Source organism: Vibrio sp. V09_P4A23P171, from assembly GCF_963875615.1.
Lineage (GTDB): Bacteria > Pseudomonadota > Gammaproteobacteria > Enterobacterales > Vibrionaceae > Vibrio > Vibrio anguillarum.
The window spans coordinates 57672-157533 of record NZ_CAWNMR010000071.1 but is presented as its reverse complement, the minus strand read 5'-3'; the positions used below and the strand labels follow the sequence as shown (position 1 = coordinate 157533).

The window sequence follows — 99862 nt, the reverse complement described above, 5'->3', positions numbered from 1 at the left end:
CAGAAGATTTCTTCGCCGTCAGGGCCCACGACTAACGCCATGCAAGGGCCATCCACTTGAGGTTTGGCTTGCGGTGTCGCACGCCACGTGACATCAGCAGGAATGAGCGTGAATTGGTTGCTGTACGTGGTCGCGCCACTGCCGCCCTCTTCTTCCAATGCTTGTGGCTGACGCCCTTGATGATGCACTTGCACGACAACCCAGTCGCGGTTCGCGCTATCGTCAAGATGCTCTTGTAAGTCAAACTTTGTGCCCGCTTGCAGGCCTGGATGGTTACTTTTTCCGGTCGCGGTACGCGCTTCTCGTCGTAGGTACTCTAAGCGAATTTGATTAAAGGCTTTGCCGCTGACATCGTCTTTAAAGCGACCCGGTGCATCAAAGTGCTCGTAGGTCGCTTGCTGGTAATCCATCTCGCGCCCTTGCGCTTGCTGAGCAAACGAGTAGCTCGGCTTTTTAAAACTGTAATCTTGCAGCGCGCTGTGGCTCACTTCGGTTTGGCTGTGTTGCGTTAATTGCGACACATAAGGGCTCTCCATCACGCCACCCGCGAGGGCGTTGTAAGGGATAGGCGTTTCTCGCTTTATCAGGCTTTGGCTGTCGTCACTGAAAAAGAGGGTGTGTTTCCCCTCTTCATGGATGAAGTGATACACCAAGCCCTCTTCGGCGGCTAAGCGGTGCAAGAAGTCGATATCCGTCTCACGGTACTGCACGCAGAATTCACGCTGAGCACACTCACGCTTCAGCGAGAAGGCGTAGTCGTTAATGCCCATTTCTTGCAGTACGATGGAGAGGATTTCGGGAACGGTTTTGAGCTGGAAAATACGGCTGTTTTGGCGCAGTGATAGCCGCTCTAATGCCGGGACTAAGGTCAGTGAGTAAAAGGTGTGATGATGGCCAATATCGCCTTTACTGAACTGGCGCACAATGCCGTGCACGCGCTGCACAACAATGCCATCACGCAGCATCTCAAGCTGAGCGGTTTTGTCCACCAGCTCCAGCGCTGTTAAGCCAGATTGGCGACTGGCCAGTTTTATCTCATAGCGAAAACCGTAGCAACGCAGGCCCGCTTGCGCGCTATCAGACAGCGATTCCACGCCTTGGTATTCATGCACCACTAACGTGTCGTCTGCCAAACCCTCCACGGTGAGCCTAAAACTTAACCTTGCCATCTTTTTCCCTTCCACATTTGAATGTCGAAAAACCTTAAGCTCAATACATAACTAGGCTACGTACTGAGCTTAAGGTTTTGGTGTGGGCCACTCACCCCAAGGACATGAAACACGAGTGAGCGACCCAAAAACTAAGCGTGATTACGCTTCAACAGGCTTGCGCCAGTCGTCAGAGCCTGAAGTACCCGCATTCACGTGATCCCACAGGATTTTACGGTAAGACATAGAAACCGTAACGTTTTGTGTGAAGTCGCCGTTCGCTGGATCTTGGCAGTGTGGCATTTCACAGTGAATGTCCACGATAGACGCGCTTTCGAGTGTAGTAGTGAAGAAGTTCTCTTGCTTACCTTCGATAGAAGTGCGGTACCATTTTAGCTCAACCGATTTCATCTTCTCGCCAGACGCCAGTGCGTTATAAAGAAGAGGAACCGCTTTGTTTAGCGCTACGGTGAATTTAAATGGTTTGTGAACACGTTGACCAGAAGGCTGACCTGATTGTGGATCAGTCGGTACAGTTACAACGTGGTCAAATTGTTGAACCAACATTTGGTCTTCATGACCTTCAACGAACGCATCACCGATTGAATCAGTAGACAGAGCACCAGCAGTGATCAGGCCCTGAGTTTCGCCTTCGATAGAGATATAACATGGAGTTGGCATTGCAAATTCCTTACTTTAATGATGAATGGTATGAAACAAGTTCACTCGTCATAGAGCAAAGTCAGTGCCAACTCTATTACTATTTAAAATCAAACACTTATATTGTATGTATTTTTGATTGAGCAAAAACCTGCCCAGTATGAGCAAGATATTGCTTCGATGGGTAAAAACTTACCCTCATTCTGAGACAGCCAGATGTAAAAATCCCGATTCACACTGTAAATCGGGATTTTGATGTTGAGACTTCACAAGAAACCATTCAACTCATTAAATTGCAATGGGGTTGACAACTATACCCTTGTCTCTAGCTTATAGTAGAGAGTTGCCAGTGGCGGTACACAGACCAAAATAGATTGGTCTAAACCCTCACTCTCAACGTTTTCAGTCAGTACACGGTTTTTGACTTCAAAACCGCTACCGCCATAGTGTCTATCATCTGTATTAAGCAGTAATTGATACTCACCTTTGACAGGCATACCTAAACGAAAAGCTTGGTGAGGAACAGGGGTAAAATTGGTGATAATTAAAATACGTTCACCGCAGTCACTCATGCGTTCATGCGCAAGAATGCTCGCATCGGCCGCATCTTGTAAGCGCCACTCAAAGCCACGAGGCTCACTGTCTAACTCAAAAAGTGCAGGCTCGGCTTGATACATCTTATTGAGATCTCGCGTTAAATTCTGCACTCCTTGATGGCGTTCAAACTGCAATAAGAACCACTGAAGTTGGTCATCATGATTCCATTCTGCCGTTTGACCAAATTCAGTGCCCATGAAGTTGAGTTTTTTACCCGGCTGGCCATACATGTACCCCATATAAGCACGCAAGTTTGCCGTTTGTTGCCACTCATCGCCGGGCATTTTGTTGTGGATCGAACCTTTTCCATACACCACTTCATCGTGTGATAGCGACAACACATAGTTTTCACTGTGTGCATAGACTAACGGGAAGGTGATGACGTTGTGATGGTATTTACGATGGACGGGATCTTCTTTTATATAAGCCAAACTGTCATGCATCCAGCCCATATTCCATTTGAAACCAAAGCCTAAGCCGCCCATAAAGGTTGGCGCTGAAACGCCGGGAAAAGCTGTTGATTCTTCAGCAATGGTCATAGCATTCGGGAAGTGTTTGTACACTTCTTCGTTCATCCACTTTAAGGTGGCAATCGCATCGTAATTTTCTCTGCCGCCATCCACATTTGGGATCCATTGATCATGGCTGCGTGAGTAGTCGAGATAGAGCATCGAAGCAACGGCGTCGACCCGAATGCCATCGATATGGAACTGTTCAAACCAATATAACGCATTCGAGACCAAGAAACGGCGCACATGTTCGCGGCCAAGGTCGTAAATATACGAACTCCAATCTTGATGCCAGCCGCGGCGTGGATCAGGGTCATGGAATAAAGGAGTGCCATCAAAATTGGCTAAGCCATGACTATCGGCAGGAAAATGTGCGGGAACCCAATCGAGCACCACACCAAGGCCAGCTTGGTGGCACTGATCCACGAAATATTTAAAATCATCGGGCGTACCGAAACGGCTCGTTGGCGCAAATAAGCCAACAGGTTGATAGCCCCAAGAGCCATAGAATGGGTGCTCAGACACGGGCATAAGCTCTACATGGGTATAGCCTAAATCCACCAAATAAGGCACCAGTTGATCAGCCAGCTCACGATAATTTAAAAATTCACCCGCCGAATTACGACGCCAAGAGCCCACGTGCAACTCATAGAAAGAGAGCGCTTGCTTGCGCTTTTCGGTGATGGGGCGAGCTTGCCACGTACTGTCTTGCCATTCATAACGCCGATGATCATACGTCACTGAAGCAAACGAAGGGTATTGCTCAGCATAGTGACCCCAAGGATCGGCTTTGTGCGGTAACCCTTCACCATGAGGCCCTTTCAATTCAAATTTGTATTGCGTACCTTCGGGTAAGTTGGGCATGAAAATTCCCCAAATACCGTAATCAAGGCGCTGCATTGGATTACGACGTCCATCCCATTGATTAAATGCGCCAATCAAACTGCACGCTTTTGCATGCGGTGCGTAGACTAAAAAACGGATACCTGAGATTTGTTTACCACCACGTTCCATGGTCACAAACTGCGAACCCATGTGGTGATACATCGATTTCGGCGTATGCAAATCATCATATTCAGCGTATAAACCATGGTACTGATATGGGTCATCGATGAGCTGTTCGACACCTGCCCAATCGACCGCCAATTGGTAGTGGGTAAAACGTAAATCAATATTTGATTTTAGGATGAAACCCGACTCATCTTCACGCTCAAGCAGAATGCGGGGTTGATTTTCCACCACCAGCTCAACTTTTTCGGCACCCGGCATCCAAACGCGTAGCGCACCTTGATCGGGTGCGAGGTAAGGGCCTAAAAATGAGAATGGATCTGTAAATGATGCATGGGAAAGTTGGCTATATGCCTGCTTTAGCTTTGAAAGCTTTTTTGTTTTCATATCCCTACTCCTAACCTAACTTTCTTTAAACGTATAAAAATGCCCGCTAAAATGGCGGGCATACTAGCGAGGTTCAGTGTACCGAACTCTGCTGTTACATTGAGTGACCTAGACTAAAATTCTTCATGCCATGATTAAGAAAGATAACACTAAGTCACATCAAGGTTTATTCAGTAAGTGATTATTTACTTACACTCGCTCGCACTTCCGTTAAACGTGCAGCAATGCGATTGACATTATCACGCGCAAATACTTCATCCAAATTCATTGAAAGTTTACGACGCCAGTTAGGGTACTCATTAACGGTACCCGGAATATTAACGGGTTTATCCATTTCCAACCAATCTTCTAACTGAATACTTAACAAGGTCGATGCACCAGATGCAACGTGCAGTTGCAGCGCCTCACTTAAATATGAATCCATTGGAACAAGGCTTGCGTCGCGCCCCACACCCTCAGGCAAATAACCATGCCATGCCACCGAATCCAAAATGCCTTGTTTACATTTCAAACGGTCCTCAAACAAGGCTTCGAGCTGGGCTTGATCGGGGTACAAACCAATTTCGCTCCCCATTTTGAGATCATCGCAATGCCAGAAACCACGCAACGTTGGCATATCATGTGTGCACAGTGCCGACATCGATTGAGCGGCGTAATGTTTCGGTGAGATAAAGCCGCCATCTTCTGCGGTTTCAAAGAAGAACACTTTATAAGAGTGAACACCCGCGTCGGCTAAAATATCGACGATTTCATCAGGTACTGTACCCAAATCTTCGCCAATCACGCTGCATTGATGGCGGTGAGATTCCAACGCTAAAATCGCGAGCATATCTTGTACTGGGTAGTAGATGTAAGCACCCTTAGTGGCATTTTCACCTTTTGGTACCCACCACAAGCGCAGTAAACCAAGTACATGGTCAATGCGCAGCGCACCACAATGTTTCATATTGGCGCGCAGCAGCTTGATATAAGCATCGTAAGCGGTTGCTTGTAATACTTGTGGATTAAGCGGTGGTAAGCCCCAATTTTGACCCAGTGGTCCAAGAATATCGGGCGGTGCGCCAATGCTGGCGTCTAAAATCAAGTTACCGACATCAGCCCAAGTTTCAGAGCCTGAATCAGCCACACCCACCGCAAGGTCGCGGTATAAGCCGACCGCCATACCTTTTTCTTCCGCGAGTGCTTGGGCTTCATTAATTTGGCCATCAGCAATCCACTGCAAGTACATGTATAGGTGAACTTTATCTTGATTGTCTTCGATAAATTTCTGTACTGCGCTGTTTTCAAACCGACGATATTTTTCAGGGAAAACCGGCCAACCCCATACATTCGGATCTTGGGCATGTAAATCGACATGCAGCGCATCGAATGCCGCTTGGTGCACTAAGCTCTCGCCACCTTCTTCAACGAAATTCAAAAAGGCTTGTGCGCGATCGCTATTTTTATCTAAATGGCGTTTTTTAAATTCGGTGAACAGAAGTGGCAAGACACTCATTTTTAATGTTGCAACTTCGGTGTAGTTTACCCAATGCGCTTCACGTACTTTCTGAAGACGTTGCTGAAACTCCGCACTGCCTACTTTTTGCTGCGCATCCGCACTCAAAGCAAATTCAGGCACTGAACTCACGTCTATGTATAAAATATTGAGCCAACGGCGTGACGATGGGCTGTAAGGACTTGCTCCTTCAGGGTTTGCAGGAAAGAGAGAATGAATCGGGTTAAGGCCGACAAAATCGCCGCCACGAGAGGCAATATCCGCCACTAACTGTTTTAAGTCGCCAAAATCACCAATACCCCAGTTGTGCTGAGTACGCAGCGTGTAAAGCTGCACACTCGGGCCCCACAATTTTTTACCTTCAGTAATAGGTGCTTGTTTGTAACAGGCTTTTGGCGTCACTATCAGCGTGAGCTCATACGGTGTTTTACGGCGTTTCCGTGTCACCAACAGTTTGTGATATCCCCATGCCAAATCGCTTGGCAATGCAAACACTAAAGGGCCACCCTCAGCGCGTTCATCACGAACGACTTGCGATTGAAGATAGCCTTCAAGTACCTCTCCTTGCTCGGTTTCTAAGCGCCAGTTAAATTCGCTTTCACGTGCGCTGGCACCTAGATAAAGTGGCACTTCCACCGCTTCACCTTCACGAATAACGAGAACAGGATCTAATACATCTTTCTTGTGTTTCTTTTCTGCTGATTTCAGCAGCGTTTCATCATTGGTTGTGTCATAGCCCAAAGACGCCAATAAGCGGATAATGGTTTCATCTTCCACTTTCGCTTCGTCGCCCCACGCGCTTATGTAGCTGTCGGCAATGTTCGCCATCGCCGCTACTTGTTTTAATGCGTTTAGTTGTTTCATCGCTTTCTCCGAAGGGACTTCTTTCCCCTTCAAATGGGTAGGGTTTTATTATAATGAGTCATCATAGAGCCAAGGCCCTAAGGCCTTGGCTTACTTGAAAATTAACGTTTAACGGTTTCTAATTTCCAGATGTTGTTAACGTAGTCACGGATACTGCGGTCAGAGCTGAACTTACCCACCAACGCGGTGTTAAGAATCGCTTTCTTCGCCCAGCCAGCCTGGTCACGGTACTGCTTGTCCATCGCCTGATGCGCTTGTACATACGAAGCGAAGTCAGCCAGCACTAGGTATGGATCACCACCATCAAGCAAGCTATCGAACGTGGCTTTCAATTTGCCCGGAGCGCCTGGGGTAAACTCTTCACCCACCAACAAATCCAGTGAAGCCTTAAGCAGCGGATCCGCATTGTAGTAATCATATGGGTTATAACCACTGGCTTTTAACGCTTCGACTCCGTCCACTTCCAAACCGAAGATGTAGATGTTGTCATCACCCACTTCCTCACGAATTTCCACGTTTGCACCATCCATCGTACCTATGGTTAAAGCACCATTTAGCGCCATTTTCATGTTACCGGTACCGGATGCTTCTTTACCTGCGGTAGAAATTTGCTCGGATACATCGGCAGCAGGAATGATGATTTCAGCTATGCTCACGCGGTAATCAGGAATGAAAACTACTTTTAGCTTGTTACCAATGCGCGGATCGTTATTTACTTTTTCCGCAATTTTATTGATGGCGTAGATGATCTCTTTAGCTAGGTGGTAACCCGGTGCCGCTTTAGCCGCGAAGAACACCACGCGCGGCGTCATATCGAACGTTGGGTCATTCACTAAACGATGATACAAAGAGAGAATATGTAACATATTCAAATGTTGACGTTTGTATTCATGCAAGCGTTTGATCTGCACATCAAAGATGGCATTGGTATCAAGCTCAATACCCATGTTCTCTGATACCCAATCAGCCAGACGCTGCTTGTTGTGTTTCTTAACCGCCATAAACTCTTTTTGGAATTTCGCATCGTCAGCGTATTGCGCAATCGCTTCTAGCTGGTCAAGGTGCGCTGGCCACTCAGTGCCAATTTTTTCCGAAATAAGCGCCGACAAACCTGGGTTACAAAATTTCAACCAGCGACGCGGCGTAATGCCGTTTGTTACGTTGTGCAAACGTGTTGGGTAAAGCTCGTGGAATTCTGGGAAAAGATCGCGTTTTACCAACTCCGAGTGCAGCGCCGCCACACCGTTCACAGCGTAAGAGCCAACCACACAAAGGTTTGCCATACGCACTACACGGTGGAAACCATCTTGAATGATGGAGAGTTTTTGCTGTTTCGACACATCACCCGGCCACTTGGCTCGTACTTCTTGCAGGAAGCGGTGGTTGATTTCGTAAATGATTTCCATATGGCGAGGAAGCAAACGCTGGATCAACGACTCGCTCCACGTTTCGAGTGCTTCAGGCAGTAGCGTATGGTTGGTATAGGCGAACGTTTTTGAGCTGATCGCCCATGCTTCATCCCAGCCCATGCCTTTCTCATCAATCAAGATACGCATCAATTCAGGAATGGAAATCGTTGGGTGAGTATCGTTTAGCTGAACGGTTTGATATTTAGGAAGATCAGCAATGTCATGACCCGCCGCCGCATGACGACGCAAAATGTCACGCATTGACGCCGCGCTATGGAAATATTGCTGCATCAAACGCAGTGTCTTGCCTTTTTCGTGGTTATCGTTTGGATAAAGTACTTTGGTAATGTTGCCTGCATCAATCAAGGCATGCTGTGCTTCAAAGTAGTTACCGTTGTTGAAATCAGCCAGTGAGAAAGGCGCAATTGCGCGACATTCCCATAAACGAAGTGGGTAAACCGTGTCGCTTTCATAGCCGACGATCGGTAAATCCCAAGGCATTGCTTGGACAAACATACTCGGAATCCAACGGCGTTTTTCCACACCATTGTCATTGATAACGTCAACATGGCCGTAAAAACCAATCTCTTGTGCTAGGTGTGGTCGTGCCACTTCCCACGGGTAGCCTTCAACACAACGCCACTCATCAGGAGCTTCTTGTTGGTGGCCCTCACTAAAAGATTGCTTAAACAAACCATATTCATAATGTAAACCATAACCTACGGTTGGGTACTCTTGCGCAGCGCACGAATCCATGAAACATGCCGCAAGTCGCCCTAAACCACCATTACCTAAGGATGGGTCACGTTCTTCTTCTAATAAATCCGTTAGGTTCTGACCTAAATCAGCCATCGCTTCCGTGATTTGCTCATACAGGCCCATGCTGATGAGGTTGTTGCCCGTTAAACGGCCAATCAAGAACTCAAGTGATAAGTAGTTCAGACCCTTAGCGTTAACAATGCGCTCGTCTTGCTCAGTTTCGAGTAGATCAAACATCGTTAATTCAGCCAGTGCGCGCCCCATTGCGAGATACCATGAACGGCTATCTGCATTTTCAATGGTGGTGGCGTAGGTGGCAGTCAGGTGTTTCTTTACGTTGTCTTGGAACGAAGCTTTATCAAACTTCTTCTGTTGCGTAGGTTTCATTAGCGAAATCTCACTTAGTCGTTTTAATTCATCTTCGGCATATCGTGCATCAGCTACGCAAGGTCGGCATCCTCCTAAAAATGACCTCGTTTAGGAGGAGGGCTCAGGGCGTAGAGGGCGAGCACCAGAGTCGCAGTGATCTATCTCTCATTCGTTGCACATAGCGGTTCATAAGCAGTGATTGTGATCACATCACCTTGCTCACTAGCCTAAATACCGCTCATGACGCTAAGGTTTCGATCGGGAATATCAATCTCTCAATATGAGAATTGGCTCTCAAAAAAATGAGCTTCATTTACAAATTACATGAGATTTTGTACATGCTCAGTTTTTATATAGCGCATAACAAAGAAGTTTTAGTGATTAAAGTCACAATTACAGGGCGTAGATGATGAGTAAATGTGAATCCTGCAAGAATCTCGGGATGGATCAATAAACGTGCGTCACGACATCAAGTAACATCCACACAAAATGAGTGATAGTTCACTTGTGTACTCCTAAATAATGATGCTCTTCTTACTAAGCACCTCCAAAGCTGCAATCAGCTTTTAAGTCAGTAACAAGAACAATAAATGGAATCTGGAAGATGTGGATACCTTCTAAGCTTACTCGTCCCGGCCGCCTACACAACGCCATCGTTCGCCCGCGTGTGTTAGAGCTGCTTGCCCAAGCACCTTGCTACAAACTCGTGCTATTCCGCTCGCCTGCTGGTTATGGAAAAACCACCATGGCGGCCCAATGGTTATCAGACAAGACCAATGTGGGTTGGTATAGCATCGATGAAAGCGACAATGATGCGTTCCGATTTATCAACTACTTACTGCAAGCGATTAATAAAGCGACTCAGCAAAGTTGTCCAAATGCCCAAAAACTGGCCGAGCGACGCCAGTTCTCTTCTTTACACTCACTATTTAGTGAAGTGTTTTCGGAAATGTCTGGCTTTAACAAAGAGTGCTATGTGGTTCTCGATGATTACCATTTGATCGCCGATGACGATATCCACGAAGCGATGCGCTTTTTCCTCAAACACATGCCAGACAACCTAACGCTGGTCGTCACTAGCCGTGCCACACCACCATTAGGCACGGCCAACTTGCGCGTACGCGATTTGATGATCGAAATTGGTAATGAGCTACTCGCCTTTGATACAGAAGAAACAACACGCTTCTTTAATCAACGGGTCTCTGATGGCGTGGATGATGATACTGCCAACAACTTGTGCACCTATGTCGAAGGCTGGCCCTCTGCACTGCAATTGATTGCCTTACAAGCACAGCACCAAAAGCGCACGTTGGCTCAAACAGCGGAGTCGGTATCGCAGTTTAATCATGCACATTTATGGGATTACTTAGTTGAGGAAGTGTTTGATCTGCTGGATAAAGAAACGCGCCAATTTTTGATGCAATGCTCGGTGCTCGATCACTTTAATGACGTGTTAGTCTCTGCACTCACCAAACGTGACGACGCGCTGAGCATGATTGAGTCGCTCAACCGCTATGGTTTATTCATTTATCCACTGGAAGGTGAGCACAACTGGTACCGGTTCCACAACTTATTTGCGGAATTCCTCTCTCATGAACGCTTGGCGCGCATCCCGCAGCAGGAGCACGATCTGCACCGTGCCGCCGCGCACGCTTGGTTGCAAGAAGCCACACCTCATCAAGCGTTGCGTCACGCCACGCTCGCTAACGATACTGACTTACTCGCTACTATCTTGACGCAATTTGGCTGGAAGATGTTCAACCAAGGCGAGCTTTTGGCTCTCGAAGAGGCCATTAACCAACTCTCCCCCACTCAGCTCTATCGCGAGCCTAAACTGTGTATGCTACAAGCTTGGCTGGCTCAAAGTCAGCACCGCTACTTTGACGTTGGGGATCTGCTGACCAAATCGACCAACGAGATGAAAGCGCTTAATGTTCAGCTCAGCACCAAAGAACAAGGCGAATTCAATGCCCTGCGTGCTCAAGTCGCGATCAACCAAAATGAGCCAGAAAAAGCCTTAGAACTGGCGGAATTAGCGCTAAGCCAACTGGATCACACCGTTTACCGCAGTCGTATTGTCGCCACTTCAGTCGTCGGCGAAGTGAACCACGTGCTCGGTCAATTAAGCCGCGCACTCTCGATGATGCAACAAACCGAAAAGCTGGCACGCCAGTATCAGGTTTACCACCAAGCGCTATGGGCATTACTACAGCAAAGCGAGATCTTGATTGCCCAAGGTTATGTGCAAGCCGCTTTTGAAGTACAAGATATTGCCTTCAAATTAATTGAAGAGCAGCAATTACAGCAAGTGCCATTGCATGAGTTCTTACTACGGATACGTGCCCAAATCCTGTGGTGCTGGAACCGCTTGGATGAAGCGGAAGAGTGCGCTTATAAAGGACTACGCGTATTGGGCAACCACTCTCCCAGCAAGCATCTGCACAGTTATTCGATGCTGGCACGTATTGCTATTGGCCGTGGTGAACTCGATAAAGCGGGTAAGTTCATCGAACAAATACAGCACTTACTGAAACAATCGACTTATCACGTAGACTGGACGGCGAATGCTTCGCTCTCACTGATTCTATTTTGGCAAGCTCGTGGCAATGATGAAGCAATGTTGCAGTGGCTCAAGACCACCATTCGACCAGAAAAAGCATGCAATCACTTTTCACAGCTTCAATGGCGCAATATTGCTCGAGTTCAGATTCACTTAGGTCATTTGGAAGATGCGACTCAAACTTTGACGTTTATGCAGCACGAAGCGCAAACTTATCAGTTGATTACTGACCTAAACCGTAATTTGATCCTCGAAGCCGTTCTAGCCACCACAGTGCACAACGAAGAAGTGGCGAAAGAAAAACTCAAAGAGGCGCTACAGCTAACCAATCAGACGGGTATGGTGGGTAACTTTTTAATCGATGGTTCGCAGATCGGCCACTTGTTGGAAAAACTCTCTAGCCGATCCGAATTGGGAGATCTGGAACGCCACCGCGCACAACAGTTAATGAAAGAGATCTCTACCACTCAGCGCAGCCGATCAGTCCATTTCGACGAAGAGTTTGTTGAGAAGCTGGTTAATCACCCAAATATTCCTGAGCTGGTTCGTACCAGCCCACTCACTCAACGTGAATGGCAAGTCTTGGGGCTTATCTACTCTGGGTTTAGCAATGAGCAAATTGCACAAGAGCTGGATGTCGCAGGAACCACCATCAAAACCCACATCCGCAACCTATACCAAAAACTGAATATTGCTAACCGCAAAGAGGCAATCCACACCGCCGAGAATTTATTGCAACTTATGGGCTATTGAGTCGCAGGTACGATCAAAAAGAGCCAGATAATCTGGCTCTTTTCTGTCGTAAAAAATGATGGTTAGAAGGTTTTTGGAGCGAAACCAGTCATCACTTCTAAACGCAGTTCTTTGCCCATTGTTGTCATCGGGTGTACCACGATTAAACCTTTAACTGACTTTTTCAATTGACCTAAATCCGCCTGTTCGGCTTTGGTCAACTCACGAGAAAATGGCATATCGAGCAAACTCTTACGCTCTTTGCTCACCGTATAATTTTGCTTGTGTTTTGCTTGAGCGAGCTTTTTCGTCAGTTGTTCTACTTCATCGGTAAATTTGCTGATCATTACTTGATCGCCACGACCTTTAGCCGCATCGAGCTTATGGCGACACGTATCTAAACGGTTATTGAGTTGTTGAATTTCATTTTTCAGGCTCATGGTCACTGGCTCTTCGAAAGTAAAGTGGGCGCGGAGTATATCACAGCCTATCTATACTCTATATAGAAATTAAGCTTAAACCAGTGAAATGAAAGCCACTGGCAAGTCATAGAGGGCATAACAACTCTACTTAGCATTCCAATTTGACATAACACCCATTTTTCATATGAAAATATGCTCTTTGTAAGACGCGGTGCCGCAAACTTAGCTAAGCTATATTTATAACAACAACGAGCATGTCAACCGTCAGTTAAAGTACCAAGGCCAATAACATAACAACAGGAAATAACCATGAGCCTGACTATTCGCCAAAGACTCTACGTGCTATCCATTGTTCCGCTACTGATTATTTCGTTAAGTATGATGTATCTCAGTTTTTCAGAAACACAAAAACTGAATCACGAACAAATGGCTGCTACCCGCGCTAGCATGATGGAGATGAAACAAAATGAGCTGCGTTCATATCTGCAAATTGCCGATACAGCGCTCAAATCACTCAAACAAAAGAACGCTCCCCTCAGCGAAGCCATCACCATACTGCGTGACATCGCGTTTGAAAATAGTGGCTATATCTTTGGCTACAATAGCAAAGGGGATCGACTACTACTGGGCCAAAGTAATGCTGGTTTAGGCGATAACTTTTGGAACATGCAAGATACGCATGGCAACTATTTAATCCAAGATTTAATCAAAAATGCCAAAGTAGATAAGTTCACTACCTACTATTTCCCCAAGCCGGGAGAGACGACACCACTACCTAAATTGGCCTATTCTACCTATTTGCCACAATGGGATCTAATAATAGGCACTGGCTTTTACACCGATGACATTGATGCCGTAATCGCCAACATGGAAACACTCGCTGCGGAAAATATGCAAAGCAGTTTAGTCAATATCGGTTTGATGAGCTTGATCATTATCCTCATCGTCGGTTTTTTCGCCATCATTTTAAATCGCAGTATCATGCGTCCTCTCGAGCTATTTGATTTATCGATTCGTTCATTTGCAAGCGGTGACGCTGATTTAACTGCAAGAATGGAAAAATTCAACGCCCCTGAATTTGCAAGACTAAGTGATAACTTCAATGCCTTTGTCTCCAGCTTGCAAAGTATCATTGCGCGCGTACACCAAGTTGGGCAACAGGTTGTGGATGAAACCAATGACATGACACAACGAGCACAACAAGTTGACGCCATTGCATCAGGGCAACGTGAAGAGACCGATCAAGTAGCGACAGCGATGACAGAAATGACCACGACTGCAACAGAGATCTCGAACAACGCCCATCATGCCGCTCAATCAGCAAAAGATGCTGACGACAACGCCAAAGATGCCCATGAGATTGTTGATTCGGCCGCACAATCGGTACAGGATCTCGCCAAAGAGGTCGCTGAAGCGAGCCTTGTGATTTCAAAACTGGAAGGCGATGTGAAAAACATTTCGTCTCTACTTGCGGTTATCCAAGATATTGCGGAACAAACCAATCTACTGGCGTTAAACGCAGCGATTGAAGCGGCTCGCGCGGGCGAGCAAGGACGAGGATTTGCCGTAGTAGCAGATGAAGTCCGAAAATTAGCCAGCCGTACCCAAGACAGTACAGGACAAATTCATGCCATGATCGGGCAACTGAAAAATGCCTCTGATGCCGCAGTTAAAGCGATGGATTCAAGCCAAAGCCGTAGCTTAAGCACCGTAGAAAAAGCCAATGCCGCATCGACAGCATTACAAAAAATTCAAGACTCTATTGCCACGATTATGGATATGAACGCGCTGATCGCAACGGCAACAGAAGAGCAAAGTATTGTTGGGCAAGAGATATCAGAGCGCATTGTGGTGATATCTGATCAAAGTAGTCAATCGGCTGAACTGGCTAATCAGAACCAAGCGGGTAGCCAGCAGTTGAATAGCCGAGCCAACGAACTCTATGAGTTGGTGGACCGCTTTAAAGTTTAGCAAGAAGAGGTAAAACTGATATTCGTAAGCGTCAGAATGAAGATCGTTGATCACTAAGTAAAAAAGTAAAAAAGCCATGTCAACATGGCTTTTTTCAATGAAGAGATCCCTAATGACTTACAGGAGATTTCTTTGGTTTAATCGATTTTTTCTTGATATTCGCGTTTATCTTCTGGACGCAACTGACGCTGAACACCCATTAAAAAGTTACGCAGGATCTGATCTTTACATTCACGGTAGTGTTTATTGTCAGGCTTGCGGAAAAATGCATTGAGCTCGTGCTTACTTAAACGAAAATCGATAAAAGCTAATGTGTCTAAAATATCTTCTGCTTTCATATCCAGCGCAATACGCAATTTCATGAAAATCATATTATTGGTTAAGCGTGTTTCAGGCTGAGGTTGTTCACCATCGCGTTTACCACGCTTTGTATTGATTAAGCCATTGAGAAATATCGCTAGATCCACATCACTCAACACAGATTCCGTCTCTTTGTTTAGCCAAGTAGTCACTTGCTCTTGAGTAACACAGCCGTCCGCCGCAGCAAAAATCTCAACCATAGCTGAGTCTTTAAAGTCAAAAGTGTAGCGAATACGGCGTAAAATATCGTTATTGGTCAAAATAGATCCTAGGGTTAGATTTCCAGTGCCATCAAGATGACAGACTGTGAAGAAATAGCACGCCACTGTAGCAGAAGAGCGATCGGACACCTATCTATTTTACGTAATACCGTCTGAGTTTAATGTGTGTTTACTACCTCTTTTAGTAATCGGTCTATTGAATCAACCACCGATTTACTGGCCAATTCCATAGTATCAACTTGCTTAATCAGTTGTGTCCAATCACCATTCTGACCAAACTTCAGTGCACTCTTTCCTGAATCATGCACCAATTTATGAGGAGCATTCAAACCAGCAAAGCTGGGAAGCTGGCTGTATTCACGCGCACCATCACCCTCAAAATACCATTTACCTAGACGGCACTCTTGATGAGTATTCATCCCATGTTCAAACCGACGATTGAGGATGTGATCGTACACTTCATTTTTCCAAACTGCGTGATCCAATTTCACCGTATCAAGGAAAGAACACGCCGTCGCAATACGAATAACTTCTTGCATTTGTTTTGATTTGTCTAAAACGATTGTTACCGTCTGTTTTAATTCATTTGAAGCATTCTCTACTTCGATTGCACATTCTTGACTCTGATTCACTGAACCTTTAATACTTTCCGTTTGGTTCTGAACTTGCCCAACTAAAGATTCAATCTTAGTGCTGGCATCATTGGCTTTGGAAGCTAATGCCCGTACTTCATCGGCCACGACGGCGAAACCTCGACCCGCTTCACCTGCGCGTGCCGCTTCAATAGCTGCATTCAGTGCCAATAAATTGGTCTGTTGCGAAATCTCTTGGATCGTGCCGACTAACTGGCCAATCGAAATGGTTGTTTTATCTAGAACAGTCACCGACTCCATACTAGCGTGAGCGTATTCTGCAATTTTTTCTGCTCGAGAAGATAAGTGATTAATTGCTGTGCTTGTCTGACCAAAAATACTATTCAGTTGCTTCAGTGATTCGTTCTCACGCAATAAATTCTCAGCATTGTGAGCCAGACCAGAACGGATGGCTTCTAGCATGTGGCTACCACTCAAATGGCTGGCCATCAAATCAGACTCTAATTGAGTTGATGTACGCAATAAGGCCAGCTGTTCTTTTAGCTGCTGAATTTCATCTTGCCACTTTTGTTGCTCAAGTCTTTGCTGTGCTTGTAATGCAGCTATCTGAGCCTTCAAATCATCATTTTCTTTTTGCATTTTCTTATTAAATAGCATGCTCAACCTCGGCAAAAATAACATCGTCAATCTACATAAGTTTAATCGAACGTTAATAATTTTATGCACTTCTCATTTCAAAATGAGCAGATTAAATCGGAGTAATGTGAAGGGACGCACCTAGCCTCCCTTCGACATTCATTAAGCCTGTTTGAGTTCAAGTCTTGTTCGATACAGCACCATATCTTCAATCGTCAATACAGGCATATTGTGCTTTTGCCCGAACGCAACGATCTCGGGTGTTTTGGCCATGGAACCGTCAGGATTGGTGAGTTCACACAATACGCCCGCAGGCATTAAACCCGCCATTTGCATAAGATCAACCGTCCCTTCTGTATGCCCACGACGAGCCAAAACACCTCCCGCCCGAGCGCGAAGTGGGAAGACATGGCCGGGGCGTGCAAGATCATCGGCTTTAGCATCAAAGCGGGCCGCGGTTTTTATTGTGGTCACTCGGTCTTGCGCTGAAACGCCCGTAGTTACACCTGTTTTTGCTTCAATCGAGACAGTAAAAGCGGTTTGGTTTGCGCTATTGTTATGCATTACCATCGGGGGCAGTTGTAGTTGATTAGCCTGTTCATCGGTCAAACATAGGCAGACGATGCCACTGCATTCACGGATCATCAGTGCCATTTGTTGTGTGGTCAGTGACTCAACCGCATAAATGATATCGCCTTCATTTTCACGATCTTCATCATCAAGCAACAACACGCCTCGCCCTTCTTTAAGCGCAGACAGTGCGTTTTCAACACGAGTAATAGGGTCGCCAAATTTGGCAAGTAGAGATAGCTGATTCATGGTTGTACTCCTAAAAAATCACCAGAATCAGGGCTGCTATGAGGGATCAAATCCAAAACAAATTGCACCAGTTAGCGAACTAACTGGCGTCTCTTCATTCTCTCTCATCCGGACTATAACCGTCGGCTCTGGTTTTTCACCAGATCTGCTGACCTCGATACATCGAGCGCTCGCGGGCTCATCTGCCTTCTCAACTGAAAAAAACAAACACACCGCCGGTGGGGAATTTCACCCCGCCCTGAGAATTTAAAATATAAATTGGCTTTAAAAAAGCGATGTCATGGTAGTCGTTTACGATAAAGATGAAAAGTAGGACGAAGAAAAAGTGATGTGCATCGAAAAGGAAAGGCATCCTGCAATTATGCAGTTGGGGGTAACAGGAGCATAGCTAACTCAAGAGTTTAGGGTATGCAAGATGCCTTTATTCATGGTCACCAGTGACATAAATGAATCAGAGCTAAAATCGCCATTACCTCTATAGGGTTACGTGATTTTTCTAAACGCTGGCGGTAATAGATCGCCAGCGGTGTTGGCTGTTTGGTGTCAGTCGTTATGGGGTCGTTCATCATTCACCTCCTCAGCTATCGATGTGTTGATTGTGAATCAAAATAAGGAATACAAAAACTGAGAATTTTTTATTTTTTAATTCCTCATATCATTGAAATTGACCTTAAAACGATATTTAAAAACTAAAAATCAATAAATGAGGAACAAATGATCATTAATATTTCTTATTTAGTTCTTCATAAATTCGCTACTATACCCAAACAACTTGACCATCAAGGAGGGCAAAGCGCAAGGCCGTGCGAAGAACTGAACTGCCTATCTCTTCCCTTTCATCCAGAGGATTTGCGAGTGTCTGATCTTACTTTATTACGTTATTACACACGCCTGACCGTGCTTGGTGTGGGTCAAGAGATTAAAGTGTCGTTAACACAGGTTGCAGAATGTTTATTCACCTCACCGCGTCATGCACGAAATCTGGTGGCTAAAATGCAGCAACAAGGTTGGCTCAAGTGGCAACCCAAAGTCGGACGTAACCAACGCTCGATACTGCGCCTGAACCTCGATTTAGACACAATCAAACAAATGCTCGCGAAAGAGCAAATTTTGGCTGGGAAATATGAAAAAGCCTTAACCATACTGGATAATGATGAGGTAGTGTTTGGGCGTTTGTTGCAAAGTACTTCCGGCGCATCTATTCGCGAAGGTCGCTTACACATTCAACTGACGTATAAACGACCATTTGAACGGCTAGTGCCCCATCAAATACAGCGTAGTAGTGAGCGATTTCTGCTCAGGCAAATCTATTGCTGCCTCATCCAGTGTGATGAACAAGGACGCTTTCATCCAGAATTAGCCCATCACTGGGAGTATGATGCACAACATTTTCAGTGGGTATTTTATCTTCGCCCCGGATTAACGTTTCACGATGGCTCACCGATTGATGCTAATACGATCGTGAGTTTATTTGCCAAACTCTCTAGTTTGGAAGAGTACAAAAAAGAGCTCGCGCATTTGGTTGATGTAAGCGCACCACAACCACAAAAAGTAGTATTTTCTCTTAATCAATCTGATTTAGGATTTGCAGGGTTGCTCTCTGGCGTCAAATATTCAATTCAACCAGCCAGCCAAGTGAACAATGCATACTCCCCAATGGTGACCGGTTGTGGCCCATTTCAAGTTCAAGATCACTCACCTCACAAACTCATTTTAAGCGCATTTGACCAATTCTATGGCTGCCGAGCTTTAACGGATCACGTCACAATTTGGATTTTAAATGAAGACGAGTTGTACCCTCAAGGCATGCATATCAAACAAAAAAATCAGCAACAAAACATCTCTTGCCACCACGATGTAGAGCTGAGTAACGTTGAAGAACTGGCGATCATCACCTCTAATCAATCATCAAGAGTGGAAGATGGCTGCATGTTTATTTTGTTCAATCAAGGTGCTCATTCACCTCTTAATGAAAATCAGAAACGCTACCTAGCTACCGAGATATCTGGAGAAAAACTAGAGCACTATTTAGCACAACAACCAACTAAGTTTGACGCCGTCGTTGCCAGTAACCTACTGCCAGTATGGCAACCTGTGGTGCGACCACCAGCGCCTAAAGCAAGCCTGCCAAATCAAATCTCGATTGCCGTCTATGACTACACGGTACTGATTCATTGCGCCTTCGGTGTGAAACATATTTTAGAGGAGATGGGGCTGACTGCTGCCGTCAACATTTACTCCTACCGAGAATTGAATTTTCTGGCCCAGCAAGGCAAATTGTACGAGACCATAGTTATCACCAATATTAATTTAGATGACAACCGGCATTTCAGTGCATTTAGTCACTTATTTGGCAACCCAATGTTACACCATTGCATTGGCCCCGCAGAAAGCCAATGGCTGCTCAAAGCGTTAATCGACATTCGATCAACGACACCATTGACACACTACCTTATCGCGTTGGAACCGCTAGCATCGAGTTTGATCAACGAATACTGCCTCGTCCCTTTGTTCCACCATAAGCAAACATTACGTTTTCAGGGTGTGCTCAAAGACGTTGCACTGACCAACTGGGGATGGCCTGATATTAAAAATGTGTGGTCCATTGATTAGCGAATAAATAGCCTGCGTAATATTGCCAGCATCACTAAACGATAACGCAGCATCCACTGGCTACGTGGCAACCAACGCTTAGAAAACAATACGGTTTTGGCGTGTGAAAAGGTCTTAAAACCTTCAATCCCGTGATAGTGCCCAACCCCAGAATCGCCAATACCGCCAAAGGGGGCATCATCGGCGGCCACATGTAACAGAGTATCGTTCACAGCTAGGCCACCACTATGCGTTTGTGTACTAACCTGTTTGATCACCTCGTGATCATCACTCATTAAATATAAAGCTAACGGACGTGGGCGAGCGTTGATATAAGCTATCGCTTCATCCAAACTGTGATAACTCAATATCGGCAATATGGGGCCAAATATCTCATGTTGGGATAACAACATATCAACCTTCAAATTCGTCACTAAGCAAGGCAAAAATTGATACGTTCCCGCTTTTGCATCGCCTTCTACGGGATGCAATGTGGCCCCTTTTTGTTTAGCATCGTCTAAGTATTGTTGCAGCCTATCAAACTGGGTTTGATTAATAATATGTGACGTATCATAGCCATCTTTAGTGGAAAAATAGCGCTTAAAGCGTTGCAGATAGAGATCCACAAAGGCTTGTTGTTTGCCTTCCGGCAGTAAAACATAATCAGGAGCAACACAGATCTGCCCTGCATTGATGGCTTTGCCAAGCATGATGTTATCAACGCTACGCGCAAGGTCAGCATCAGGTGCAATGATCACGGGGGATTTCCCGCCAAGCTCTAACGTTACTGGTGTTAGGTTTTTCGCAGCCGCTTGGGCAACCAATTTACCTACCGGTGTTGACCCCGTAAATAACAGATGATCAAAGGGTAACGCACTGAACTGTGCGGCAACGTCAGCCCCACCTTCTACAGTATCAACCGCTTCATCGACCGTCGCAAAAATACGCATCAACACTTGGTTGGTGCAGGGCGTATATTCGCTCAATTTGACCATAGCGCGATTACCTGCTGCCAATGCGGTGACTAATGGAGCCATACTGAGCACGATAGGAAAATTCCAAGGTACAATCACCCCCACAAGGCCCAAGGGTTGATAGTGAACGCTCACTGTCGACGGCAGTAATAGCCAACCTGCATGACGCGATTGCGATTTTGTCCACGATTTGAGGTGTTTTAGCGTGTAATTAATGTGTGAAACGGCCGGTAGCAGATCGCAAACCGTACTATCAAAGCGACTTCGATAACCATAATCCTGATTTAAGGCCTCAACGAGCGCGGCCTGTTCACTGAGTAACGCGGTTTTTAAGCGCTGCAACCAAATACGTCTTTGCTCAAGGCTAGGATACGGCTCTGCTATTGTCCGCTGTTTTAACCTAGTAAAAAGTGTCGTAACGTCTTTAGTTAAGGGCTGTTGCTGTTCTGTTTCTTGCACCGTATTTCACCTCATTCGCAGCTAAGGCAGCGTCTTGGAAATGAGCTCAGGATTAATGCCAAAGCTGGCTTTATGTTCTTCAATCACAAATTCACTGCGCGTTTGAATCACTCCCGGCAATGTCCCCAACTTGCCAGACATAAAACTTTGGTAGGCTTTCATATCTTTCACTCTCACTTTGATCATGGTGTCAAAATCACCGGACAATGAATAACATGCTTCAATTTCTGGGATGTCCGCCACTGCTTGTGAAAAACGCTCAAAAATAGAGAAACTGGTTTGATCCAATCGAATATGAATGAACACTTGTACATCCAGACCTAACTTTTCTGGGCACAGTTCTGCATGGTAGCCTTTGATATACCCTTCCTTTTCTAAGCGTTTGACACGATCAGAACAAGGAGATGTGGTTAAATTCACCAACTTTGCCAGCTCAACAACGGGAAGCCGTCCTTTACTGTGCAAAATACGTAAGATCTGTTGGTCGATGCGGTCTAGGCTCATAGTTTTGCACGGCGCTCTCAAAAGAAGTGATATGGCATACAATAATGGCTTACAGCGTTAAACCAACCTATCATCACAAGGCATTGTGATATAAATCACATAGAATAGAGGAACGTATAATAAAAAGACTGAGGAGAAAAAAGGAAAAGAAAGTGAGCAAGCACCCACTTTCTTGGTTGTAATCTATTTATCGCCTCTTTACTTTGAGTACGTTGAGATGATTACAGTTTGAAACGAGAAATTTCTTTATCTAACTCATTCGCTAAACGGTGCATTTCATGAGCTTGTTGCACTGCATTTTGCGCATCACTGGCGAGTTGGTCGCTGACTTCACGTACCGATTCGGTGTTGCCATTAATATCCGCTGTCACCAAAGATTGCTCTTCTGCTGCTGATGCAATTTGTGTCGCCATATCACTGATCATCTGAATGGCTTCGCTGATTGCGTGTAAGCTTTCTCCTGTATGGTTCACATCTTGCACACTTGTTTCGACCAGTTTATGGCTTTCCGTCATGACAGAAACAGCATTGGTCGTTACCTTTTGCAAACCGGAAATTTTAGACTGGATCTCCTCGGTAGAGGCATGAGTACGCTGAGAAAGCACTCGGACTTCATCAGCTACAACCGCAAAGCCACGGCCTTGCTCTCCGGCGCGCGCCGCTTCAATCGCCGCATTCAAGGCCAACAAATTTGTCTGCTCTGCAATCGAGCGAATGGTCGACAGAATGGTTGAAATCTCATTAGCGTGCACTTCTAATTCACCAATGATACCCACAGCACTGCTAAGCTCTTGTGCTAACTGATTGATTGACTGTTTGCTTTGCTGCATCTGGCGATAGCCTTGTGCACCAAGCTCAACCGATTCATTGGCATTTTTAGCGGTATTATCAGCATTGCCCGCGATTTCAGCGGTCGCAGACGCCATTTCAGTTACCGCAGTTGCAACCATAGTAATTTCATCTTGTTGAGTACGAATCCGTTCACTACGTTGACTGGCTGAGCTCGCGGCCTGTGTCGCTCCTTGGTTAAGGGAGACGGAAACATCACGCACGCTTTGCACCATGACATGGATGCGATCGACAAATTTATTGAACTTATCCGCTAAGATACCGACTTCATCGTCACTGCGAACGGCTAAACGACGGGTTAAATCGCCATCACCTTCGGCGATATCTGACAAAGCTTGAGCAATATTACTCAACTCATTCAACTGACGAGCGACGAACCATGAGGTCGCTAATGCCAAGATCACTAAAATCATCAAGCCAATCAAGCTCTGTTTCAATAGCATGTCATTGAGTGGCTGTTCAAGAACCGTTTTGTCCATCACCATAACCAACAGCCAGTCGGTATGTTCAATACTTTGCGCCATCAATACTTTGGCCTGACCATCAATATCAACAAAGAGTGGTAATTGAGAATTTGCCGCCTCTGATATGCTTTGAATGGTCAGTTGTGAGGCCATTTCTTGGGTAGGTTTTAAAATAAGCTCTTGATTGGGATGGGCAACAATTAGCCCCTTGGTATTCACCAAAATAGCATTGCCCTTCCCGGGAACCTCAATAGCTAAGACGTCCTTGATCAATTTACCCAAAGCTAAATTGGAAGCGGCGACGCCAATCAGTTGGCCATTTTGACGGACAGGTTCTGCCAATGTCACCACTAAGGTTTGCATGGTAACGCTGACGTAGGGGGCGGTTGTGATCGGTTTACCCGCGACTTTGGCTTCTTTATACCAACCACGCTCACGAGGATCATAACCATTTTGGTTACGCGATCCGTCATTGCGGATCATATCGCCCTGTTCATTACCGTAATAACTCAGCCCAAATTCACCAGACTCCAAGGTTTGGCGTAGGTGAGGAACAATGTCTAATTGTGGATTACGCTCGATTTCGTTTTTTAATCCTAGCAGCGTTTTTTGTTTGCCATTAAACCAGTCACCAATCCCTTTTGCATGAGCCTGTAATGTATTACGCGCTTCACTCTCAATCGCTCTCCAGCTGTCGGTTTTAAAGGTTTGATAGCCAACCATAACCAATGCAGCGGCTGTCAATGTAATAGCAGCAACCACAGAGAACACCATTTTTCTCTTTAAACTCAATTGCATTGCAATGCTCCTTGAAGCTTGTTCACCAAAGTAATGGGCTTGAGAGTATTACAACTATGGATTATTACTTTGCCTAAGTTCCCAATACTTGACACTCGTGCAATAGAACGGCACGTGAATGTGCACTAAATCAAACTTAGTCAGCCGAATAAAAGCAAAATTATCTTTTGAGCGAGAGGCGCACTACGCCAAAAAACTTAGCGCAGTGCTGGAAGTATTTAGAGAACGCGGACGCGTGAGAAGTCGGTGTGGCTTAATGTTGATGGGTGATTACATACTCGGCAAAAACCTTGCTTTTCCATTTTGTAATGAGGTTCACCTTGTATAATGAGCGCAAAAAACTTTTGAACACCTTGCCACGTTGAACAAGGTTCTGACTGACAGCGCTTCATCACGACTTTATGTGGTGTCTCTTTACGACAACAGGTGCAATAAGCTTTTGACATGGTCCAATAATCCCTACAATTTGCATCATTATTGATAATTGACACATTTTGCGCCTACAGGTTCATTTTCCTCAAACTTTAGTGTGTGTTTCGTGAGCTATCTTCAAAAAACGTCCATCCCAATCTCCTTATTTTCTGCTAAGCACACTACACAATCTAACCTTTACAAAAAAGCCCCTCAGAAAGGGGCTAGTTATTGAACAACGGTATGAATGTCAATCTAGTTCAACCAGCTGCTTTTTAAAGGTCACGTGCTGTGCTCTCACGCTTTCTTCGGGTTCAGCTGTCGCTAAGCTCACCACAACGATCGCAAGTACAGAGAAAATGATCCCAGGAACAATTTCATACACATCAAACCAACCGCCAGACAGTTGTTTCCAAACCACAATTGTCACGCCACCAACAATAATGCCGGCTAGTGCACCATTGCGGTTCATTCGAGACCAATAAAGGCTCAATACCACTGCAGGGCCAAATGCGGCGCCAAAGCCCGCCCATGCATACGAAACTAAGCCGAGCACGGAACTATCTGGTGTCATGGCCAGCACTAACGCAACGATAGAAATTAGAATCACAGCAAAGCGGCCAACACGAACTATCTCCTCCGACGTTGCATCTTGCTTGATGACTTGCTTATAAAAATCTTCCGCTAACGCAGAGGAAGAAACTAATAATTGCGAGTCAGCGGTACTCATAATTGCCGCAAGAATAGCCGCAAGCAAAATACCTGCAATAACTGGATGGAAAATCGCATTCACTAGCAGCATGAAGATTTTTTCACCATCTGCCAGCTCCAGCGAACCGGTGTTCGTCACATAAACAAGCCCAACTAAGCCAACCAACAAGGCTCCCGCCATGGATAAACCGGTCCAAATGACCGCAATACGACGTGCTGTGGTGAGATCTTTATTTGAGCGAGACGCTTTAAAGCGCGCCAAAATATGGGGTTGACCAAAATAACCAAGCCCCCATGCCATTAATGAGATAATGGCAACACCCGTTAACGGCTCACCTTTCACATCATGCCACAGCGTCAATAGCTCTGGGTTTATTGCGGATAGATCTTGACTCAGTTGACCCAAACCACCGTTGATTGCCGCGATGGGCACAATCATTAATGCCGCTGCCATCAATAGGCCTTGCACTAAGTCAGTCCAAGAAACGGCTAAAAATCCACCAAACAGTGTATAAGACACCACACAAATGGTGCCAATAATAACTGCGGTTGAATAATCTAAACCAAATACCGTTTCAAATAGTTTACCGCCAGCCACAAGGCCAGAACTGGTATAAAAGAGGAAGAACAGCAAAATAAAGAAGGCTGAAATGGTTTGAATCAGTTTAGATTTATCATTAAAGCGGCGTGATAAAAATTCAGGTAATGTTAATGAATCTGTCGTGATGCTATAAGTGCGCAAGCGCTTAGCATTCACTAACCAGTTCGCCCATGTGCCCAATAACAAGCCACCCGCTAGCCAGAAAGCCTCAATACCAGCGGCGTACGCGTAACCAGGTAAACCGAGCAATAACCAACCGCTCATATCAGATGCACCCGCCGATAAAGCCGCAGGCCAAGGGCCCAGTGATCGCCCTCCTAAGAAATAATCTGCGGAGTTCTTCGTTCGAAGGTATGCAACCACACCAATAGCCAGCATCAAAATAAGATACAGGATAAAGGTGGTTGTAATAGCAAAGCTATTTTCCATTGTGTTTGTCCTCTTTAAAAGATCGCCTTCCATGTCCTCTTCCGAAGAAGAGGATAAAACAGAAAGGATTAATGGGTTTCGCTACCAAGCTCAAGCAAGGTCGCATTACCACCCACTGCTGTTATATTTATTGTGCGAGTACGCTCGGTAATAAAGCGCAACGATAAGTGAGGATCATGAGCCACGGGGATCGCGCTCAAGTCCGTTTCAGAAACTAGGCTGACAATCGCACCATTACGATCAGCTAGCTGACGGTTGAGGCTACGCTCAACCGAAGTGTTCCCAACGTAACCTACACTTCGAACGTCCGACGCCATCAACGGATGATAAGCATCAAAAGACGTAAACTGAATGAGATTAGTAGGGAGTGTTGACTGCTCAAATGCCGCTTGCAGTGTTCGAATCAACATCGCATCGTCACTACATAAGACGACGCTATTGCCTGCCACAAGAGCGGCACAAAGCTGAGCTGCCACCGCCTGTTGCGCTTTATCACTGTGTTCACCTTGGATGATCACAGCCACGCCCCGACCTGCGGTGTATAGCTCATTGGTTTCTCCAGTAGGACCGATCAATTGATGCGAATGCGCCAACAGCGCCGATGCCTGATGAAGATGGTAAGAAATCACTGTTGCCAGTTGTGGCATAGCGCTTTCTAGTAGATTTTTAAATGAAAGTAAGCACTCACATTTAGAATCAAAATCGGTGATATTCCAATTTTCCCATGCTGAAAAAGCGTCAGAAAAACGTGTTACTTGATGAACCATGCTAATTCTCCTGAGCCTTTATTACTGAGAAAATTCAGTTTGAGTAAAACGGTATAAGTAATGTGGGCCACCTGCCTTTGGTCCGGTACCAGAAAGCCCCTGCCCACCAAATGGTTGCACGCCCACCACCGCACCCACTTGATCACGGTTGATGTAACAGTTACCTACTCGGGCGTGTTTTTCTATCCAACGATACGTCGTTTCATTGCGGCTATGGATCCCCATGGTTAAACCAAAACCAGTTTGATTAATTTGCTGCACCACATCGGCCAGCTCACGCGCTTTAAAGCGCACGATATGCAAGATCGGCCCAAATTGTTCTTCGGTTAAGCAGTGAATATCTGAAATTTCAAAAGCCGCTGGCGGTACAAAATCACCGTGTTGGCACTCCGAACTGAGCTCTAATTGCGCAACTTTGGTCTGTGTCTTGGTCATCTGTTCAATGTGAGAGAACAACTTTTGTTTGGCTTTTTCATCAATAACAGGGCCGACATCTGTACTGTGGAGGTAAGGAAGACCAATCTTGAGCTCATTCATCGCACCATGAATCAAGCTGATGATGCGATCGGCAATATCCTGTTGAACAAATAGCACTCGTAATGCAGAGCAGCGCTGCCCAGCCGAAGCAAAGGCAGAACGAATCACATCTCTCACCACTTGCTCGGGTAAAGCCGTACTATCAACGATCATCGCGTTTTGCCCACCCGTCTCTGCAATCAACGGCACTGGCGCGGCGTCACGTTGAGCGAGAGCTTGATTGATGCGTTGCGCGGTCGCCGTTGATCCAGTGAACGCGACACCTGCAATGGCAGGGTGAGAAGTCAGAGCACTGCCAATTTCTGCACCACGTCCAGGTAACAATTGGATAACGCCAGCAGGAAAGCCAGCTTCCAGCATCAGTTCCACGGCACGCGAAGCAATCAAACTGGTTTGTTCTGCGGGTTTGGCAACGACCGTATTACCCGCAACTAACGCTGCCGTGATTTGCCCAAGAAAAATCGCAAGAGGGAAGTTCCATGGGCTAATACACACGAAAACACCGCGACCTTCACGGCTTACTTTTCGCTTTTCATTATCAAAACTCGTCACTTCAAAGGGTGTTAACGCGGAAACTTGTTTGGCGTAATAGCGACAAAAATCTACCGCTTCGCGGACTTCATCAATGCTATCGTGAATGGTTTTCCCTGCTTCGTGATGACAAATGGCGACCAGTTCAGCCAAGTTCTCTTCGAGTAAATCAGCAAGTTTATCAAGTTTGCCCGCGCGAACGCTGTGCTCTTCTTGCTTCCAAGCAGCAAAGGATTGCTCCGCTATTGAGATAGCTTCGGAAACATGATCAAGGTTGGCAAATACCACTTGTCCAACATGCTTCCTACGGTCATAAGGCGCAGTCACAACTTCCGGCGATGCCCCTGCCTTGATCATGCTTTCGAGCAGAGCAACACCATTGATGATAGGAGAAGCATGCCACTGTTTACTGAGCCAACATTCTACTTTCGCTTCAAAAGGCGTTGCCTCACTTTCAATATCAATATTGACACCATAGGAATTAACGCGCTCGGTAAAGATGTGCGGTGGCAAAGGAATTTTGTTATTTGGTAAAGAATCAAACGAGAGCAACATATCGACGGGATGTTGCGTTAACGTATCAATAGGACAACGAGCATCAACTAAACGATGCACAAACGAACTGTTCGCACCATTTTCAAGCAATCTACGAACTAAATAAGGCAGTAAGTCTTTATGACTACCTACTGGAGCATAAATTCGCACCGATTGTTGATAGGCTTTCATTGCATGATGATAAAGAGCATCACCCATGCCATGCAGACGCTGGAACTCAAAATCTTTGTGTTGTGACATCACCGCAATCGCGGTCACGGTTTGTGCATTATGACTGGCAAATTGAGGGAAAATATGGCCACGAACGCCCTCGCTTAAAAGAAAACGAGCGCAAGCCAAATAGGCTACATCAGTAGCTTCTTTACGTGTGTATACCGGATAGTTGCTGTAGCCACTTTGCTGAGACCACTTCACTTCGCTATCCCAATACGCCCCTTTGACTAAACGCAGTGGGATCACATCACCTTGCTGTTTCGCCAACCCATTAAGCCAAACTAAAACGGGTAAAGCGCGCTTAGAGTAAGCTTGTACAACTAAACCAAATTTCCCCCACCCTTTCACGGGTTCACTGCGATATATCTTTTCAAATAGCTTTAATGACAGCTCTAAACGGTCTGCTTCTTCTGCATCAATAGTGATCGCCACATCCAGCTCGATAGCACGGGCTAAAAGCTGTAGCAGTGTGCTATAAAGCTCGCTCAGCACGCGCTCTTGATTAGCCACTTCATAACGCGGATGCAATGCAGAAAGCTTGATTGATACGGACGGTGCCGGGCTGGTTGATAAGCCATATTTCTCGCGGCCAACCGCCTCAATCGCCATCAAATAATCTTTGAAATATTTATTGGCATCGGCCGTGGTTAACGCCGCTTCGCCGAGCATATCAAATGAATATGTATAGCCTTTATCACGCATAGGACGGCCATTTTTTTGTGCTTCTTCAATCGTTCGGCCTAGCACAAATTGGTGGCCCATCACCTTCATCGCTTGGTGCATCGCCTTACGAATCACTGGCTCAGAAAGCTTATTCACTAGACGATTAACCGCCTGCGTTGGACTAGTCGTATCCACATCAGCAAGGCCAATCACTTTACCAGTCAGCATCAACCCCCACGTGGACGCATTGACAAAGACAGAGTCAGAATTTTTCAGATGAGATTTCCAATCTGCAACGCTGAGGCGATCTTTAATAAAAGCATCCGCGGTTTCCGCATCGGGAATGCGCATCAGAGCTTCAGCCAAACACATCAACAAAATACCTTCTTGCGTATCTAAACTGTACTCAAGTAATAAGGCATCGATCATTTGCACCGCTTTTTTGTCGGCTCGGATCGCTTCGATTAACTGGGTTGTTTTATTTAATATCGCCGATTTTTCTGATTCTGTAGCTGTTGCCAGCGGTAATAACTGCTTCAGCCATTGAGATTCGTCCACCATATAAAGTGGAGAGATCAGCGACCACAGCTTATCAAGCGGTTGCTCGATAAACTCTGCATTCAACACATCTGTTGCTGTAAACATGCGTTTTCCTCAATCTCACTCCCGAAAAAGGTCGGGTTTCCTGCAATGGCTGGCAGTGTATTTTGAGCGCGAGAAGAATACTTGTCAAAAACTCCGAGTTTTTTGCTAAAAACTCTGGCTATTAACAAAATAAAAACACAATCACATCAATTGACATCATGCACAAAGCAGAAAATAGCAACATTGTTTCCAAAATTTAACTAAAGGTGCACGTATTGCCGATAGGTCAAGGCAAGCAATATAAAAATGATGTGGGAATTACAAACAAAAAAGAGGCTGGGATATAAAGAATTAGCGACGACACAATTTTCGGTATTGCGATGGAGAAATACCTTGCAAGCGAGTAAATGAATGAGTGAAGGTACTTTGTCCAGAAAAGCCCGTTAATTCCGCAATTTGACCAAAACTCAAACAACCTTGCTCAATCAAATCTTTTGCCATATCAATTCGTTTACCTAACAAATATTGATGAGGCGTGATCCCCATTTGCTCTTTGAACAACATATGAAATTGGCTTTCACCTAAATAAACGCGGCCCGCTAATTGAGCGACTGAAATTTTACGACCAAGGTGCAGATCGATATAACGATCAATCGCTTCAAGATCAAAACGAGATTCTTTGCGATGCGTTTCAAATACAGAAATATGGCGTTGCAGTAATGCCATAACGGTGTCATTGCAGGCACGGCTCAACAGTAAATCATCAGGACTCGATTGCATCTCTTTAACTAGCAATTGGATCAGCTTTTGGATTTGCCCATCCAGCTGAAAGTAAATATCCGCATTCGACAACTCATTCATTTTTTGTAGAAGCAAAGGGTCATCTCCACAGGAGATTGGAAGGTTAAGCACTAAGATATCCGACTGCCCAACGACACCACCAAACGCATGGCCAGTTCCAGAGGTAACGACACAACCTTGCCCCGGCCCCACCAAATTGCCTACACCCTGTACTTCAAACTCAGCTTGGCCTTTTAATCCGATAACGACTTGGGTATAACTATGATCATGACACTCCATGTACGAGGGTAATGTCACTAACTCTGCCGGCCTAGGCGACAAAACTTTGTCATTTTGTTGATAGTTAGATAGCTTAGCCGAAGAAAAGTCACTCATATTGCTGCATCATGGTTGAGGTTAGAAGCTGATGTTATAACAAAACTATCAGGAGCGAAAACAAAGCTGTGTTTTTTTAAAAATTAAACATCAAAGTGCATATGAAGCTTAAGTTTAGGGGTGAAATGAGATCGATTTTTCAAAACGGAACAATGATCAAGTGCACATAAATTACGGTCAATGTGTGTTCAATCCCAAAACCCCTAAATAGATCGAAAATAGAGACTTGCATATTTCGCTATTAGGCTCAAAATGAAGATGCACAATTATAAAATTTACAAAATCAGTCACCTAGTAATAGATTTAAGTGAATTTTGCTATTGTTCGGAATAAATTTTGCATTATGAATACAGCTTATCCATTAAAGCTGTCAAAAGTTTGTCTTTCCCACTTTTGTGGTTAAACGTTAATTTGTTGCAGGGACCTATGATCACACGTCGCATCCCAGCGCTATTGCTTGCGCTAAGCCCTTTTTGGGTATCTGCATCGGTGTACGCGGAAGAAGTTATTCAGGTAGATCCTGTCACCGCTATCGATGAAAAAATGACTACTAAACAGACGGAAATCGACGCGATTTCTGCAGAATACGAAGCAGAGGGAGCTAAGCTTCAACAACTTAAAAATGAACATGTTCGTATTAAACGAGAAAGTGAAGAACTTGATGCTAAACGCAATCGAGCCAAGTCTGCTTTGGACAAACAATATAGCCGTCTTTTAGATGATCCAGACACAGATTTAGCCTCGTTTCAAAAGAAGTACCAAGAAACATGGGCATCAGTGAAGCAGAACCAAGCTGAAGGCCTTGAGAATAATCAAGCGATGACCGAAGTTGAAATGCGCTTGTCTCAAATAAAACAAAAGCAAGCTCGTCTCAGTAATGAGTATGCGAACCTCGAAGAGTCACGCATTGAAGCTAGGGTCAAACGTCTCGAAGCCGAACTGCGTGAAAGTAGTGTTCTTGAAACTGGCTATAAAACCACCTGTTCAACGACAATGACACTCGGTGAGTGTTCAAATCAGGGACAGCACCTTACCAAACAAAAAGCGGTAAAAACGTTTCGGGCAAAGTTGCTTGATGACCTAACCGAATCGCTCATTGCCAAGCAAAACCTGAAAGGCGTGGAACTTAACATCCATGTACAAGATAGCCAAATTATTCGCAGTGGTTTTGAAGGCAACAACGAATACTTCACCCAAATGCAAGCTCAGCTTCAAGCGAAACCAGAAGCGGTGGCTGCGTGTAAACTGCTTAACGTGTCAACTCGATACTGTTTGAAAGGCGGCGTGTCTGAAGGTACGCAAAAAAATGACAAACAGTGGGCAAATGTGACCGTAAGGTCGGATCAATACAACGATGCCGTAACCATCAACGGTATTAACTACGGCAGTACACCTGTTGAGATTGTTTTGCCCAATGGCCGCCACCAAGTTACCGTCTCTAAAGATGGCTACGAAACCTACAACCGGGTATTAACAATTAACGGCAATGATACGGTTTGGATAAAGCTAAGACCGAATAAAGAGGGTTAATTACCTCAAAAAAACTCTGTTTTTCTGTCGTAATTCACAAAGATGCGGTTAAAACGCCATTTTGTCATTAAGTTATTGAAAGATGACTTCAGACAAAATGGTGTTTTCGTTTAGAATAGACACAATGAACTAATAACTTAACTGAAGTAGATAATAATGCGACAAGGTTTACCCGCTCTCTTATTAGCACTTTCGCCTTGCTTAGTGGCAACATCGACGATGGCAGAAGGAACGCCTTCCTCAGTAATTGCCATTGATGATGCGTTGTTTACTAAACAGTCCGAATTACAGGCAGCCCAGAAGGCCACCCATGAACAACAAGTGGTTGTGAACAACCACAACAGTGAGTTAGACAGGCTAACAAAGCAAGCCCAACTCTTTGATAAGGCACTTGCAAAAGCAAAAACTGACTTAGAACGCGATTACATGAAAATGATTGATGATCCTGAACTGGACATCATGCCTTCACAAAATGCCTATCAAGCGGCTTGGGCTAATGTAAAGCAGAATCAAAAAAACCGTTTAGAAGCTGAACAAAAACGCCAAGAGTCAGAAGCACTGCTGGCACAAAAAAGGGCCGAGCAGAGCACGGTCAGCAAAAATATCAATGAGCTAGAACAGCATAAATTACGCGCGCGAGTTGAGCGCTTAAGAGATGAACTCAAACAGAGTAGCACCGAGAAAGTTAGCTTTACTAACGCTTGTAGTGCCGATATGACATTGGCTCAATGCTCGAAACAGACCACTGACTTAGCGCTCCAGAAAGCGGTAAACCAGTATCAAACCAAGTTAATAGAGGCCACAAGTGAGGCCAAGCTCGTCCAACAACATCTGGCCAATGTCTCTTTTAATATTCATGTACTGCGCCATAAAACCGTAGATTCAGGTTTCTACAATGGCAATAAGTACAAAGCCGTACTAGATGTTCAGCTTGATGCAAGACCGGATGAAAACACACCATGTCGGTTGCTGAATGTCGAATCACAATACTGTTTCGCCCCAGGCGAATACTCAGCCAATACAGAAAAACAGAAAGAAATTGCTTGGGTTACCCTATCGATTCGCTCGAACCAATACAGTGATAAAGTCTCTATCGATAATGTAAACTATGGCAGTACTCCCGTCGAAGTGATGCTTCCAGTGGGACCGCACATGATTACGATTGAGAAAGAAGGGTATTACTCATTTAATCAAGAGCTGAAAATCACCTCAGATCATACATTAAGAGCGAACCTACGAGAAAAAGACAACCTACTTAAACCTGGCCATAAATTTGCTGATTCCCTCAAAGGGGATATTAAAGCTCCTGAGTTAGTCACTTTGATCTCAGGCGAATATTTGATTGGCGAGCACGCATCGAAACAAGTTTTCCTTGATCATGCTTTCGCAATTGGTTCAACCCCCGTAACTGTGGGTCAATTTGAAACCTTTGTGAATCAAACCACCTACCAAACTGATGCTGAGCTACAAAAACTGTGCACAGCAGTCGCCGAATCTGAAATTACCCCGATTGCAGGTAGCTATTGGCGCGACCCAGGTTTTAAGCAGTTGAGCAACTCGCCAGTGGTGTGTATTAGCCAAAATGATGCGAAGGCCTACACTCGCTGGCTAAGTAAGGAAACTGGCTATAAATACCGTTTGCCGACTGAAGAAGAGTGGGAAATTGCCGCTCGCGCTGGTACACAAACAGACTATTGGTGGGGAGATGATTTCGGAACTGGGAAAGCGAATACTGGCTGGAGTGGTACACCTTGGTCAAATAAAAGCACCTCTCCTGTGAAGTCTTTCGCTCCCAATGGCCTAGGCCTTTATGATGTTGTCGGTAACGTGTGGGAATGGACAAATGACTCAAGAGGTCAAGCAAAAGGTGGAGCATGGAGCTTCTCCCCTGCAACGGCGGCGGCTTATGGTAATTTGTTTATTGCTCCTGCTACTTCGGCAAATTATGTTGGCTTCAGGGTTATTAGGGAACTTTAGGTAAGCTGAACTAGCCCAACCATTTATATAACAAAGGGGGGAATTCCCCCCTTTGTTATTGCACTCTCGTCGTCTAAAGTGGTGTTGAATATCAAACACGTTTGATATTTGATATCCATGTGGTATCCCTATGAATTTGCAACACCCTCGCAGCATTCATAGAACCTCTTCTGCACGTCGACAAGAAGCAATTCTTGTATTTATGCCAGCCCTTCTTCAGGCTGGCTTTTTTTATGTTCAAATACCGCTATGGATTACAACCCGCCATGCCATTGGTATTATATCAATATCATTGTTAGGAGAACCCGCTATGGTCAATTTCCTCAGCGCAGAACAAATTTCATTGTTTCAACAGCTTCCGGGATATTGGGGTTGCAAAGATCTTAATTCGGTTTTTGTTTACGCAAACAATGCTTATGGCAAATTAATTGGTGTTAGTGATGCAAAACAGTGCATTGGATTAACTGACTTTGAAATGCCAAGCCCGACAACCGCTTGCGCCGCAGAATTCCAGCAACAAGATCGATGTGTAATCTCCACAAAAAAACCGTTAAAAGTGCTGGATATCCACCCCTATGCTGACGGTTCTTGGCGCGCTCATATTTTCACCAAAACCCCATGGTTCAACGAACAAGGTGAGGTTCAAGGTACAATTTTTTTCGGGCAAGAGCTAACTGATACCGCGATTTTGGAAGTAGGCCATTGGATATGTCGGGCAACAGGTTTAACGACCACACAGCATTCCGCGGGTGTTCTAGAGCCCATTTCCGGGCCCCTAACCACAAGAGAATCTGAGGTTCTTTTTCTTCTGCTTTATGGAAAAAAGCCCAAACACATTGCTCGGGTGATGAAGATTTCGATAAAAACAGTGGAAGGCTATGAAGCAAAATTGCGACATAAATTTGCAGCCCACAGTAAAGAGCAACTTATCGATATGGCTCTAGACCAAGGTTATGGCTCAAACATCCCCAAGACCTTGCTCAAAACGCAATTATCCGTGGTACTCAATAGTGAATGCCCCATATAAATGAGGCATTCATTGCGACTGACTTTTAACAAGTAGGCCTTATGGTGCTAAACGTTCAGCGTCCCATTGTTGATCATGTTGCGTAAACAAGAAGCGATCATGCAAACGATGCTCACCACCTTGCCAAAATTCTATCGATTCAACTTTAACGCGATATCCTCCCCAAAAACTCGGAACTGGGATCTCACCTTGTTCAAATTTCTTTTTTAACTCCAAGTATTTACCTTCCAAAATACCACGTGCTGAGATACGGCTGCTCTGGCGGCTCGCTATCGCGGCAATTTGGCTATCTTTAGGACGAGAAGTAAAATATTTCATGTTTTCAAAAGCCGACAATTTTTCAGCCGTTCCTGTGATGTGCACTTGCCTCTCTAATGGGTGCCAAGGAAAGTGCAAGCTGACTTTATTGTTGTGTTCAATATGCTGCGCTTTGCGACTGCCTAAATTGGTGTAGAAAACAAAACTGTCTTTTTCGACATTTTTTAATAGCACTATACGTTGGAAAGGTTGTCCATTTTCATCAACCGTTGCCACTGTCATCGCTGTGGGATCGGTAAGACAGGCATCAATGGCCTGTTGCAACCAAAGGTTAAACTGCTCAATGGGATTTGAAAGCAAATCTTTGCGTCTTAAACCGCCTTTTATGTATTCGCGGCGGATGTCTGAAAGTTCCATCTCTGCTCCTTATGAAATTTTTGACGATTGTGCGCCTATCATCGTCATAACTCAAGAGTGCTAAGGTTCAACAAAATCAGTAATTCACAGCTAAACTCTGTAGAACGTACGCAATAGGAAGTACAATCAATTCAAATGGTGAATAGTAATCTCATGATGAGTGGCAAATCCTTAACATTTTGCTAGACAAGTAATAAAATCAAGCAACTATACCCAAACAACTTACAGTTGTAGCCTCCCTCTACAGCTTTAAGTAGAAAAGGGAAATACACTACGATTAGGCGCAAAGGATAAGCGATGAGCAACAAGAGTTATAACAAGCTCTCTTCGACAGAATTGGAGTACGTAGACGACAAAACGGCGGCTCTGCTACTGAACACGCCCAACAGTGCACGTGTGATGCTCTGGGTTATGGTCTGTTTTTTCCTCTTAGCCATCGTCTGGGCCTCATGGGCACAGGTCGACAAAGTGACAGTTGGACAAGGCAAAGTCGTTCCGTCATCGCAAGTCCAAGTGGTTCAAAACTTGGAAGGAGGCTTAGTCAAACAGATATTGGTTCGCGAAGGTGAACGAGTGCAAAAAGGCCAACAACTGTTATTGATTGATGACACTCGTTTCCGCTCAGACTACCGCGAACGTGAACAACAAGTCGCTAACCTTACCGCCAGTGTTCTACAGCTATCCGCTTCCATTACTAGCGTGATGATCAACGAAGAGATTGATGATGACAACTGGCAAAATAGCGTCAAAATTGACTATAACAAACTCGCCTTTCCACCGCTGTTAACAGACAACCAACCCGATTTAGTTAATAGACAAAGGGCCGCCTACCGGCAAGATCTTAATAACTTACGCAACCAACTTTCTCTTTTAGATCAACAAGTCAAACAGAAACTACAAGAGTTGGTTGAAATACAAGCGCGCGTGAAAAATTTGCGCCAAAGTTATGATTTTGCGAATAAAGAGCTTGAGATCACTAGACCTTTAGCAGACGAAGGTGTCGTGCCACGAATTGAGCTGCTGAAACTACAGCGCCAAGTAAACGATACTCGCCGTGAAATGACCACCAGCGAGCTTAACATCCCAGTATTAAAATCAGCGATTCGCGAAGCGGTGCTCAACCGTATTGATGCGGCTCAAAAGTTTCGCTCACAGCAGCAAGACAAACTGAACGAAGCCCAAGATAGACTTTCAGCAATCACAGAATCAGCCGTTGGGCTTGAAGATAAGGTAAATCGCACTGTTGTGCTATCGCCTGTGACAGGAACGATTAAGACGCTTTACGTCAACACCGTTGGCGGTGTTATCCAGCCCGGTATGGATATTGTTGAAGTAGTCCCAACTGAGGATACCTTGCTTGTTGAAGCGCAAATTGCCCCACAAGACATCGCCTTCTTAAGACCAGAGTTGCCCGCCATCGTAAAATTCAGCGCCTATGATTTCACCAAATATGGCGGCTTGGAAGGGACACTTGAGCATATCAGTGCCGACACAACTCAAGATGAAGAAGGCAAAAGCTATTATTTAGTCCGAGTAAGGACCAATCAAACCAGCTTAGGGCATGATGCTAACCTGCCTATCATCTCAGGAATGACGGCCTCTGTTGATATTATTACGGGTAAACGAACCGTGATGGATTATCTACTAAAGCCCATACTCAGTGCACAAAAAAATGCGCTAAGAGAATAAGGTTCACTTATGCTTTTTAATATATTCATGATTGACGGTTTTTGATGAAGTTTTGGCTGCCACTGGTTTTATTGCTATTTATGCCCTCATCCCCCCAAGCGCTCAACACCAAAGAGCAGCAGTGGGTCGATGCGGTCGCGCTTACCTATGGCACAAGAGCGGGAAAACGCGTCGAAACATGGCGCAAAGAAATTGCCAAGCACCAAAATGCTCCCGAACGTGACAAATTGACCGAAATAAATCGATTTTTCAATCAGCTGTACTTTGTTAATGATATCGATTTATGGGGGAAAAATGACTACTGGGCGACACCACTTGAGTTTCTAGGAAGCAACGCAGGGGATTGCGAAGATTTCACAATTGCGAAGTACTTCTCCCTGCTTGAACTGGGTATCGATGATAAAAAGTTGCGCCTCGTGTATGTTAAAGCCATTGAATTAAATCAGTTTCATATGGTTCTTGCGTACTATTCAACACCCAATGCCGAGCCCTTAATTTTAGACAATATAAACCCTGAGATTAAGCCAGCATCAACACGCCGTGATCTGTTACCGATCTACAGCTTTAACGGTAAAAATTTATGGCTAATGAAATCCAAAAATGGCCAGCTTGCAGGAGACTCTTCACGATTAAGTCTTTGGAATGACTTACGTGAACGGGAACGCTCGCTAAAATTGAATAAACCAATTGTAAGTTACGATGAGTAAGTAATATGACGCTATATAAACAACTTGTCGCGGGAATGATTGCCGTCTTCATTATGCTGATGACTTCAGTCTTTATTATTGAATTCAATACGACCCGCAACAACTTAGAGCAGCAGCAGCGCTCTGAAGTCAACAACACCATCAACACCGTCGGTTTGGCGCTGGCACCTTATTTGGAGAAGAAAGATAAGATTGCGGTTGAGTCGGTTATCAATGCCTTGTTTGATGGCAGCTCTTACTCAGTCGTACGATTGATTTTTCTAGACGATGACGAAGAGATTCTGCGATCTTACCCTGTAAAACCCAATAACGTTCCGCAATGGTTTACCAATTTACACCTGTTTGCACCGATCCATGATCAACGCGTTGTAACCAGTGGTTGGATGCAGCTTGCTGAAGTCGAAATTGTCAGCCACCCTGGCGAGGCCTATGCGCAATTATGGAAGGCGCTGATTCGGCTACTTATCGCGTTTAGCGCTATTTTTGTGATTGGCCTTGCCGCCATCGCTTTCATTCTGAAGCGCGCTTTACGCCCGCTGCAAATGATTGTCGAAAAAATGGAGCAAGTCGCACGCAACCATTTTGGTGAACCGCTACCGCGGCCAGCGACCAAAGATCTGATTTATGTAGTTGATGGTATCAATAGCATGTCAGCGCAGGTTGAAAAAGCGTTCAAAGCTCAGGCGCAAGAAGCTCAGCAACTGCGTGAGCGTGCTTATATTGACCCAGTTTCTCAACTTGGCAACCGCGCCTATTACATGAGTCAACTCAGTAGTTGGCTATCAGAAAGTGCCATAGGTGGCGCTGCTATTTTGCAAGCAGAGTTTATCAAAGAGCTTTACGAAGAAAAGGGTTATGAAGCAGGCGATGGTATGGTACGCCATTTGGCTGAGCATCTAAAAGTGTCGATTACTTCACCTGATGTGACTCTGGCACGCATTTCTACCGAAGAGTTTGGCTTTATTTTGCCCAACATGGAAGAGAGTGAACTCAAAATCATCGCCGATAGTATTATGAATTTTGTGCAAGACACTCTAGCCGACCCGACTGGCATGGCATCAGCCAAAGTCTCTTTAGGTGTTGTTCATAATAAAGAACCAAAATCTTCAACGCAGTTACTTTCCTTGCTCGACAACGCGTTAGCCATTGCAACTGCAAATCCAGAGCTGATTTACGGCTTTGTCAGCAGTGAAACCAAACAAACTGTGATGGGTAAACAGCAATGGAAAGCATTGGTTGAAGAAGCTATCCATAACGATTGGTTCAGTTTCCGTTTGCAGTCAGCCAATAATAGCTGGGGACAAACTTTCCACCGCGAAGTTTTTTCAGCGATTGAGCACGATGGCAAACGCTACAGCGCTAACCAATACTTATTTGCACTCGACCAACTCAATGCCAGCCATATTTTTGATGAATATGTTATTGAAACGATGATTAGCAAGCTCGAAACGGGAGAGATAGCCGAACCATTAGCCATTAATATCGCTCAAAGCAGCCTTTCTCAACCCAGTTTTATTCGTTGGGTCACTCAGACTCTGGCGAAGCATCGCTCTATCTGTGAGAACCTACACTTTGAAATACCGGAAAACGCATTCCTCAACGCCCCTCACCATACGGCGCTATTTTGTAATGCCATAAGAGCAGCCGGCGCAGACTTTGGTGTCGATAACTATGGCCGGAATTTCCAATCATTAGACTACATCAACGAGTACCGTCCAAAATACGTGAAACTCGATTATCTATTTACTCACCATCTCGACGATGAAAAGCAAAAATTCACCTTAACGTCGATTTCTCGCACAGCACACAATTTAGGAATCACCACAATTGCGTCAAGGGTAGAAACGCAAACTCAACTTGATTTCCTTTCCGAGCATTTTATAGAAGTCTTCCAAGGCTTTATTGTGGATAAATAAAAAAGGTCAGATGTAATGCAAGACACGCTACTCAATTCGCTTATCTATGTGAGTCGTTATTATGGATTGGCGAATTCCCCAGAAGCACTGATCAACGGCCTACCTTTATCAGATGGGAAACTGACGCCTTTTCTCTTTCCTCGAGCAGCCGAAAGAGCGGGGTTAATCGCCAAGGAAAATCGCTCAGCATTGGATCAAATCCCAAAATTGGTTTTCCCCGTTATCTTAATTTTAAAAGGCGGTGAAGCCTGTGTGCTCAGCAGCATCAACGAAGCGAATCAAGAAGCTGAGGTCGTCACTGCGGAGTCTGGTCTAATCCCCGTAGCTATTCCCTTAGAGGAACTGACTGAACGCTATATTGGCCGCTACTTCATGGTGAAAAAACAGTTTCGCTATGACGAGCGCTCACCAGAAATATTAAAGACCCGTGATGGCCACTGGTTTTGGGGTACGTTATGGCAGTCAAAGCACATTTATCGTGATGTGTTGATCGCTTCCATTTTAATCAATTTGTTTGCCATTGCGGCACCAATGTTCAGCCGTTTAGTGTATGACAAAGTCGTGCCTAACCTTGCGTTTGAAACCTTGTGGGTATTAGCGAGCGGGATTTTTGTAATCTTCTTATTCGATCTGCTCCTCAAACTACTTCGCAGTTATTTTATTGATGTGGCGGGCAAAAAATCTGACATTCTGATCTCTTCCAAGCTCTTTAGTAAAGTGATGGGGATCAGAATGGAGTCTCGTCCTCCCTCTGTCGGTGCGTTTGCGCGACATTTACAAGAGTTCGAATCCATACGCGAATTCTTTACCTCAGCAACCATCTCATCATTGATTGACCTGCCATTTGCACTGCTCTTTTTAGTGCTGATCTGGCTAATGGCGGGCAGCTTAGTGCTGGTACCTATCGCTGGTGTACTGATCATTGCTATCTATTCTCTGCTCATCCAAGCACCTCTACGACGTGCGATTGAAGAGGGCTCTCGACTGGCATCACAAAAATACGCCAACCTGATTGAAAGTTTAGCTGGACTTGAAACGGTGAAACTCTTTGGCGCTCAAAGTCAGTTTCAATATCGCTGGGAAGAAGCGGTCGCGCACATGGCGAACTGGAACATTAAAAGCCGTAGAATTACTGATGGTATTCAAAATACTGCCGGCTTTGTTCAGCAAGCCGCGAACGTTGGCATGATCATCTTAGGCGTCTATCTGATATCCAACGGCGATTTAACTATGGGTGGGCTCATCGCCGCAACCATGCTCAGCGGCCGTGCGATTGGCCCAATGGTGCAACTATCATTACTTTCAACACGCTACAACCAAGCCAAATCGTCCTTAAAAATCATTGAGCAAGTGATGCAAATGCCCGATGAGCAAGAAGAAGGTAAACGCTATATTCATCGTCCGATTGTGCAAGGTAAAATTGAGCTAGACAAAATCACTTTTCACTACCCTAATGCGCCTGTTGCATCAATACGTGACTTAAGTATAACGATTCATCCGGGTGAAAAAGTAGCGATCATAGGCCGCATCGGCTCAGGGAAGACCACCTTAGAGCGCCTTATTATGGGGTTATATCAACCGACCGAGGGGAATGTTCGTATTGATGACACCGATATCGCGCAACTGCATCACATTGATGTGAGACGTAATATTGGTTGCGTACCTCAAGACAGCAACCTATTTTACGGTTCAATTCGCGATAACATCACGCTCGGGCGTCCCTTAGTTGATGATAGAGATGTGATGGATGCCGCCAACCGAGCGGGAGTTACCGCGTTCACACAGCAAGACCCTGCGGGGTTAGAACGACAAGTGGGTGAAGGCGGCTTGTTGTTGTCTGGTGGTCAGAGGCAAGCGGTAGCCATTGCTCGTGCACTGCTCGGACGCCCACCCGTTTTGCTACTTGATGAGCCCACCAGCGCCATGGACAATCGTTCTGAAATGCACATCAAACATCAACTGTCTCAATTGACACCAAGTGAGACGTTAATATTAATTACTCATAAAACGTCAATGCTCGATGTGGTTGATCGCGTCATTGTGATGGAGAAAGGCTGTGTCATTGCCGATGGTCCTAAATCGATGGTGTTAAACGATCTCAAACAGGGCAAAGTGAGATCGGTGCAATAGCCACCTTACTAGAAATAGCATGATCAGCAAAAAACGAGGCAAAATGCCTCGTTTTTTGCTTAGCACTCTGAGATAAGAATGTTAGATCCCTCCGACATCTTCATCTTCAAGCATCGAAGCACATTTAATCTCATACTGGTTAAATGAGAAGATACTAGCGCCATGAGCCCGCTTGGTGATGATCCGCTCATCATCAAATTGCACCGAAACATGGGTATAAACTTTATTTTTGACTTCGATCGTATTCATTTCGAGCAATTGCTCAAACTCCTCTCCCAGCATATCCAACGCCAATTTTGCTTTTTCTAAACGATCATTAGTCTGTTTCTTAAATTCATCAATTTTTAGCAGTTCCTCTTCCGAGCGTTCCGCTTTAGGCTTTTTCTTAAATTCAATTTCACGGCGGATCACTTCCATCGTCGCTTCTTGCGCTTGTTTATAATGCTCTTTGTGTTTCGCGACCCGTTCTTTATACACAGCATAACGAGCAAAAGCCTGCACAGCCGTGGCGGTATCGCCTTCAACACCTAGATTGAAGCAAACGATCTTACCACCAACTTTCGCGTGACCACCGCTGAGTGTGCCTTGCTTCTCTTTACTATCTAATACTTTTAGATCATTGCCACAGCGCAATTCATTGCTCATGCTGTGAACCGCTAAATTGATGTCATCTGCCGCTTGCAGTTCGCTAAATTGAGCATAGTTAGCCGTGATAGAGCCTCCTGATTTGATAATGCATGTTCTTGCTTCATCATCAAACACCGTATGGCCAATAATGCCTTTACCAACATCAATATTACCTTGGGCTTGAACATCAGCAGACTCAACAAACCCACCGATGGTGATTGAGCCCGTCGCTCTCACGATCATCCCAGGCTCGACATCGCCCGTGATGACAACACATCCTTTAAATTTCACGTGGCCAGTGGCTACACTGACGTTGTTTAAACATAAAGCGTTATCGACATCAACCGTTTTACTTTTCAGGATAGGCATGCCCGCTTGACTGGCCAGTAGCACATTCGGATCATTGGGTGAGATGTAAGACCCCTTTCCTGCAACTAAGGCCGAGTCTTTACCTGGTTTAGGATCCAGCACTTTTCCCTGCACGGTATAGCCTGGCGTTCCTTTTGTTGCAGGAATTCGACGCATCACTTCATCATCTTGACCAACAGTGATGGTTTCACCTAAGTTGCGCATATCAATTTTGTTCTGTCCTTGCTTTTTGGTCGGTGCTAACACGCGCTTACTGACATCCTCAACCAAAGGAACAAATTGTGCGTCTTTACCTTGAATGGGTTCGCGCCCCTGCGCAACAGGCTGAGTGTATACTTCCCCTGGCTTCAAGGTATTACTTACCATTAACACTTTCTTTAAAGCCAGTTTGTTGATGCCTTTTGTCACGTGGGAATGAGCCAATGCATACACCAACTCACTACCGCGCAATGCTCTGCCACCATATGCACCCGTCACGACCATGCTGGCTAACATATCTCGATCACTAAATTCAATCTCAACCGAAGCGTTCTTTTTCTCTGCAATGGTGATTCCAGAGAATGCTTCACCCTTACCCTCTTTTGCACAGTTGATAAAGCGGGTAACTTCAGTTTCATTTAAGAAAAATGTCGATGCAGATAACTCAAACAATGCTTCTTTCAAGCCTGCTTGGTCAAAATTTTTGTCGATGGACTCCGTCCCAGGCAACTGGGCAATGACTTGTTTTTTGTCCTCTGAAAGCGAAATTAAGCGTTTCCACATACTACTTAACCCATATGGTTAGATTCCGTTCATATGGCAGTGTATACAATTTACAGTATGGACTAAATCTTTAGGCAACCAAATTAAGGGCTACATCACTTAGTCACGACGAAACGAACCACATAACCTAAAAATAAACGAAAGAATGAGTTACGCAGAATTTTACAGTGTAAATAATCTGTTCAGTATTAAGACAATATCGGAAAATCATGTTTACTGTTAAAGGCGTAAGTCACCTTAACAGTGCAACCATCTTTTGAATATTCCAATGACTCACACAATTTAGAGACCAAAATAATCCCTCGACCGTGTGTACAGTTGCCGTCTACAACCGTATGTTGGTAGTCAAAGCCTTCGCCATTATGCTCAAGTGAAAAGCTCAATTCTCCCACCGTTGGGTCATAATCAATGTCTAGTTTAATCCATAACGATTCATCTAACTCATCCATACACTCTTCACGTCGTTGGTAAAAAGTGAGAAATCCATCTGGGTCATCTTTTAGTGAGGAATTAAGTTTTAATAACCCATGCTCAATGGCATTAGCAAACAGTTCTGACAATACAGAGCAAACGAGGTCAAGATGCTCGCCACCACTGATAAAACCGCGAACAATGTTACGCATCTCGACCATAATTGAAATCTTTTTAAGAATTGAAGCAGGAAAAAAGAGATGGCTTTGCATTGGTATATGGCTAAGAAACTGTTTTTTTTGCGACGCTAATATTTCATTATTATTGGTAATTGGAAATGTCATTGAAAGAATTGAGAGATCATCACCATGGCCACGATTGGAAAACTGGCATACTTCATCGTACAAATCTGAAATCTGAGTCTTACCGTTCCGTTGCAAAACTTGTTCGAGTCGCAACTGGCCAAATTGTTCCCCGTTTTCATTCATCGCTTCGGTAATACCGTCGGTATAACAGAGGATAGTTTGGTTAGGTTTTAATTTGAGATGAACTAAATTTACTTCAAATTCATCAGCATCCAGAACTCCCAGTGGCATATGTGTGGAAACGAGACGACGAACGATATTGCTCTCTTCATCCAGTAAATAACCATCAGGCAAACCACCTCCCCACCACGAAACCTCGAAGCCGTTGGCTCGTATCTCAAATACACTGGCCGCAAGCATCATGCCAACAGGCAAAAACTTTACCAGCGCACTATTAAGTTCAGCGACCATTTCGCCAAGCGACATCCCTTTTTCAGCCATTGAAAAAAAAGTACGCGTAGCAGGGATCGTTGAAATCGCGGCAGGTAATCCATGCCCAGTGGCATCGGCGATCATGATGTAGACGCCACCATAGGGCCGGTTCGCCACAATGATGAGATCACCATTAAAAATGGTCGAAGGTGTGGAGATATAACTGATGCCATAGATATTGCTGACTTTTGCACTCATCTCCTCCATTAAGTTGGTGAAAATGGATTCGGCGATGGCATAGTCATATTGTACTTGTTCGTTGAAATAATTGAGTTTATCTCGCTGTTGAGTGACTTCATTATGCATTTTCACAATACGGTAATGAGCCTGCACTTTAGCGAGCAGTACGCTTCGCTCTACTGGTTTAAGAATAAAATCATCGCCCAGCGATAAGCAACGTTCAAACGAATCATGATCATCAAGCACGGTCAAAAATATAATTGGGATATGGTGATTTGGAAAAGAGTCGCGGATCTCTTTTGCGGTGGTGAAACCATCTTTAACTGGCATCATCACATCCAACAAAATAACGTCGGGTAAGACGTCCATGACGAGCATCGCCTCAACAGCATCAGCACCATTTTCGAAGGTATCTATGTGCTCAACAATAGGCGATAAAATAAACCGACAGAGCTCTCTATTTGATTTATGGTCATCAACAATCGTTACGCGCATCGGCTCACTCCTTAAGCATTATTCGATACTAAATTTTTTATCAAATCGAGAAATCAGTAAGATTTTCCTTATTTGGGGTAAGGTATTGGTAATTCGGATCATGCCATCACTTTGCTCAAGATATTTCTGCATATTGAGCAGCATGCCAAGACCAGCACTGTCAATATAGTCCACCTTGCGTAAATCAATGGTGAATCTAAAACCTCGATAGGGTGAATAACTATTACGAAATTCTTTAACTAAGTTAAAGCCAAAAGCACCATCAATCGCGATAGTAATGTGTTTCGCATTGCTATCTATTTCAGTTTCTATACTCATCGTACTCCCTCCTAAAACAGCTCGACTTCGCCTTCGTCCATATTAGTTTGGATTGCGGCGGGACCACTTCGATTGTGCAGGCGCTCTGTCAATTGGTGAAGTTGTTCTGCCCATGCTGCTTTAGTCATGCTTTGTGTTAGTAAAGCGTTCAATAGCTCATTTGCTTCTTGCAAATAATCAATAGACGCATGCGCATAATCACTTTGTTGAACCACAATGTCAGCAAATTGAAGGGCACGGACGCCATTACTCACTTGCTGGGTTAATTCTTGTCCTAATTCTTGAATTTTTTGCACTTCTTGCTCTATTTCTATATTCACTTGTTGGACACCACGTAGCATGTGGTCCACTTTCTCTTTCGACTCAATCACGTGAGTCATATCTATCGATGCCATTTCGCCAACGGTTTTGTTTGCTCTTTGTACTGTTTGTTGAGCAACATTAATTTCTGATTCAATTTGAGTATTCAGTGCTCTTGCTTTAACCGACAAGTCGCGCACCTCTTGAGCCACGACCGCGAAGCCTCGCCCTGCCTCGCCCGCTCGCGCCGCTTCAATCGCCGCATTCAGCGCCAATAAGTTGGTCTGTTCCGATAGGCTTCTCACTTGATTTAACAGTTTAAATACCATATCCAATTTTTCTGACATGTCGTGAATGCTGTGTACCGCTGAAATACTTTTCTCCGAAATATCAATCAGAATTTGTACAAAGCCATCAATAATCGCCTCAGTCTTTGGTAGTACGGTGGTGAGATCATATTCGCTGCCTTGGTTTGCCAATAAGTTATTGACCAAGGTACTTGAGACGTGACTCTGTTTTTGGCTGATATCTTGCAAGCCAAAAAATGCGTTATTTAATGTCTCTACTGAACCTTCAATCACGGTGTGCTGCATGGTTAAAGGGCTACTCACTTTAGGTAGCGTCTCTTTGAACAGTTTTTCAATACTCTGTAGATGTTGCTGCGTTTCAAGAGTGGACTCTTCTTCAACCTTATTTTGGTTGGCTTTAGCTTTGTTTTGTTCACTAAAATTCATAGACAATACTAGCCAAGGTATTGCTGCTGCAAAAATCATTAGCCCCATGCTCCATAAATTAGGGGAGTGAAGCATGACGGCAAAAAGGGCCATTAGCTGCAAAACTAAAGCTAAAATATATTTTGCTTTTGGTGTCACTGTTTTATTTATCATCACCCATTCCTTGCTTCTCTATGTTGAGCTTATTTAATGAGACAACACTAGCGATAGAGCTCATCACAAATCCATTGTGGTATGGCATTTAACGCTTTGATATTCTGTGTTGCGCCAATCTCTACTGCCGCTTTGGGCATTCCCCACACCACTGATGTTTTTTCGTCTTGAGCTAAAGTCAATGCGCCACACAACTTCATTTTGAGCATGCCTTGCGCTCCATCTTTACCCATCCCGGTTAAGAGGATACCGATGGCTTTGTCTCCCACATTTTCAGCAACCGTATCAAACATCACATCTACTGAGGGTTTATGACGATTGACCGCAGGTCTATCGTCAACTTGACAGTAAAGGTGAGTGCCTTTTTTTATCACCATCAGATGCTTATCTCCGGGAGCAACATAAGCGCATCCATTCACTAAAGGTGCTTGATTAGCGGACAACTCTCTCACCTCTACGGCACTACAAAGATTCAAACGCTCTGCAAAGGGGCGAGTAAACATCGCACTGATATGTTGAGTGATCACGATCGGTGGCAACCCTGCTGGTAAAACAGAGAATATGCTTTTTAATGCTTCTGTTCCGCCCGTTGAGGCTCCAATCGCGATCAACTGATAACGCGCCTCTTGGTGGCTAGCCGCTATCAGTTCGACCTGATTAACCGCCGCAGAATGATGCGATTGAACGACATTTGCCCCTGCCGCCATTTTTATTTTGTCGTTCACCAGCTCCCTATAACTTGCCATTTCAGCCGTGTTTTCGACCGACGGTTTAGGGAAGTAATCCACTGCACCAAGCTCTAATGCTTCTAACGTGGCTTGAGCGCCATGCTGGGTCAAGGTTGAAATCATCACTACCGGCATAGGGCGTAACCGCATAATATTTTTTAAAAATTGCACGCCATTCATTTTTGGCATTTCAATATCTAGCGTTAGCACATCAGGGTTGTGCTGCTTGATAAGCTCTCGGGCTTGGTAAGGATCTTGTGCCATTGCGACGACGTCTAACATAGGGTCAGCATTAATCAGCTCGCAGAGCAGTGCTCTAAAAACGGGAGAATCATCGACAATCAGCACTTTGATTTTTTTCATTTAAATAGCTCCACATCATCACTCTCTTTATGCGCTTTACGATCCAACTGTGTGGCATAAACCTTTTCTTGAAAACTTAACCGGCTCACTTCGGTCAATGGAATTCTTTTTAGCCACACTTTACCTGTCATGGGTTCGAAAATGACTTTTCTCGGTTCGTCCCCCCCCAAGTCACTGGCTTCGACAATAAGCCTTTCTTGCTCAACATAGTTTTTGATGAAATCTATGTTTTTCTGGCCAATCATGGCTTTAAAACCCAGCATTTGTGCTCCACCAAAGAGTTTTACTCGTAAGCGCTGACGCTCAGCCCCCATTTTGATCAACTGATTAATCAGTAGCTCCATCGCATAGCAACCATAACGAGAGGCGGTTGAAGCAATATCATCAGGATGCCAGTGATCAATTTGTGAATGCTGATCAAAAGGCAATAAAAAATGGTTCATCCCCCCAACTTTGGCCGCTTGGTCCCACATACAGGCGGTAACGCAAGAACCTAAACCGGTACAAATGACCTCTTGTCGCATCGTACAGTACAACCCACCGGGCAAAACCTTTACCCAATCCACTTTTTGTTGGGGATGATAAAATCGGCTGAAATTCCGATTGTCGGTTGCCAAATGCATCGCCAACGAGGTCATTAATTGTTCCTCATTTTTTCACGTAAATGGTGTGGCCGAGATGATGAAAAACATCAGCACAGCGCCCCACACTTTCTGAATGACCCAAAAATAAAATCCCATTCGGTTTCAACCATTCATAGAACCTTTCGATCAAAGCCTCCTGAGTGGGTTTATCAAAGTAGATCATCACGTTTCGGCACGAAATGAGGTCTAAATTCTTAGGTAACGTCCAAGGAGATAATAAATTCAGTTGCTGAAAATGGACAAAACGTTGCAACTGACTGGCGATTTTTATTTTTCCCTGTTTGATACCGCGCCCTTTTACAAAGCACTTTTTAAGATAGTGCTGTGGAATAGTAACCACAGCCTCATCGGTATAAATGCCCGCTTGCGCATGTGCCAAAACCTGTGTGTCTAAATCTGTTGCGTAGATATCAACATTGTCCGCGAAATCAAATAAACCGCTGCTGTATAACGACGCAATAAAGCTGTATGGCTCTTCACCACTAGAGCAGCCAGCAGACCAAATTTTAGGATGACGCACGCCCTGTGATCGCCACTCATCGAGCAGTACTTTTTCTAAAAACTCAAAGTGGTGATACTCGCGAAAAAACTGGGTTTTGTTAGTCGTTAACGCATTGATGAAGTGGATCCGCTCTTGCTCATTATGCTCAATAAGCTCCTTGTAATCACAGAAACGCTGAATCCCCCGTCGACGCATCTGACGGCTCAAACGGCCGTAAACCATCGCTCGCTTGGCATCCGACAAGTAAATGCCGGCCGTTTTGTGCATAAACCACTGGATGAATTTGAAATCCTTTGCGGTGAGTTCAAATTCTTGGTCATTGTTCATCATGATTGGATGGCTATCTGTTAGAACTCTTCCCATTCATCTCCATCCTCATTGAGGTTGAGCCCAGAATTGGCAACGTTATTGGTGGCTTTAATGCCAGCCACTTTCTTGACCTTGGGTTTGGGTTGATGGGCGGAGATGGGTGTTCTTTTGGGCTCGAACGTTTTGATGTTGTCATCGGTGGTGAAATAGCTCATCAAGCTAATCAGCTCTTTCCCTTCATCTTTCAACGATTGGCTGGCCGCAGAGGTTTGTTCAACAAGAGAGGCATTTTGCTGTGTCATCTCATCCATGGCTGTAATTGCACGATTAATTTCGTCAATGCCCGTCGATTGTTCAATACTGGATGATGCAATTTGGGCGATGAGATCAGATACTTTTGCTACAGCGTCCACAATCTCATTCAACGTTGCTCCTGACTCATCAACTAAACGCGATCCCTCTTCGACTTTCTCAACACTATCTTTAATCAGCCCTTTAATCTCTTTCGCCGCTGCTGCGCTACGCTGCGCAAGGTTTCGAACCTCTCCAGCAACAACAGCAAATCCACGCCCTTGTTCTCCGGCTCTTGCCGCTTCTACCGCTGCGTTCAAAGCCAATAAATTGGTTTGAAAGGCTATCTCGTCTATCACTCCAATAATATCGGCAATCTTCTTACTCGAACGATTAATTTCCGACATGGCCGAGATCGCTTGCCCCACCACTTCACCACCTTTACTGGCTTTTTTGGCAGCATCACTCGCTAGATCGTTCGCACCTTTGGCGTTATCTGCATTTTGGCGCACGGTCGCTGTCATCTCTTCCATACTCGCGGCCGTTTCTTCTAAATTGGATGCTTGAGCTTCCACCCGTTGGCTCAAATCATTATTGCCTTGCGCGATTTCTGTTGACGCCGTAGCCACTCTGGCAGAAGAAATGGTGATTTTTTCAACCATATCGCGCAGGTTAGCAATCGAGGTATTGACCGCATTTTGCAGTTGACCAAACTCACCTTGGCTACCCTCTTCCATCTTGGTATTCAAATCGCCATCCGCCACTTTACTCATGACGTCAATACACTGAGCCAGCGGTGAAACTAAGGTATCAAGCAAGTTATTAATCCCCTCGCCCAACTCCCGCATAAATCCGCTGTACACAGTGGTATCAATTCGTTCATTCAACTGCCCTGCGATCGCTTTTTGAATGAGGCTCTCTACTTGGTATTGACCATCTTGTTGTTCGGTAATATCGATCCATTGCAATGCAGGGCCAATGTATTCCCCTTTGTGATTGTGCATCGCAATACAAGTTAAATTAAATTGCAGCGCCCCCACTTTGATGTTGGATGAAAATGGCAAACGATCAGGGTTGGCAATAATGCTACGTTGATGGCCCGGATTTTTATGAAAGATATCGATATTTTGTCCGACCAGATTATTGACGTCAAAGCTTGTTAATACTGTCCTTAACTCACTTTCTCTTGTACGCATCAACTTGGTCAATGAAGGGTTTAAGTATTGAATAATACCCTCTTTATCGGCCATCATTAGGTTGGTTGTCATCCCCTCGACTGCCGAAGCTAAGCGGCCAATTTCTTGCTCTTTTGCAATCTCTTGAGTGACATCACGCCACTCTAATGTGTTCCCGATATAAATACCGTCTTCATCAATAATGGCGCCAACATTAAGCTCGATCTTCACTCCTTTAATCGTAATCATGGTAGTGAAAGGCAAGTTGGCTGGATTAGACAACATTTGGCGTTGATGCTGTGGATTGACGTGAAAACCATCGATGCAGTAGCCAATCAATGACGACTCTTCAGCTTTAAAATCAGGCCAGACACTTTGAAAAAGCACTTCATGCTGCTTGAGTAGAATCAATGACTGCTTATTGAGATAGGTGATTTGAAAATCTCGGTTAATCATCATCAATGCGGTTTTTGCTGCATTAAGAGCAGAAAGAAGCTGCTGATTGGAAAGCCCTTCATTCTCATCGACCAATGGATCTTCTATCTGCTCAACAAATTTTTTTGGTTCTGGTTTGCGGTTCCAAAATGCCATGAGTATTCCCTCACAAAATAGCGTCTTCTACGAATGTCTGATTTAACCCAGGTACATCAAAAAGGGTCTCGATATTAATTAGGATCAAATGACCGTTAGCCACACTAGCAATTCCCTTCATAAATTGTGGTTCAACCGTGGTGGATAAGGCTGGTACAGGTTTTATCTCTTCAGCGGCTAAGTCATACACTTCTGAAACACCATCGACAATAATGCCGAGCGGATTGCGTTGCGCGTCATTCAAAACGATAACAACTGTCGTGGCCCCAATCTGTGCAGGTGGCAGATGAAAACGAATTCGAAGATCAACAATCGGTACGTACTCACCACGAATATTGAGTAAGCCAACTAAGTAATCCGGTGCATTGGGTACAGAGCGCACATCACTCCAGCCGCGAACTTCTCGGACCTCAAGGATTGGCACAGCGTACTCATCGTTATCCAGCACGAAACTAAGAAACTCTTGTTTAGACATCAGGGTTCCTCACTCAGTATTCGGTGCATATCAAGGAGCCCTTGGGTATCGAGCAGTGACATGACCTCTTCGCCAACATTGAGCAAACCGAGCGAATACGCAGCGGCAGGTGTTTCCCCCACGGCTGGAAACAGCACATTATCTCCCTGGCCAATCACATCACTCACTGCATCAACGACTAAGCCCATAATACGAGGCCGCTCTTGTTGAAGGCTACGAAGTACCAACACCACAGTCGTGGGAAAGTAGCCACAAGCCTCCATACCAAATCGAAGGCGCAGATCGATAATAGGCACAATCATACCGCGTAAATTAATCACACCTTTCACAAAGCTAGGCGCGCGAGGAATAGGCGTAGGTGGCTCCCACACTCGAATCTCTTCAACATCTTGAATTGCCACCCCGTACAACTCGTTCGCTAACCGGAAACTCAGAAAATCGGCCTCACAGCTTCTTTCTTCATACACAGCATTCAAAACACTCTGTGTTTGATTCTCTTGTTGATGATTTGGTGAATAATCATATTCCATGGCTCTTCTCTGTCACCTTCACTAAGCGGCAATAATCTTGGGAGATAAACTTGAACGTCGATTCGAGTACGTGGAGATTAACCCTTGAATATCTAAAATGAGCGAAACGGAACCATCTCCCAAAATCGTAGCTCCTGATATGCCTGCCACTTTGCAGTAATTTGACTCTAAGCTCTTTATAACCACTTGCTGCTGGTCTAGCAGCTCGTCAATCAATAAGCCAACGCGACACCCAGCGGCTTCAACAAAGCAGAGTATTCTATCGGGCAAAGCACCACTTGATCCCATTTCCAGTTCATCTTGCAGACGTAAGATAGGAATGTTTTCGTCACGAAGCCGGTACAGCTCAACCCCACCGGCGGCATACTTCACATTAGCTAGGTTGATTTGGATAGATTCGATAATGGTGAGCAGTGGGATGATGTAAACTTCCCCGCCTACTTTGATCAATTGCCCATCGAGGATGGCTAAAGTGAGTGGTAAACAGATAGTGAAATGGCTGCCTTTACCTAAAGTGGATTCGACATCAATATGCCCACCCAACTCTTCGATATTACGTTTTACAACATCCATACCGACGCCACGACCTGAAATATCAGACACTTGTTCTGCTGTTGAAAACCCTGCGGCAAAAATAAGGTTAAGGATCTGTTTGTCGGTGATATCTTCACGCCGTGTATCTTTAGGTAATACACCTTTTTCTAGCGCCTTTTGAAATATTCTTTCACAGTTTATCCCCGCGCCATCATCTTTCACTTCGATCACTATTGAGCCACCTTGATGATAAGCATGTAGTTCAATGGTGCCGATTTCTGGTTTGCCTTGTTCAAGGCGAATGTGTGGCTGCTCAATTCCGTGGTCAATACCATTTCTGACTAAATGAACCAATGGATCAACAATACGTTCAAGGACGGTTTTATCGAGCTCGGTGTGCTCGCCAATGATGTTCAGTTCTACTTTTTTTTCAAGTCGGCCGCACAAGTCTCGCACAAGGCGAGGAAAGCGGCTAAAAGCAAAGCTCATCGGCAGCATGCGAATATTGAGCACATTTTCTTGTAAATCTTTACTGTTTTGTAAAAGCTGAACTAGGCCTGCTTGCAACTTTTCTAATTTATCCATGGTGAAATCGTTACCGATTTCGGTCAGCATTGATTGGGTGATAACAAGTTCCCCAACCAAATTAATCAGGCTGTCGACTTTCTCAATATCGACGCGAATAGAGCTTACGCTGGATTCTGCTTTCGCCACTTTGGGCGCAACAGCGGGCGTAGACTCTATTGATTTTATGAGATCGATGGGTTTTATGAGATCAACTTGCTCTGCTGATTCTGTAGGGGGAACAGCGTTCGCATGAAACGTAGGTAGCGCCTCGGCCGAAGATTCCTTGCTCTCGCTGATCATATCTTGGGTCGTCGATTCTGGTACTAAAGGTTCAACAATTAGGTCACATTCATCTTCAACCCATTCAAAAATTTCGCGAATATCACTCTCTTGCACTTGGCTACTGAGAAAAATAGTCCAGCTTAAATAACAAAGCTCAGCCTCTATTTCCGCTAATTCGGGAAGGTGCTCAAGCTGAGCTTCCGCCCTGCACTGATCATCCAGTTCATAAAGCTCTCGCAGCAACCGAAGTGGATCATTACCACTGAAATAAAGTTCTCTATGCGGAGTAAAAACGACTTTCCAACCTAAGTGGTTCTCGTTGTCAGAAGCCTTTAAGAGCGATGACGTCTGTTCATCTTCGGCGTCAAGCGAGTGATGGTCTGCTAGTTCATGATCAACCGTTGAATTGTCGGCAAGTAAAGCATGCAATGACTGGCTGACTCTCTGCTGAAGCTCACTATCAACCTCACCGTGGCTCTCATGCCCCGCGAGCATATTGCGAATGCAATCACCGCTTTTCAGTAAAATGTCCACACTTTGAGCAGTGAGAGTTGATTTTTCGTTACGGACGAGGTCAAGATACGCTTCGACAGAGTGGGTAAATTCACTGATATCCAGTAAACTAAAGGTCGCAGCGCCACCTTTAATCGAATGGGCAGCCCGAAAAATGGTATTAATAGTCTCTTTCTCAACCTGATTAGGGTCAAGATTAAGCAGTACATTTTCAAGCACTTCAAGATTTTCACGACACTCTTCGTAAAACATCTTGCGCAACAGTTCCATGTCTAAAGCCATAGCTCTTCCTGCCAGTTAACGTCGTTTAACGAATGAAGCTTCTAATAAAATACGGTGTTCTATATGACCCGTTTTAGTGTTTTCAATAGCGTCTCAGGGTTGAACGGTTTAACCAACCATCCTGTAGCTCCAGCGAGTTTTCCTTCTTGTTTCTTTTCCATACTCGTTTCGGTGGTTAGCATCAAAATAGGAATAAACTTATATTGAGCATGACCACGTATCGCTTTAACTAACTCAAAACCACCCATCACTGGCATGTTGACGTCCGAAATAACAACATCAAATTTGGTTTGTTGTGCCTTACGTAATGCATCACTTCCATCAATAGCAGTTTCAACTTCATAGCCTGCATCTTTCAATGTATGGCTTAGCATTTGACGAATTGAAACCGAATCATCAACCGCGAGGATCTTTGTCATAGCCCCTTCCTTGCAAAATCTCATTACTCTGCGAACAAGCTTTCTAAAGCCAGTAGCGCAATACCTTCATTGAGCGTGTTTGTTGCGTTAACTAAAGTGATCTCAATTCCAGCTCGCTCTGCTGTCATAAACAAAGAAGCAAGCAGTTGCAGACCGGCAGCATCCACGCTATTGACTCGTGATGCATCTATCGTTAAAGGAGGAGTTAGGCTTAGCCATTGAAGATAATTTGCTTTGGAATCTAGTACCGTTGAAATTTCCAAAGACTCCGCCAACAAAAAATCCATATCTCATCCTTACGTACTATTTATATTCTATTTTTTAGGAGAACACCTGACTTTGAGTGTAGGAGGGAATACTCATTAAGCAAATGATTGAACACGTTAGGAACAAAAATAAAAACCTCACAATAAGGGGGACCGTATGGTTAACTCATTAATATAGTTTGGATTTTTTATTCTGTGACTAGAACAAAAAAATCCTACTCTTAAGACGTAAGTAGTAGGATTTTTTGTCATATGACAAGCACAGTACATCTGGAAAAGGTGTCTGCTCTTACATTATTCACGCTTTACAGTGTAAATTGGCTGCAGTTCATTGCGTTGAATGATCCACTTTACAGTGTAAATCATCTAATAGTCGATTAAGGTCATGACGGAGGGTAGCCTCAATCATTTTCCGTCCAGTGAGGTTTAATTGACTGGCACACTCTTGCCAGCTTTTCCTTTGCAATACTTTGACAATAAGTACATCAGATAACAGTGATAGAGCAGCTTTATCCAATGAAGTAATTAGCCGATGAATCCATACACTCACACTCTCATAATCCGCACCGCCTTGTGCGTAACAACGTAGCAATGAATAAGGTAGGAAATTAACTTCATTTGAATCCGCGCATGCGACACGATCTCGGACTAATGACAAGATGGTCCGAACCAAAGCCGGCTCTAAACTTTGCAAAGAATCAGATAGCGAGAAAATGAAATGCTGCTCGAAAATTTGTTCAGCCCGAGTTAACCAATCCAATTTTTTCTCTTGGAGCATGATTAAGGAAAAACAGCCACTTGCGCTGTCTCTGTGGCTCCCTAGTTTTATCGGAACAAATTGGTTCTTAGCCCAAAAAGCCATTAAATCGCTCGTTACGCCAAAACTCGTCGCTAAATAGTCGGCATCATTTTCCAACATGCACGCTTCAATCAAGCGGCTGCCTAACCCTTGATTTTGTAATTCGGGATGAACTGCAATACGCATGATGCGCTGACAAACACTCTGCGCTGCCTGCGTAATACCTACTTGATTAGCTAAGCAAACAGGAACTAGATGACCTTTAGGACGCCGCTTTCCTCGTTGGATCTCTTCCACTAAAGCGCTACAAAGCCCACCTTCACGAACTGTCAGCAAACAACCGACACAAACCTCGCCTACCATTGCAGCAACTAGCTGAACTTTATCGTCCGCTAAAAAATGAAATAGATCGTTCGGTGATGTCTGGTAATGAGCATTCACTAATAACGAAAAAATAGCGGCTAAGCGTGTCGGGTTGGCAATGAGTTGAGCCTTATCCAGATGCTCAATGTTAAGTGTCGCTAACTGTTCTGATGTCATCGTCGGCAATGTAGCTAAATCATAACGAAGGAGGAAAGTATCGTAATGCCACGCTTCTAACGGATCACCCTGACGCCAACGGATCGGCTGATCTAAATGGAGAGTTCGAGTCCCAGCTCGATGGTGTGCTAACCAAGTTTGAAACTTAAGCGTGAACCCTCTCCCACACCCTTCGTAGCCATGAATGGTGGTAGAAAAGACCGCACGATGATAGTGTTCAACCCAGTTTTTTAACATTGATAAAGGCAGCGCGGCCGCTTCATCTACCAATAGGAGATCACACTGTGGCCGATGCAAAATCAGCTCATCCGGTGCCACAAACGTCAATGACGAGTTTTGCCAAGTAAGGGATTGTCTGGTGACGTGAGCGCCTGCTAAACCTTTAGCCGCATGTTCAAATATCGGCGCTACGGCATGGATTGAGGGTGCCGTGACCACAATATCTAATGAACGAGACGCCATCAATTTAGCCGCAGCAATACCAAGCGCACTGCTTTTCCCTCGTCCCCGATCGGCAGTGAGAACCAATGGTCGCTTGCGATGCCCATCCATAACACGAAGAATTGCTGAAACCGCATCAACTTGCTGTTCATAAATCGGTGATTGAGAACTGACTCGTGGATAAACGGGTAAAGGAGGGCAAGGTTGATTCTGTTCTATAACAACAAGCTGTTCCAACGCTCGCGTTAACCAGCGCTCAGCAAAAGAGTCATTACGCTGAGGGGCTTCAATGATCAACAGTAACCCACCACCGACCAGTGAACCCAGCGCAGCACTGAAACTGTTCGCATCAAAACCATGGTGATTATCACAAATAAGTAAATGGCATTCTTGACCAAGAAACTGCTGCCCTTTGTTGAAGGGGGCATAACGAACGCATGGTAACGGTTCTCCGCCTAACTGAAATATGGCTTGCCCCTCATTTTTTGCGAGAAAATGCATAAGCACGTGTTGTTGCCATTGAGGCTCACCACGGATTAAGAGCCCCATACGCCATAGGCTATTCTCAGCCTGCACCATCAAATCATCTAAATAAGCCGCTATCATGTTCATATTTACGCCACCTCGCTGAAACGCAATGGTAGCACAGCCGCTATAATCACTGTGCGTCGTTAAAAATATTTTTCTTTACGACAAATTATATTTGCTTTAATCGTGACCATTTTTAACTAATTATTCACCTACACCCCAGTACACTTCTGGGCTATTTAAGGAATTCAAATGCAATGAAAACTTTCATCAAAGGATTGGTTTTGGCAGCAGCTCTAACTTCTTCACACGTAAGCGCAGACAACAAAACACTCAACGTTTATGCATGGGGAGGATATCTTCCAGAAAAATCCCTCAAGCAGTTTGAGCAGCAGGAAGGGGTAACGATTAACTATTCGACCTTTGAAAATAACGAGTCAATGTATACCAAGCTCAAGTTGCTCAAAGGTGGCGGTTATGATGTGGTTTTTGCCTCAGCGTATTTCATTGAAAAAATGGGACGTGAAGGGTTACTAACCGAGCTGGATCATGCACAAATCCCGAACATGAAAGATGCCATGCCTTCACTACTCGGCCAAGCACACGATCCCAAAAATAGTTATTCCCTGCCCTATATTTGGGGGATCACTGGCCTCAGCTATAACGAAGCATTAGTACCAGAAGGTGTCTCTCGCTGGGCTGATTTGTGGGATAAGAAATATAGCCAACAAGTGATGTTGATTGACGATATTCGCGATGTCTTTGGTATGGCGCTGATCTTAAATGGCTTCAGTATTAATACAAAAAATGAAAAAGAGATTGAAAAAGCCTACCAATCATTGGTCGCGTTAAAAGATAATGTACTGTTGTATAACTCTGATGCGCCACATGTGCCTTATGTCTCAGGTGAAGCAGCGTTAGGGATGCAATGGAACGGGAATGCCTACCAAGGCCAAGTTGAGATGCCAGAGCTAAAATTTGTAATGCCGGAAGAAGGCGCAGTCTTGTGGATGGATAACTTTACTATTCCATCAGGAAGCAACAACAAAGCGTTGGCGCATAAATTCATCAACTTCATGTATCAAGCAGAGAACCAAGCTGAGATTGTGAATAGCTTAGGTTATGCATCGGCAACAAAAAGCGGCCGAGCGTTGCTTCCAGCAGAACTTCGCGACAATCCAACGATTTTTCCAGCCGATGAAGATATGGCTAAAGGGGAATTCATTAATGATGTTGGGCCTGAAGCGCTCGCTATCTACGAAAAATACTGGCAGCGTTTAAGAAATCAATAGATTCGAACTGAATAGACTTAGTTACTAAAAAACCCGCCGTGGCGGGTTTTTATTCTTTACATGATGGATGCTTAATCAAGCTTAGATTGGATAAAATCTAATATTTCTTGCACCGTAGCATCATCCACCTTTTTCAAATTAAGCGCTAAATTACTGCCTTTACGACTGTAACTTACGCGGCCTTTGATCAGATCAATTTTTACATGCTCAGTGCGCTTAGGTGGCAACAACTCTTGTATCCAAGACTCTATTGTCTCTGTGACTTCTTTCGTCAATCGGGCAACACCTTGTACGCTACTACGCTGCCAAACAAATCCATCTTCAGATTGACACTTTTCCAACAAATTTGCTTGTTGCTTTGCATCGAGTTCATTAAATTGTTTATGCAATTTAACTATGGTTGGACGACCTAATTCAACCACATTTGGATAAGCTTGCAATAGCTCAAGTGGCAAAGCCGCTGCTTTTAGAGCACCACTTACTAGGGCCTCACTGCACTGAAATATCTTGGCTAAAGCTTTTTGGTCTTCCGCTTCACCGTTATCCAGCTTCGCTTGCATCTCTTTACCCTTCTCATAAAGAGAAAGCGGCTTGTGCGCGTTTGCCACATCCGAAAGAAACTTCGCATGTTCCGAGTTTATGTCTTCAGCAACATAAACCAAAAATTCTTTACCCGCCAAGATACAAGACATTCGACGACGGCTGCCATCAAGGACTTCAATTTTGCCCCCAGCGGTTTTACGACCAACCGCAGGATATTGCTGACCACGCTCGCGTAATGTACTCAATACATCAGATAGAGCATGCTCATTCAGAAAAGCTTGTTCACGCGCATTCTGCGTAAAAACAATCGTCTTTTCCGCTACTTGATCAGCGGGAATCCTGACCAGTTCGAAAGTGACTAACTCTTCTCCCGCAACCGCCAATTCGATGATTTGCGCTTGTTCTTTCGCTGCCGTTTGGGCTTCTTGCGGGGTGGTTGCACGTCGCTTATTCGCTTTACCAAACAGTTTCGCATTTAGTTCAGACGTTTTAATTGCCATGTTTTACTTACCCCTGATTTAGTGATGACCAATGACTGTGAAGCACTCGCTCAAGCTCCAGTGCACTTTTTTGCACAGCGTCTTGCGCAGTCGCTAGCGTCTTTTTACCACCTTCAAAATCGCTGGTGGTGAGATCAAAAACGGTGCTGTAGGTGTCAGCACAGGTTTCAAATGCTCGGCTACGCGGAATCGTCGCCATCATGACTTGATCACCCAACAGGTAATTCATTTCCGTTAATACCGAGACTTGCTTTTTATTATCATCTTCAAACATCGTCGGCATCAAACGTACAAATTCTAACCCTTTCCAATCTTCTGGAAACATTTCATAAACCGTAGGAAGGTGTTGAAAGAAATTGACGGTTGACGCCCAATCTAATCGCTTAGCCGCGCACGGGATCAGTAATGCATTGGAAGCATACATTGCATTCCATACCAATGGATCAACGTGTGGGCCAGTATCAATCATAATGATGTCAAAATCATCGCCAATCTTATCGATAAGTTTCTCTTTCAGCAGTCGAACAATATCAAGCGATTGGTTTTGCGAAAGATACTGCCACGCTTCTGCGTTAAACATTGCATCTTCAGGAAATGCAGAGATGGTTTTTAAATTGGGATATTGGGTTGGCAACATCACGTTCTTATGTAAGAACGCCTTGTCCACTTCAGTGTCTTCAGGCACGTTGTCTAACATAATATCAACGGCAGAATAGATATTACTGTGCTCTGATAAACTTATTTGCGGGTTGAGAAATAACCGTAATGAACCTTGCGGATCTAAGTCAATCAAGCAGATACGGTAACGCTGATCCAAATTCAGGGCGAGGCACGCGGCTAGATGGACAGCCGTCATTGATTTACCTGTCCCCCCCTTTTGGTTCTGAACATTGATGACCCAAGGCTTATGATCACCATGCTTTTTCCTTTGGTGGAACTTAGGCACACCAGCGGCATCCATGAGCATGTGGGCTTCCGCTAAAGAAATTGAATAGTGATTAGCATTGTTTTTAGTAAATTGATGGCCAGCTTGTTCCATTTTGGAAATGGCATCATCTAGCTTACGGCGTGTTAAGCCTGAACGAGTTTCCATTAGCGCTTTTGACATCGCTGGGAAATGGTCATCACTACGTTCTTCTAAAACAATTTCAATTCGGTCAGCTTGCACCTGTTGAGTTTGCTCGGCGAGCTGGTAGAGATTCGCTATGGTTTGTTCTCTTTTCATTGCCAAATTCCATAATAAGTACCTAATGCAGATTGTACAGCAAACAATTTAATACTCAACAAAAAGGTGAACATTCACTTTTAGATTAATATCACAATAAATAGAAAAATATATCGGAATTTAATGAATTGACCTCATTATGGTCATCATTTTTCCTTAAATAATGGGTAACTTAGTCCATTATTTATTTGAACATTAAAAATATTACAACGTAACTTATTTACATTGTAAATGAGCTTAAAATACCCGGAACGATTAGAGAAGCAGCATAATTTACGGTATGTGTCATTTGGAATGATGTTCCCCCGGCAGATCAATTAAATAATCGTAGAACATGAATAATAATAACTAGAGCGATAGGGCAGGGGAAACTTATCCTTTTCGTCAGGGTACTAGGACGCATGATCAAGGCTAACATGATGATCATGCGTCCGAAGAGATCCCTCGCCACAGGAACAATGATCAAGAGGAATTGGCGCCTTCCTTATCAGCAAATAATCAGAAAACAAATGGATCTTCATCGGATCAATGATCAAGTGTGATTTAAGCTCGGAAGCATGTAAAAATAGCGCATAATTACGGGGGATTGCAGATGGAATAGGGGCTGAGCAAGATACCTAGTACATAACAAGTAAAATTTAAAACACACCAAATAACAAAACCTTCTTCAATGCGCTCTTGATCATGCTTTCGACACACTCTCACTCCTTATAATAGAAGCCGTTAAAAGAGTTATTTGTCATTTCAATTCGTGTTTATGCCAAAATCGACTTTGAAAGAACATTTAATGCACTTCCTTGATCATCTTTCCAAAGAAAAACCAAGCCCATATTCTTCATCTAGCTCAAATAAAATAATCACTTCAACTCATCATGTGGATAAGTTGTGCATGAGCCATGATCATGCTTTAAGAAAGTGTTTGATCATTGATTCAGTCGTCTGATGATCATCGTTCGGAATGTGATTGATCATGCTTTCTTCTCTACAATGATCATGTTTTCAGTTTTATATGATCATGCTTCTGAAGGGGATTTTTTTTTATCCCTATAAAACAATCAATTAGGCTGCTCATTAAGGCTTGATCATTAGATCATATAAGCAATATAGATCAGAATAATCAAAAAGATCAGTTATTTAAAAGCAATAAGTTTTTCTTTATTTATGATCTCTTTTTCTTTATTCTATTGGAACTATAGCGATATTACGGCTAGTGTGATACGGATCTAATAATGAACGCAGACGAAAAAATATTGATCAAAGCACCAAGGAGCCACAAAGATGGGCATCTTTTTGAAGTTTCAGAAACTGCTGTTGATTGGGTTGATCAATACCAACATTTTAAAGGTGTTACCAAAAGTATCGTTGAACTTCTTAACCTGATCTCATTAAGAGGTTTCCGCAGCCAAGATGGGTTAGTCTCGACAACAGAGTTAATTGAAGCAACCGATGGCCAATTGACCAGAGCGGCTATTCAGCAACGGCTGCGTGCTGCAGTAAGTATTGGTTTATTTAAACAGATCCCGGTGAGATTTGAAGAAGGTTTAGCTGGCAAGACAATGCTGCATAAATTTGTTAACCCAAATAAGCTCATCTCTGTGCTTGGTTCAACCAGTCTGGTAACTGAATCAGTAAAACAGACAGAAAAACGCAAGCGTTCAAAAGCGCTGGCTCAAACTCAGGTCAATAAGCGTTTGTTGACAGAACATGGGCTAAATATTCCACCAGCGATGAAAGACGAAGCGGATCAGTTTGTGGTTTCACCCACCAATTGGGCTGGGATCATTGATCAAGCATTAGCTCCACCGAGAACTCGTAAAAGCTACCAGAAATCAATGGTGTCGATTTCTGGTACCCGTGCGATCATTGAAACTCGTTCTTCTAAAAATATCATGACAGTCGATGATCTAATGACACTGTTTGCACTGTTCACCTTAACGGTGCAATACCACGATCATCACCAAGAAGATTACCAACTTAATACCAAACACACACCGAATAAAACCCCATTGTACATTACTGACATTTTGTCGCTTCGCGGTAAAAAAGATAGTGGCCCAGCAAGAGATTCTATTCGCGATAGTATTGATCGGATTGAATTTACAGACTTCCAACTGCATGAGTTAACAGGCCGTTGGCTGAGTGAAAACATGCCAGAAGGATTTAAGAGTGATCGTTTTCGGTTCCTAGCAAGAACGATCACCGCTTCTGAAGAAGCGCCAACGGAAGGCGCTGATGGTGAAATTAGGATCAAACCTAATTTGTACATTTTGGTGTGGGAGCCTTCATTCTACGAAGAGTTACTCACTCGCGATTACTTTTTCTTGTTTCCACCAGAGATCCTAAAGCAACATACGTTGGTCTTCCAACTCTACTCCTATTTTCGCAGTCGCATGTCGCGTCGCCATACCGACAGCATGCTACTGAGTGAATTGAACCAAAAGTTGGCCCGTAATATCGAATGGCGTCGTTTTTCGATGGATCTTGTCCGTGAGCTAAAACGATTATCGGAAGGAAAGGGCAGCGATTCGTTATTTGTCGTGAATCTTTGGGGCTATCATTTGACGGTCACCACACTGGTGGATAAAGAAAAAGTGATGGATTACCAAGTCGACATTAAATGCGATGTGGAAGAAGTCCTGCGCTACTCGCGCGCTCGTACCACCAATGCAGGCAAACGCAACATGGCTCCAACGTTGCCTAACCCACTGCGCAATGAGATGGTTTCTAAGCAAAAATTAGAAGAGCTCTCTGAGATCATTGATGGTGAATTTGAACCGATTCAACGTAAAGCACCGTCTCCAAAGGGTAAGCTAGGACGAAGAGTCAAGCAGCGCAAACACCTAGTAGAGATCAATGCCGATGAAATTACGATTACCTTATCTAAATATACCTCTCCAGAGGCCCTAGAACGCAGTATAACGGCGTTATCAGCAATGACTGGGCATCCACCATCCTCCATCAAGGAAGAGTGTACAGAGCTGATTGATAAGCTGGATTGGCTGAGGGTTGGAAATGAGGCGATCTCTTATGAGACGTTAAGTAAATTGATCGAGCTCTATAACACGAAAAACGAGAATAAACATTTATCGATCGAACGTTTGATCTCGGGTCTCGCAGTACGTCGCAAAGTGTGTAAGCAAGTGTACGAGGGGCATTTAGATGAATCCGTATTCCGGGCACTTGATGAAGTCGCTATTGGTATTTAAAACCAATTTACAACACAACCTTGACATGTAGCTGACATTTTGTTCTAGAAGGTTCGTTAGTATAGAAAACGAATAGACAACCTTTTGTCCTATCTGATGAATTAATAGATTGGCTCATATATGTTTTTAGCGAGTTATATAACTCGCTATTTTTTTATCTGTTGATCCCTGTGATCCCTGCAATCAATTAATACCCTCGCTTTATACCTTGATCATCGTTCCACGCGTAGTATGCAAGAAATCGAACATGAGCATCAATTAAACTTCGGGATAAGGCCTCATCAACGTGCTGTTGATTGAGATGCTCCAAACTCAGTACCATCAACTGCTGCATCCGTTTTATACACCAAGATTTTAACTCAATTTCACTACTCGGCTCCGAGACGCAACGCTGAAAACGAGCGTAAGCAAGCTGCAGATATTGGAAGGCAAGCTCACCGTCAATGAGCTTGTAGTACTCATATTGGCGCAGGCAAGCATCAAGCCAACAAGCAATTGCTTTACTTTGATCATCACTTAGATCCGGCCCCCAGATCTCTTGTGGAGCATTAAGGATCAGAGGTTGTAATTGAGCCACCTGATCATAGCGCTTGTTCAGATGCCATTGATGGATCTCGGTTAACCAGTCGTGAAGCTTACACATCGCGTCTTACCTACAACTTTAAATGTATTAACTACAGTCTGGTGCATTTCAAGCTTATTTGCCAAACAGAAATGGAGAACCATGTGCTAAAAATCAGCACATTGAAAGAGCGTGGGGTAGGGGGGACTGCGATAGTATGCAACAGAATAAAATGAGCGCTAAAACGCTTGAATTCATGTATGTAATATTTAAATTTAGCCTCGTCTAGCAAGGTTGGCAAAGTAATATTAATAGTTTTAAAAATAAGGTTTCTAAACCATCGCCAAAATCACAATATGGACGAAATATGCTTAACAAATCAAATGTCGTTTGCTACAGATTACATGTCCCTTACGTGGTTTGTTCGGAGGTAACAATGTCCATAAATTCTATTGACCATGACGAAATGACTGATATTGCAAATAAGTGGGACTTCACGGAAGAAGTAGAAACTCAAAAACCAGTTAAAAACCTTAAATCAGCCGAAGCTCGCCGTCGTATTGAAGCATTAAGAGAGATTCGAGAAAGTGGTTTAACCATTGAAGAAGCGAAGGAGCTAGGCATACTTCACTGACGAGTTCTCACCATTAATCCCCTAAGGGTGGCGCATAGCCACCCTTTATATTTTCCAATTTTCTTGATTTCATACCGATAAATTGCACATTTATGCTCTTAATTTTCCTATGTCCTATGCTATATTTCGTGCCACGTATTTACCGATCTAGGCTAACTCATGTCCTTCAACCTATCTTTACTTGCCGCTGAAGAAAAAAACAAAGTAGAGCTCGATAAACAAGCTTCCTTTCTTGTTTGGAAACTCAAGCAAGGAAAAGCAGGGCCTGAAGCGATCACTCAGCAGCAGTCTAAAATTGCCAGTGAGGCCGAAAAAGAGTGGTTTTTACAATCGGTGAACAAATACAAAAGAGTGATGGGTGTTGCGTAGCATTCATGTCTTTGCTAAGTGGAAAATTGAAATGATCCCACTTTTTGCTAAAATCCCTCGCGTTAAATTGAATTAGAGAGATCATCCCTATGGGAAGAAGTTTTGAAGTGCGCAAAGCCTCAATGGCGAAAACTCAAGGCGCAAAAATTAAAGTCTATTCCAAATACGGTAAAGAAATTTACATGTGTGCAAAAAATGGTGGTTCGGACCCAGACATGAACTTGTCTTTGCGCCACCTGATCACAAAAGCGAAGAAAGACCAAGTTCCAGGCCACGTTATTGATAAAGCGCTAGATAAAGCCAGTGGTGGTGGTGGTGAAGACTACCAACCTGCTCGTTACGAAGGTTTTGGCCCTGGCGGCGCAAGTGTTATCGTTGACTGCTTAACAGATAACGGCAACCGTACGTTCCAAGATGTGCGTCAATGCTTTGTTAAAACGGGTGCGAAAATTGGTACTCCAGGTACCGTATCACACATGTTTGATCACCAAGCGGTATTTCAGTTCAAAGGGGATGATGAAGATTCTATCCTTGAAGCACTGATGATGGATGATGTCGATGTGACGGATGTTGAACTGGAAGATGGTGTGATCACTGTATTTGCACCTAACACTGAATTCTTCAAAGTGAAAACATCGCTAAATAATCAGTTCCCTGATTTGACTATCGATGTGGAAGAAATCACGTTCGTTCCACAAACACACACACCGGTCACGGGCGAAGAGGCGGAGAAATTCCAGAAGTTCCTCGACATGCTAGATGATTGTGATGATGTACAACAGGTTTACCATAACGCTGAGCTGTAATAGAGCGAATTAATGAGAAGCCGAGTGATTGACTCGGCTTTTTTTTATCTGTGCATTGCTAACCGTGGTCTTATTCATAGAGAATGACGCAAGGATACATACAGCCCACACTCAGTTACGTGTGTTCGTCCGTTTGGGCTGCTGGGTAATAATAAAAGGAGAAGTTAATGAAAGTCAGTTTTATTGGATTAGGGGTTATGGGATACCCTATGGCTGGGCATCTAAAAAACGCAGGATTTGATGTTAGCGTCTACAACCGCACTCAAGCTAAAGCGCAGCAGTGGGCGCAGCAGTATCATGGGCATGCAGCGCAAACAGTCGCAGAGTGCGTGCAAGATGCCGATGTGGTTTTAACCTGCGTTGGCAATGATGATGATGTCCGTAGCATGACGACCAGTGACGGCGGCGCGATAGGGGCGATGAAACGCGGCGCAATTTTGGTTGATCACACCACCACATCGGCACTGTTAGCCGAAGAGCTGGCGTCTGCGGCTCATAAAGCGGGCATTCGCTTTATGGATGCTCCTGTTTCTGGTGGCCAAGCAGGGGCTGAAAATGGTGTGCTAACCATTATGTGTGGTGGAGATGCCGAACTGTTTGAGCAGCTGCAACCCGTATTTCATGCTTATGGCAAGTCATCGGTGCTGATGGGGAAAGCAGGGCAAGGACAACGCGCAAAAATGGTCAATCAAATTTGCATTGCTGGCGTATTAAATGGTCTGTCGGAAGGATTGATCTTAGCGGAAAAGTCAGGGCTAGATATTGGCGTTTTGGTTGATTGTTTGAAAAATGGAGCCGCAGGTTCATGGCAGATGGAAAACCGCGCTGTGAATATGTCAATAGGTAAGTTTGATTACGGCTTTGCCATTGATTGGATGATCAAAGACTTGGGCTTTTGTTTGGATGAAGCGCAACGAAACGATCTAAAATTGCCGATGACAGAAAAAACTTATCATGCTTACCAAGCCTTGTCTGAGCAAGGTGAGGGAAGAATGGATACTTCTATCCTTATCAAAGCCGTTAATTCATAAATATCACAGCTCAGAGATAGACTCAATTGGCCCTATTTAGGGCCATTTACACTGTAAACCTATAAATCGATTCCTATTTATCTTCTGGCCCCGCATACCTACAGTGTCTATCTGTGTGCCTCTTTTCGAAAAACAATTGTATAAAACCATGATCGCCTACCGATTAGGGAGGACAAATGTCCTTCATTTTTGTTTGCTGTGCGTGACTGTGCTGGATGAATCGTCAACTAATTACATTTACTGAAAAATATTAAAATTTGGTTTTTAGTTTCAATAAAGTCACACGAATCCAGTTTAATATGCTGTTAATTCGGTGTTTTCATGGTTTTCAATCCAAGCCAAGCCCCTTGATTATAGTGATTATGACCAAGGTCTCAAAATGATCATAATGATTAATAGGAGTAGGATTCGCGACATTATTATTTTTATATAAGTGAAAAAGCAGTGAAAGACACTAAGGAAATGGCTCATTTTAGTCATGTTCAGATTTCCAATTGGACTAAACACGACACCTATTGGCTACTCAGTTTATTTGGTACGGCCGTTGGGGCTGGCATTCTATTTTTGCCAATCAACATTGGGTTAGGTGGTTTCTGGCCATTAGTGTTAATGGTCTTACTCGCTTTTCCGATGACTTATCTCTCTCATCGTGGTCTTGCTCGTTTTGTTCTCTCATCGCGCCGTCCTAATGCTGATTTTACCGACGTTGTTGAAGAACACTTTGGCCAAAGGGCTGGTCGCTTGATCTCTTTGCTGTATTTCCTCTCTATTTTCCCAATCTTACTGATTTACGGTGTCGGTCTAACTAACACGGTTGATAGCTTTTTGGTTAATCAAGCGCAGATGGTGGCTCCCCCTCGGGTGCTGCTTTCTGGTGGCTTAGTCTTTGCGTTAATTGCCATTATGCTGGGTGGCGAGAAGATCATGTTGCGCGCTTTTGCTGTTATGGTTTATCCATTGGCGGCTATTTTATTATTTCTCTCGCTCTATTTGATCCCGTATTGGTCAGTGCCGTCATTAGCATTGCCGCAAACGAGTGATTTCTTACACACAGTGTGGCTAGCCATTCCTGTCGTGGTGTTTTCTTTTAGCCATGCAGCGGCGATCTCAAGTTTTGCCAATGTTCAACGTCGTCATTATGGCGCGCTAGCGGATAAAAAATCAGAGCAGATTCTGCGTTACACCAGCCTTGTATTAATTCTGTTTGTCTTGCTGTTCGTGTTTTCTTGCGTATTGGCTTTATCACCAGAAGCATTGCAAGAAGCAAAAGTGCAAAATATTTCAGTGCTGACTTACCTTGCCAATGTCACAGATAATCCCTTCATCGCCACTCTAGGCCCTTTAGTGGCGTTTATTGCCATTACCTCTTCCTTTTTAGGGCATTTCCTTGGTGCGCGAGAAAGCCTGACTGGGCTGTTGTGTAAAAACTTTGGCCTGTCATTGCGTCTTGCTGGGCGACTCACCATTGCGATTTTGTTTGTCACGATTTGGATTGTCGCGATACTCAACCCCAGCATTCTGGGAATGATGGAAGCGTTTTCAGGCCCCGTGATCGCTATGATTCTGTTTATTATGCCGATGATTGCTGTATTCAAAGTGCCATCGCTGGCGAAGTATCAACAGCAGATGAGTACACCCTTTGTCATGGCAATAGGGTTATTGGCGGTATCGGCATTGCTTTATAATTTGCTCAATTAAATCAGCCATTGGCTCCGTCACTGGAGCCAAATCAATTACTTGATTTGAGCTTTTGTTATTTGAGGTTGTGCATTATTGAGCGTTGATGCTACCTCCAGAATATCTTGCCACTCATTGTAAGCTGATTGGTACCAAACTTGCTCCAGAATGACCGCTTGTGAATCTTGTGCTTTGGTAAGGTTAGAAACGACGTTGTTGATTTCATTGTATAAACTGAGCACCGTGGTTTGTAGTGTATCTAAGGATCGGCTGATCGCCGCACAATCGTTGTTAACTTGATCGACACTTAGCAATAGGGCATTGAGAGACGCGATTTGTTGTTGATCTTGAGAGAGCGTTTGTTGATCGTGGTTGATGGTATTTAAAGATGATTGGATATCGCTTTGTAGGCTAGATATTTCACTTTGTGCTTCTACAATAGAGCTAACACCAAACCCTGCCAATATCAAAGAACCTCCCAGTGTAAACGGAGCAAGCACCACGCCAAAAATCGTTTCAAATATCCCTTTCTTACGCTGCGATTGAGCATTCGCAATGGCGGTTTTAAATGCTGCTATCTGCTGTTTCATTAGATCAATTTGGGCGTTGGTGGCGATAATTTCTGCTTGGATTGAAACTTCTTCTTGCTGGATCTGTGCAATAGTTTGTTGCAATGTGTTATGAGCATCTTCCACTTGGCGAGCCCAAGCATTCAATCCCTCATCATAACGTTTTATATTTGATGTAAGACTTTGAATCGGATTTTGTAATGTTAAGATTAATGAAGTGAGCTGCTGTAGTTGGGCGGTATCAAAACGGGTTTCTAGTGCTTTGAATAACGTTAAAATTTGAACATTAGAATCTTTGAATGTATTCGCAATGGAAAGAACACTGTCCATAATGTCATTTGAAAAATATAAATTACCACTCAAACGCCATTGTCGTACCAGTTTTTGCACCGCATTTAAATTTTGTTCTACCTGAGCATACAAATGTTCTGCATTGCCTTGATCAATATAAGTTTCAACAACGCCTTGGCATGCAGAATTTAGTAACACCATAGCGCTAATAGATGCAGGAATGTCGGTTTGAAGTTGCTCGCTGGCTGATTGATTCATGATAGTCCTCGAAAAAGAATAAAAGGGGGCGTAACCCCCCTTAGTAATGTTTAAGCTGCTTGTTTTACTGCAGGTGCTAACTCTTTCGTTTCGATAGCTATTTTTGCGCTAGCTAGCTGTTTAGCAAGTTCAACTGCATCATCCCATTCGTTTTTCGCTGCGTCAGACATCACTTTTTCCATAATAATGCTCTGCATGGATGCACCATTATTAAGCTTGGTTACTACATCATCTAACTCGTTACCAAAGACAGTCCACGTCGTTTCAAAATCAGATAATACTGATGTCGATGTTTCAATCGCTGAAACGACGGCGCTACTGGCATTGGAAAGCCCCTGTAAAGCGATAATCTGTTGTTGATCTTCAGCTTTTTGCTTTTGTTCTTGCGCGATGCTGTCGTAGTCATCATCAATTTGATTTTGTAATACGCCCCACGTAACACCACCAGCAATAATCGATGCCGCGCCAACGGCTGCGATACCGCCGGAGACTACAGCTGCGGTACCAGCGGTTGCGATGGTAAGCGCAACGCCTGCGACGAGCATAAAGATGCCAACACCAACCGCAACTTGTGCATAGACTAGATCTTTATTCAGTTTCTCAATGGCTGCACGATTGTTGTCTATTGCGTTATTCATACTTTCAATATCTGTTTGTAAATCGATAATTGTTTTTTGAATATTGGTCGCACCATTGACTAAGTCATCATGTGCTGCTTGCATTTTCACCCCCCAATCAGAGAGTTCCTTATTCATCCCTTTGACAGTGGCTTCGATACCGCTGACTTGAGAAGATAGGGCGGTCATAATCTGTGAGGCTTGCTGAACCGTTGTATTGTCTTTGCCACTTGCTGTTGGATCCGCTTTATATAACTCATGAATGGCATCGATTGATGCTTGGAAAGTGGCGTCAAAATTAATTACGCTAGAGGGAATCGATGCTGATACTTGTGGTCCCAAATCGTCAATCCATTGCTTAGCAACCAATTTTGCTGAGTCTAATTTTTTACTCAGGTCATCAAACCAATCTGGTTTTACCGTAGGTGGCGTAAATTGTGTGTTTAAAATGGCATGGCACTGCGCTGTGATGACTGTGGTTGCCAAAAATGCAGATTGAGTGGTTTGCTGTGTTGGGTTCAACTGAGTAACTTGTTGTGACATTGTGTATCTCCTTTACTGTTCTTGAATGGTGTTATTTAGTGTGTTGACTAAAACGGGTTTTCCAACGTTTGGCGGTAAACTAATGAGTTGCACAAATTCTGAAATGGTTTTCCATGAGGCTGAAGCAATCTTGATGGTTTGCAAATCAGTCAATAGGGCTGGGTCTGAACCGCTTTGTAAGGCGTTGATCAGTTCGTTTACCTTGTCTAATTCGTCTTGCCATAACAATGAAAGTGCTGGCAAGTTATCATCAATCTTTAGGAATTCTTCGCTCATGTTGCTGAGGGTTTGAATAATGGCTTTAGTAATGGCAGCCGCTTGTGCTTCTTCACTGGCTAGTGTTTGTAATTGAGTGAGTTTGTCTAAATCTTGTTGTACCTCTTTCGCGCTCGATATTGTGCTGTATGCACTGTAACCAACCGTGAATAGCGCACCAGCAAAGGAAAGGAATGGTACAGACGTCGTTGCTCCCATTACGACACCGTAGGAAATCGTTACCATACTTTGTATGTAAGCTTTTCCTGCTCTTAATTGGGCCGCCGTGACATTGGCTCCTAAACTGGCAATGGATTGCGATAGAGAGCCTATCTCTGTTGCAATGCGTACCATTGCTTGTTCTTCGCTCGCAAGTTCATTCCAGCCATCTTGAATGCTGGATGCGAGCAGCTCCTCTGCATTTTTCGCTTGGCTGTAAGATTTCGTGAAAACTTGCTGAGCTTCATTTGTTAACGTGATATTTTGCTTTAACGTTTTTTGCAATAATTGTAAGCATTCAATCCATTGCTTCGTACTTGTTATCGCCTTACTGTTTTGTGCGCAGGCATCGAACGTGGTCTGATAATTAATAAACGATGTAATAATTTGCGCAAAAATTTTAGGCTTTTGCTGCATAAACTCATTCATTACCGCTCTTAAGATCTCAGTCCTGCTTCGAACTTCTACGAGCCAGTTTGGATCTTTTGCTACATGGCCAATAAAGAGAGAGTTGCACGTTGCATCGTAGTTACTAATACCTAAAAAATCAGTATATACGTCGGTCAGCATATTTAATGCGGTATCAACATTTGGGCTTAACATGAGTTCGCCCTCTACAGTGAAATAACGAGGAAAGGATCAAACGTTAATCTTGCACCATCAATAGACAAGGTCGCATTGTATTGTTGTGTGCTGGCTTGTCCTTGCGCTTCAACTCGGCCTTCCCAGAATTCATCACCGCTTAGTCCTTGTTTAGTGGGTATACAAACTCTGTCATTTATCATTTGCCCATTAAACTCGACAATATCAACTTCATTGTCTGGTGAAATAGCGACAACTCGCCAGCATAATAATTGGCCGTCTTTACAGGCTGTTTTTAACTCAGCTTGGCCTTCATTACCCGAGCCCATATATTTATTTGTATCAATGAGATAAATGTTACTTTGCAGATCTCGACTTGCAAGCGCTGCTGCTGCATCTACGACCATGAGTATTTCTACTTTTTTCATACAATGTTCCTTATTTAGATGGAGTTATTGAACTTCGAGATAAGGTGAAAAATTCATTGTTATTCCGTTTATTGAAAGAGAAATGGTATATAGATAACGCCCAGTATCCCCACGAGTCTGAACTCTGCCTTCCCATGCGTCATTAACAGGGCTTGGTAAGCAAGCTTTTTGATCAATCATGTTACCAGAGAATCCCGTTATATTGACTTCGTCATCTGGCGAAATGGCGCAGCTACGCCAGCAAATAAACTGACCATCTTGAGATACCGTGTGGAGTTGGCACGTTCCTTCATCCCAAGAACCAAGCCATTGGTTACTATCAATTAAGTAAACGTTATCCATTAAGCTCGTGGTTGCTAATGCTCCGGCACAATCAACCACGATAAGTATTTCTATTTTTTTCATTCAATACCTACTGACGTTTATTTATGGATCCACAGAATATCACTGTACTGATTTAACCATTTCGAATGGTTTTTTTGGTTATATCTATTAAATCTTATTGATATTAGTGTTGATATTTACATGTTTATAATCTTTATGTGGCTAAATATAGTTAGTGATTTCAGTTAATCAAGGTTGCATAACTAATATGTACATATCAGTATGTACATAAAATAATTTTATAATGATATTCATGGATAGATATTAAGTTTAATTTCATTTTTGTTATTTATTAAGCGCTTAATTTGCTAGCTTAATCATGTTTTTTCGTGAGATATTGAAAGGGATAATAAATGCTCATTTACTTGATGAAACTTTTATTTCAGGGTTAAATGATGATTTCAACAATGCTGGTTATTTTTACTAATAGTATTAAGTAACTTATCAACATTTATTGTTGATTGTTTTAGTGTAAGTAAAAATATATTTTTATTTTTACTTAACTTTTTAATAGGTAGGTAGTATGTCTGTGAGATAAATGAGGTCATCTACAATATTAATTATAGATAATTTCATTTTTGGCATTAACACTATGTTTAATCTAGCTAATAATATTGATTAAATTATTAGCTAGAATGACTTAACGCTAAGCGATGAGATCGTTTTTCCAGCTTTGAGCGATGAAATCAATGAATTGGCGAACCAATGGGGTTTGATAGCTACGAGAAAGATACACAGCCCATAGTGCGCTGCTTGGGCTGTGAAACTCTGGCAAAACGCGTACTAGTGTTCCTGAGGCGATAAAGACATTTGCAAGATCGCATGGTAGCCGTACGATGCCTTTGTGATGTAGGGCAGCACGGCATAAAATTTCCATATCATTAGCGCGGATGTTGCCATTCACGGTGACAGAGATCTGTTCATTGTCTTTAACCACATCCCACTTGTTATTACTCATGTGCACAAAGCAGTTGTGCTGGGTTAAGTCATTGGGTGTATTGATAGGAGGGTGTTGGCTGAGATAGCTAGGGGAAGCGCATATGACGGTGCCGACGCTCATTAAACGGCGAGCGATGAGCGTATCATCCGGCTGTTGGGTAAAACGCAGGGCAATATCCACGCGTTCATCGACCAGTTGTGAAAGGCGATCTGAAGCGACAATGTCAATTAACACATTGGGGTGTCGTTGCGTGAAGTCTTCAACAACGGCCAATAACATGTTTTGAGCAAGGCCTATCGGCGCGGCAATGCGAATGGTACCGTTTAAGAGTTGTGACTGTTCCAACGCCCGTGTTTCAAGTTCGGCAGTTTGGTGCAAAATTTGTTCGCAACGGATTAAAGCCTCTTCACCGGCGGTGGTTAGGCTGACTTTGCGTGTCGTGCGGTGCAGTAACCTCTGCTTTAACCAATCCTCAACTTCTTGGACATGACGTGACACTTGTAATCGACTTAAGCTCAAGTTGTCTGCGGCTTTGGTAAAACTGGCAGTATTTGCCACTTCGATAAAACTGCGCATGGCGGTTAGTCTGTCCATGGTAGGCCTTTATTAGATACGAATATTGATACAATCTACATCATTTTTGGGTGTTTTTCCTCCTTCGTTTAACTACTAGACTACAATTGTTGTCGAGAAACAGAAACCGAATGAGGAAATAAATTATGAAAATTGCAGTATTAGGCGCATCAGGTTGGATTGGTAGTCACATTGTCAATGAAGCAAAAGCACGGGGCCACGAGGTGATCGCGTTAGTGCGTGATTCAAGTAAAGTTGATGCTGAAGGTGTTAGCGTTCAACAATTTGATTTACAACAGCCTTTGTCAAAAATTAGCGCTGCGTTAGCAGGTGTTGATGTCGTGATCGCTTCTATCGGCGGACGTGCAGCGGGCAACCACGATATTGTTGCGGCTACAGCGCAGAAACTGCTGTCAGATCTACCGCAAGTGGGTGTGGATCGCCTACTGTGGGTTGGTGGTGCGGGTTCATTGGAAGTCGCTCCCGGTATCAAATTGGTGACCGTAGAAGGTTTCCCTGAAGAGTACAAAGGGGAAGCATTAGCGCAAGGCGAAGCGTTGGATCTCTTCCGTGCGAGTACAAGCAAGGTTAATTGGACATTTGTTAGCCCGGCCGCTGAGATTTTTCCGGGTGAGAAACAAGGTGCTTACCGTGTGGGCGGTGACGCTCTATTGTCTGATGCTGAAGGTAACAGCAAAATCTCAGTCAGTGATTATGCCCTCGCGATGATCGATGAGTTAGAAAGTACCGCTCACCCTCGTCAACGTATTGGTGTTGCTTACTGATACCAGACCGATAGATCCATTTGGCTATTCTCTTGATCGAAAATTGCTGATAACGTGAACGAAGTAATGCTCTCTATGGGCATTACTTTTCTTTGTTTCGCTTATAGGCATTTTAATGGAAATGTTCAGTAGTACGGCGCTTATCGCCATGTTTCTTATTTTCTTGGGTTCATTTGTGCAAACGGCGATTGGTTTTGGTTTAGCGATCGTCGCAGCGCCCTTGCTGTTCTTGATCTCCGCCGATTACGTTCCAGCCCCCATTTGTATCGTGGCGCTGTTTATTTCTATCTTGAACGCCTTAAAGCATCGCTCGAACATTGAGCTCGGCGGTTTAAAAATGGCGCTGATTGGTCGCGTTCCCGGTTCAATTGCGGGCGGTATCCTTCTGGTTTTAGTCTCGACGGATGTACTGGCGTTATGGCTTGGTTTATTGGTGTTATTTGCCGTGGCTGTTAGTTTATTGCCGTATCGCATCGAACCGACCCCGATAAAAATGGGTATTGCGGGTTTTTTCTCCGGTTTCTTTGGCACCAGTTCCGCGATTGGTGGGCCGCCGATGGCGTTGATCCTACAGCATCAAGAAGCGAATCAGTTGCGTGGCAATCTTTCGGCATTTTTTGTGTTTAGCTCGATCATCTCTTTGATTATTCAAATACCGGCAGGTTTTCTGACGTTACATCATTTATGGATAACGATTCCGCTTATCCCCTCAGCTTGGTTGGGTTATAAGTTGGCGATGATGACCACGCAATCACTACCCAAAGATAACATCCGTTTCGCTGCGTTGCTGCTTTGTACGATAAGCGGCGTTACGGCGGTATGGCATGGTTTAGCCTAGCGTTAATCTTCCGTTCAGGTCATGCAATGATACTGAAAGGGTTTATGGGTCTATTTTATACGGAGTAGTAGTGATGAGAACAATCGGCAATATTATTTGGTTTTTACTGGGCGGAGTGTTTATGGGGCTCGCTTGGTGGTTTTTTGGTCTCCTTGCCTTTATCAGCATTATTGGCATTCCATGGGGGCGTGCTTGCTTTGTTATCGGTAACTTTTCGTTTTTTCCTTTTGGGCAAGAGGCGATTTCCCGTGATGAATTGACCAATCAGCAAGATATTGGTACCAGCCCATTTGGCTTAATCGGCAATGTGATTTGGTTTGTTTTCGCTGGTTTTTGGTTAGCCGTTGGTCATATTTTATCGGCGGTGGCGTGTTTTATTACCATCATTGGCATCCCTTTCGCACTACAGCATTTGAAACTCGCGGTTATTTCTTTGGCTCCGATTGGTAAAACCATCGTCCCGAAAGAAGAGGCGGCGAGAGCTCGCTATTCTTCTTATCGTTAATATAGGTTTTGTTTTTTGCTCCTTTTCTCTCGTGTTGCTCTCTCAGTGACGAGGGGAAGGGGGCATCTTGCCAACGCGATTAATACGCTTTAATCCCAAACTCTCGCAGTTTTCTAGGCAGAATGTCATCTAAATGCGCAATGTCTTGCGGATGAATATTAATCAGAGCAAAGCCGTGATCGTGGTAAATCGCTTGAGTTTGTAAGCGCGTTTTTTCGTTGGTTGCGCCACTATCTGAACCCCAATATTGTAAATAGACTTTCCCTGTTGGCAGATAAAAATCGCACATCACATCAGCTTCTATCGGCAACTGACGCTCATAAGCGTGTACGACGCCCGCCAAATAGAGCCAATTATCGATCAATAATTCGCCGGTTGAGCGAACATAGTGGCCGTCTAAGGTGCGATGTTTTGCCTCAAATTTTTGGCGAAAGTGGGACAATGATTTATCGGTCGATTGGCTGCGAGCCTCTTGCCCTAAAAATTCGACAATGGATTGTTTCAGGCGTTTATGGCGAGTCACCGTATCATGCCAAACAACAAATAATTGCTCAGAAGCTTTGTCTTCACGTTGCTGGGCGCCAGCTCTGAGCCCAGCCTCCGTTACTTGCCAGCCTTTTTCTGTTTTAGATATCCAGCCTAACTCACTCAATAGTTGATTTATTTTTTTGGGGTTGAGCCTGAAATGATCGCCAAGCTGAGTGGCACTTAACGTTTTCCCGCTGGTGGCTTGTGTGTCGACGAGCAAGTTTTCCGGCCAGACAATAAATTGGCCATATTGCGTGTGCTGGGCGTATTCGCCGCCAAATTTTGCTCCCAGTTCTGTTAATAGCCACTTGTTGTCGAAGCGGTTAATGTACCCTGCTTTTTGGAGGTTACTGAATAGTTGTTTAGCGTCGGTATTGCGCAATTTAGCCAGTGCCGAGGTTGACAGTTTTTCTGCCATCATTATCTCCTTATTTCACGAGATCCATTTAATTCAACAGTCTGATATCTCTACCTTACTTGAATTTTGGGTAAATGACAGAGCGAGTGTGTGCGATGGTTTTTAAAATAGATAAAAGCTTAATTTTTGAGCTTAGGTGCGGGTAAACATGAGTGAGTAGAACTGGTCATTGCGTTAACGCGAGTTATTGGCTCGCGTTTTCTACTCCAGACGGTTTGGCTTCAACATTGCCTGTTTTTACCCATACGTTACTCAATTTATACATGGCGCAGACACTGCATGTGAGCACTTCTCCTTTGCCATGGATCACAAGCACGATATCTTCTCGTTTTTCTTTCGAGTTATTGCGTAGCTGGATCGTCAGTTGATTACCATCCACGCTGTAAGCGCGAGACCAGTGCTGAGTTTCAGATTCAGCACGTACAATACCCTCTTCGAAAATTAATAAGTCATCATTGAACTGGTTGTCATAAGTCCCTTTGAACTCATAAGTTTCACGGTTTAACCAACGTTCAAGGTCATCTTGAAAACAGCCTTGTAAAGTGGCTGTAAGGACGAGAATACTGATTGATTTTGCCGTAGATCTTATCATGTTGCTGCAACCTCTGTTGTTGTTCGCTCAAGTTCTAATAAGCTCGCTTTACGGTTTAAGCCCCCCGCATAGCCAGTGAGTTTACCGCTTTTTCCGATCACTCTATGGCAAGGAACGATGATCGAAATTGGATTTCTACCATTGGCCAAGCCGACAGCCCTTACGGCTTTGGGGTTACCGATCGCCTCTGCAATCTGTTGGTAGTTCCAAGTTTCGCCATAAGGTATCTTGCATAATGCTTGCCACACAGATTGTTGGAACTCGGTGCCTTTTGCCGCTAAAGGTAAAGTAAATATAGTCCGTTTCCCGGAAAAGTACTCATCTAACTGTTTGATAGTATTGATGAGTATAGTGCAGTGTTCGGATTTTACCCCTAACTCTGTTGGCATGGTGGTTTCGGTTTCAAACCAAGCCCCCAACAAACCTTGCTCGCAAGCTTGCAATGTCATGATTCCTAAGGGGCTGTGATAGTGGGTGAAGCGATTCATATTAGTAATTCCAACAGTGAAAGGTGGCGTAACTTCCCCAAGGTGAAACCTTGTCTGCGTTCAGCTCAGGAAAATGGCTTAATGCCTTCTTAACCACCAAATCAGTGTCTAGAAAGCAATCTGAATCGGACTGACCTCTTAACCTAGCGTAGTTTACGGTCCACGGCCCAATACCTTTTAGTGAAAGCCAAGCATCCACATCGGCTTCAGGGTGTTGGCACATGAATTGAGCAAAGCGTGTTAAGGTCTCTTTTCGGCTGTGTGGCATCTTTAAAAAGTGCAAGTCAAGCTGTGCGATTTGTTCCGGGCTTGGAAAGTAACTGCTCGTATTTTGAGCTGGGTTTACCGCATCGACTAACAGGTTGAGCTGGCGAATGGCTGCTTTTATCGAAACTTGTTGACCTAAAATAGCTCTGACTCCCGCTTCCCAACAATTCCAAACGCCGGGAATACGGATTCCTGAACGAGTGACTAAACCCGGAGCGCAGTCTTCCAAATAGGCCTCGATGTGGCTGATGTCGGCTTCGAGGTCAAATAGGCGGCGTAGTTTTGCCACCAAGTAACGCAGTTTGGTGATGTCTTGCAACTCGAATTCAACCTCTAAATGGGTCTCAGAGGTTAAGCTGGCACGAAACCAGCCAGTCGTATTGTGTATGTTGAAGGTGCGTTGATAATGATTGTTACTGACCTGTTCAATGGCGTTTACTGCACGTAATCGATAGAAATCTAGCATATGTTGCCAATCGAAAGGGCCGCGAAAAGAGAGTGTTAATAGGTTTTTTGTCATCAATGCAGTTTTAGATTGCCGCACTTGGCTGGGGGTCAGTTGCAACGTTTTGATAAACGCATCGTTAAAGCGGCGGGTACTGTTGAACCCACAAGCGAATCCTATATCGGTAATGGACAGAGCACTGGAATGCAACAACTGCTTAGCAAACATCAACTGATGGTACTGAGCATATTGTTTCGGTGACACTCCTAAATGAGTTTGAAACAGTTGTCGTAGGTAGCGGTCACTGATCCCCAAACGTTCGGCAAATTGAGCCAGATTGCTCGATTGTAATTCACCTTGCTCAATAAGCTTGATTGCACGCAAGAAGGTGGTTTCAACTCCTTTCCATGCCCAAGAATGAGGTGCACTGTCTGGGCGGCAACGCAGGCATGGCCGATAACCCGCTCGTAGAGCCAGTGCGGAGTTGGCGAAGTATTCAACATTCTTTTCTTTTGGCAGGGTTGCCGGACATATTGGGCGACAAAAGATGTTGGTTGTTTTGACGGCAACGAAAAATCGTCCATCAAATCGCGGATCACGGCTAGTGCGAGCTTGTTGGCATTGTTCTTTATCGAGTTCCATCCATAGTGCCATTTGGTATAACGAGCCTTATGCAGTTTTTATTAAGCTAAGTGTATGCATGAATTCTGTCGATACTAGCCATTTTCGGAACTGGATGGCTTTTTCTGCGGCTTCTCTTGAAAAAGGATATTCATAACGCTGTATTCAATACCCGCTACAGCGTTATGAATTTTTTGGGTCAGTCGAGAATGACCTCGCCCGCTTGTTGTAATGAGTAAGCACTACTAGGGTTGATGTTTTTGACTAACTTTTCCACTTGCATAATGGCTTCTATCGATGAGCTGTTTTTTCGGTAGCTGAGGAAGATGGGACGCTGCCAATCTTCCACATTGTCAATTCGATACAATTGGCCAGAGTGGATAAAAGGTTCAACAAGTGAAGTAGGAAGGTAAGCGCTTCCCCCTTTTTCTAAAATGAAATCAAGTGCGATACGAGCGGTCGAGGTGCGTAAATAGGGGGTTGGCGTCTTCGGATGTCGCTCAGCATGCTCGGAAGCGAAACGGCTTCCCCAATCGACGTACACGTATTTATTATCAAAGGCGGTTTCCAATGTGTCAGGACGCGTCGAAACCAACACAAGTACTAAATCTGCGACTTTTTTGCAGTTTAGCTCTTCGGCTTTAATTGGGTCAAAGGCAAACGCCATATCTAAGGTACGCTCCAGTAGGCTGCGGTTGAGCTGCTCGCGCCCCATAACTTCCGCCATAAAGCCATAACCGCTAAAAGCATCAGTCACAACGCTTAAACAGTTTTGTAGATGAGCATCCCAAACGTTGGGCGTTCCCCCTAATGTCAGCTGTAAAGCTCGGCCATTTTCCAAAGAGAGCTCAAACTTGGCTTGTTGCAAGGTTGCCACCATCACTTCGGCATAGCCAACGAGTCGTTCTCCTGCCGATGTGAGCTTTATGTTGTTGCGATCACGCGTAAACAGTTGAGCATCAAAATAATTTTCTAATTGCTTGATGCGTGCACTGACGGCGGCTTGGGTCAAATAAAGGTTTTCAGCTGCTCGCCCAAAATGACGTACTTTGGCGAGTTCGAGAAAAGTGCGAAAAACTTTTACATCCATATTAAATCCTCTGAAATTACCCCGTCAGATTAACAAGGAAGTGCAATTATGACGATAAAAAATTTTTGTTTTTCTTTTCGGAGATTTACGCCTAATTTTCGCGTGATCTATCGCTACATGGTAGTAGCGCCATTCACATGAGGTTGATATGTCTGAGACTGAATTCCGTCACGGAAAAAAACGTTTTTACGACAATACAAAGTTTCCACGAGGCTTTGCTAAGTCTGGTGATTTTACTCTTGCAGAAGAAGAACTTCTCGCCATTTATGGTGGTACCATGCTTGGTCTTGAATCTGGTGAACTCACGCCAGAGAATGCCGAAGAAGCTCATTTTGTTAAGGCGATTGAAAACCCAGGTAAAGCGAAATCTAAGTTAGAGCGTGTCTGGTTAAAATACACTCAACTTGCTCGTGGTCGTAAGCGTTTCCATACGTTGAACGGTCGCAATAAACCGGAAAGTGGTGACGATTATAATGATGAAGAAGTCAGCTTAACGGAAGAAGATTAATCTGTATCTCTAATGCAGGATCTTAAGCCGTAATTTGGTCAGCTTTCTCATTTATCTCTTCAGCCTTATTGTCTCAATAAGGCTGACAAATTCGCTTGCATCGCCTTTCATATAAGAGATCTCTGTGCAAAAGAGTGTGACTCAATCAAGATGAGAAAAGTGCTTTCGCTCAAAGCCCTAGTATTGATGACTCACTCGGGCTTTGCATTATCGCCACTCTGCTCATTTGGTCGCGCTTAGCCAATCCATGAGCTGGGTCAACACCGCTACTTAGCCAAAATGGCTACTTTTTTCAAAAAGCTGTCGCGTAGATGCTCTTGGTCATAATCGAGATGGTAGGTATTGTGGAAGCCAACTTTTAGCTCCACACCATTTCCTTGCATGTAAATGTTATAGCCGCCATAGTCTGAAAAAGCTTCGATACCTTCATAGATTTTCCCGAACTCAGTCGGTGTACCATGCGCCATTACTGTTTCATAAGCATGGAGAATTTTCGCGGGTTCAAGTTCGTTTTTCATGGCATTTGCTCCTTTCTTGCTTGTTACTCCAAGTATGGGTAATGAATGCACGCTTCGCCAGATAGTGGAGTGATAGCGACTCAAACTTTACTTAATTTTATAGATGAATTTTTATCTCATTTGGTTATAGCATGTGCCGTATTAGTTAAGCGTACCTGTAGAAATTGCTACAAATTTAAGCGCATTTCTGGTTGAGATTTGAAGAAAGAACGAAAATTTGACCTAAAACAATGGCAGTTACCTAATACTTATTTTATAATGCGAATTAATGTTCTATTACACCATAATATTCCAATAACTAGGGGCCAATCATGAGACTTATCCCGTTAAAACAGGCTGCACAAGTCGGCAAGTGGGCAGCAGCACACATCGTAAAACGTATCAACGCATTCAACCCAACGGCAGACCGTCCTTTTGTATTGGGTTTACCTACTGGTGGTACACCATTGACGACTTATAATGCACTGATTGAAATGCATAAAGCAGGCGAGGTGAGCTTTAAGCATGTCGTGACATTTAATATGGATGAATACATTGGTATTCCTGAAAATCATCCGGAGTCATACCGCTCATTTATGTATAACAATTTCTTCAATCATGTTGATATTCAAGAAGAAAATATCAACTTACTGAATGGCAACGCACCAGATGTTGATGCAGAATGTAAGCGCTATGAAGACAAAATTAAATCATACGGCCGCATTAATCTATTTATGGGCGGTGTGGGTAATGATGGGCACATCGCGTTTAACGAGCCTGCTTCTTCACTTTCGTCACGCACTCGCATTAAGACACTGACAGAAGATACACGCATTGCAAACTCTCGCTTCTTTGATGGTGATATCAACCAAGTTCCTAAATACGCGCTAACGATTGGTGTAGGCACACTGCTAGATTCAGAAGAGATCATGATTTTGGTGACAGGCCACAATAAGGCGCTGGCTTTGCAAGCGGCCGTGGAAGGAAGCGTCAACCATTTGTGGACAGTCTCCGCACTACAACTTCACGCGAAATCAGTGATTGTATGTGATGAACCATCGACTCAAGAACTAAAAGTGAAAACCGTAAAATACTTTGCGGAATTAGAAGCAAAAAATATCGAAGGTTTCTAAGTCTCTCCCAGCTGAGAAAGGACATTCATAAACAAAAGGCCTGCTAACATCAGCAGGCCTTTTTACACTTTGTAGCAAATGGGACTTTCTATCAAATGGGGAAGTGCGAACGAAATCGGTAGTTGAATTAACCTTCAGCAGCGATTTTCGCTTCTTTTAATTCAACTACTTGTTTCTCCGGGGCAGGGTAGGTTACTCCATTAAAGCGCCCACCTTGTTCAATGCTCAAGTCGTCGCTATAAATAGACCCTGTGACGCTCCCTTTGCTTAAAATTTCAATTTTAGTCGCGTGACATGTGCCTTGGAACTCGCCATTAATGATGATGTGGCCTGCGTACAGCTCACCATTAACCGTGCCTGTTTCACTAATGACGATGGTTTTATCAACGTGCAATTGACCTTCTACCGACCCGTCAATTTGAATGTCGCTTTCTAACCTGAGTTCCCCACTAATGGAACAGCCTTTTGCGATGAGAGTTGTAGCTGAGTGCTGACTCTTAGCTCGACTTTGTTTACTAAAGATTCCCATCGGATACCTCTTACCTTACTAAATATCGTTTCAAAATCATTCACGCCCCAATCAACAAAAGGTCTTGGATCTAATGAACGGCCGACAAATCGAATTTCATAGTGCAAATGTGGGCCAGAAGATAACCCACTGTTTCCAGAATAAGCAATTAAGTCGCCCTTCTGTACAAAATCGCCCCCTTTCACGGCAAATTTTTGCAAATGAGAATAGGAGCTGGTAAATCCATAAGAGTGCTGTAAGCGTAAAAAATTGCCTGACCCTTTATCACTGGCGCGAGTGACTTCGGCAACACCATCGGCTGGTGCATAAATTGGCGTGCCTATGTTAACCGCAAAATCTTGCCCGCGGTGAATTTTGACGTTGCCAGTGACAGGATGAATACGCTCACCGTATCCTGACGAAATTCTCGCATTATGCACAGGTGCACCGCTGGGTATTTGGGTCAGCATCACCATTCTAACTGAAGAAGTGATAGCAGCGGTGTCTAAACGTGATTCTAATTCCGCTCCGCTTTCATCCATCCCCAATACTTTTTCAAGATCGCCGAGCCTGTCTGAAACAACCTGCATCTTTTCTTCTCGTTCGAGCAGGTCATTCTCTAAGCTGCTTTTTAGCTCCTTTAAAGAGGTGACTTCTTCGGTCAGTGACATCGACTGGCTCTCTAACTCTTGTTGCTTAAGTTTAGCAAAATCAACTTCATCAAGAAGGTAATAGATAACGCCGCCAGTGGCGAGAATGCTGGCAACCAGCACATAGCCAAAACCTTTTAAAAAATGTCGGAACCATTTACCGAGATGAAAGTGCTTCGTCCCATGGATGGATGAAACGGAAACAACCACTCTTTCTTTCATGAATTCGTTCACAGCGTCTATGGTTAACAGTACAGCCGATTCTAACAGGGAATGCTCAGGGTCAAAACATTTTGCGTTGTAAGGCTATACTCGTCCCACCTCTTATTGTTCGGTTTGTGAATTGGAGCGTATCCTTGGCCTGCTTTTAGAAGAAGATCCGATGTTGTTAGTAAAAAAAGCCATATTAATGTATGAGCTAATATTAATATGGTTTTGTGTATATAAGTTACAAAATAGACAATATGGAAGTGGTGGCTTTATTTCGATTAGTGAAATAAAGATGTAATTGTGATGTTTATCACTTTTGGTTCTTTAATTTTTAATAATTAGAGTGAAATTGTGATTTAAATCTCCTTTTCATTAAAAGTTAAAATTCAAAAAGTATGATATTGATCGTTTAAATCTTATTGACAAGTTGTATTTTTGTTTTTTGTTGTAAATTTACATGTCAAATTAATGACCATGATCACGAAGAAATGATTTGTAAGCTAGGATTTATGAGGGGCTGATCACGAAAAACCCGTCGTCAGTTCCAGAATGAAATTGTGTGGTAAATTGATTGTGTACTAAGCAATCAACGGTTTTTCGCAGAACCGTTACAACAACAATATTCATCAGAACATCGAACGGGGAATCCACATGATATCACCAGATGCAAAGATCAAGATACAAAATTTTGGTCGCTTCTTATCTAACATGGTTATGCCAAACATTGGCGCGTTTATCGCGTGGGGCTTTATAACCGCACTATTTATCCCAACAGGTTGGCTACCGAATGAAACGTTAGCATCTATGGTTGGGCCGATGATTACTTACTTATTACCACTGCTGATTGGTTACACGGGTGGTAAATTGGTTGGTGGAGAACGTGGCGCTGTTGTCGGTGCCATCACCACAATGGGTGTGATTGTCGGAACAGATATCCCCATGTTCATGGGAGCCATGATGGTTGGCCCTATGGGTGGTTGGGCGATCAAAACCTTTGACCAACGTGTTGAAGGTAAAGTAAAAAGCGGTTTTGAGATGTTGGTAAACAACTTCTCGGCAGGTATTATTGGTATGCTTGGCGCAATCTTGGCGTTTTACCTTATTGGGCCATTTGTCAAAGTGCTCTCTGGTGGTTTAGCGGCAGGCGTAAACTTCCTAGTTTCAGCACACCTTTTACCACTCACCTCTATTTTTGTTGAACCCGCGAAGATCTTGTTCCTTAACAACGCGATTAACCACGGTATTTTCTCACCGTTAGGTATTCAACAAGCCAGTGAAATGGGGCAGTCAATCTTCTTCTTAATTGAAGCAAACCCTGGCCCTGGTCTCGGTATTTTGTTGGCTTACATGGTGTTTGGTAAAGGTACAGCACGTCAAACAGCTGGTGGCGCTTCCATCATTCACTTCTTCGGCGGCATCCATGAGATTTATTTCCCATACATACTGATGAATCCACGTCTGATTCTTGCAGCGATTGCTGGTGGTATGACAGGGGTGTTCATTTTGACTCTCTTCAATGCAGGTATTGTTTCTCCAGCGTCTCCTGGCTCTATCTTTGCAGTACTACTGATGACACAGAAAGGATCGATTGTTGGTGTATTATGCTCAATATTTGGTGCGGCAGGTGTGTCCTTTACCGTTGCGTCATTATTGATGAAAGCACAGAGCAGCACCGAGGAAGAAGGTGATGAAGCGGCGTTAGAAAAAGCCACATCACAAATGAAAGAGATGAAATCGAGCGCAAAGGGCAATGTGACGACGGCTTCTCAAAAAAGCAATATTGATTTAGCCAACGTGAAAAGCATTATTGTTGCTTGCGATGCGGGTATGGGTTCAAGCGCAATGGGCGCAAGCATGCTGCGTAAAAAAATCAAAGATGCGGGCTTAGCGATTCACGTCACTAACCTTGCCATCAATAGTTTGCCGGAGAACGCAGAAATCGTGATTACTCATAAAGACCTGACTGGCCGCGCACGCACACATGCACCCAGTGCACAGCATATTTCACTGAGCAACTTTTTAGACAGTGAAATGTACAACCAGCTTGTGACTAAGCTTTTGGCAGCTCAACGCCCTAAGGCGGCGAATGATAGCGATGTGATTAAAGTATCCATCCTCGCTGCGAATGACGACAGCTTTGAAATTCAAAAACCGTCCGTTTTTCAAATCCAAAAAGAAAACATTCACTTAGGTTTGAATGCCGCTAATAAAGAAGAAGCCATTCGTTTCGCTGGCAATAAGTTAGTTGAGCTTGGCTATGCGGAGCCTGAGTATGTTGATGCCATGTTTGAACGTGAGAAAATGGTATCCACTTATCTTGGAGAATCGATTGCCGTTCCTCATGGTACCGTCGCCGCCAAAGACCGTGTGATTAAAACGGGTATTGTGATTTGCCAATATCCTGCTGGTGTGCAGTTTACGGACGACCAAGATGGCGTAGCGAAACTGGTTATCGGTATTGCCGCCAAAAATGATGAACATATTCAAGTTATTACCACCATTACCAACGCACTCGATGAGCCTGATGCTATCGAGAAGCTCACCTCAACCAGAGACGTGAGCGATATCTTGGCCATCCTATCGGGTAACCAAGCAGCGTAACGCTTTTGCTCCTGAGGCAAAACGAGGTCGGCTGTTCCCCTATACTGCTGACCTCACCTCAATTGAAGTATTAAGCGCTCTTTTCTCTTTTAGATAAGTTTTTGGTAGGTAAGATTATGAAAAATGCAGTACATTTTGGCGCGGGTAACATTGGTCGTGGTTTTATTGGTAAATTATTGGCCGATGCAGACATTGAAGTGACTTTTGCCGATGTCAATGAACCTTTGGTCGATCAATTGAGTCATCGTCAAGAATACAAAGTAAAGGTAGTGGGTTCTGAGTGCAAAATTGATACTGTCACTCATGTCACTGCGGTGAATTCAGCCAGTAATGATGTGATTGATCGCATTGTAAAAACGGATTTAGTCACTACAGCTGTCGGCCCTGCAGTGCTTGATATCATTGCGAAAACGATCGCCAAAGGCATCACCAAAAGATTTGAAGCGGGCAATGAACAGCCACTCAATGTGATCGCTTGTGAAAACATGGTGCGCGGTACAACACACCTGAAAGGCGAAGTGTATAAATATCTAGACCCATCGCTGCATGCTAAAACCGATGAGTTAATTGGTTTTGTCGATTCCGCGGTGGATCGCATTGTGCCACCTGTCGAAGCCGCGAACGATGACCCGTTGGCCGTGACGGTTGAAAGTTTCAGCGAATGGATTGTTGATGAACAGCAATTTAAAGGTGAGATCCCCGACATTGAAGGGATGGAAAAAACCAATAATCTGATGGCTTTTGTTGAGCGTAAACTTTTCACTCTAAATACTGGGCACTGCATTACCGCCTATTTGGGTTGTTTGAGTGGTCATAAGACGATTCGTGAAGCAATTGAAGATCCTGCAATTCGTCAGCAAGTGAAGCAAGCCATGCATGAAAGCGGTGAAGTACTCATTCGTCGTTACGGTTTTGACCGTGAATTGCACGCCGCTTATATCGAAAAAATATTGAGCCGCTTTGCCAACCCATATTTGGTGGATGAAGTGGATCGCGTTGGTCGTCAGCCAATACGAAAATTAGGCCCCAATGATAGATTAATCAAGCCATTACTCGGTACAATCGAGTACGGTGTTGAAAACAAAATGCTATTGAAAGGGATTGCGGCGGCCCTTAAGTATACCAACGACAGCGATCCTCAAGCGGTCGAGCTTCAAACATCATTGAACCAATATGGCGTATGTAAAACACTGGCCCATTACACAGGGTTAGATGAGCAGAGCGAGCAGGTTAAGCAAATTGAAGCGATCTACAAACAGCTTTAATCACATAAATACTTTGGAGGGCGCTAATGCCCTCCCTTTATAACAACAATTAGTACAGCGTATGGCAGATAGAATTAACGAAAGCGATATAATTGAACGACTGAATAGTGCCCATTCGGTGCGCGGATTCTTTATTACGACGGTTGAAGTGTTCAATGAGGCGATTGACGCATTAATGCAACGCATTTTTCGCAAAGATAACTTCGCTGTCCAATCAGTAGTTGGCCCTCTATTGCAAGATTCTGGACCACTCGGCAACTTGTCTGTCAGGCTAAAACTGCTGTTTGGCCTTGGGGTATTACCTGATGATGTTTACCACGATATTGAAGATATAATCAAACTGCGTAATCAACTCAACAGTGATGGTGCTGAATACGAGTTCACCGACCCGAAAATTTTGGTGCCGATAAAAAAGCTCCATTTGGTGGCCAAAATGGGCATGGTGCAGTTGGAAGTATTGGAGCCGGATGGCGACATTGAACTGGATTTTTACCAGCTTCAACTTCAGCGTCAGCAACAAATCATCAAATCCGGGCTCTCATTGGCGATTGTCGAAATTTGCAATGAGCTGAACAAAGAGAGCCCATTTTAACCTCATCCCAGACAGGCAAGGATTGCCTTTTCACTGAGTTCTACACCTCCCTTTTTAATCTTCTTGTGTTAGCCTAACCTTCATCTAACGAAAAGAGATTTGATGATGAAAATTGGCATTATTGGTCTAGGTGATATCGCGCAAAAGGCGTATCTTCCGGTCATCACACAGCGCCCAGATTTAGAATTGGTATTTTGTACTCGTAATCCAGCTCTTGTTACGCAACTAGCGCAGCGTTACCGCATTTCAGAGAATTGCACGGATTATCGAGAACTACTTGGCTATAACGTTGATGCGGTTATGATCCATGCGGCGACCTCGGCTCACCCTCAAATCGCCCAATTTTTCCTTGAACACGGAATTCCAACCTTTGTTGATAAGCCGCTAGCCGACAGCGCAAGCGCCTGTGAAATGTTGTATGAGCTTGCAGAAAAGCATCGTCAACCCTTGTATGTGGGGTTTAATCGCCGACATATTCCGCTCTATAACCAACACCTAAATGCAGTGCAAACTGGTAATAGAAACGACTTACGTTCGCTTCGTTGGGAAAAGCACCGCTATGATCTGCCCGGTGATGTGCGCACCTTTATCTTTGATGATTTTATCCATCCGCTAGACAGCGTAAACGTGAATGCTAAAGCCACATTGGATGATGCTTATATTACCTACCAGCAGCATCAAGGTCAGTTATCCCGCTTGGATGTTCAATGGCAACACGGCGAAAGTTTGCTGCATGCCTCAATGAATCGCCAGTTTGGCATAACCGCTGAGCGAGTCAGCGCGAGCTTTGTGAATGAAGGTTTTGAGTTTGACTCGTTTACACAAGGAAAACGTTGGCATCAAGGGCAAGAGCAAGCCCTTAGTTTAAAAGATTGGACGCCAATGCTGACCAGTAAAGGCTTTAGCGCCATGATTGACGATTGGATTGGCGTGATAAACAGCGGAAAGCTGGCTTCAGAAGTGGTGGCACGCAACTTGGCCTCGCACCAGCTGGCAGAGGCGTTGTGTCATTATATTGCGAAGCAAATTCGTTAAAACAAAGCGTGATTGAGTAGTAAGTGGACACCAATACTTGCGGCGTAGCCTGTTGCAATAATCGGTGTCCATTTTAGATGGCCTACAAAGGTGTATTTGCCGTGTGCAGCGCCCATCAGAGCCACTCCAGCGGCTGAGCCAATCGAGAGTAAACTGCCGCCGACGCCCGCTGTTAATGTGACGAGCAGCCAGTTTCCTGTGGACATATCGGGTTCCATCGTCAGTACTGCAAACATGACGGGAATGTTATCGACAATTGCCGAAAGAAAACCAATCATCACGTTTGCCCATATGGGGTTCCATTGGCTATACATCACTTCAGAGATCATGCCTAAATAACCCAGTAAGCTTAGCCCTCCTACGCACATGACCACCCCGTAGAAAAACAGTAGCGTATCCCATTCGGCGTGTGAAACTCGCTTAAAGACATCGAATGGCACCACAGAGCCAATACGTTTTAGGGCGGCCTCGTCATTATTTGCAATCGCAATTACGGTTTTTTTGGCCAGCGAAGTAGGTAAGGTTTTCCTGAGGAAATAGCCAAAAAATTGTAAGTAAGCGAGCCCCATCATCATGCCTATCACGGGTGGAAAGCGCACCACAGCATGGAATGCTACGGCGGTAGCAATGGTTAACATGAAAAGTACGACAATACGGCGGGCTCCGCGTTTAAGCTCGACATGTTCATGCAGGGTGGTTGGCTTTTCCTTGGGCAGAAAAAATGACATCAGCAATGCAGGAACAAGGTAGTTGATCACAGAAGGGAGAAACAGAGAAAGGAACTGTGAAAATGGCACATGGCCCGCTTGCCAAACCATTAAGGTGGTGATGTCTCCAAAAGGGCTAAAAGCGCCTCCGGCGTTAGCCGCTACGACGATATTAATACAAGCAATGTTGATAAAACGTGGGTTGTTTCCTGCCACTTTTAGTACGACAGCGCACATCAACAGCGCGGTGGTTAGGTTATCGGCAATTGGCGAGATGAAAAATGCAAGTAGCCCCGTGATCCAAAAAAGAGCACGAAAATCAAAACCTTTTCCCACCATCCACGCTTGTAATGCATCAAATAATCGCCGCTCTTCCATTGCACTGATGTAGGTCATCGCGACTAACAGAAACAGCAATAATTCGGCGTATTCCAGCAAATTATGCTCTAGCGCATTTTTGGCAATCTCGGTTAATTCATACTGCTGATAAACATAACCAATCATGGCCCAAATTAAACCAGCTGCAAGTAACACAGGTTTAGACTTTCGTAGCTTAAGGTACTCCTCCATCATGACCAAAGTGTATGCCAGAGTAAAAATGACTAAAGAGGCATAACCAATCGTTGAGTGTGTTAGATCTAACGAATCGATATCGTTAGAGGAAGCGAGAGCGACTGAAGGAAAGAGTAAAGTGCAGAACAAAAGAAGCCATGTGCGTCGAGGTATCATTGTGTTCACTCCTAGAAAGTTAGGCTGATAAAATTCTAGATCTATTGAAGATAGTTCGGTGTGAGATAGCTCTGATCTGCTTGATTTTTAATCTTATTCTTGACCTGTAAAGCGAATAAAGAAAAACCCTGTAGCAATGGCGACAGGGTTTGATTTTGATGAGTGGAAGTGAAGAAAGTTAGGCTTGAGCTTTTGCTAAATGGACTTCTTCTTCTTTCACGCCAGCTTGTGGATCATTAAAGCGAGCTTCATCTAACGCGCCTTCTGTTTTCGCCACAATAAGAGTCACACAGCTATCACCAGTAATATTGACTGCGGTGCGGATCATATCTAATAAGCGGTCAACACCCATAATCAAAGCAATACCTTCTAGTGGCAAGCCGACTTGGTTTAGCACCATCGCTAGCATGACAAGACCAACACCCGGAACGCCTGCTGTACCAACAGAGGCTAGTGTTGCCGTGAGGATGACCATCACGTAGTCACCCATAGTTAGATCGATATTGAACGCTTGGGCAATAAATGCTGTCGCAACGCCTTGCATGATCGCTGTGCCATCCATGTTAACGGTCGCACCTAGCGGAATGGTGAAAGAAGCTATCTTGTTATCAACCCCTAAGCGGTTTTTAGCCGTTTCCATGGTGACGGGTATAGTCGCATTGGAAGAGGCTGTAGAGAAAGCGAACATAATGGCATCTTCCATTTTACGGAAGAAGGTGATTGGACTTAAACCAGTAAAGCCTTTCAACATCAAACTATAGGTGACAAAACCGTGTAGCAGCAAGGTAACCGTCAGTACTACGAAGTATTCTGCGAGGTTCAAAATGGCACTTAAACCAAGGCTGGTGAACAGTTTCGCCATCAGGAAAAATACGCCGTATGGAGCAAGGTTCATCAACAAGGCGACTAGTTTCATAATAACTTCGTTCAAGTCATTAAAAACGCCCGCAATACGCTCGCCCGGTTTACCCGCGGCACTAATGGCTATGCCAAATAGTACTGCAAAGACGATGACCTGCAGTGTTTTACCTTCTGCCATCGCGCTGATTGGGTTGGTCGGGAACATATCAATAAACACTTGGCCCAAAGAAGGGGCTTGCGCAGATTGGAATGAGCTTGCTGCGGTTAAATCGGCTCCGGACCCCGGTTGAAACACAGTGCCCATTGTCAGTGCCAGTGTGATGGCAATCGCAGTGGTTGCGATGTAAAAGGCTAGGGTTTTACCGCCCATGCGGCCAAGTGTGGTGAGATCTTTCAGTGAGCTCGTACCACAAACGAGAGAAACAAACACGAGGGGTACAACTAACATTTTTAAGCTGGCGATAAAGATTTTTCCGCCAACATCGAATAAGCCGTTAACGATATACGCGTCAACAAATCCGTTTTCAGCAAATAGGGCTCGAATGGCAAAGCCAGTCAAAATACCCGCTACCATACCTAAAATAACACGGCCGGTAAGCGACATCGGTTTTTTGGTATTCATTGTGAACACTCCTTTATTTTATGCACTTCGACATCATTTCAAAGCGTGCCGCAGGTTAGCAGGGCTGAGTGCAAATCAAAAAGTAAAATAATGTTAACGGTTAATTGCTGTGATCTTTATCACTTAAAATCGCCCATCCTTTACGTTTTAATAACCTATTTTTGGTTTTAAATTTTTATTTTTTATCATTTGGCAACACATGAGTCTTTTGTGTTAACAAATATCACTATTCTCATCTAATGGTAATTCGCTAGTTTTCATTCAATTTTAAGCTCGTTTGGTTGCATATTTACCCATTAAGGTTGCTTTATATGAATAGGGTCTCAACGGCACTTTTATGTAGCATAAAAAGAAGGGCATGCAACACAAGTAGAGAAAGGAAGGAAAGTGATACTAAGTTGAATGTTATCGACTGAAAATCTTAACGTTTGAAGGAGGCTTGGCCTCCTTCAATGAAACGGTATGCTGGCCTTAGGCATAGATTATGCGAGCTTTTTATTTAACCAGTTATCAAGTGCCAATTTGCCAGCACCAGAGAAAACCAACGATACACTGGCTGCAAGCAGCGCAAGGCCAAACTCATAACCGTTATTAGCCATGAATAAGCCGTTACCTAAGTGTACAGAAGCGATTGCGACGATCATCGTAATAGAAAGAAGCAAGGCGGCAGGGCGAGTTAGTAAGCCAAGTAAAATGAATAGGCCCCCAAAGAATTCACCACTACCCGCTAAAAATGCCATCAGGACACCTGGGTTTAAGCCAATTGAAGCCATCCATTGACCTGTGCCTTCTAATCCATATCCTCCAAACCAGCCAAAGAGTTTCTGCGCACCGTGCGCCATAAAAATGATGCCAATTGGGAAACGAAGCGCAAGCGCAGAAAATCCAGAAGTTGATGTGGTTAGTTGTTTCAATAGTGCTTTCATTAAAGTGTCCTCAGATTCATTAAAAGGTAGTAGGTGCTCAGCGGCTTCCTAGCTGTTGGAGCCAGTGTAGAGTGATTCGTAACCTGAGATAACTCACTCCGTTTGATGATTAAGTTCGAAAAAATTGAACAAGATTTATATAGTACTTTTCTTAGCGCGGGGAATGTTGTGACCTTCTATCTATGATGAATCATGCCGATTGATCGTCTGATATCCCCTTCCTACTTGAAGCTGCAGCGGTGTTGGTTACGTTCGCTCACTTCATCAAATCGTTTATCTATACTCATGGGGGAAACTTACTTTCCAACCTACCTGCCACTTCAAGTTGTTTAGTTATACACAATATTATCATTTATACGGACACTAATAGCATTCGGATTGACCTGTATTTCATAGTAGTGTCTTTTCAAAGGAGCAGATAATGAATTAAAAAACGAAGAAGGTTACTAAAATAAACGGGCTACCTTTGGGTCGTTAGCTATATCTTTCTTTACAATGTCATCCATCATCTGTTTTCTCTTTCCCATGGTTTATAAAAAGTGCAAATATTAAAATAATGGAATAAGTGTCAAGAAATAATCAGATTTATGTCCGAATAGATAAATATCTTATTGTTTGGTCATTAGGATAAATAGTGAATTACGTTTTGATAAAATACCAAATTAGTTGGTTTACAGTTCCAGAAAAGTGCTCAGCCATAGATTAAAGAGCTTCGAGAATGAAGGCTTTTTCCTTCCCATTGAAAGCTGTAGCGATGTTGGCTACATTTTTAGCTATTGCTATGGGGTGCTCACTTACCATATCGACCTGCAACTTCAAGTTGTTTAGTCATAGACAGCCTAAACTGTATTTTTGCGCTTTTAAGTGCCTTTTTCATAAGACTCGTCGTTATCAAGAGTACCATCTTCTTTAATTTTCTCTGTTTATTGCCATCAAACAATAATAACTAATTTATTAATTACGGATTATTGTTTTTCTTTTGGCTTGATATTTTATTTAGCGCATTGCATTCATTTTTTTGAAAATTAGATCATCATTCAAATCTATAAAGTTTGATTATATTTAACCTTAACTTTATTGACTTAAGATCACGTTATTTAATTGTATTCATACATCTTATGTATCTATATATATGCCACGTCTAATTGTCGGAGATATAAAGTTTGAAAGTTAAGATAATGACCATTTTGTTATTAGTAATATTCGGTCTCATTGTTGGTAAATATTACATTAGCCATAGTTCATTAACATTAGTGCCTGCTCCAAAAGCACCGAATAATAACGAGGATACTGATTTTAAAGCCGCAACAGTTGCTGATGAGCGTCAGCTGATGAAGCCACCACGAGAAGATGCATCGAGCGCTGGAGATGCTCGTTCTGCTCTGAATTCAGAGCCTATCACTGAAGAGCGCATGCTTGCGGCACAAACCGTTGATGAAGTATGGCACGACATCAACCCAAGCCCAGCGTTGCAAGCCATTAGGCCAAAAAGTGATGCAGTGACGGAAATCAAAGCGATCGAAATCGAAAATATTGAACAATTCCGAGTTCTGGCAACGGGCGATGCTGTCACGGTCACTATGCCTGATAACCAGCCAGTCAATATCCAAGTCACTTCATCAGAAATTCAGAATGAAGGCGTCCGGACTTGGTCTGGGCAGTTTGAACTCGACGGGGAAGTTTACCCAGCCACATTCACTTTCGGCAAAACGGCAATACTTGGTTTTATTGGTCATCCCAGTGGTCAAGTGAAGCTTGAAGGCAACGGCAGTGAAGCATGGGTTTACCGAGTACCACCGAATCATGGCTATGACGAAACCTCGACCAGCCATTGATACCTCAAACGCACGGCTTTGTGTGTTAATAAAATAAATAATGTAGGAGTTTTCTATGAAAATAGCGTCATTGGCATTAGCCGTGGTGTTAGCAACACATGCGTTACCGAGTAGTGCAACCACTGAAATTGATATTCTAGGTGTTTATACACCCGGCACGGCTGAGTGGTTTCAGCAAGATCACGTGGCTCAAATCCAGCACCGATTTAACGTGGGAAATGAAATTCTGCGTCAAAGTGGTCTGGACATCAAAGTCAACTTAATTGGCACGAAAGAAGTAAAATACGATACGCAAAGAGGGCTAAGAAAATCGCAAGGGCAGGCGCTTGATGCGATTACTCCCGGCAATAAACAAGATCCGGCGTTTGCCGATATTGAGCAATATCGTAAGCAGGTTGGCGCGGATATGGTGGCGCTGTTTCGTAATCTAGATATTAAAAATTCTCCTGATTATGAAGATAAAGGCAATGGTACTTACATGCTGAGCTGTGGTCTAGCATGGATAATCCCTGCCGCGTATTGGAACAATAGTGCGCGTTATGCGCAATCTAGAATGTACAGTCATAGCTATTTGAATGAGTGTGGCGATGATACGTTTATTCACGAATTAGGCCACAATTTGGGCTTGAACCATGCTCATGAACAGTACAATGGCGAACCCCATCTTTCAAATGGTACAGAGCAAGATGCGTATGGTTATGGGGTTCAAGGCCAATTTGCGACGACCATGGCCTATGGTTTCTTATTTGGTATTCATAGCCGTTCTTACACATTCTCTAACCCAAGCAAAGTGTGTAAAGGTCAAGCATGTGGTGTCACTGACTACGCGAACTCGGTGCGAGCGATTGGCCTGAGCGCGCCACACATTGCGGCGATTTATGCACGTCCAGATGGGAGTAATGACGGAGGAACGTCACCCACCGAACCGACTTCGCCCCAACAAGCCATCTATGATTTACAAGGGCCTTTTGCCATTCCCGATCATGCACAAGGAGAGTTAGCACTTCCGATTAATGTGACTTATCAAGGAAATGCGGAAACGGCCACTATTCAACTTGATATTGAACACCCATTTGTGGGTGATGTTTCAGTCAAGTTGTATGCACCTGATGGTGGCTATTGGAACTTAAAATCGTATAACCAGTATGATCGCAACACGGCTTATCGTGTTCGCTTTACACTCAGCGGAATGCAACAAATGAACGTGCAAGGCCAGTGGCGTTTAGTCGTGGCGGATCACTATCAAGGTTTAACGGGTGTATTAAATTCGGCACGCTTATCCTTTGAATAAAGGTTTGCTGTGATGTTGACCCTGCACCTATGTGCAGGGTTTTTAATTACTGGCCAAATTGGGTGGCTTTGAATTGATTCAGCAATCGATGGATCACATAGGTTGTAAGTAATGTGGCGACAATAGCAAACAAAATACTGCCGACTCGGTACAGGGCACTGAAAATTAAATCATTGCCCGGCGTCAAATATTGACCAAACAAGATCCCTAAGGTAGTCAATGAGCCAAAGCCGACCCCTGAACCGCTGGATTCTTTTACATGCCAGTAGCTAAAGAGCATCGCACCTATCCACAGCAGCGGAATAACAAATAAAAGCTGACCTGACCAATCGTAGAGCAGCAGTTGGACTGTAATACCGAAAGTGACACCAAGCAGAGTACCCATCGCGCGTTTGCGTGCGTAGCCTAGCGCTCCGTTCCAATGCATCGGGAAAAGTAGCAACAAGGTTGTGGCTTGCGCGGACATTGAATCTTGCAGATCGAATATTTGAAACACAACGAAAGAGAGTGTGGCAATGGTTGCGCCCATGAGTGCTTCATGACGCATACGGTGTGACTCTTTGGCCACGCTTGCATGAGCGGGAGGTTGCCTTTTCTGTGCGTCGGGAATACAGAATGTCACCAGATAAGCGACCATTACCGAAAGCAAATTCGCGATAAAGTTGCTGGTAATCAGATCGTTAAGATCAGTTGTGGGGTAGCTTGCAAAGTGCAGCATGATGCTCAAGCTCAATACGCTGTTCGCTCCAAATAAGAATAAGCTGCCTTTCGACATACAAGCAAATTTGCAGAGAAACAGTACAAAAGCCATCATCGTCATCAGTGCCGGATGAGCGCCAAATAGTCCCCCGAGAATGGCTACTTCTAAGCCACAAACGACGGCGGAAGCGAGCAGTT

At 44.1% G+C, this 99862-nt stretch carries 82 protein-coding genes, 1 pseudogene and 1 riboswitch (1 of these 84 running past the window's edge); of the genes and pseudogenes, 28 read left to right on the top strand and 55 right to left on the bottom strand.

Features of this window, described 5'->3' with window-relative positions; translation table 11 throughout:
- From tssI to AACT23_RS17275, 5 genes are all read right to left on the bottom strand, one after another.
- On the bottom strand, nt 1-1169 hold a 1169-nt coding region (gene tssI, locus AACT23_RS17295), incomplete at its 3' end, for a type VI secretion system tip protein TssI/VgrG (RefSeq protein ID WP_141195553.1).
- A gap of 141 nt (nt 1170-1310) precedes the next feature.
- Entirely contained in the window at nt 1311-1829 is a 519-nt protein-coding gene (locus AACT23_RS17290) for an Hcp family type VI secretion system effector (RefSeq protein WP_013868180.1), read from the bottom strand.
- 290 nt (nt 1830-2119) lie between these two features.
- Entirely contained in the window at nt 2120-4309 is a 2190-nt protein-coding gene (gene glgB / locus AACT23_RS17285; RefSeq protein WP_094128662.1) for a 1,4-alpha-glucan branching protein GlgB, read from the bottom strand.
- Between the two features lie 181 nt (nt 4310-4490).
- Entirely contained in the window at nt 4491-6668 is a 2178-nt protein-coding gene (malQ, locus tag AACT23_RS17280) for a 4-alpha-glucanotransferase (protein ID WP_094128659.1), read from the bottom strand.
- A gap of 101 nt (nt 6669-6769) precedes the next feature.
- Nucleotides 6770-9223 (bottom strand): glycogen/starch/alpha-glucan phosphorylase, encoded by a 2454-nt coding sequence (locus tag AACT23_RS17275; RefSeq protein WP_013868184.1) that lies wholly within the window; start codon nt 9221-9223, stop codon nt 6770-6772.
- A gap of 586 nt (nt 9224-9809) precedes the next feature.
- Here AACT23_RS17275 and malT point away from each other — a divergent pair.
- Nucleotides 9810-12518: an HTH-type transcriptional regulator MalT gene (gene malT / locus AACT23_RS17270; protein ID WP_013868185.1), complete on the top strand. Its 2709-nt coding sequence runs from the start codon at nt 9810-9812 to the stop codon at nt 12516-12518.
- Nucleotides 12519-12580: 62 nt separating this feature from the next.
- Here the strand turns inward: malT and AACT23_RS17265 are convergent, their stop codons facing one another.
- The gene (locus AACT23_RS17265; protein ID WP_026027197.1) at nt 12581-12937 is read right to left on the bottom strand and encodes a YibL family ribosome-associated protein; all 357 of its coding nucleotides are present in this window, start codon (nt 12935-12937) and stop codon (nt 12581-12583) included.
- A gap of 291 nt (nt 12938-13228) precedes the next feature.
- Between AACT23_RS17265 and AACT23_RS17260 the strand changes: the two genes are divergently transcribed.
- Nucleotides 13229-14890, top strand: a complete 1662-nt coding sequence (locus AACT23_RS17260) for a methyl-accepting chemotaxis protein (protein ID WP_047687681.1) — start codon at nt 13229-13231, stop codon at nt 14888-14890.
- Between the two features lie 137 nt (nt 14891-15027).
- On the opposite strand, the gene AACT23_RS17255 is transcribed toward AACT23_RS17260, so the two are convergent.
- The 5 genes and pseudogenes from AACT23_RS17255 to AACT23_RS17240 form a co-directional block, all read right to left on the bottom strand.
- Nucleotides 15028-15510, bottom strand: a complete 483-nt coding sequence (locus AACT23_RS17255; protein WP_038148283.1) for a YehS family protein — start codon at nt 15508-15510, stop codon at nt 15028-15030.
- 119 nt (nt 15511-15629) lie between these two features.
- On the bottom strand, nt 15630-16010 hold the full coding sequence (locus tag AACT23_RS18055; protein ID WP_410001445.1) for a CZB domain-containing protein: 381 nt from the start codon (nt 16008-16010) through the stop codon (nt 15630-15632).
- A gap of 42 nt (nt 16011-16052) precedes the next feature.
- Nucleotides 16053-16526 (bottom strand): annotated as a pseudogene (locus AACT23_RS18050) (methyl-accepting chemotaxis protein); the annotation flags it as partial.
- A gap of 336 nt (nt 16527-16862) precedes the next feature.
- Nucleotides 16863-17519, bottom strand: coding sequence for a 3,4-dihydroxy-2-butanone-4-phosphate synthase (gene ribB / locus AACT23_RS17245; protein ID WP_013868190.1), 657 nt, complete (start codon nt 17517-17519; stop codon nt 16863-16865).
- A gap of 92 nt (nt 17520-17611) precedes the next feature.
- Nucleotides 17612-17769: riboswitch (FMN riboswitch) on the bottom strand.
- 181 nt (nt 17770-17950) lie between these two features.
- The gene (locus AACT23_RS17240) at nt 17951-18088 is read right to left on the bottom strand and encodes a hypothetical protein (protein ID WP_013868191.1); all 138 of its coding nucleotides are present in this window, start codon (nt 18086-18088) and stop codon (nt 17951-17953) included.
- Nucleotides 18089-18233: 145 nt separating this feature from the next.
- Here AACT23_RS17240 and AACT23_RS17235 point away from each other — a divergent pair, with 145 nt between their 5' ends.
- Entirely contained in the window at nt 18234-20132 is a 1899-nt protein-coding gene (locus AACT23_RS17235; RefSeq protein ID WP_094128656.1) for an SgrR family transcriptional regulator, read from the top strand.
- Here AACT23_RS17235 and AACT23_RS17230 read toward each other — a convergent pair.
- From AACT23_RS17230 to AACT23_RS17195, 8 genes are all read right to left on the bottom strand, one after another.
- Entirely contained in the window at nt 20129-21544 is a 1416-nt protein-coding gene (locus AACT23_RS17230; RefSeq protein WP_094128653.1) for a coniferyl aldehyde dehydrogenase, read from the bottom strand. The genes AACT23_RS17235 and AACT23_RS17230 overlap by 4 nt on opposite strands.
- 21 nt (nt 21545-21565) lie before the next feature.
- Complete coding sequence (locus AACT23_RS17225; protein WP_010317305.1) at nt 21566-22048, bottom strand: Lrp/AsnC family transcriptional regulator; 483 nt, start codon at nt 22046-22048, stop codon at nt 21566-21568.
- Nucleotides 22049-22269: 221 nt separating this feature from the next.
- Nucleotides 22270-24159 (bottom strand): methyl-accepting chemotaxis protein, encoded by a 1890-nt coding sequence (locus AACT23_RS17220; RefSeq protein WP_013868194.1) that lies wholly within the window; start codon nt 24157-24159, stop codon nt 22270-22272.
- Between the two features lie 218 nt (nt 24160-24377).
- Entirely contained in the window at nt 24378-24605 is a 228-nt protein-coding gene (locus AACT23_RS17215; protein ID WP_013868195.1) for a hypothetical protein, read from the bottom strand.
- Nucleotides 24606-24820: 215 nt separating this feature from the next.
- Entirely contained in the window at nt 24821-26311 is a 1491-nt protein-coding gene (gene putP / locus AACT23_RS17210) for a sodium/proline symporter PutP (protein WP_017044927.1), read from the bottom strand.
- A 68-nt stretch (nt 26312-26379) separates the two neighbouring features.
- Nucleotides 26380-27078: a 1-pyrroline-5-carboxylate dehydrogenase gene (locus AACT23_RS17205; RefSeq protein ID WP_017042347.1), complete on the bottom strand. Its 699-nt coding sequence runs from the start codon at nt 27076-27078 to the stop codon at nt 26380-26382.
- Nucleotides 27079-27099: 21 nt separating this feature from the next.
- The gene (putA, locus tag AACT23_RS17200; protein ID WP_094125837.1) at nt 27100-30222 is read right to left on the bottom strand and encodes a bifunctional proline dehydrogenase/L-glutamate gamma-semialdehyde dehydrogenase PutA; all 3123 of its coding nucleotides are present in this window, start codon (nt 30220-30222) and stop codon (nt 27100-27102) included.
- Nucleotides 30223-30513: 291 nt separating this feature from the next.
- Nucleotides 30514-31338 carry an AraC family transcriptional regulator gene (locus AACT23_RS17195; protein WP_017042345.1) on the bottom strand — a complete coding sequence of 275 codons (825 nt, stop codon included), beginning with the start codon at nt 31336-31338 and terminating at the stop codon, nt 30514-30516.
- A 426-nt stretch (nt 31339-31764) separates the two neighbouring features.
- On the opposite strand from AACT23_RS17195, the gene AACT23_RS17190 reads away from it, so the two are divergent.
- The 3 genes from AACT23_RS17190 to AACT23_RS17180 all read left to right on the top strand — a co-directional run bounded on the left by AACT23_RS17190 (nt 31765) and on the right by AACT23_RS17180 (nt 35872).
- Nucleotides 31765-32868, top strand: a complete 1104-nt coding sequence (locus AACT23_RS17190; protein WP_176428352.1) for a PEGA domain-containing protein — start codon at nt 31765-31767, stop codon at nt 32866-32868.
- Nucleotides 32869-33024: 156 nt separating this feature from the next.
- Nucleotides 33025-34845: an SUMF1/EgtB/PvdO family nonheme iron enzyme gene (locus AACT23_RS17185; protein WP_094128650.1), complete on the top strand. Its 1821-nt coding sequence runs from the start codon at nt 33025-33027 to the stop codon at nt 34843-34845.
- 310 nt (nt 34846-35155) lie between these two features.
- Nucleotides 35156-35872 (top strand): helix-turn-helix transcriptional regulator, encoded by a 717-nt coding sequence (locus AACT23_RS17180; protein WP_094128647.1) that lies wholly within the window; start codon nt 35156-35158, stop codon nt 35870-35872.
- 39 nt (nt 35873-35911) lie between these two features.
- On the opposite strand, the gene pdxH is transcribed toward AACT23_RS17180, so the two are convergent.
- On the bottom strand, nt 35912-36547 hold the full coding sequence (gene pdxH, locus AACT23_RS17175; protein WP_094128644.1) for a pyridoxamine 5'-phosphate oxidase: 636 nt from the start codon (nt 36545-36547) through the stop codon (nt 35912-35914).
- A gap of 297 nt (nt 36548-36844) precedes the next feature.
- Between pdxH and AACT23_RS17170 the strand changes: the two genes are divergently transcribed.
- From AACT23_RS17170 to AACT23_RS17155, 4 genes are read left to right on the top strand one after another with little or no spacing between them, the layout of a single operon-like run.
- Entirely contained in the window at nt 36845-38236 is a 1392-nt protein-coding gene (locus AACT23_RS17170) for an HlyD family type I secretion periplasmic adaptor subunit (RefSeq protein WP_017046873.1), read from the top strand.
- 44 nt (nt 38237-38280) lie between these two features.
- The gene (locus tag AACT23_RS17165) at nt 38281-38943 is read left to right on the top strand and encodes a transglutaminase-like cysteine peptidase (RefSeq protein WP_026027195.1); all 663 of its coding nucleotides are present in this window, start codon (nt 38281-38283) and stop codon (nt 38941-38943) included.
- Nucleotides 38944-38948: 5 nt separating this feature from the next.
- Nucleotides 38949-40859 (top strand): bifunctional diguanylate cyclase/phosphodiesterase, encoded by a 1911-nt coding sequence (locus AACT23_RS17160; RefSeq protein WP_094128641.1) that lies wholly within the window; start codon nt 38949-38951, stop codon nt 40857-40859.
- A gap of 15 nt (nt 40860-40874) precedes the next feature.
- A complete protein-coding gene (locus AACT23_RS17155) occupies nt 40875-42989 on the top strand; it encodes a type I secretion system permease/ATPase (RefSeq protein ID WP_013868207.1) in 2115 nt (704 codons plus the stop codon).
- 81 nt (nt 42990-43070) lie between these two features.
- On the opposite strand, the gene AACT23_RS17150 is transcribed toward AACT23_RS17155, so the two are convergent.
- From AACT23_RS17150 to AACT23_RS17085, 14 genes are all read right to left on the bottom strand, one after another.
- Nucleotides 43071-44747, bottom strand: a complete 1677-nt coding sequence (locus AACT23_RS17150) for a DUF342 domain-containing protein (protein ID WP_094128638.1) — start codon at nt 44745-44747, stop codon at nt 43071-43073.
- A 188-nt stretch (nt 44748-44935) separates the two neighbouring features.
- The gene (locus AACT23_RS17145) at nt 44936-46630 is read right to left on the bottom strand and encodes an ATP-binding SpoIIE family protein phosphatase (protein WP_017050738.1); all 1695 of its coding nucleotides are present in this window, start codon (nt 46628-46630) and stop codon (nt 44936-44938) included.
- 18 nt (nt 46631-46648) lie between these two features.
- Nucleotides 46649-46948, bottom strand: a complete 300-nt coding sequence (locus AACT23_RS17140) for an STAS domain-containing protein (RefSeq protein WP_013868210.1) — start codon at nt 46946-46948, stop codon at nt 46649-46651.
- An 11-nt stretch (nt 46949-46959) separates the two neighbouring features.
- Nucleotides 46960-48138 carry a methyl-accepting chemotaxis protein gene (locus AACT23_RS17135; RefSeq protein WP_017046870.1) on the bottom strand — a complete coding sequence of 393 codons (1179 nt, stop codon included), beginning with the start codon at nt 48136-48138 and terminating at the stop codon, nt 46960-46962.
- Nucleotides 48139-48182: 44 nt separating this feature from the next.
- Complete coding sequence (locus AACT23_RS17130; RefSeq protein ID WP_017042334.1) at nt 48183-49226, bottom strand: protein-glutamate methylesterase/protein-glutamine glutaminase; 1044 nt, start codon at nt 49224-49226, stop codon at nt 48183-48185.
- Entirely contained in the window at nt 49223-49864 is a 642-nt protein-coding gene (locus tag AACT23_RS17125; protein WP_013868213.1) for a chemotaxis protein CheD, read from the bottom strand. The genes AACT23_RS17130 and AACT23_RS17125 overlap by 4 nt, the downstream gene beginning before the upstream one ends.
- A 10-nt stretch (nt 49865-49874) precedes the next feature.
- Entirely contained in the window at nt 49875-50735 is an 861-nt protein-coding gene (locus AACT23_RS17120; protein WP_017044936.1) for a CheR family methyltransferase, read from the bottom strand.
- On the bottom strand, nt 50720-52738 hold the full coding sequence (locus AACT23_RS17115; RefSeq protein WP_017044937.1) for a methyl-accepting chemotaxis protein: 2019 nt from the start codon (nt 52736-52738) through the stop codon (nt 50720-50722). The genes AACT23_RS17120 and AACT23_RS17115 overlap by 16 nt, the downstream gene beginning before the upstream one ends.
- Nucleotides 52739-52748: 10 nt before the next feature.
- On the bottom strand, nt 52749-53213 hold the full coding sequence (locus AACT23_RS17110; protein WP_017042330.1) for a chemotaxis protein CheW: 465 nt from the start codon (nt 53211-53213) through the stop codon (nt 52749-52751).
- Entirely contained in the window at nt 53213-53743 is a 531-nt protein-coding gene (locus AACT23_RS17105) for a chemotaxis protein CheW (protein ID WP_017044938.1), read from the bottom strand. The genes AACT23_RS17110 and AACT23_RS17105 overlap by 1 nt, the downstream gene beginning before the upstream one ends.
- Before the next feature lie 21 nt (nt 53744-53764).
- Nucleotides 53765-55921: a chemotaxis protein CheA gene (locus AACT23_RS17100; protein ID WP_094128635.1), complete on the bottom strand. Its 2157-nt coding sequence runs from the start codon at nt 55919-55921 to the stop codon at nt 53765-53767.
- 59 nt (nt 55922-55980) lie between these two features.
- Nucleotides 55981-56340, bottom strand: a complete 360-nt coding sequence (locus AACT23_RS17095) for a response regulator (protein ID WP_040122889.1) — start codon at nt 56338-56340, stop codon at nt 55981-55983.
- A gap of 23 nt (nt 56341-56363) precedes the next feature.
- Nucleotides 56364-56627, bottom strand: coding sequence for an STAS domain-containing protein (locus AACT23_RS17090; RefSeq protein WP_017044940.1), 264 nt, complete (start codon nt 56625-56627; stop codon nt 56364-56366).
- 307 nt (nt 56628-56934) lie between these two features.
- Nucleotides 56935-58998 carry a tRNA(Met) cytidine acetyltransferase TmcA gene (locus AACT23_RS17085; RefSeq protein ID WP_094128632.1) on the bottom strand — a complete coding sequence of 688 codons (2064 nt, stop codon included), beginning with the start codon at nt 58996-58998 and terminating at the stop codon, nt 56935-56937.
- 173 nt (nt 58999-59171) lie between these two features.
- Here AACT23_RS17085 and AACT23_RS17080 point away from each other — a divergent pair, with 173 nt between their 5' ends.
- Nucleotides 59172-60206: an ABC transporter substrate-binding protein gene (locus AACT23_RS17080; RefSeq protein WP_017044942.1), complete on the top strand. Its 1035-nt coding sequence runs from the start codon at nt 59172-59174 to the stop codon at nt 60204-60206.
- A gap of 71 nt (nt 60207-60277) precedes the next feature.
- Here the strand turns inward: AACT23_RS17080 and AACT23_RS17075 are convergent, their stop codons facing one another.
- Nucleotides 60278-61249, bottom strand: a complete 972-nt coding sequence (locus AACT23_RS17075; protein ID WP_017049342.1) for a ParB/RepB/Spo0J family partition protein — start codon at nt 61247-61249, stop codon at nt 60278-60280.
- Nucleotides 61250-61256: 7 nt separating this feature from the next.
- Nucleotides 61257-62474, bottom strand: a complete 1218-nt coding sequence (locus tag AACT23_RS17070; protein ID WP_026027506.1) for a ParA family protein — start codon at nt 62472-62474, stop codon at nt 61257-61259.
- A gap of 1229 nt (nt 62475-63703) precedes the next feature.
- On the opposite strand from AACT23_RS17070, the gene AACT23_RS17065 reads away from it, so the two are divergent.
- The gene (locus AACT23_RS17065) at nt 63704-65680 is read left to right on the top strand and encodes a replication initiator protein RctB domain-containing protein (protein ID WP_017043500.1); all 1977 of its coding nucleotides are present in this window, start codon (nt 63704-63706) and stop codon (nt 65678-65680) included.
- Nucleotides 65681-65867: 187 nt separating this feature from the next.
- Here AACT23_RS17065 and AACT23_RS17060 read toward each other — a convergent pair whose 3' ends face one another.
- The gene (locus AACT23_RS17060) at nt 65868-66323 is read right to left on the bottom strand and encodes a transcriptional regulator (RefSeq protein ID WP_094128629.1); all 456 of its coding nucleotides are present in this window, start codon (nt 66321-66323) and stop codon (nt 65868-65870) included.
- A gap of 355 nt (nt 66324-66678) precedes the next feature.
- Between AACT23_RS17060 and AACT23_RS17055 the strand changes: the two genes are divergently transcribed.
- The 5 genes from AACT23_RS17055 (at nt 66679) to AACT23_RS17035 (ending at nt 70780) form a co-directional block, all read left to right on the top strand.
- On the top strand, nt 66679-66876 hold the full coding sequence (locus AACT23_RS17055) for a PA3496 family putative envelope integrity protein (RefSeq protein ID WP_017043498.1): 198 nt from the start codon (nt 66679-66681) through the stop codon (nt 66874-66876).
- 159 nt (nt 66877-67035) lie between these two features.
- Entirely contained in the window at nt 67036-67245 is a 210-nt protein-coding gene (locus tag AACT23_RS17050) for a DUF3283 family protein (protein ID WP_017046863.1), read from the top strand.
- 89 nt (nt 67246-67334) lie between these two features.
- The gene (locus tag AACT23_RS17045; RefSeq protein ID WP_017044945.1) at nt 67335-68051 is read left to right on the top strand and encodes a YebC/PmpR family DNA-binding transcriptional regulator; all 717 of its coding nucleotides are present in this window, start codon (nt 67335-67337) and stop codon (nt 68049-68051) included.
- A gap of 167 nt (nt 68052-68218) precedes the next feature.
- Nucleotides 68219-69082 carry an NAD(P)-dependent oxidoreductase gene (locus AACT23_RS17040; RefSeq protein ID WP_094128625.1) on the top strand — a complete coding sequence of 288 codons (864 nt, stop codon included), beginning with the start codon at nt 68219-68221 and terminating at the stop codon, nt 69080-69082.
- Nucleotides 69083-69544: 462 nt separating this feature from the next.
- Complete coding sequence (locus AACT23_RS17035; protein ID WP_212754901.1) at nt 69545-70780, top strand: aromatic amino acid transport family protein; 1236 nt, start codon at nt 69545-69547, stop codon at nt 70778-70780.
- 35 nt (nt 70781-70815) lie between these two features.
- Here AACT23_RS17035 and makE read toward each other — a convergent pair whose 3' ends face one another.
- The 6 genes from makE to AACT23_RS17005 all read right to left on the bottom strand — a co-directional run bounded on the left by makE (nt 70816) and on the right by AACT23_RS17005 (nt 76439).
- Nucleotides 70816-71877: an alpha-pore-forming cytotoxin subunit MakE gene (makE, locus tag AACT23_RS17030; protein ID WP_094128622.1), complete on the bottom strand. Its 1062-nt coding sequence runs from the start codon at nt 71875-71877 to the stop codon at nt 70816-70818.
- Nucleotides 71878-71927: 50 nt separating this feature from the next.
- Nucleotides 71928-73037, bottom strand: coding sequence for a cytotoxin MakA (gene makA, locus AACT23_RS17025; RefSeq protein ID WP_017049338.1), 1110 nt, complete (start codon nt 73035-73037; stop codon nt 71928-71930).
- A 12-nt stretch (nt 73038-73049) separates the two neighbouring features.
- On the bottom strand, nt 73050-74114 hold the full coding sequence (gene makB / locus AACT23_RS17020; RefSeq protein ID WP_017049337.1) for an alpha-pore-forming cytotoxin subunit MakB: 1065 nt from the start codon (nt 74112-74114) through the stop codon (nt 73050-73052).
- Between the two features lie 11 nt (nt 74115-74125).
- Entirely contained in the window at nt 74126-74521 is a 396-nt protein-coding gene (gene makC, locus AACT23_RS17015; RefSeq protein ID WP_013868236.1) for an alpha-pore-forming tripartite toxin MakABE regulator MakC, read from the bottom strand.
- Nucleotides 74522-74545: 24 nt separating this feature from the next.
- Complete coding sequence (gene makD, locus AACT23_RS17010) at nt 74546-74926, bottom strand: alpha-pore-forming tripartite toxin MakABE regulator MakD (RefSeq protein ID WP_094128619.1); 381 nt, start codon at nt 74924-74926, stop codon at nt 74546-74548.
- 625 nt (nt 74927-75551) lie between these two features.
- Complete coding sequence (locus AACT23_RS17005; protein WP_094128616.1) at nt 75552-76439, bottom strand: LysR family transcriptional regulator; 888 nt, start codon at nt 76437-76439, stop codon at nt 75552-75554.
- Nucleotides 76440-76564: 125 nt separating this feature from the next.
- Between AACT23_RS17005 and AACT23_RS17000 the strand changes: the two genes are divergently transcribed.
- The 3 genes from AACT23_RS17000 (at nt 76565) to AACT23_RS16990 (ending at nt 78546) form a co-directional block, all read left to right on the top strand.
- Nucleotides 76565-77203, top strand: a complete 639-nt coding sequence (locus tag AACT23_RS17000) for an NAD(P)-dependent oxidoreductase (protein WP_094128613.1) — start codon at nt 76565-76567, stop codon at nt 77201-77203.
- Between the two features lie 115 nt (nt 77204-77318).
- Nucleotides 77319-78041 carry a sulfite exporter TauE/SafE family protein gene (locus AACT23_RS16995; RefSeq protein ID WP_013868241.1) on the top strand — a complete coding sequence of 241 codons (723 nt, stop codon included), beginning with the start codon at nt 77319-77321 and terminating at the stop codon, nt 78039-78041.
- 73 nt (nt 78042-78114) lie between these two features.
- Nucleotides 78115-78546 (top strand): YccF domain-containing protein, encoded by a 432-nt coding sequence (locus AACT23_RS16990; protein WP_026027764.1) that lies wholly within the window; start codon nt 78115-78117, stop codon nt 78544-78546.
- A gap of 79 nt (nt 78547-78625) precedes the next feature.
- On the opposite strand, the gene AACT23_RS16985 is transcribed toward AACT23_RS16990, so the two are convergent.
- The 5 genes from AACT23_RS16985 to AACT23_RS16965 all read right to left on the bottom strand — a co-directional run bounded on the left by AACT23_RS16985 (nt 78626) and on the right by AACT23_RS16965 (nt 82995).
- Nucleotides 78626-79492 carry a glycerol kinase gene (locus AACT23_RS16985; RefSeq protein ID WP_176428664.1) on the bottom strand — a complete coding sequence of 289 codons (867 nt, stop codon included), beginning with the start codon at nt 79490-79492 and terminating at the stop codon, nt 78626-78628.
- A gap of 184 nt (nt 79493-79676) precedes the next feature.
- Nucleotides 79677-80084, bottom strand: a complete 408-nt coding sequence (locus AACT23_RS16980; protein WP_094128607.1) for a hypothetical protein — start codon at nt 80082-80084, stop codon at nt 79677-79679.
- Nucleotides 80081-80572, bottom strand: coding sequence for a methylated-DNA--[protein]-cysteine S-methyltransferase (locus AACT23_RS16975; protein ID WP_094128604.1), 492 nt, complete (start codon nt 80570-80572; stop codon nt 80081-80083). The genes AACT23_RS16980 and AACT23_RS16975 overlap by 4 nt, the downstream gene beginning before the upstream one ends.
- Before the next feature lies 1 nt (nt 80573).
- Nucleotides 80574-81938, bottom strand: coding sequence for an AlkA N-terminal domain-containing protein (locus tag AACT23_RS16970; RefSeq protein ID WP_445286084.1), 1365 nt, complete (start codon nt 81936-81938; stop codon nt 80574-80576).
- A 166-nt stretch (nt 81939-82104) separates the two neighbouring features.
- Entirely contained in the window at nt 82105-82995 is an 891-nt protein-coding gene (locus tag AACT23_RS16965) for a LysR family transcriptional regulator (RefSeq protein WP_013868248.1), read from the bottom strand.
- Nucleotides 82996-83143: 148 nt separating this feature from the next.
- On the opposite strand from AACT23_RS16965, the gene AACT23_RS16960 reads away from it, so the two are divergent.
- A complete protein-coding gene (locus AACT23_RS16960; protein WP_013868249.1) occupies nt 83144-83503 on the top strand; it encodes a DUF413 domain-containing protein in 360 nt (119 codons plus the stop codon).
- A 266-nt stretch (nt 83504-83769) separates the two neighbouring features.
- Here the strand turns inward: AACT23_RS16960 and AACT23_RS16955 are convergent, their stop codons facing one another.
- Nucleotides 83770-84021, bottom strand: a complete 252-nt coding sequence (locus AACT23_RS16955) for a DUF3081 domain-containing protein (RefSeq protein WP_094128598.1) — start codon at nt 84019-84021, stop codon at nt 83770-83772.
- A gap of 311 nt (nt 84022-84332) precedes the next feature.
- On the opposite strand from AACT23_RS16955, the gene nagB reads away from it, so the two are divergent.
- On the top strand, nt 84333-85133 hold the full coding sequence (nagB, locus tag AACT23_RS16950; RefSeq protein ID WP_013868251.1) for a glucosamine-6-phosphate deaminase: 801 nt from the start codon (nt 84333-84335) through the stop codon (nt 85131-85133).
- Nucleotides 85134-85260: 127 nt separating this feature from the next.
- On the opposite strand, the gene AACT23_RS16945 is transcribed toward nagB, so the two are convergent.
- Together AACT23_RS16945 and AACT23_RS16940 are read right to left on the bottom strand one after the other, a co-directional pair.
- Nucleotides 85261-85557 carry a bactofilin family protein gene (locus AACT23_RS16945; protein WP_305951630.1) on the bottom strand — a complete coding sequence of 99 codons (297 nt, stop codon included), beginning with the start codon at nt 85555-85557 and terminating at the stop codon, nt 85261-85263.
- Between the two features lie 8 nt (nt 85558-85565).
- The gene (locus AACT23_RS16940) at nt 85566-86513 is read right to left on the bottom strand and encodes a M23 family metallopeptidase (RefSeq protein WP_094128595.1); all 948 of its coding nucleotides are present in this window, start codon (nt 86511-86513) and stop codon (nt 85566-85568) included.
- A gap of 639 nt (nt 86514-87152) precedes the next feature.
- Here AACT23_RS16940 and AACT23_RS16935 point away from each other — a divergent pair.
- From AACT23_RS16935 to AACT23_RS16920, 4 genes are all read left to right on the top strand, one after another.
- A complete protein-coding gene (locus AACT23_RS16935; RefSeq protein ID WP_019280793.1) occupies nt 87153-89102 on the top strand; it encodes a PTS mannitol transporter subunit IICBA in 1950 nt (649 codons plus the stop codon).
- Nucleotides 89103-89218: 116 nt separating this feature from the next.
- Nucleotides 89219-90367: a mannitol-1-phosphate 5-dehydrogenase gene (locus tag AACT23_RS16930; protein WP_094128592.1), complete on the top strand. Its 1149-nt coding sequence runs from the start codon at nt 89219-89221 to the stop codon at nt 90365-90367.
- Between the two features lie 61 nt (nt 90368-90428).
- A complete protein-coding gene (locus AACT23_RS16925) occupies nt 90429-90959 on the top strand; it encodes an MltR family transcriptional regulator (RefSeq protein ID WP_010319258.1) in 531 nt (176 codons plus the stop codon).
- Nucleotides 90960-91064: 105 nt separating this feature from the next.
- Nucleotides 91065-91994 carry a Gfo/Idh/MocA family protein gene (locus AACT23_RS16920; RefSeq protein WP_026027760.1) on the top strand — a complete coding sequence of 310 codons (930 nt, stop codon included), beginning with the start codon at nt 91065-91067 and terminating at the stop codon, nt 91992-91994.
- Here the strand turns inward: AACT23_RS16920 and nhaD are convergent.
- The 3 genes from nhaD to AACT23_RS16905 form a co-directional block, all read right to left on the bottom strand.
- Nucleotides 91991-93439 carry a sodium:proton antiporter NhaD gene (nhaD, locus tag AACT23_RS16915; RefSeq protein ID WP_017044964.1) on the bottom strand — a complete coding sequence of 483 codons (1449 nt, stop codon included), beginning with the start codon at nt 93437-93439 and terminating at the stop codon, nt 91991-91993. The genes AACT23_RS16920 and nhaD overlap by 4 nt on opposite strands.
- A 169-nt stretch (nt 93440-93608) precedes the next feature.
- Nucleotides 93609-94913 carry a dicarboxylate/amino acid:cation symporter gene (locus AACT23_RS16910; RefSeq protein ID WP_029189696.1) on the bottom strand — a complete coding sequence of 435 codons (1305 nt, stop codon included), beginning with the start codon at nt 94911-94913 and terminating at the stop codon, nt 93609-93611.
- Between the two features lie 482 nt (nt 94914-95395).
- Nucleotides 95396-95839, bottom strand: coding sequence for a DoxX family protein (locus AACT23_RS16905; protein ID WP_013868258.1), 444 nt, complete (start codon nt 95837-95839; stop codon nt 95396-95398).
- A 1178-nt stretch (nt 95840-97017) separates the two neighbouring features.
- Between AACT23_RS16905 and AACT23_RS16900 the strand changes: the two genes are divergently transcribed.
- Both AACT23_RS16900 and AACT23_RS16895 read left to right on the top strand, forming a co-directional pair.
- Nucleotides 97018-97674 carry a hypothetical protein gene (locus AACT23_RS16900; RefSeq protein ID WP_019280795.1) on the top strand — a complete coding sequence of 219 codons (657 nt, stop codon included), beginning with the start codon at nt 97018-97020 and terminating at the stop codon, nt 97672-97674.
- 55 nt (nt 97675-97729) lie between these two features.
- Entirely contained in the window at nt 97730-98965 is a 1236-nt protein-coding gene (locus AACT23_RS16895; RefSeq protein WP_094128589.1) for a zinc-dependent metalloprotease family protein, read from the top strand.
- Between the two features lie 46 nt (nt 98966-99011).
- Here the strand turns inward: AACT23_RS16895 and AACT23_RS16890 are convergent, their stop codons facing one another.
- A protein-coding gene (locus AACT23_RS16890; protein WP_017046845.1) for a DUF2955 domain-containing protein crosses the window boundary here: on the bottom strand, nt 99012-99862 show its 3' portion. It continues 184 nt past the right edge of the window; the window shows 851 of its 1035 coding nt (coding positions 185-1035); its start codon lies beyond the right edge, outside the window; the stop codon is at nt 99012-99014.

What these genes read in the sequence shown, in the direction of transcription:
- AACT23_RS17275 (WP_013868184.1), bottom strand. Translation starts at nt 9,223, where the DNA reads ATGAAACCTACGCAACAGAAGAAGTTTGATAAAGCTTCGTTCCAAGAC.
- AACT23_RS17070 (WP_026027506.1), bottom strand. Translation starts at nt 62,474, where the DNA reads ATGAAAAGAGAACAAACCATAGCGAATCTCTACCAGCTCGCCGAGCAA.
- AACT23_RS16990 (WP_026027764.1), top strand. Translation starts at nt 78,115, where the DNA reads ATGAGAACAATCGGCAATATTATTTGGTTTTTACTGGGCGGAGTGTTT.
- AACT23_RS17260 (WP_047687681.1), top strand. Translation starts at nt 13,229, where the DNA reads ATGAGCCTGACTATTCGCCAAAGACTCTACGTGCTATCCATTGTTCCG.
- AACT23_RS17155 (WP_013868207.1), top strand. Translation starts at nt 40,875, where the DNA reads ATGCAAGACACGCTACTCAATTCGCTTATCTATGTGAGTCGTTATTAT.
- AACT23_RS16900 (WP_019280795.1), top strand. Translation starts at nt 97,018, where the DNA reads ATGACCATTTTGTTATTAGTAATATTCGGTCTCATTGTTGGTAAATAT.
- AACT23_RS16980 (WP_094128607.1), bottom strand. Translation starts at nt 80,084, where the DNA reads ATGATAAGATCTACGGCAAAATCAATCAGTATTCTCGTCCTTACAGCC.
- AACT23_RS17225 (WP_010317305.1), bottom strand. Translation starts at nt 22,048, where the DNA reads ATGAGCCTAGACCGCATCGACCAACAGATCTTACGTATTTTGCACAGT.
- AACT23_RS17000 (WP_094128613.1), top strand. Translation starts at nt 76,565, where the DNA reads ATGAAAATTGCAGTATTAGGCGCATCAGGTTGGATTGGTAGTCACATT.
- makA (WP_017049338.1), bottom strand. Translation starts at nt 73,037, where the DNA reads ATGTCACAACAAGTTACTCAGTTGAACCCAACACAGCAAACCACTCAA.
- AACT23_RS17130 (WP_017042334.1), bottom strand. Translation starts at nt 49,226, where the DNA reads ATGAAAAAAATCAAAGTGCTGATTGTCGATGATTCTCCCGTTTTTAGA.
- AACT23_RS17085 (WP_094128632.1), bottom strand. Translation starts at nt 58,998, where the DNA reads ATGAACATGATAGCGGCTTATTTAGATGATTTGATGGTGCAGGCTGAG.
- AACT23_RS17115 (WP_017044937.1), bottom strand. Translation starts at nt 52,738, where the DNA reads ATGGCATTTTGGAACCGCAAACCAGAACCAAAAAAATTTGTTGAGCAG.
- AACT23_RS17160 (WP_094128641.1), top strand. Translation starts at nt 38,949, where the DNA reads ATGACGCTATATAAACAACTTGTCGCGGGAATGATTGCCGTCTTCATT.
- AACT23_RS17205 (WP_017042347.1), bottom strand. Translation starts at nt 27,078, where the DNA reads ATGGTTCATCAAGTAACACGTTTTTCTGACGCTTTTTCAGCATGGGAA.
- AACT23_RS17235 (WP_094128656.1), top strand. Translation starts at nt 18,234, where the DNA reads ATGATCATTAATATTTCTTATTTAGTTCTTCATAAATTCGCTACTATA.
- AACT23_RS17125 (WP_013868213.1), bottom strand. Translation starts at nt 49,864, where the DNA reads ATGACCTCGTTGGCGATGCATTTGGCAACCGACAATCGGAATTTCAGC.
- AACT23_RS17215 (WP_013868195.1), bottom strand. Translation starts at nt 24,605, where the DNA reads ATGTCAAAAGCTTATTGCACCTGTTGTCGTAAAGAGACACCACATAAA.
- AACT23_RS16985 (WP_176428664.1), bottom strand. Translation starts at nt 79,492, where the DNA reads ATGGCAGAAAAACTGTCAACCTCGGCACTGGCTAAATTGCGCAATACC.
- glgB (WP_094128662.1), bottom strand. Translation starts at nt 4,309, where the DNA reads ATGAAAACAAAAAAGCTTTCAAAGCTAAAGCAGGCATATAGCCAACTT.
- AACT23_RS17120 (WP_017044936.1), bottom strand. Translation starts at nt 50,735, where the DNA reads ATGGGAAGAGTTCTAACAGATAGCCATCCAATCATGATGAACAATGAC.
- AACT23_RS17045 (WP_017044945.1), top strand. Translation starts at nt 67,335, where the DNA reads ATGGGAAGAAGTTTTGAAGTGCGCAAAGCCTCAATGGCGAAAACTCAA.
- AACT23_RS17055 (WP_017043498.1), top strand. Translation starts at nt 66,679, where the DNA reads ATGTCCATAAATTCTATTGACCATGACGAAATGACTGATATTGCAAAT.
- ribB (WP_013868190.1), bottom strand. Translation starts at nt 17,519, where the DNA reads ATGAATCAGCTATCTCTACTTGCCAAATTTGGCGACCCTATTACTCGT.
- AACT23_RS17040 (WP_094128625.1), top strand. Translation starts at nt 68,219, where the DNA reads ATGAAAGTCAGTTTTATTGGATTAGGGGTTATGGGATACCCTATGGCT.
- AACT23_RS17105 (WP_017044938.1), bottom strand. Translation starts at nt 53,743, where the DNA reads ATGGAATATGATTATTCACCAAATCATCAACAAGAGAATCAAACACAG.
- AACT23_RS17220 (WP_013868194.1), bottom strand. Translation starts at nt 24,159, where the DNA reads ATGCAATTGAGTTTAAAGAGAAAAATGGTGTTCTCTGTGGTTGCTGCT.
- AACT23_RS16910 (WP_029189696.1), bottom strand. Translation starts at nt 94,913, where the DNA reads ATGAATACCAAAAAACCGATGTCGCTTACCGGCCGTGTTATTTTAGGT.
- AACT23_RS17190 (WP_176428352.1), top strand. Translation starts at nt 31,765, where the DNA reads ATGATCACACGTCGCATCCCAGCGCTATTGCTTGCGCTAAGCCCTTTT.
- pdxH (WP_094128644.1), bottom strand. Translation starts at nt 36,547, where the DNA reads ATGGAACTTTCAGACATCCGCCGCGAATACATAAAAGGCGGTTTAAGA.
- AACT23_RS17140 (WP_013868210.1), bottom strand. Translation starts at nt 46,948, where the DNA reads ATGAGTATAGAAACTGAAATAGATAGCAATGCGAAACACATTACTATC.
- makC (WP_013868236.1), bottom strand. Translation starts at nt 74,521, where the DNA reads ATGAAAAAAGTAGAAATACTCATGGTCGTAGATGCAGCAGCAGCGCTT.
- AACT23_RS17100 (WP_094128635.1), bottom strand. Translation starts at nt 55,921, where the DNA reads ATGGCTTTAGACATGGAACTGTTGCGCAAGATGTTTTACGAAGAGTGT.
- makE (WP_094128622.1), bottom strand. Translation starts at nt 71,877, where the DNA reads ATGAATCAATCAGCCAGCGAGCAACTTCAAACCGACATTCCTGCATCT.
- AACT23_RS17290 (WP_013868180.1), bottom strand. Translation starts at nt 1,829, where the DNA reads ATGCCAACTCCATGTTATATCTCTATCGAAGGCGAAACTCAGGGCCTG.
- malT (WP_013868185.1), top strand. Translation starts at nt 9,810, where the DNA reads ATGTGGATACCTTCTAAGCTTACTCGTCCCGGCCGCCTACACAACGCC.
- malQ (WP_094128659.1), bottom strand. Translation starts at nt 6,668, where the DNA reads ATGAAACAACTAAACGCATTAAAACAAGTAGCGGCGATGGCGAACATT.
- AACT23_RS17080 (WP_017044942.1), top strand. Translation starts at nt 59,172, where the DNA reads ATGAAAACTTTCATCAAAGGATTGGTTTTGGCAGCAGCTCTAACTTCT.
- AACT23_RS16935 (WP_019280793.1), top strand. Translation starts at nt 87,153, where the DNA reads ATGATATCACCAGATGCAAAGATCAAGATACAAAATTTTGGTCGCTTC.
- AACT23_RS17005 (WP_094128616.1), bottom strand. Translation starts at nt 76,439, where the DNA reads ATGGACAGACTAACCGCCATGCGCAGTTTTATCGAAGTGGCAAATACT.
- AACT23_RS16920 (WP_026027760.1), top strand. Translation starts at nt 91,065, where the DNA reads ATGAAAATTGGCATTATTGGTCTAGGTGATATCGCGCAAAAGGCGTAT.
- AACT23_RS17050 (WP_017046863.1), top strand. Translation starts at nt 67,036, where the DNA reads ATGTCCTTCAACCTATCTTTACTTGCCGCTGAAGAAAAAAACAAAGTA.
- AACT23_RS17075 (WP_017049342.1), bottom strand. Translation starts at nt 61,249, where the DNA reads ATGGCAATTAAAACGTCTGAACTAAATGCGAAACTGTTTGGTAAAGCG.
- AACT23_RS17065 (WP_017043500.1), top strand. Translation starts at nt 63,704, where the DNA reads ATGAACGCAGACGAAAAAATATTGATCAAAGCACCAAGGAGCCACAAA.
- AACT23_RS17240 (WP_013868191.1), bottom strand. Translation starts at nt 18,088, where the DNA reads ATGATGAACGACCCCATAACGACTGACACCAAACAGCCAACACCGCTG.
- AACT23_RS16970 (WP_445286084.1), bottom strand. Translation starts at nt 81,938, where the DNA reads ATGGCACTATGGATGGAACTCGATAAAGAACAATGCCAACAAGCTCGC.
- AACT23_RS17145 (WP_017050738.1), bottom strand. Translation starts at nt 46,630, where the DNA reads ATGCGCGTAACGATTGTTGATGACCATAAATCAAATAGAGAGCTCTGT.
- AACT23_RS17110 (WP_017042330.1), bottom strand. Translation starts at nt 53,213, where the DNA reads ATGTCTAAACAAGAGTTTCTTAGTTTCGTGCTGGATAACGATGAGTAC.
- makB (WP_017049337.1), bottom strand. Translation starts at nt 74,114, where the DNA reads ATGTTAAGCCCAAATGTTGATACCGCATTAAATATGCTGACCGACGTA.
- AACT23_RS17150 (WP_094128638.1), bottom strand. Translation starts at nt 44,747, where the DNA reads ATGTGGAAACGCTTAATTTCGCTTTCAGAGGACAAAAAACAAGTCATT.
- putP (WP_017044927.1), bottom strand. Translation starts at nt 26,311, where the DNA reads ATGGAAAATAGCTTTGCTATTACAACCACCTTTATCCTGTATCTTATT.
- AACT23_RS16955 (WP_094128598.1), bottom strand. Translation starts at nt 84,021, where the DNA reads ATGAAAAACGAACTTGAACCCGCGAAAATTCTCCATGCTTATGAAACA.
- AACT23_RS16930 (WP_094128592.1), top strand. Translation starts at nt 89,219, where the DNA reads ATGAAAAATGCAGTACATTTTGGCGCGGGTAACATTGGTCGTGGTTTT.
- AACT23_RS16940 (WP_094128595.1), bottom strand. Translation starts at nt 86,513, where the DNA reads ATGAAAGAAAGAGTGGTTGTTTCCGTTTCATCCATCCATGGGACGAAG.
- AACT23_RS16905 (WP_013868258.1), bottom strand. Translation starts at nt 95,839, where the DNA reads ATGAAAGCACTATTGAAACAACTAACCACATCAACTTCTGGATTTTCT.
- nagB (WP_013868251.1), top strand. Translation starts at nt 84,333, where the DNA reads ATGAGACTTATCCCGTTAAAACAGGCTGCACAAGTCGGCAAGTGGGCA.
- AACT23_RS17060 (WP_094128629.1), bottom strand. Translation starts at nt 66,323, where the DNA reads ATGTGTAAGCTTCACGACTGGTTAACCGAGATCCATCAATGGCATCTG.
- AACT23_RS18055 (WP_410001445.1), bottom strand. Translation starts at nt 16,010, where the DNA reads ATGCAAGAAGTTATTCGTATTGCGACGGCGTGTTCTTTCCTTGATACG.
- putA (WP_094125837.1), bottom strand. Translation starts at nt 30,222, where the DNA reads ATGTTTACAGCAACAGATGTGTTGAATGCAGAGTTTATCGAGCAACCG.
- makD (WP_094128619.1), bottom strand. Translation starts at nt 74,926, where the DNA reads ATGAAAAAAATAGAAATACTTATCGTGGTTGATTGTGCCGGAGCATTA.
- AACT23_RS17265 (WP_026027197.1), bottom strand. Translation starts at nt 12,937, where the DNA reads ATGAGCCTGAAAAATGAAATTCAACAACTCAATAACCGTTTAGATACG.
- AACT23_RS16895 (WP_094128589.1), top strand. Translation starts at nt 97,730, where the DNA reads ATGAAAATAGCGTCATTGGCATTAGCCGTGGTGTTAGCAACACATGCG.
- AACT23_RS17195 (WP_017042345.1), bottom strand. Translation starts at nt 31,338, where the DNA reads ATGAGTGACTTTTCTTCGGCTAAGCTATCTAACTATCAACAAAATGAC.
- AACT23_RS16975 (WP_094128604.1), bottom strand. Translation starts at nt 80,572, where the DNA reads ATGAATCGCTTCACCCACTATCACAGCCCCTTAGGAATCATGACATTG.
- AACT23_RS16995 (WP_013868241.1), top strand. Translation starts at nt 77,319, where the DNA reads ATGGAAATGTTCAGTAGTACGGCGCTTATCGCCATGTTTCTTATTTTC.
- AACT23_RS17095 (WP_040122889.1), bottom strand. Translation starts at nt 56,340, where the DNA reads ATGACAAAGATCCTCGCGGTTGATGATTCGGTTTCAATTCGTCAAATG.
- AACT23_RS17180 (WP_094128647.1), top strand. Translation starts at nt 35,156, where the DNA reads ATGGTCAATTTCCTCAGCGCAGAACAAATTTCATTGTTTCAACAGCTT.
- AACT23_RS17185 (WP_094128650.1), top strand. Translation starts at nt 33,025, where the DNA reads ATGCGACAAGGTTTACCCGCTCTCTTATTAGCACTTTCGCCTTGCTTA.
- AACT23_RS16925 (WP_010319258.1), top strand. Translation starts at nt 90,429, where the DNA reads ATGGCAGATAGAATTAACGAAAGCGATATAATTGAACGACTGAATAGT.
- AACT23_RS17035 (WP_212754901.1), top strand. Translation starts at nt 69,545, where the DNA reads ATGGCTCATTTTAGTCATGTTCAGATTTCCAATTGGACTAAACACGAC.
- AACT23_RS17165 (WP_026027195.1), top strand. Translation starts at nt 38,281, where the DNA reads ATGAAGTTTTGGCTGCCACTGGTTTTATTGCTATTTATGCCCTCATCC.
- AACT23_RS17170 (WP_017046873.1), top strand. Translation starts at nt 36,845, where the DNA reads ATGAGCAACAAGAGTTATAACAAGCTCTCTTCGACAGAATTGGAGTAC.
- AACT23_RS16965 (WP_013868248.1), bottom strand. Translation starts at nt 82,995, where the DNA reads ATGGATGTAAAAGTTTTTCGCACTTTTCTCGAACTCGCCAAAGTACGT.
- AACT23_RS17090 (WP_017044940.1), bottom strand. Translation starts at nt 56,627, where the DNA reads ATGGATTTTTTGTTGGCGGAGTCTTTGGAAATTTCAACGGTACTAGAT.
- AACT23_RS16960 (WP_013868249.1), top strand. Translation starts at nt 83,144, where the DNA reads ATGTCTGAGACTGAATTCCGTCACGGAAAAAAACGTTTTTACGACAAT.